This is a genomic window from Streptomyces sp. PR69, assembly GCF_026420845.1.
Taxonomy (GTDB): domain Bacteria; phylum Actinomycetota; class Actinomycetes; order Streptomycetales; family Streptomycetaceae; genus Streptomyces.
The window spans coordinates 1-115,073 of record NZ_JAOWCB010000016.1; the positions used below are offsets into that span (position 1 = coordinate 1).

Below are 115,073 nucleotides of genomic sequence, written 5' to 3' on the forward strand. Positions count from 1 at the left end.
CCCGGCGGGTCGGCTCGGCCTGGCGGGCCGGCTCAGCCAGGCGGATCGGCTCAGCCCGGCGACCCCCCTCGGCGGGGGCCGTCTCGGCCCGGCGGATCGGCTCAGCCCGGCGGGCCGACTCAGCCCGGCGACCCCCCTCGGCGGAGGCCGTCTCAGCCCGGCGGGCCGACTCGGCCCGGCGGGCTGGCGGGGTCAGTCGCGCGGCTTCCCGGCGGCCCCTCACCGGACCGCGCCTTCGCCGCCCGCGTCACGGCGCGTCAGGGCGTAGCCGTCGAGGCAGGAGCGGGCCAGCTCCTCGCATGCGGCGGTGTCCCCCTCCCACGCCTGCTGCATCAGATAGACGTGCGGCGCGCCGTGGTAGAAGCGCTCGTACTGCTCATGGCGGCCGGCGAACTCCGAGCCCAGCGCGTCCCAGGCCAGTTTGAGCAGTTTGACGCGGTCCTCGGCCGGATGGCCGGGCGAGCGGATGTACTTGCGCACCAGCGGGCCGAGTTCCGGGTGGAGCAGGTCCTCGCCGGAGGCGGGGAGCTGGATGAGGCCGCCGCCCGCCAGCGTCCTGATCTCCTGGACGGCCTGCGGGTAGAGCTCTCCGGCCATGATGCGCTGGGCGAAGGAGATCTCCTTGCCCGGCATCACCCCGCCGGACCCCCCGGCGGCGCCGGACCCGGCGGACCCGCCGTCCACCTGCTCGTACGACGCCTCCGCCGCCAGCACGAACGCCTTGGCCTGCGCGACCTTCCCCATCAGGCGTCCGATCGCCTGGGTCACCGGCGGCAGCTGGTAGGTGTTGTTCGCCTTCGTCAGCAGGATCGCGATCCCGGTGAGGAATTCCAGCTTGGTCCAGAAGCGGGTGGCCGCCTGATGGACGAAGTTGACGTACGCGGGCGTCCGCCACCACATCCGGAAGGTGGTGTCGACGTTCCGGTACGTCAGCATCCGCTCCCACGGCACGAAGACGTCGTCGCATATGAGCAGCGCGTCGTTCTCGTCGAAGCGCGACGACAGCGGGTTGTCGTAGACACTGCGCGCCTGCGCTTCGTACGACGTGCGCGACAGCAGCTTCAGACCCGGGGTGTCGAGGGGTATCGAGAAGCACAGCGCGTGGTCGACGTCCTGCGGCGGCAGCGGTTCGATCGTGCCGACGATGACCTCGTTGCCGAAGGCCGAGGCCGTGCCGATCATCTTCGCGCCGCGGACGACGACCCCGCCGTCCTTCTCGGCGACCGCCCGCACCACCAGATCGTCCTCCTCCTGCTCGGAGGCCGGTCTGGTCCGGTCGGTCTGCGGATTGGCCAGGGTGAAGGTCGCGTACAGGTCGCCTTCGGCGAGCCGCCGCCAGTACGCCAGGGCGTTGTCCGCGCCGTCGAAGGCATCGGTCGTGAACACACCGGGCGCGGCCGCGAAACCGGCCGCGCCGCCCGCCATATAGTCGGGCGTGCGCCCCAGGAAGCCGAAGCTCGCCTCCGCCCACACCTTGTACGCCTCGCGCCGGGCGACGAGGTCCTCGTACGAGCGGGGCACGGCGAAGGCCCGGTGCACCCCGTCCGGGGCGAGCCGCGCCCGATGCCCGGAGGAGTGCGCCAGGTCGTACAGGCGGGCGATGGACGCCGCGGTGTTGCGGAACGCGGCATGGCGGGTGACGTCCTCGACACGTTCGCCGTCGAGCCACACCTCGCGCCCGTCACGCAGCGATTCGAGGTACTCCTGACCAGACCTGGTCAACGTCCCTCCCTCTCTCAGTTCTCCATGGCCCCCCGAGGCCGCCGCGGCCCCGGTGACACCGGCTCCCGGCTGATGCCGAGCCTCGCTTCCGGCCATGACACGGGGCAATGAACGACCGTCCAGCGGTGATTAAGAACCGGCCAGTCCGCTGCCCGCTCATGCCGCGGTGAGGCTCTGTGAGCGGTACTCGCCCGGAGTCATCCCGAACCATTTGCGGAACGCCAGATGGAAGCCGACGGCGCTCTGGTAGCCCACCCGCTCCGGCACCGCCGACTGCGGCAGACAGGTCTCGCCGAGCAGCCGGGCCGCCTCCTGCATCCGCCGCCCGGTCAGGTGCCGGGCTGGGGCTTCGCCGACCAGTTCGCGGAACGCGGCGGTGAACGCCGACCGCGACATCCCGACCTCCCGGGCGAGCGAATCGATCGTCCAGGGCTCCGCGAAACGCGTGGCGATGATGACCATCGCCTTGCTGATGCCGGGGTTGGCGAGCATGGGCAGCGAGGAGGGGTTTTCGGCCAGTTCACGCAGCAGCGGGCGGAGCGCCAGCACCAGCGCCATCTCGAAGGTGCGCAGGGTGATCAGCCGGTCGCCCGGTCCGGTGGGCCGGTCGGTGGCGGCCAGCAGCCGCAGCGTGTCGCGCAGCAGCGGCTCCTTGTCGACCTGGGAGCGGTCGAGCACCAGCGCCCAGGGGAGCGCCTTGTACAGGCCGGTGGCGGCGCTCGCGTCGTAGTGCAGCCCGGCGCACAGGATGCGGCTCTCCGGTCCCGTCCCCTCGATCCTGATCTCTCCCGAGGTGCCCGGCGCCCGTTCGGGAAGGACGGCGGCGAGCGCGACGCCGCCGTGCCGTTCGGGCCGGTCGGCGAGCCGGTGCGCGGTGCCGGTGGGGAAGAGGGCGAGGTCACCCGTCGTCAGTTCGATGGGCGCCTGGTCCTCGCCGGTGATCCAGCAGCCGCCCTCGGTGATGTAGTGGAGGACGGCGCAGCTCTGCTCGGCGTCGCCCTCGATGGCCCAGGGTGCGCGCACATGCCAGCGGCTGTCGAACACCCCTGTGAGCCGCAGCGGTTTCAGCAGTTCACTGAGGAGGTCGTCGCCGAGGCCGCTGTCGCCTTTGCTGTCCGTGGAGTCCATTGGACGATCCTTCAACCTCCGCCCCGGTTTGTTAATTGATCGGCCGAAGCCGCCGACGCGAGCCTGGAAGAGCCGTTCACGGCAGCAGCCACACCCTATCGAAGGGCTCTTCAGACAAATGTCCGATCACATTCCGATGCGGGTCGCGGTCGTGGCCGCGACCGGATTCCAGGGCGGCGCGACGGCCCGTCTGCTGGCCGAGCGGGGCCACCGGGTCCGTACCATCAGCCGCAGGCCGGAGGCGGACCGCCCGGAGATCCCGGGCGTGACCATCGCGCCGGGCGATCTGGGGCGCTACGACGACGTCCGCGCCCTCTTCGAGAAGGCCACGCACGCCGCCGTGGTGCTGCCTCTGGTGTACGAGGCCGAGAGGGTCATGACGTACGCCCAGCACATCGCGAAAGCGGCCCGGGAGGCCGGGGTGGGCCGGGTGGTCTACAACGCCAACACCCGCATCCCGGACCGTACGACCAATGTCGCGGCCTTCGAGACCCGCCGGCTCGCCGAGACCGTGTTCCGCGAGAGCCTCGCCCAGAGCGAGGTGGAGCTGGTCGTCGTACGGCCGTCGGTCTACCTGGACAACCTCTTCAGCCCGTGGAACGGCCCGGCCCTCGTCGACGAGGGCGTGCTCGCCTATCCGCTGCCGGCAAACGCGCCGGTCTCCTGGATGTCGCACCGCGATCTGGCGGAGACGGTGTACGCGGCGCTCACGGTGGACGGCGTGGCGGGCCGCGCCTTCGACATCGGCGGCAGCCGGACGCTGACGGGCGAGGAGCTGGCGGCCGCCTTCGGCGAGGGGCTGGCGCGCGAGGTGCGCTATGTGCCGCTGGAGCCCGCGGTCTTCGAGCAGAGCCTGGCCCAGGTGATCGGCGCTCCGTCGGCGTGCGGGGTGGCGGGGCTCTACCACTACATGGCCAGCGGCGTGGAGCCGGACCTGATGGCGGGTGACGACGGGGAGACGGCGGCGGCCCTGTCGGTGAAGCCGCTGCCGGCGGCGGCGTGGGTGGCCGCCCAGCCCTGGCATATGTGGGCCGGCGGACAGCCGTGACCGCCGGAGGAAGGCAAGCGCCAAGAGGATTCAGACGAGGTTCAAACGGCATGGCAGGCATGACAGGTACGACAGGTACGACAGGCATGGCAGGTACGACACGCATGACGCACACCACCGGCATCAGCTCCCGCCGTCGGACCGCCGCGCATCCGGAGCCCAGCTGGGGCGCGGTGCGCGCGGGACGCGGGGAGCCCAGCTGGGGCGCGGCGCCCTGAGCGGGGCGCACGGCAGGAACACCCGACCGGAGCGGGAGCGAAGCAGCAGGGGCGGCCGTCGTGCCGCCCCTTTCCGCGTGGTCCGACCTTTTGCGGGGCCTCTGGCGCGTACGCCGGTGTGGTGCAAATGTCTCTCGGAGCACCGGCAGCACAGGACGACAGCACCGGACAGGCAGTCACCCCGACCACCGGATTGCCCACCCGCCGGGCGTGGGAAGGCTCATCCGGTACGTACGCAGGCGAGCGCATCCCTCTGAGCATTTCTTACCGCCCAGCCGAGTGAACGCGGACAGGAGCGGCCATGCCCGCAGCCCGCCAGTCGACGACCGAGCAGCTACAAAGAACCAGCACCCAAAGATTCAGTAAAACGACGCAAACGGCCCAATCCGTTCTGCCCGCACTGCCCTCAGGTGATGTCGTGAACCCCATGATCGGCCGCATCCCCGTCCTGGACGTCCGCCCCCTCGTCGACTGCGGACGACGACCCGCCAAGGCGGTGACGGGCGAGACCTTCCAGGTGACCGCCACCGTATTCCGCGAGGGCCATGACGCCGTCGCCGCCAATGTCGTGCTGCGCGACCCCAGCGGACGGCCCGGCCCCTTCACCCCGATGCGGGAGCTCGCGCCGGGCACCGACCGCTACGGCGCGGAGGTCGCCGCGGACTCCGAGGGCCTGTGGACCTATGCCGTCGAAGGATGGAGCGACCCGGTCGCCACCTGGCGGCAGCACGCCCAGATCAAGATCCCCGCCGGGATCGACACCGCGCTGGTGCTGGCGGAGGGCGCCGAGCTGTACGAGCGGGCGGCCGCCGGGGTGCCCAAGAAGGACGGCCGGGAAGCCGTGCTCGCCGCCGTGGACGCGCTGCGCGACGAGAGCCGGCCGGCCGCGGCCCGGCTCGCCGCCGCGCTGGCCCCCGGCGCCCGCGCCGCCCTCGACCGCCATCCGCTGCGCGAACTGGTCACCTCCTCCCCCGCGTTGCCGCTGCTCGTGGAGCGCAAGCGGGCGCTGTACGGCTCCTGGTACGAGATGTTCCCCCGCTCCGAGGGCGCGGTCGTCGCCGACGACGGCCGCCCGCCGGTCTCCGGCACGCTGCGCACCGCCGCCGAACGGCTCCCCGCGATCGCCGCGATGGGCTTTGACGTCGTCTATCTGCCCCCGGTCCACCCCATCGGCGCCACACACCGCAAGGGCCCCAACAACTCCCTCTCGGCGGGGCCGCACGATGTGGGCGTGCCCTGGGCGATCGGCTCGCCCGAGGGCGGCCATGACGCGCTCCACCCGGACCTCGGCACCCTGGAGGACTTCGACCACTTCGTGCTGGCGGCCCGCTCGCTGCGTATGGAGGTCGCCCTGGACTTCGCGCTCCAGTGCTCCCCCGACCACCCCTGGGTGCTGAAGCATCCCGAGTGGTTCCACCGCAGGGCCGACGGCTCCATCGCCTATGCCGAGAATCCGCCGAAGAAGTACCAGGACATCTATCCGATCGCCTTTGACGCCGATATGCCGGGGCTCGTCGAGGAGACGCTGCGCGTGCTGCGCTTCTGGATGGGCCACGGGGTGCGGATCTTCCGGGTGGACAATCCGCACACCAAGCCCGTCGTCTTCTGGGAGAAGGTCATCGGGGAGATCAACCGCACCGACCCCGATGTGATCTTCCTGGCGGAGGCGTTCACCCGCCCTGCGATGATGCACACGCTGGCCGCGATCGGATTCCAGCAGTCGTACACGTACTTCACCTGGCGCAACACCAAAGCGGAGCTGACCGAGTACCTGACCGAGCTGTCCGGCGACGCGGCCGCCCATATGCGCCCCAATTTCTTTGTGAACACCCCGGACATCCTGCACGCCTACCTCCAGCAGGGCGGCCGGCCCGCCTTCGAGGTGCGGGCGGTGCTCGCGGCGACGCTGTCGCCGTCCTGGGGCATGTACGCCGGATACGAGCTGTGCGAGAACACCCCGCTCAGACAGGGCAGTGAGGAGTACCTCGACTCGGAGAAGTACCAACTGCGGCCCCGTGACTGGGAGTCGGCCGAGCGGGAGGGACGCACCATCACCCCGCTGATCACCCGGCTCAACCGCGTACGCCGCCGCCATCCGGCCCTCCAGCAGCTGCGCGGCCTCACCTTCCACGACGTCGACAACGACCAGGTGATCGCGTACTCGAAGCACTGCGGACGCCCGTCAGACCCGGGCTCCGACGTGGTCCTGGTGGTCGCCAACCTGGACCCGCACCACACCCAGGAGGCCACGGTCTCGTTGGACATGCCGCGCATCGGCCTCGACTGGCACGAGAGCGCGCCGGTGCGCGACGAGCTCACCGGCGAGACCTATCACTGGGGCAGAACCAACTATGTGCGCCTCGAGCCGGGCATCACGCCAGCGCACATCCTCGTTCTGCGACCGTCCCCGCCGATCGGAGGGTCACCCACATCATGATCGTCAATGAGCCCGTCCACGACACGTTCGAGGACACCCCGGCCAAGGACCGCGATCCCGACTGGTTCAAGCGGGCCGTCTTCTACGAGGTCCTTGTCCGCTCCTTCCAGGACAGCAACGGCGACGGCATCGGCGACCTCAAGGGCATCACCGCCAAACTGGACTATCTCCAGTGGCTGGGCGTGGACTGCCTGTGGCTGCCGCCCTTCTTCAAGTCACCGCTGCGGGACGGCGGTTACGATGTGGCGGACTACACCTCCGTACTGCCGGACTTCGGCGACCTCGCCGACTTCGTGGAGTTCGTGGACGCGGCCCACCAGCGCGGCATGCGCGTGATCATCGACTTCGTGATGAACCACACCAGCGACCAGCACCCGTGGTTCCAGGAGTCCCGCACCAATCCGGACGGGCCCTACGGCGACTACTACCTCTGGGCGGACGACGACAAGCAGTACGAGGGCGCCCGGATCATCTTCGTCGACACCGAGACGTCGAACTGGACCTTCGACCCGGTGCGCAAGCAGTACTACTGGCACCGCTTCTTCTCCCACCAGCCCGATCTCAACTACGAGAACCCGGCGGTGCAGGAGGAGATCATCTCGGCGCTGCGCTTCTGGCTGGACCTGGGCATCGACGGCTTCCGGCTGGACGCGGTGCCGTATCTCTACCAGCAGGAGGGCACCAACTGCGAGAACCTCCCCGCCACCCACGCCTTCCTCAAGCGGGTCCGCAAGGAGATCGACGCCCACTACCCGGACACGGTGCTGCTCGCCGAGGCCAATCAGTGGCCCGAGGACGTCGTCGACTACTTCGGCGACTACGCGGCGGGCGGCGACGAATGCCATATGGCGTTCCACTTCCCGGTGATGCCGCGCATCTTCATGGCCGTACGGCGTGAATCCCGCTACCCCGTCTCCGAAATCCTCGCCAAGACCCCGGCGATCCCCAAGAACTGCCAGTGGGGCATCTTCCTGCGGAACCACGACGAGCTGACCCTCGAAATGGTCACCGACGAAGAGCGCGACTATATGTACGCGGAGTACGCCAAGGACCCGCGGATGCGGGCCAACATCGGCATCCGCCGGCGACTCGCGCCCCTGCTGGACAACGACCGCAACCAGATCGAGCTGTTCACGGCGCTGCTGCTGTCGCTGCCCGGCTCCCCGATCCTCTACTACGGGGACGAGATCGGGATGGGCGACAACATCTGGCTGGGCGACCGGGACGCGGTGCGCACCCCGATGCAGTGGACCCCGGACAGAAACGCCGGCTTCTCCTCCTGCGACCCCGGACGGCTGTATCTGCCGACCATCATGGACCCGGTCTACGGCTACCAGGTCACCAATGTGGAGGCGGCGATGGCCTCGCCGTCCTCACTGCTGCACTGGACCCGCCGGATGATCGAGATCCGCAAGCAGAACCCGGCCTTCGGGCTCGGCTCGTACAGCGAGCTGCCGTCGTCGAACCCGTCCGTCCTGGCCTTCCTGCGGGAATTCAAGGACGACCTGGTGATGTGCGTGAACAACTTCTCGCGGTTCGCGCAGCCGACGGAGCTGGATCTGCGCCGGTTCAACGGCCACCACCCCGTGGAGCTGATCGGGGGCGTGCGCTTCCCGGCCATCGGCCAGTGGCCGTATCTGCTGACCCTGGCGGGTCACGGCTTCTACTGGTTCCGGCTGCGGAAGGACGCGGCGGCGGCTTCGACGCCGTCCTGACGGGGCGGGGCGCCTCACTCGCCATCGCGACATACCCAGACGCATCCGCCGATGGGAGTGATGTCCCCGCCGGGGCGGTTTCCGCCGCCCCGGCGGGGGCACTCTCCCCCTCACCCCCGCGCGCCGCCGGACAGCCACTGCTGCAATCCGGGACACTCTGCGCATGCAGCACTTTTAGGGTGTATCCCGGGGAAAGGACGCGATGCCATGTCGGAGGGTGCATCCTCCCGGACCCCCGTCGCCCATGTCGCCCACGTCGCCCTCATCGCCTCACTCGCCCCGCTGCTGCACCGCTGGCTCCCCCGGCAGCGGTGGTACGCGGGCAAGGGCCGCCCGGTCACCGGCTTCTCGCTGGTCTCGGCGACCGAGCTGCTGCCCGCGGACGGGCCCGGCGCGGGGCTGCTCCATCTGCTGCTGCGGGTCAGACAGCAGGAGCCCCGGGAACAGGAGTTCCGGCAGCACGAGACCCGGCAGCACGAGCGGACATCCTCCGGCGCCGGCCGCCGCCGCCAGTCACCCGACGACTGCTATCAGCTCTTCCTCGGAGTGCGACAGACCCTGCCGCCGCATCTCGCCCCCGCGCTGATCGGCCATCTGGCCAGCGGACCGCTCGCCGGACGGACCGTATACGAAGGTCTGCACGATCCCCGGCTCGCGGAACTGCTGCTGGAACGGCTGCGCGCCCCCGGCGCCCTCGGACCGCTGCGCTTCGACCGCTTCGACGGCACGCCCGCCGTCCCCGGCGGGCTCGCCCCGCGCCCGCTGGACGCCGAGCAGTCCAACACCTCCCTGGTATACGGCGACGCCTACATCCTCAAGCTGTTCCGCCGTGTCCACCCCGGCCCCAACCCGGATCTGGAGCTGCCGCTCGCACTCGCCCGCGCCGGGTGCGGCCGGGCCCCCGCCCCCGTCGCCTGGTACGAGGCCCATACCCCGGAGCCGTACACCCTGGGGGTGCTCCAGCCGTTTCTGCGGGGCTCGCAGGACGCCTGGGTGCTGGCGCTCAAGGCGCTGGCCGAAGGGGAGCCGTTCACGGCGGAGGCACGGGCGCTGGGCCGGGTCACCGCCGAGGTGCACCAGGCGCTGGCGGGCGAGCTGCCGACAGTGACCCTGCACCGGCCGCAGACCGAGCAGCTCGCCGCGGCGATGCGCAGACGGCTGGACGCGGCGGCGGAGGCGGTGCCCGCGCTGACGCCGTATGTGCCGCGGCTGCGCACCGCGTTCGAGGCGGTCGCGGAGCTCGGCCGGCGGGGCCGGGTCTGGTGCGCCCAGCGCGTACACGGCGATCTGCACCTCGGTCAGATACTGCGCGGCGCGCGGGAGGCGGCGCCCGGCCCGGCGCTCACCGGTGCGCCGGACGGCGGCCCCGGGACCCGGCAGCGGCCGGCCGGCGACGGGCACTGGTCGGTCATCGACTTCGAGGGCGAGCCCGCGCGGCCGCTCACCGAACGCCGCCGCCCGCAGCCCGCGGTGCGCGACGTCGCCGGAATGCTCCGCTCCTTCGACTACGCCGCCCGCACCCACCGCCCCTGGAACCCGGACTGGGCCGAGCGCTGCCGCGACGCCTACTGCGAGGGCTACGCCGAGGTCAGCGGCGCGGACCCGCGTCTGGAAATGGAGCTGCTGCGCGCGTACGAGACGGACAAGGCGGTGTACGAGGCGGTGTACGAGGCCAGACACCGCCCCGACTGGCTGCCGGTGCCCATGGCGGCGATCGACCGCCTGGCCGCCGCTCTCACCCCCTGACGCCCCTTCCCTCCCCGCCCCGCATCCCTTCCAGGAGGCTGCCCCCGTGACCCCTCGTCCCCCGTCCCCCGGTTCCGCCGACGCACCCAGGGCACAGCGCGGAAAGCAGCCGCCCGCCCGAGCGTCGAAGCAGCGCGGCAGCCATGGCGTGCGTCCCGCCCGGCCGCTCCCGGAGGAGGACCGGCAGCGGCTGCTGCACGGCGCCCACCACGATCCGCACGCCCTGCTCGGCGCGCACACCGTGCGCGGCGGGGTGGAGCTGCGGGTGCTGCGCCCCTACGCACGCTCGGTGACCGTGCTCGCCAAGGGGCTGCGCGCCGCGCTGCACGAGGACGGCGACGGTCTGTTCTCCGGAGTGCTGCCGCTGCGCGCCGTCCCCGAATACCGGCTGGTCGTGGCGTACGACGGCGAAGGTGGCAGCGGCACACACGAGATCGAGGTCCATGACCCGTACCGCTTTCTGCCCGCCCTGGGCGAACTGGATCTGCATCTGATCGGCGAGGGCCGCCACGAGGAGCTGTGGAAGGCGCTGGGGGCCCAGCCGATGGCGCACCAGGGCGTGACCGGCACCCGCTTCACGGTATGGGCGCCCAACGCCCGCGGGGTGCGGATCGCCGGGGACTTCAACTACTGGGACGGCACCGGCTTCCCCATGCGCTCCCTGGGCTCCAGCGGGGTGTGGGAGCTGTTCCTGCCGGGCGTGGGCGAGGGAGCGCTGTACAAGTTCGACATCACCCGCCCGGACGGCTCGCACACCCTGCGCGCCGACCCGATGGCCCGGCGCACGGAGGCCCCGCCCGCCACCGCCTCGATCGTGACCGAGTCCCACCATGTGTGGCATGACGAGGAGTGGATGGCGCACCGCGGCGACCGTCCGGTGCACGAGTCGCCGTTCTCGGTCTACGAGGTCCATCTGCCGTCCTGGCGGCCCGGTCTGACCTACCGCCAGCTGGCCGCGCAGCTGCCCGCGTACGTCAAGGACCTCGGCTTCACCCATGTGGAGTTCATGCCGCTCGCCGAGCATCCCTTCGGCGGCTCCTGGGGCTACCAGATCACGGGCTTCTACGCGCCCACCGCCCGGCTGGGCACGCCGGACGACTTCAGACACCTCGTCGACGCGCTGCACCGGGCGGGCGTCGGCGTGCTGATGGACTGGGTGCCGGCCCACTTCCCGCGCGACGACTGGGCGCTCGCCCAGTTCGACGGCCGCCCGCTGTACGAGCACCAGGACCCGGTCCGGGCGTCGCACCCCGACTGGGGCACGCTGGAGTTCGACTACGGCCGCAAAGAGGTGCGCAACTTCCTCGTGGCGAACGCCGCGTACTGGTGCGAGGAGTTCCATATCGACGGGCTGCGGGTGGACGCCGTCGCCTCGATGCTGTACCTCGACTACTCACGCGAGAACGGCGAGTGGTCGCCGAACGAACACGGCGGCCGGGAGAACCTGGACGCGGTGGCCTTCCTCCAGGAGATGAACGCCACCGTCTACCGCCGCTGCCCGGGCGTCGTCACCATCGCGGAGGAGTCCACCGCCTGGGACGGCGTGACCCGCGCGACCCACCATGCGGGCCCCGGCGGCTTCGGCGGCCTCGGCTTCGGCCTGAAGTGGAACATGGGCTGGATGCATGACTCGCTGGGCTATGTCGCGCACGAGCCGGTGCACCGCAAGTTCCACCACAACGAGATGACCTTCTCGATGGTGTACGCGTACAGCGAGAACTACATCCTGCCGATCTCCCACGACGAGGTGGTCCACGGCAAGCAGGCGCTGGTCAGCAAAATGCCCGGCGACTGGTGGCAGCAGCGCGCCAACCACCGCGCGTATCTGGGCTTCATGTGGGCGCACCCCGGCAAGCAGCTGCTCTTCATGGGCCAGGAGTTCGCCCAGGGCGCGGAGTGGTCGGAGAGCCACGGGCCCGACTGGTGGCTGCTCGACCCCTCGTACGCGGCGGAGCCGGACCACCGGGGCGTGCGGGACCTGGTCCGCGACCTCAACACGCTCTACGCGGGCACGCCCGCGCTCTGGCAACGCGACACCACGCCCGAGGGCTTCGCCTGGGTCGACGGCGACGCGGCCGAGGACAACGTCTTCGCCTTCCTCCGCTTCGACGCCCACGGCGCGCCGCTGCTCGCGGTGAGCAACTTCTCCCCCGTGGTGCGCCATGAGTACCGCCTCGGCGTGCCGCCCGAGCCGACGGCCTGGGCGGAGGTCCTCAACACGGACGCCGCACGCTACGGCGGCGGCGACGTGACCAACCCGGACCCCCTGAAGCCGGACGACACCCCCTGCCACGGCCGCCGCCACAGCATCCAGCTGACCCTGCCGCCCCTCGCAACCCTCTGGCTCCGCCCGTCATGACGCGCCCCCGCCCGGGGCCCGGGCCCGGCCACCACGTCGCGGTCAGCCCCGGCGGGCGTGACGCCCTGGGATCGCGGGCGTGGCGCGCTGGGATCGCAGCTAGCCCTCCGCTTCCATCCGGACCAGCCCCAGCCGCTGCGTTGCTCTGGTCAGCGCCACATACAGGTCGTTCTCGCCGTGCGGGACGGCCGTGCGGATGCCGTGCGGGTCGACGACCACCACCGTGTCAAATTCCAGGCCCTTCGCCTGGCGGGGGTCGATCAGGACGACCGGGCGGGTGAGGTCGAGGGGGCCCTCGAAGGGGACGTCGGGCAGCGCGGCGGACAGGGCCTCGCGCAGTGCGGGGTGCAGGGCGGGCGGGGCGATCACGGCGAGGCGGCCTTCGCGCGGGGCGCCGGCGACGCGTTCGGCGACGGCGTGGGGCAGCTTGCCCGGGGAGACCGCCGTCTCCCAGGGCCGTACCCCCGTCGACCGCACCGAGCGCGGCGGCTCGAAGCCGGGGTCCGCGGCGCGCCTCAGCTCCGCCGCGAGGTCCATGATCTCGGTGGGGGTGCGGTAGTTGACGCCGAGCCTGGCCAGCTCCCAGCGGTCCTCGACGTACGGACCGAGGATGTGCTGCCAGGAGCTGCTGCCGGCCGCGTCGCCGGTCTGCGCCGGGTCGCCGACGAGCGTCATGGAGCGGGTCGGGGCGCGCCGCATCAGCAGCCGCCAGGCCATCGCGGACAGCTCCTGCGCCTCATCCACGATGATGTGCCCGAACGCCCAGGTGCGGTCGGCCGCGGCGCGCTCCGCGGCGCTGCGGGTGTCGGCCTCCTCGTGCCGGTCGGCCATCCGCTCGGCGTCGATGACGTCATGCGCGCTGAGGACCTCGGAGGCGTCCTTGTCGAGCTCCTCCTTGTCCTCGAACTCATAGGTGCGGGAGGCGTACGAGACGTCGAGCACGCCCTGCGCATAGGCGATCCGCCGCTGGCGCTCGGCCTCCGCGGCGGCGCGGGCGGCGGAGTCGTCCGCGCCGAGGAGCTCGGCGGCCTCGTCGAGCAGCGGCACATCGGCGGGCGTCCAGGGGCCGGAGGGGCTCGCGGCGGCGCGGCGGATCGTTTCCGCGTCCGCGTCGGAGAGATGCGCCGGTTCGGCGAGGTAGTCGGCGAGGAACTCCTGCGGGGTGAGCAGGGGCCACAGCTCGTCGATCGCGGCATGCACCTCGCTGCTCGCGGCGATGCCCTTCGCGAGCTGGGCGATGTCGTCGGGGCCGAGGAAGTTGGGCCCGCCGTACGGGTCCTCGCCGATGCGGTCGGCCAGCTGCTCGGTCAGCGCGTCGATGATCCGGAACGCGAAGTGCGGGCGGGCGAGATTGTGCGGCAGCCCGGTCTCGCGGGCCTTGTGCCGGGCTTCGAGCGCCATGTCCCAGTCGAGGACGAGATCGCCGTCGTCGTGCGGGATGACCAGCGGCGACCCTCGCTCGGGCACCTGCTGCCGGTCGCGTACGGCCGCGGCCAGCGCCTCGGCCATCTCCGCGCGCCCCTTGACCTCCGCGGCCCGCTGGCTGTCGACGCCCTCGGCGCGCACGCCGGGGAACAGCTCGCCCACCGTGGCCAGCAGCACACCCGTCTCGCCGAGCGAGGGCAGCACTTCGCCGATGTAGCTGAGGAAAGCCGGGTTGGGCCCGACGATCAGCACGGCGCGCTTGGCGAGCTGCTCCCGGTGCGCGTAGAGCAGATACGCGGCCCGGTGCAGCGCCACCGCGGTCTTCCCGGTGCCCGGACCGCCCTCGACGACCAGCACGCCGTGGTGCGGGGCGCGGATGATGCGGTCCTGTTCGGCCTGGATGGTCTGCACGATGTCGCCCATGCGGCCGGTGCGGGCGGAGTTCAGCGCGGCGAGCAGCACCTCGTCGGCGTTACGGGACTCGTATCCGGTGCGGGTGTCGTCGTCGAGGTCGAGGATCTCGTCATGCAGTCCGGTGACGGTCCGCCCCTCGGTGGTGATGTGCCGGCGGCGGCGCAGCCCCATCGGCTCATACCCGGTGGCGAGGTAGAACGGCCGCGCGACGGGCGCGCGCCAGTCGATGAGCAGGGGTGTCCGTTCGCTGTCGTCGGCGCGGATGCCGATGCGCCCGATGTGGTGGGTGCGTCCGTCGCGGCGGTCGATGCGTCCGAAGCAGAGACCGGTGTCCGCGACGTTCAGGGAGGCGAATCTCGCGGAGTGCTCCGCGGTGACGACATCCCGCTCGACCCGTGCCTGGCGTCCCGTGCCGACCTGCGCGACGGCCTGCCGGAGGGCGGACTCGGCCTGCTCACGAAGCGTGTCGAGACGCTCGTGGAGCAGGGAGATGAATTGCTGTTCCTGCTGCAATTCGTCGTTTGACAATTCAGCTCCTGACGCGGTATATTATGCGGAGTTGGTTAACCGTATTGTTTATGCGCACATAAAGCGGAACCACTCAATATACCCAGAGAAGAACCCCGGCCGCCAATGCGGAGCCGGGGTTTTTGTGTGCGGCAGTTCGGAACGCCGGGCAGATCAGCAGGTACGGCGGGCGTACGCGGCTTCCCCGGCCGGGGCGACGTCCAGGTCGCGCAGGACCACCGAGAGCCTGTCGCCCCAGGTCTCGCAGGCGGCGGCAAGGCCCGCCGTCTGGTACTCGATGACGAAGACCCGGTCGTCGAAGGCGTCCGCGTAGGCACCGCATTCGTCGTACTGTCCGCACTCCTCGGCGACCGCGAAATCGAATCCGATGCTCCGTCCCCGGCCTGCCAGTTCGGCGGCGTTCTTCTGGCCGATCGCCAGACCGGCGGCGTGGGCCCGCGCGACGAGCAGCTTCCCGAAGGCGAGGTCGTGTTCAGCCGTGAGGAGCCCCCTGGACCGCTCGTGCGAGTCGAGGTTGTCGGCCTCGACGGCCTGGTAGCCGGAGGCGGCACAGCCGTCGATCCACTCCCCCACGATCCGGGCGAGCCGCTCGCGCTTGGCGGGGGTCGAGATGTCAAGGAGGGCCTCGTCCCAGTCTCCGTCGACGACCAGTGCACCGGCGGCGTCACGGAGCAGCAGGTCGGGGTGGCGGGCCTGCCACCAGCCGGTGGCGTCAGGCTGGGCCTGGAAAGCGTTGACGTAGCAGATGTTGTACAGCCCGGGCGCGGGCTTCGCGGCGCGGTCGCGGGAGACCGCGCGTACACCGGGCGGTGGGGCGTAGGGGCCGCCGATCTGGTAGTCGAAGGCGATGCCGGCCTCGGGCAGCACCGGCTTGCCCGCCCCGGCCGGGGTGCGGGCCTCGGTCGGCTTCCCCGAAGCGGTCGGGGCCTGGGCCGGGGCCGCCGTACCGGCTGCGGTCGGCGGCCTGGCGCCGGCCGGGGCTCCGGCCCCGGGCTCGGCCCCGGGCTCGGCAGCGGTCGCGGTCGCGGTCGGCGCGGCGGCGGAGGACCCGTCCGGCACATCGGCGCGCTCGCCGCCGGACGCGGAGCATCCGCCCACGGCCCCTGCGAGCACACCGCACACCACCACCGCGGCGAACACGCGGAGAAGGGCAGGGCGGACGCGGTCGGACATCTCAGGGGCTCCTGTCGGCACATGGGCTGCGGCGGCGCGCAGCCCATCATGCCGCCCCTGCCGCCTCCTCCCGCCGTCGGCCCCCGGGGCGCGCAGAAGACGGGCCTGGCGCGGCCCGGCCTACGGTTCGCCGATCCGGACGAGGCTGGTGATCTCCAACTCCGCGGGAAGGGAACCGGAATTCAGGGTGGCGGCGAGTTCCTCGGCGGACCGGCGCGTGAACGTCCCGGAGATCTCGGCATTGCCGCCGCCGAGTCTCATGTTGACGGCCGGTGCGGAGACGACCTCGCCGTCGAGGACGATGGCGAACTGGTTCTGCGGCGAGGAGCGGGCGGCGAGATCTCCGGTGATGTCGGCGAACTTCCGCGTGCCCGCGGGGCTGAAGGCCAGCTGGACGACCCAGCGCGCCGTGCCCTGGGCATCCAGGGCGGCCTCGGCCGAGCTGATGCCGGAGCCGTCCAGGGCGGCCGGACCCAGCAGATACTTCAGGGCCTCGCCCGGCGGCGTCCCGCCTTCGGCGCCGCAGGCGGCGATGGAGTCCTGTGCGCCGGCGCGCCGGCCGGCGTCGGCGCGCGGGCGGTCGCCGGAGCAGTCCAGCGCCGCGAACTCCGCCTGAAGCGCGGCGCTGGGCTCCGACGAGGTGTTCGCGGAGGGAACGGCGGGGCTGTCGGCGGGACGGTCGGCAGAGGGGGCGGCGGCGGAGTCGGCGGAGGAGTCGGTGGAGCGGTCGGCGGGGAGCGCAGACCCAGGGGCCACCGCCAGCACCGGCCGGAAGTGCAGCTCCCCGGCGGCTCCCAGTTGCTTCAGGCGCTCCTCGTCGGAGCTGGGACCGGTGACGGTGATGGAGCCGCCCTCCGCCCTGACCCGTACACCGGCCATCCCCAGTGCGTCGGCACGCCGCTTGAGCCGTTCCGCGGTCGTCCGCACCGCGTCGGCCGTCGCCGGCTGCCGGGCGGCGAAGGTCACGGCCGACCGGCTGCCGTCGGCCGCGCCGGAGGCTTCCGCGGCGGCGCTCCGGGCGGCGTCGGCTCCCGACGGTGTGCCCCTCAAAGAGCCCGACGGGCCGGAACAGCCGACCAGCACCACCGCCCCGGCGCACAGAGACACAAGGACACAAGCGGTCTGACGAGAGTGCGGCATGGCGAGCAGTCTCCCAAGCGGGACAAGGCATCGGCAGGCGAATGCGGAGACTGCGCAACCCGGCAGACAGCGCGCGTGTTCAAGGGCTTAACACGGCACGGGGATTGACGGGGGATCTGCCTCCATCTAGAAAACAGTGAGAGCGCTCTCAAACCCCCCGCCTCGGCTCCATCCGTCCGGAGGTGTTCCTTGAGTACGAGCCGCATCCAGCGCAACACACACCACACCAGCACCCGCACCCACGCCTGCGCCCCGCGCCGCACGGCCCCGGCCGTCTCCCTGCTGGCCGTCCTGGCCGTCGTTCTCGCCGGGATCGCCGCCGTGGGCGGCGGGGCCGGGGCCGCGCGTGGGGATGTGCCGCCGCCCGCGCCCGGGTGGACCCTGCAGTGGAGCGACGACTTCGACGGAGCGGACGGCACGCTCCCTTCGGCCGCGGACTGGCAGATCGACACCGGCCACTCCTATCCGGGAGGGCCCGCCAACTGGGGCACGGGCGAGGTCCAGAACTACACCGCCAGTCCCGACAACATCAGCCATGACGGGAACGGCCGGCTGCGCATCACCCCGCTCCGGGACGGAGCGGGCAACTGGACCTCGGCGCGGATCGAGACGCGGCGGGCGGACTTCAAGGCCCCCGCGGGCGGCACGCTGCGCATCGAGGGGCGGATACAGATGCCGAACGTGACCGGGGACGCCGCCCTCGGCTACTGGCCCGCGTTCTGGGCGCTGGGCTCCCCGTACCGGGGCGATTACTGGAACTGGCCGTCCATCGGCGAGTTCGACATCATGGAGAACGTCAACGGCCTCAACTCCGTCTGGGGCGTGCTGCACTGCGGCGTCAACCCCGGCGGGCCGTGCAATGAGACCAGCGGGCTCGGCGCCAGCCGCGTCTGCCCCGGCGCAAGCTGCCAGTCGGCGTTCCACACGTACCGCTTCGAGTGGGACCGGTCCGTGTCCCCCAGCGAACTGCGCTGGTATGTGGACGGACAGCTCTACCACAGCCTCGACCAGAGCCGGTTCGACGCCACGACCTGGGCGAACATGACGGACCACGCGGGCTACTTCATTCTGCTCAACGTCGCGATCGGCGGTGCCTTCCCGGATGCGCTGGGCGGCAGGACGCCGACCGCGGCGACGGCGCCCGGGCATGCGATGCTCGTGGACTATGTCGCCGTCTGGACCAGGGGCGGGGGCGGCACCACCCCGCCGCCCGGCGGATCGTCCCAGCTGTATCTGCGGCCCGGGGGCGCGGCAGGCGATGCGGCGGGCTCCGGTTCCGCGGTGAGCCTCGCCTCCGCGGGCGGGGCGAACCACGACGGCAGTCCGCACAGTCCGCGGGTGTTCACGGCTTCCGGGATCACCCGTGCGTACAGCGGCGGCTCCACGGAGTTCGACCTGTTGGTGGACGCGGGGTCGACGGTCGCCAACGGCCAGCAGATCAGGGTGAGTTATGACCGTACCGGCGACGGGACCTGGGACCGGACGGAGACGTACCACTACTTCGCCACCGATCCAGTGCCGGGCTATGAGCACTATACGCAGGCGCGGGGGCTGAAGTCCGCCACCGGCTCGCATGGCGATCTGACGGGCGGCCGGGTGCGGATCGAGGTCTGGAGCGCGATCGGCAGCGGACCGAGCACGCTCGGGACCGGCAACCTGTCGTACGTCCGCATCCCCTTCGGCTGAGCGGCACGCTCCTGGTCGCCGCCGCCGGACCCGCTGCGCGCGGCGACCAGGAGAAGCCCTGTGTCAGGGGCGGCTGAGCCCGTTCAGGGCCTCCTTTGCGACCCTGCCCGCGCGTTCGCGCTGGGGGAAGTCGCCGACCTCGACCCGGGCGACCTCCTCTGCCGTCGCGTAGTCGATCACGGACACCTCGTCCCGGTTGGACAGCGTCACAAAGCAGTGCCGGCCGTCGGGGCCGGTGACGGACCAGTACGGCAGCGAGCCCTCGGGGTAGTGCACAAAGCCGTCCGTCGTCAGGGAGGGGCGGGAGGCGATCGCCGTGTAGTCGTCGATGGTGCCCGCCATGCACAGCTTGTCGCCGGCCGCGTTCATGGCCATGCCGTGGTGGGCCGAGTTCTGCGGATAGTCGTCCGGCTTGAGCCGCGCGCCCGCCTCGCTGAAGGGCATCCGGACCGTGCGGACCGTGCGCCCGCGCTCCAGGTCGTACTCGATGAAGCCGTTGAGGTACGACAGCTGGGCGTACATCGTCTTGCCGTCCGGGGTGATCACGGACGGGCGGACGCCGTGGTCGAAGCTGTATCTCCGTACGACCTTGAGCGTGCGGGCGTCCGCGACCGTCACCTGCTTGGCGCCCTTGAGGAAGTTAAGGGCCTTGGGGAGCGAGGTGACGCCGATGGACATGTTGTAGATGAGGGAGCCGTCCGCGGAGTAGACGTTCTCGTGCGGATAGGTGCCGGTCGGGAACGAGCCGGTGATCCGGCCCGTCGCCGTGTCCAGCGTCTGGGACTTGGCGGCGGTGATGGCCGAGACGACGAAGGTCCGGCCGTCCGGGGAGAGCGCGGCATGGTCGGCCTTGAAGCCGTCGAGGTGGGTGCGCCAGAGCTGCCGGCCGCTGGCGACGTCGTACGCCGCCGCGTCGCCCAGGTTGCCGCGGGAGACATACAGCGTGGCGCCGTCGGGCGCGAGATGGGCGTCGTCGACGAACTTGTCGCCGCCCGCCTGCTGTTTGACGATCTCGTACGCGGCGCGCCGGATCGGGCCCATCCCGTTCAGCACCTCGTCGAGGTCGGGGATGACGTCGAGGGAGCCGAGGTTGTCGTAGGTGTGGGCGTCGATGAAGCTGACGGTGCCGTCGGCGCTGTTGCCTACGATGACGACATCGCGCAGCCCGCCCCCGGCCGCCGGTCCGTCCGCGGCCGTGGAGGCCGGGGCGGTCAGCGAGCCGAGGGCGAGCGTGAGGGTGAGCGTGAGAGTGAGAGTGAGCGCGAGCGGTGCCGGAGGACGCGTTCTGCGCCACATGGGGGCCGTCCCTTCCCGTGCTTGGTGATGGGCATGCCATGACTGGAGCGGCCCATACGATGACACGTTCCGGTTACCGGCGGTACGGTCGCGACGCGAGGAAGCCCGGATCCGGTTCAGACCTTCGCGGGCGCGGGCTGCTGCTCCGGCTCCCCGGCCTCCGGGACCCCCGCGGCATCCGCCGCCGGGCCGCCGCGGCCGCCGTGGCCGTCGTGGCCGTCGTGGCCGTCGTCCACCAGCGTCTTCTCGTCGAACGGCACCCGCCCCGCCAGGACATCCGCCGCCCGCTCCTTGTCGATCTCCTTCGTCCAGGTGCCGACGAGCACCGTGGCCACGGCATTGCCCGCGAAGTTCGTCAGCGCCCGCGCCTCGCTCATAAAGCGGTCGATGCCGACGATCAGCCCCACGCCGTCGACCAGTTCGGGCCGGTGCGACTGCAGCCCGCCGGCGAGCGTCGCCAGGCCCGCGCCGGTCACGCCCGCCGCACCCTTGGAGGCGATGACCATGAAGACCAGCAGCGAGATCTGCTCGGACGCGGACAGCGGGTCGCCCATCGCATTGGCGATGAACAGCGAGGCCATCGTCAGATAGATCGCCGTGCCGTCGAGGTTGAAGGAGTAGCCGGTGGGGACGGTGATGCCGACGACCGGCTTGCTCACGCCCATGTGTTCCATCTTCGCGATCAGCCGCGGCAGCGCCGACTCGGACGACGACGTGGACAGGATCAGCAGGAACTCCCGCCCCAGATAGCGCAGCAGCGAGAACAGATTCACCCCGGCGACCAGCCGCAGCAGCGCCCCGAGCACCACGAAGACGAAGACCGCGCAGGTGAGATAGAAGCCGATCATGATGACCGCGAGCGACTTCAGCGCATCGAGACCGGTCTCGCCGACGACCGCCGCGATCGCGCCGAACGCGCCGACCGGCGCCACCCACATGATCATGGCGAGGATACGGAAGACGAGCCGCTGGACATGGCCGATGCCGCGCAGCACGGGCTCGCCCGCCGCTCCCATCGCCTGGAGCGCAAAGCCGGCGAGCAGCGCCACCAGCAGCGTCTGGAGCACCTCGCCCTCGGTGAAGGCGGAGACCAGCGTGGTGGGGATGATGCCGAGGAGGAAGTCCACGGTGCTCTCGCTCGCCCCCGCCGCCTGCTGCTCGCCCGCGGCGCGCGCCGCCTCGGTCACGTGGAGCCCCGCGCCGGGCTCCAGCACATTGCCGACGAGCAGGCCGATGCCGAGCGCGACGGTCGACATCACGAGGAAGTAGCCGAGGGCCAGTCCGCCGACCGCGCCGACCTTCGCCGCCTTCCGCACCGATCCGATGCCCAGCACGATGGTGCAGAAGATGACCGGGGAGATCATCATCTTGATCAGATTGACGAAGCCCTTGCCGATGGGCTTGAGCTCCACGGCCACGCCGGGCGCGGCGAAACCGACCGCGATGCCGAGCAGCACGGCGGCGATGACGGCGATGTAGAGGTAGTGGGTACGGTCCCGTCTGCCCGTTCGCGACGGCGTTGTCACAGCTCCCACGGGGGGCCTCCTGAAGTGATTGCGTGTCCATGTCCCGATGGATCCCCGCGACTATCCATCAGGCTGTGACGCCGGTCACCGTTGCGTTCTTTTCGTTCATACGAAGGCGGACGGGCACACTTGCCCCCATGCGCATACCCCGTCCGCGGAGCCTCGCCGGGCAGCTCTTCGCCATGCAGGCGGTGCTGGTGGCGGTGATCGTCGCGGGCTGCGCGCTCTTCGCGTACCTCACCGACCGCGGCCAGGCCGAGGAGGCGGCACGCCGTCAGGCCACGGCGACCGCGACCGCCGTCGCCCGCTCGCCGTCGGTCGCCGAGGCGGCCCGGCTGACCGATCCCTCCTCCGTGCTCCAGCCGTACGCGGAGAGCGTGCGCCGCGACTCCGGAGTGGACTTTGTGGTGATCATGGCCCCGGACGGGACACGCTGGACGCATCCGGCGACGGGCGAGATCGGCCGTACGTATCTGGGGCACATCGGCCCGGCGCTGCGCGGCGAGGTCTACAGCGAGAGCTACACCGGCACGCTCGGGCGGTCCGTGCGGACGGTGGCCCCGGTGTACGACGCGGAGGGCGGCGGCCGGGTCGCCGGGGTCGTCAGCGCGGGCATCACGGTCCGGGCGATCAGCGAACAGGTGCGGGAGCAGGTCGCCGCGCTGCTGGCGGTCGCGGGCGGGGCGCTGGCGCTCGGCGCGGTGGGCACGTATGTCATCAACGCCCGGCTGCGGCGGCATACGCACGGCATGAACGCGGCCGAGCTGAGCCGGCTGCACGACTACCACGAGGCGGCCCTCCACGCGGTGCGCGAGGGCCTGGTGATGCTCGACGGACAGCGGCGGATCGCCCTGATCAACGACGGCGCGCGGGAGCTGCTGGGGCTCGGCGGGGACGCGGTGGGGCGGCGGGTGGCGGAACTCGGCCTGCCCGCGCCGCTGACCGGCGCGCTGCTGGCGTCCGAGCCCCGGGCGGACGAAGTGCATCTGACGGCGGACCGGGTGGTGGTGGTCTCCACCCGCCCGGTCGTCGGCGGCGAGCGGCGGGGCACCGTGGTCACGCTGCGGGACCACACCGAACTGCAGGCGCTCTCCGGGGAGCTGGACTCCGAACGCGGCTTCTCCCAGGCGCTGCGTTCCCAGGCCCATGAGGCGGCCAACCGGCTGCACACGGTGGTCTCCCTGATCGAGCTGGGACGGGTCGGCGAGGCGGTCGAGTTCGCGACGGCGGAGCTGGAGCTGGCGCAGGTGCTCACCGACCGTGTGGTCGGCGCGGTGGGCGAACCGGTGCTCGCGGCACTGCTGCTGGGCAAGGCGGCGCAGGCGAACGAGCGCGGCGTGGAGCTGGTGCTGGCGGACGACAGCCGGATCGACGACGGAGTGCTGCCCGCGTCCCTCCCGGCGCGCGACCTGGTGACGATCCTCGGCAACCTCATCGACAACGCGGTCGACGCGGCGGCATCCGAACCGCCGGGCCCACGCCCGGAGGACCCTGCCCCGGCCACCGCGGCCGGGGCGGAGGCAGGCATGGCGGCCCGGACCGGGCCACCCACGCCGGACCCCGACGCGAAGACGGCGGGCACGCGGCCAACCGACCCGACTCCGACCGCCGCGGCCCCGACTGCGGCAAGCACCGCGAACCCCGCCGGCACACCCACGCCGGACCCGGACGCGAAGACGGCGGGCACGCGCCAAACCGACCCGACTCCAACCGCCACAGCCCCGACTGCGGCAAGCACCGCGAACCCCGCCGGGATGCCCGCGACGGCGGCCGACCCGAAGACCGCAGGCACGCACCCGACCACCACGGACGCGGCCCACCCGGCCACCGCGGACGCAACCGCGGCAAGCACGGCGAACCCCACCGGAACGCCCACGACGGCGGCCGACGCGAAGGCGGCGGGCACGCGGCCGACCCGTCCGGCCCCGGCCGACGCGGGTCCGGTCGGGGAAGGCCCAACCGCAGCGAGCACCGCGGACCCCGTCGGGACGCCCGCGGCGCACGCCGGCGCGGTGGGAAGCGCAGGTTCGCGTCTTGCAGCCGCATCGGGAGACGGGGCTCAGCTTGCGGACGGCGGCGGATGGCCCGATGGGGCCGTATCGCCGGGCGCGGCGGACGAGGGCGGCGGGCGCCTGCACAGCCTCCCCGCGGCGCCCGCGGCCCGCCGGCGGGCGGTCGTGATCGTGACCGTGCGGGTGGAGGACGACGGGCGGGTGTTGTTGCTGCGCGTCGCGGACAGCGGCACGGGCGTCGATCCGGCGGACGCGGAGGAGGTGTTCCGGCGCGGCTGGTCCACCCACGGCGCGGGCCGCGGGCTGGGGCTCGCGCTGGTGCGGCAGGCCGTTCGCCGCGCCGACGGCACGATCGGGCTCGCCCGTTCCGCGGACGGCGGCGCGGAGTTCACCGTACGGCTCCCCCTCCACGCCCCGGCGGAGGCGTCCGTATGACCGTCTCCCGCCCCATCCATGTGCTGGTCGTCGAGGACGACCCCGTCGCAGCCGACGCGCACGCGCTCTATGTGCGCCGGGTCGACGGCTTCGAGGTCGCCGGGGTGGCGCATTCGCGTGCGGAGGCCGTGCGGGCGCTGGAGCGCACCCGCGTCGATCTGCTGCTCCTCGACCTCTACCTGCCGGACGGGCACGGGCTGCGGCTCGTACGGTCCCTGCGCGCGGCGGGGCATCACGCGGACGTCATCGCCGTCACGTCCGCCCGCGATCTGGCGGTCGTCCGCGAAGGCGTGTCGCTGGGGGTGGTGCAGTACGTGCTGAAGCCCTTCACCTTCGCCGCACTGCGCGACCGGCTCGCCCGGTATGCCGAGTTCCGCGCCGCGGCGGGCGAGGCCAGCGGGCAGGAGGAGGTGGACCGGGCGCTGGCGGCGCTGCGTGCGACACCGCAGAGCACCGGTCTGCCCAAGGGGCTCAGCGGCCCGACCCTGGAGGCGGTGACGCTGACGCTGCGCGACGCGGAGGGCGGGCTGACGGCGGCGGAGGCGGGCGCGGCGGTGGGCATTTCGCGGATCACGGCGCGCCGCTATCTGGAGCATCTGGTGTCCGCCGGGCGTGCCGTGCGCAGTCCGCGGTACGGCCAGATCGGCCGCCCCGAACTGCAGTACCGCTGGCTGCCGTCGAACCGCTGACGACGACGGCGGCGGTCAGGCAAGGCCGCCGTTGGCGTAGAGGATCTGGCCGTTGATCCACCGGGCGGGGCCTGCCAGGAAGGCGACCGTTTCGGCGATGTCCTCCGGGGCGCCCAGCCGCTCAAGCGGGGCCGCGCTGGAGAGGTTGTCTATCGTCGGCTGGTCCTTGCCTTCGAGGAACAGCGGCGTGGCGGTCGGGCCGGGGGCCACGGCGTTGACGGTGATGTCCTTGCCCCGCAGCTCGCGGGCCAGCACCAGGGTCATCGCCTCGACCGCGCCTTTGCTCGCCGCGTAGGCGCCGTAGGCCGGGAACTGCAGCCGGGTGACGGATGTGGAGAAGTTGATGATCGCGCCGCCCCGGCGCACCCGCCGGGCCGCCTGCTGGGAGACCACGAAGGCGCCGCGGACATTGGTGCGGTGCATCCGGTCGAGGTCGTCGAGGTCCAGCGTCGCGATGGGGGCCAGGAGCAGGATGCCCGCGGTGTTGACGACGACGTCGACTCCTCCGAACTCCAACACCAATCCGATATCAGCGATACCGAGCGCGGTTGCGCGCCCGGCCGCGGACGCCCGCGCCGCCGAACCGGCAGGTAATCCCATTGCCGGGAGGCACCAGACGATCACCTGGGATATTCCTACGACATGTGGCCTTGGGGGAACGGACCGTAGTCGCGCGCGCCCTTCCGCCCCTACGTTGTCCGGGTGCAGCACCACCCTTCGCCCCCGTTCAACGCCTCCGCAGCGCGCCGACTGCGCGAAGCGCTCGGCATGCACCCCGGCCATGTCGCCTACGGCCTCCACGCCCAGTACGGACTCCAGATCAGCCCGGAGACGGTCGCCGCGTGGGAGCGCGGTGCGGCCGCACCCCGGCCGCATGAACTGTCCGCGCTCGCGGGGGTGCTGTGGTGCTCACCGGGCGAACTGCTCGCGCAGGCCACGACCCTGCGCGAGCACCGCATGTCCCACGGGCTGGCCCCCGGCGAACTGGCGCGGCGCGTCGGCGTGGACGCCTCCGCCTATCTGAAGATGGAGGAGTCGGGGCGCTGGCGCGGCAACGCGCGGCAGACCGCCGCCCTGGCGGACGTCCTCCGGCTCGGCCCGCGCGAGCTGCTGACCGTCACGGGCCGGGACGAGGACCTGGCGAACCTGCTGCGCGACGCGGTGGCCGCGCGCTGGCAGCCGTATGTGCGGCCGGTGGGCAAACTGCTGCCGCTCGACAAGGATCTGCTGGAGGGCGTGCTGGAGCGGCTGCACTCCGACTACCAGTCGCGGATGGTGGCGACGCTCAGCTGGGGCGACACGACGCATGACACGGCGGAGCCGGGCCGGGACTTTCTGGACCGGATCGTGGACCACTTCTGGGAACTGGCGGAGGGATAACCCGCGCCTCCCCGAACCTGGGGGCGGAGCCCCCCGTCAGAAAACGGACTCCGCCTCGTCCATCCGGTCCGCCGGCACCGTCTTCAGCTGAGTCACCGCCTCCGCCAGCGGCACCATCACCACCTCCGTACCCCGCAGCGCCGTCATCATCCCGAAGTCTCCGCGGTGCACGGCCTCCACCGCATGCCAGCCGAAGCGGGTGGCGAGCACCCTGTCGTACGCGGTGGGCGTGCCGCCGCGCTGCACATGGCCCAGGATCACCGGGCGCGCCTCCGTGCCGAGCCGCTGCTCCAGCTCGGCGGCCAGCCGGTTGCCGATGCCCTGGAAGCGCTCATGGCCGTACTGGTCGATCTCGCCCTTGCCGTAGTCCATGGAGCCCTCAGCCGGGTGGGCGCCCTCGGCCACGCAGATGACGGCGAACTTCTTGCCGCGGGCGAAGCGCTCCTGGACCATCTTCACCAGGTCGTCGACCTCAAAGTGCCGCTCGGGCAGACAGATGCCGTGCGCGCCGCCCGCCATGCCGGACTCCAGGGCGATCCATCCGGCGTGCCGTCCCATCACCTCCACCACCATGACCCGCTGGTGGGACTCGGCGGTGGTCTTGAGCCGGTCGATGGCCTCCGTCGCGACCGTCACCGCGGTGTCGAAGCCGAAGGTGCGGTCGGTGGAGGAGATGTCGTTGTCGATGGTCTTCGGTACGCCGACGACGGGCATCCCGGCCTCGGACAGCAGCCGGGCCGCGGTGAGCGTGCCTTCGCCGCCGATGGGGATCAGCGCGTCGATGCCGTACTTCCGCGCCAGTTCGCCGGCGTTCTCGGCGGCTTCCGCGAGGCGGCGGCGCTCCAGGCGGGAGGAGCCGAGGATGGTGCCGCCGCGGGCGAGGATGCCGCTGACCTCGTTGAGGTCGAGCTTGCGGTGGTGGCTGTCGAGCAGTCCCTTGAAACCGTCCTCGAAGCCGATGACTTCATCTCCGTGGCCGGTCAGGGCGCGGTGCACGACCGACCGGATCACTGCGTTCAGGCCGGGGCAGTCGCCGCCTGCGGTGAGTACTCCGATGCGCATCGTGCTGTGTCTCCTGCTCGTAGTGGTACATGTGAGCCCAGTGCGATTGTTCCATGTATGACGGGCCGCTCGCGTCCCCAGCTACTCCCCGGCCGCTCGGCCGCCCGAGGCGCGCCCTAGCCAGCCGCAGAGGTATTGTCAAGAGGGCAACGGCGCCCCCAGACGATTTTTTTCGAGAGCATGAACATGACGGGAGAGCACGCGTGACCCGCAGCGTGTACGTGACCGGGATCGACCGAGGGGACGGCCGCCAGGTCGTGGAGCTGGGAGTCATGGAGCTCCTGACCCGCCAGGTGGACCGAGTGGGCGTCTTCCGCCCCCTCGTGCACGACGGCCCCGACCGGCTGTTCGAACTGCTGCGGGCCCGCTACCGGCTCTCCCAGGACGCGTCGACCGTGTACGGGATGGACTACCGCGAGGCCGCCGCGCTCCAGGCCGAGAAGGGCGCCGACGAGCTGGTCTCGCGGCTCGTCGAACGCTTCCACCAGGTGGCGCGCGAGTACGAGGTGGTGCTGGTCCTGGGCACGGACTACGCCGCCACCCAGCTCCCCGACGAGCTGGCGTTCAACGCGCGGCTCGCCAATGAGTTCGGCGCGTCCGTGATCCCGGTCGTCGGCGGCAAGGGGCAGCCCGCCGATCTCGTACGGGCCGAGGCCCGCAACGCCTACCGGGCGTACGAGGCGCTGGGCTGCGACATCCTCGCGCTGGTGGTCAACCGGGCAGCCCCCGAGGACCGCGAGCCGATAGCCGAGCGGCTGACGGCCCGCCTCCCCTCCCCCTGCTATGTGCTGCCCGACGAGCCGGCCCTCGCCGCCCCCACCGTCGCCCAGATCACCCACGCCCTGGGGGGCGTCGTCCTGCTCGGCGACGACTCCGGGCTCGCCCGCGACGCGCTGGACTTTGTCTTCGGCGGCGCGATGCTGCCGACCTTCCTCAACGCCCTGACCCCCGGCTGTATGGTCGTCACCCCCGGGGACCGGGCCGACCTGGTGGTCGGCGCGCTGGCCGCGCACTCCGCGGGCACCCCGCCCATCGCCGGGGTGCTGCTGACCCTCAACGAGCGGCCCAGCAAGGAGATCCTCACCCTCGCCTCCCGGCTCGCGCCCGGCACCCCGGTCATCTCCGTCGCCTCCACCAGCTTCCCCACCGCCGCCGAGCTGTTCGCGCTGGAGGGCAAGCTGAACGCGGCCACCCCGCGCAAGGCGGAGACCGCGCTCGGGTTGTTCGAGCGCCATGTGAACACCGGCGAGCTGCTGGAGCGGCTGGCGGTGGCCCGCAGCGGCCGGGTCACCCCGATGATGTTCGAACACGAGCTGCTGGAGCAGGCCCGCGCCGACCGCCGCCGTGTCGTGCTGCCCGAGGGCACGGAGGAGCGCGTGCTGCGCGCGGCCGACGTCCTGCTGCGCCGCTCCGTGTGCGAGCTGACCCTCCTCGGCGATACGGAGGCGATCCGCAAGAAGGCCGCCGACCTGGGCATCGACCTCTCCGCGGCGCAGCTGATCGATCCGCACACCTCCGAGCTGCGGACGCGGTTCGCCGAGCGGTACGCCGAGCTGCGCGCCCACAAGGGCGTGACCGTGGAGCTGGCCCATGACGTGGTCGCCGATGTGAACTACTTCGGCACGCTGATGGTCCAGGAGGGGCTGGCCGACGGCATGGTGTCGGGCTCGGTGCACTCCACGGCCGCCACCATCCGCCCCTCGTTCGAGATCATCAAGACCAGGGCGGACGCCGCGATCGTGTCGTCCGTCTTCTTTATGTGTCTGGCGGACCGGGTGCTGGTCTACGGCGACTGCGCGGTCAACCCGGACCCGGACGCGGAGCAGCTCGCCGATATCGCGATCCAGTCCGCCGCGACCGCCGCCCGCTTCGGCGTCGAGCCGCGCATCGCCATGCTGTCGTACTCGACGGGCACATCCGGCTCGGGCGCGGATGTCGACAAGGTGCGGGAGGCGACCAAGCTGGTGCGCGCGCGGCGTCCCGATCTGAAGATCGAGGGCCCGATCCAGTACGACGCGGCGGTCGAGCCGTCCGTCGCCGCGACCAAGCTCCCGGACTCGGAGGTGGCCGGGCAGGCCACCGTACTGATCTTCCCGGACCTGAACACCGGGAACAACACCTACAAGGCGGTGCAGCGCTCGGCGGGCGCGGTGGCGGTCGGCCCGGTGCTGCAGGGCCTGCGCAAGCCGGTGAACGACCTGTCGCGCGGTGCGCTGGTCAGCGACATCGTGAACACGGTCGCGATCACGGCGATCCAGTCCCAGCCCGAGCCGCACTCCCAGCCCGAGCCGCACTCCCGGCCCGAGCCGCAGCCCGAACCCCTGCCCCACTCCGCGTAACGCCGCAGCACAGAAGGCATCCGAGATGACCAACCCCACCGCCCCCAGCCGCATCCTCGTCCTCAACTCCGGCTCCTCGTCGGTGAAGTACCAGCTGCTGGACGCCCGCGACGACACCCGGCTGGCCGTCGGCCTCGTCGAACGCATCAGCGAGGAAACGTCCCGTCTGGTGCACACCCCGCTGGCCCGCGAGGGCGCGGAGCGCCGGGAGCGTACCGGCCCGATCGCCGACCACGCCGCCGCCCTGAAGGCGGTGGCGGAGGAGCTGACCCAGGACGGCCTGGGCCTGGACTCCCCCGAGCTGGCGGCGATCGGCCACCGGGTGGTGCACGGCGGACTGCGGTTCACCCAGCCGACCGTGATCACGGACGAGGTGCTGGCGGAGATCGAGCGGCTGGTGCCGGTCGCGCCGCTGCACAATCCGGCGAACATCACCGGCATCCGCACGGCGCGGGCGCTGCGCCCGGATCTGCCGCAGGTGGCGGTGTTCGACACGGCCTTCCATACGACGATGCCGGAGGCGGCGGCCCGGTACGCGATCGATGTGGACACGGCGGACGCGCACCGCATCCGGCGGTACGGCTTCCACGGCACCTCGCACGCCTATGTCTCCCGCCGTACGGCCGAGCTGCTGGGCAAGGACCCGTCCGAGGTGAACGTCATCGTGCTGCACCTGGGCAACGGCGCGTCGGCGTCGGCGGTGCGCGGCGGGGTGTGCGTGGACACCTCGATGGGGCTGACGCCGCTGGAGGGGCTGGTGATGGGGACGCGGTCCGGGGACCTGGACCCGGCCGTGATCTTCCATCTGCACCGGGTCGCCGGCATGTCGGTCGACGGGATCGACGCGCTGCTGAACAAGAAGAGCGGTCTGATCGGGCTGTGCGGCGACAACGACATGCGGGAGATCCGGCGGCGGATCGACGCGGGCGACGAGCGGGCGCGGCTCGCCTTCGACATCTACATCCACCGGCTGAAGAAGTACCTCGGCGCGTACTGCGCGGTGCTCGGCCGGGTGGACGCGGTGGCGTTCACGGCCGGGGTCGGTGAGAACGCGGCGCCGGTGCGGGAAGCTGCGATCGCGGGCCTTGAGGAGCTGGGCATGGCGGTGGACGCCGAGCTCAACGCCGTACGGTCCGATGAGCCGCGGATCATTTCGCCGTCGTACGCGCGCGTGGCGGTCGCCGTGGTCCCGACCGACGAAGAACTGGAAATAGCCCACCAGACTTTCGCCGTCGTCAACACGGCAACCGAAAACTGAACAACTGAGCGACCCTCTGCCCACTTGTATCTTCCACCAGACGGAATATTCCGCCTAGAAACAAACCGATAGGATCCGCCGTATGCGCCGTTCCAAAATCGTCTGCACACTGGGCCCCGCCGTCGACTCCTACGAGCAGCTGAAAGCGCTCATCGAGGCCGGCATGAACGTGGCCCGTTTCAATATGAGCCACGGGACCCACGCTGAGCACGAGGAGCGGTACGTCCGCCTGCGCAAGGCGTGCGAGGACACCGGCCGCGCGGTGGGCGTGCTCGCCGACCTCCAGGGCCCCAAGATCCGTCTGGAGACCTTCGCCGAGGGCCCGGTCGAACTGGTCCGCGGTGATGAGTTCACCATCACCACCGAGGACGTCCCCGGTGACAAGTCCATCTGCGGCACCACATACAAGGGCCTGCCGGGCGATGTCTCCAAGGGCGACCAGGTCCTGATCAACGACGGCAATGTCGAGCTCCGGGTCGTCGAGGTCGAAGGGCCGCGGGTGAAGACCATCGTCGTCGAGGGCGGCGTGATCTCCGACCACAAGGGCATCAACCTGCCCGGTGCGGCGGTCAACGTCCCGGCGCTGTCCGAGAAGGACGTCGAGGACCTGCGCTTCGCCCTGCGCATGGGCTGCGACCTGGTGGCGCTGTCCTTCGTGCGGGACGCCGACGACGTCAAGGACGTCCACAAGGTGATGGACCAGGAGGGCCGCCGGGTCCCGGTCATCGCCAAGGTGGAGAAGCCGCAGGCCGTCGCCAATATGCAGGACGTCGTGATGGCGTTCGACGGTGTGATGGTGGCCCGCGGCGACCTGGCCGTCGAGTATCCGCTCGAGAAGGTCCCGATGGTGCAGAAGCGCCTGATCGAGCTGTGCCGCCGGAACGCCAAGCCGGTGATCGTCGCCACCCAGATGATGGAGTCGATGATCACCAACTCCCGCCCGACCCGCGCGGAGGCCTCCGACGTGGCCAACGCGATCCTGGACGGCGCGGACGCGGTGATGCTCTCCGCGGAGTCCTCGGTCGGCGCGTACCCGATCGAGACGGTCAAGACCATGTCCAAGATCGTCTCCGCCGCCGAGGAGGAGCTGCTCGCCAAGGGCCTCCAGCCCCTGGTCCCCGGCAAGAAGCCCCGCACCCAGGGCGGCTCCGTCGCCCGCGCGGCCTGCGAGATCGCCGACTTCCTCAGCGGCAAGGCCCTGGTCGCCTTCACCAAGTCCGGCGACACGGCCCGCCGCCTGTGCCGCTACCGCGCGGTCCAGCCGATCCTGGCCTTCACCACGGACGCCTCGACCCGCAACCAGCTCACCCTGAGCTGGGGCGTGGAGTCCTTCGTCGTCCCGCACGTCGACAACACGGACGCCATGGTCGACCTGGTCGACGCCGAGCTGCTGAAGCTCCAGCGCTACAACCAGAACGACACCATGATCATCACCGCGGGCTCCCCTCCGGGCATCCCCGGCACCACGAACATGGTCCGCGTCCACCACCTGGGCGGCGGCCGCTAGTTCCGTCCCGCCTTTTGCGGCGTGGGCCGCACCCCGTACGCCACGAGGTGCGGCCCACGCCCGCTTCACGCCTCCTTGAGCCGCCGCGTCAGCCCAAGCCCTTCGGCGAGCGCGCCCTCAAAGCCGGGCTCGCAGCGCGCCAGCACATGCCCCGGATAGGCGGCGATGACCTCCGACATCTCACGCAGATCGTCGTACGGAGCACGCTCCAGCGCCTCCGCCACCTCGGCGTCCATCCGCCCCAGATCCCCGGGGAACCCCAGCCCGGCAGCTAAAGCCGCCCGCACTTCGGCCAGCGTCCGCATGCGCGGGGGCTGATGCCGGTTCGGGTGACAGGTTCGGTAACGCAGCCTGGAGGGTGCTGACGTGCACCCGTGGCCCGCGCTTCCCGGAGCAATCGCGCACCTTCGCTCTGCGACATGCCAAGCCCTCTCGACCCAACTCCGTTGTCACGATTCGCTCCCGGATGAGGTCGGCGATCTGCACCCAGTGGGCCGGGTCGAGTCAAACCCGATCACGTGTAGGGGTCCTGTGCATCCAGCTACTCGGGCCGCTTCGCAACGAAGCTGCCGAGTCCGACCTCGGCCCTGACCAGCCCCTCCGCCTTCAGGTGAGCCAACGCCTTCTGCGCCGTCGAGGCGGCGATGCTGAACTCGGCGGACAGCTCCACCACGGAAGGCACCTTGCCGCCGACAGGGTACGTGCCGTCGGCGATGCGGTCCGCGATAGCCGCGGCCACCTGACGCCAGATCGGACGCGTGCGGTCAAGGCCTTCACTCATGCGGTTGACGCTAGAACTCTGCGATCTACCGCGCGACCGCAGTAGACTGCGGTAGACCACCGTATGGTGGACATGAAGAACCCCGGCGAGGTGGTCAGACCTCCCGGGGCACGGCCGATCTGAACGGAGCAGACCGACATGACCAACGCTACCCGCCGCGTAGCCCGGTGGGCGGTGCAGGCACTTGCCCCGCGTACTGCCAACGCCAGGCGAAGCCTTCCGGAACCGGCGTTCGCCGGGCGCGGGCACCCGGCCTCGACACCGCTCCCCGCGCATCGTTCGCCGTACGGGCTCGACGTACCGCTGAACGGCGAGGCAACGGCCCTGGTCCGCCCCTGCGTACGCGCCCAGGGGCAGCGGCCCCATGCCCTCGTACTCGACGCGCACCTCATCGGTGCACAGGGAGCCGCCCGATGACCGCGAGCAACGCCCCCGCCACCTGTGACGCCTGTGGATCGCAGAGGGCCCCTATGCCCGTGGTGACCACCGACGCCACCGGCCAGGTGGTCCACCAGCGGATCTGCACGGGATGTGCGCGACAGCTGCCCCCGGTGAGCATGTGCGTACGCTGCCAGGCCTTCACCACCGCCCCTGTTCTGGTCTCCGAGGTACACGCGGGCTCCGGCCCCGGCTTCAACGTCTACGCCTGCGCACCATGCGCACCCCTGTGCCCCACACCACCGGATGCCGCAGAGCTGATGGCGGCCGGCTTCCGGGACGGAGCCGAGGAGGAAAGGCCGTCTCGGTAGGCGGGTGAGGCGTACGGCATCCCGGTGGCGCCCCAGAGCATGGGGCGCCACCTTCAGGCCACCTGACGCACTCCCGTCGCTCAGACGCGGTCCGCCGCGATGAGCAGGTAGTGGAAGCTGCCCTCCTTGTACGCGGTGAGGAAGGGGTCCTCGACGCCCGTCGCGAGGGAGGACTTGGCGCGCAGCTCCCAGTAGGGGATCGTCGCGGCCGTGAGGTCGACGACGTTGATGGGGACCATGCCGTTGGCGGCCATCGCCTTGAAGTAGGCGCTGCGCGGGTGGATGTTGCAGGTGTAGTGCTCGTCGATGCGGCTGACCGCCTTGGAGCGGCCGCCGGTGACGTCGTTGTAGCAGCCGGTGATGGTGACATAGCGGCCGCCGTAGGCGAGCTGGCGGGCGTGTTCGGCGAAGAGGTCGAACAGGTCGACGTACATGGTGGACTCGTTGTTCCAGATGGCCTGGAAGGCTCCGGTGGGCAGGCCGGTGTCCAGCATGTTGCGGAAGTGGTAGCGGACCTTGTCGGCGACGCCGCGCTTGGCGGCCTGGTCGTTGGCGAAGTCGACCTGGGTCTGGGAGATGGAGACGCCGTCCACTTCGCAGCCGAAGCGGAGGTTGGCCATGACGCTGGTGCCGCCGCGGCCGCAGCCCGCGTCGAGGAGGCGGTGGCCGGGCTGGACGGGGCCGAGGTGGTCCAGGAGGACGTCCGCCTGGGCGGACTCCAGCCGGTGGAGCTCCTCGATGATGCGGGCGTCGCGGGTGTCCTCGGGGCCTTCGAGGACGGATGGGTCCCAGTCGCCGAGGCCGTAGTGGTGGTGGTAGAGGTCGTCGACCTCGCCGAGGCGGAGGTTGACGGGGTCCTTCTCGTTGTTCCAGTACGTCGCCACCGCACGCTGGTAGTCGGTGCGCAGGACGTGAGCGGAAGTCTCCGGGGTGGTCGTCATCGTGAGGGCTCCTTACAGCTCGTCAGGGCAGGGAAAACACGCGACGCGTACGCATGCGCATCCGATGGATCAGGAGGGAGGGTCAGCCGGCTTCGTCCGCGCCCGCGTAACGTGCGCTGCCGCTGTGCCATTCGCGGTTGCCGCCGAGCCAGGCCCACACTCCGGCGAGGAAACGCCCGAGTGAAGGAGAGCCCGTGAAGCTGAGGGCCGCGGCCTCCGCTTCGAAGGTGCGGACCAGTTCGTTGTGGATGTCGACGCTGCGGTCCACGGCTTCGCGCAGGGAGCAGCGCTCTTCCGCGGCGATCACCTGGGGCAGGTTGTACTCCGGGCCGGAGGCGTCGTGCTCCTTTGCCATGGAGTAGAGGTCGTTGACGAGGGTGCTGGCGGTACCGGCCATCACCACGGCGCGGCGCACCCGGGGATCGTCGTACTCGGCGGCGGTCAGGGGATGGCCGTCCACCACGTCGATCACGGCGAGGCAGGGGACGAAGCTGTTGATCTGGCGGTGCGCCAGATACTCCCAGACCGCGGGCATCCGGTCCTGCGAGCGCCAGGACCCTTCCTGGCCGTAGCCCACGAACAGTACGGCGATCTCCGCGCGCAGGCGGGCGATCTGGGTCCAGTCGGCGTACCGGGCCAAGTGCTCGAAGCCGGAGCGCAGGGCGACGCGTACGGGGTCGGCGCGCAGGCCCTTCTCCAGCGCGGGCATCCGGCCGACAGGGGGGTGGGTCGGGTCCATCGCCGTGTAGGCCAGACCGAGATGGGAGCCGAGCTCCGTGAGCGCGGTTCCGGCAGCGGCCTCGTCATCGCAGTAGTAGTCGTCCGTGGCCCATTCCGCCAGGGCGCACCTGGCCGCCGCCAGCAGCCGGTCCGGGTCGTCGGCGCCGGGGTGGGCGAGCATCACGAGCCGTCCGAAGTCGGCCGCGCGGACGCGGTCGAGCCGCCCGGCGTAGATGCCGACGTCGTCCGCCCACTCGAGCAGCCGTTCGTTGACCTCCGCGGCGAGTTCGGGGTCGTCGCGCAGGGCCGGGGGGCAGTACAGGCCACGTGGGGATGTGCCGGCGGGGGCGGTACGGGGGGCGTCCCCGGTCGGCCGGGCCGGCGGGATGCGGGCGGCGGACGTGCCCAGCCCCGTGGGGCCCGTGGGGACGGTGGCGGCCGCCCTGATGGCCGTCGGCGTGGTCCCGCGTGGCACCCCGCCGCCGGGCAGCCGCGCGGGCGCGGCCCCCGCGTGCCGGGACAGGAGGGTGTGCACCAGATCCGCCACGTCATGGGCGACGGTGGGCGCGGTCATGCGGGACAGCAGTGACACCAGTGTGCTCCGTTCTCGGCGTCAGCGGTGGGTGTCAGCGGCAGCGTCAGCGGTCGGCGTGGTCAGCGGCCTGTGTGGTCAGCGGCCTGTGTGGAAGACCTCGACGTTCTCCAGCACGCCGAGGGCGTCGGGCACCAGCACGGCCGCCGAGTAGTACGTGCTGACCAGGTACGAGATGATGGCCTGCGCGTCTATGCCCATGAAGCGGACGTTGAGGCCGGGCTCGTACTCGTCGGGGATGCCGGTCTGGCGCAGGCCGACCACTCCCCCGTCGTCCTCGCCCATGCGCATCGCGAGGATCGAGGAGGTGCCGTCGCCGGACACCTGGAGCTTGCCGCACGGGAAGATGGGGACCCCGCGCCAGGCGGGCACGCTGCGGCCGTTGACGTCGGCGCTCTCCGGGCTGAGGCCGCGCTTGTTGCACTCGCGGCCTAAGGCGGCGATGGCGCGCGGGTGCGCGAAGAACGCCTTGGTGGAGCGCCGCATGCAGAGCAGCTCGTCCATGTCGTCCGGGGTGGGCGGCCCGGAGCGGGTCGGGATGCGCTGGCCGTAGTCGGCGTTGTGCAGCAGCCCGAACTCGCGGTTGTTGACCATCTCGAACTCCTGGCGCTCGCGCAGCGCCTCGATGGTCAGCCGCAGCTGCTGCTCGATCTGGTCCATCGGCTCGTTGTAGAGGTCCGCGACGCGGCTGTGCACCTTCAGCACGGTCTGGGCGACGCTCAGCTCATACTCACGGGGCTTGAGTTCGTAGTCCACGAAGGTGCCGGGGATCGGCGGCTCCCCGGAGTGCCCGGCGGAGATCGCGATCTCCGCCTCGCCGCGCTTGTTGTGCGGCCGGGCCTCCTCGGCCTGGCGGCGCTCGACATGGGCGCGCAGCCGCTCGCTGCGGGCCGCGACGTCCTCGTACGCCTGACGGGGCAGGACCAGCACGGTGCACGCGGTCGCGGCGCGAGCGGTGAACGTCCACTCGCCGGGCTCGGCCGCGACGGTCTGCCCGCCGAAGAAGCCGCCGTCGGCGAGCGAGCCCAGCCGGGCCTCCTCGCCGTACTTGCCGGTTCCGACGCGCTCCACCTTGCCGTGCGCGATGAGGTAGACGCAGTCGGCGGGCTGCCCTTGCTGCGCGAGCAGCCGGCCGGGCTCGTACTCCCGCTGCTCGCACCGGTCGGCCAGCGCCTGGAGCACCTCGGCGTCGTCGAACCCGCTCAGCAGCGGAAGCTCTCCCAGCTCTGCGGGGATGACCCTGACCTCCGCGCCGTCCTGGACGAACGTCACCCGGCCGTCGCCGACCGTGTACATCAGCCGGCGGTTGACCCGGTAGGCGCCGGCGCTGACCTCCACCCACGGCAGTGTCCGCAGCAGCCAGCGCGAGCTGATGTTCTGCATCTGCGGTACGGACTTGGTGACGGTCGCCAGGTTCCGCGCCGCCGCGACACCGAGACTGAGCTGCGCCCGCCCCGCTGACTGCGCCTGCTGCTCGGGCTGTTCCGGCGTCACTGCGGTGGACATCCAGGGTCCCTTCGATGGAGGCGCTCAAGGCATGGACACGCCCCTGAGCTGCACCGAAACGGCGGCCCTGGGCTGCTCGTCAGTGAAGCAGCGCCTGATGATGTTGGTCGAGAGTGGCGGGATGAGCACGCTGCGATTACGCCAGTTTCGTCAGATCACCCTCTTGTGCCACTCCAGGCTCCACAGCCCCAGTACCCCCTGCGGCCACACCCCTTCTGACCTGCGGATAGTCCATATGACGCAACGGAGCGACGACGCCTCCCCTTTGGCCAGGGCAGCGGCCGTCCGTCGTCAGCGCGGAACCGCACGGCCGCGGAGGACGGCGGGAATCCATCGAACACCATGCCTCTGCGGGTCGACGAGGTTTGGCACGACCGGCAACGGGAGAAAGCCGGGCGGGCAGAGTTGTGGGCCGCACCCTCGCGGAGGGTGCGGCCCACAACTCTGTGCGGCTCCCGATGGCTTGTCGGCTATGCGCCCGTGAAGTAGTTGTGCAGGCCCGGCACGGTCAGCGTGCCGCCGAACTGGCCCGCCTGCGTCACCTTCACGTCGGTGAAGAAGGCGAAGGGGACGTTCAGCGGGGGCGGGGACTCCGGGCTGAAGGTGATCGGGATGATGCCGAACAGCTTGCCCTTGAGCTCCTCCGTGTACATCGTCACCGTGCCGTTGCGGATGGTCGAGGTCGATCCCTTGCGGGCCTCGACGTGGGCGGTGGTGCCCATCGGGCCGACCACCAGTTGGTGGAGGTCCTTGATGTCAACGCCCGTCGCGGTGAACTTCAGGACCTTCTTGACCTTGCCGCTGCCGGTCCTCACCTCAACGATGCCGTGGTAGTCGAGTCCCATGAGGGTGAGCAGGGAGCTCTCCAGGATCCAGGGGTCGTCCGGGAGCAGCGGGATGCCGGGCTCCAGTTGGGCGTTCGCCAGGGCTTCCGGGTCGGAGGTCGGGCAGGGGAAGCGCGGCTTCGCGCCGTCCGGGATGTCCTCGTCCTTCTTGGGGTCCAGTCCCTTGACGTCCTCGTCCAGCTCTTCCACCGTGGCGCCGACCTTGTCTGCGGCGTCCTTGATGGCGGTCTTGGCCGGGTCCGTGGCCTCGCTGACCTCGTCGGCAGCCTCGTCGGCGGTCTTGGCAACCGCCTTCGGCTCGGACTTCTTCTCCTCCGGGGCGGCGGGCTGCTGCTCAGCAGGCTGCTGCTGATCCTCAGCGGGCTGCGTCGTCTCGGTGGCACTCGACGTGGGCGTGGGAGCCGCCGGGGTGGACGCCTGCTTGGGTTCCTCGTCCGGGCCGTCGAACAGGTCCTTGATCGCGTCCCCCAGGCCCAGCGGGTCCAGCGGGTTCTTCGACTCGCTGGGCTCCGGCTCCGGTTCTGGCTCCGGGACGCTCGTGGAGGATGCGGCCGGGGCCTCGGGGGCCTGGGCCTGAGCCGCTTGCTGCTTGCCTGGGTCCGGGGTGGAGGCGGCCGACGGACTCGCGTCCGGCTTCGGCTCGTCCTTGCCCTCCTCGGCCGTGGCCGTGGGCGTAGGCTCCGGCTCCGCTGACGGCCCGGCGGACGGGCTCTGCGAAGGGGTCTCGGACGGTGTCGGCGAGGTCTCCTTCTCGGTCTCCTCCGGCTCGTCCGAGCGGGTCACACACGGGCCCGGCGCGAAGGGGATCTCCTTGTCGTCGGCGAGTGCCAGCTTGGGGGTGAGCCCCATGCCCACGAAAACGGCGGTGGGCATCGCCGCCAGGGCGAGCGCCTTGCTGGCAGGCAGCTGCAGCTTCGTCAGAAGTGACTTCTTCGGGGCCGCGTGACGGGGTCCCTTTCTCACCGGAGCCGTACTGCCGTCAGCTGCGCTCAGCTGTGTTTCATCACCCCGCACTGTTCCTCCCGCCGTTGGCGTGGGCAGTCGTTTCGGTCGCGTTCGGGACGGGCTCCTCGGCCTCGGGGGACGGCGCGCCGGCCGCCTCGCCCTCACCAGGCGGAGCCTGCTCCGGCTCGGCTTCGTCGGCCGGCTTCGCGGACTTTCCGGGAGCCCACGAGATGGAGAGAGCACCGCCGAGCAGGGAGAACAAGAAGCCGAAGAAAAAGCCGCCGAGGTTGGAAACGGGGATGGACACCAGTGCGAGCACAATGGCGGCGACACCCGCGAACACCCGGACGACCGAGTGGAACCACATCGTGAGGCCGAGCGTGAACAGCAGTACGCCGATGATCAGCGATCCCGCGCCACCGGTGGTGGACATCGCGAGAGTGAGATTGCCAAGGTGGAGATTGGCGTACGGAAAATAGGCGATCGGCAAACCGCCGGCCAGAGTGAACAGCCCCGCCCAGAACGGCCGGGTGCCACGCCAGTTACGGAAGCGCCGCCGAATGACTCGGAGGAAGTGCTCGTTCTGTCCGGGTGCCTCGGCGCTCATGGAAAACAGCTCCCTGGAAACGGTGGTGCTCTATGTCGTGCTGAAGTGAGAGATACTGCGTGGGGTGGAGCGGGCGGGGCGCCATGGGGCCGCTCCCCGCCCGTCCGGATGTGCTGGAGGGGCGTACGGGAGGTGAGTCCCGTCAGCCCCTGGGGGCTAGAAGCACTCCTTGACGCCCTTGTGCAGGCGCAGGGAGAGACCGCTGAGCTTGAACGTGCCGGCGGTGGTGGCCCACGCCTTCTGCTCCACGTCCTTCAGCACCGCCTTCTCGGCACGCTGCGCGAAGCCGTGCTCGTTGTACTTGCCCTCGGTGCCGGGCTGCGGGCCAGGGTTCTTCAGTTGGCCGGCGGCGACGCCGATGTCGATGTTCGAGAACTCGGCGTCAGCGTCGAGCTGCGACACATCGAGGTAGATGTCCTTGGCGTACACCCGGTCATGGCCCGGCGTGCCAGCCCTCAGCTCAAGGCTGACATTGCCGATGAAGGGCACCTTGGGAGTGACGACCGACTGACACATGTCGGTGATGTAGGCCTCCTTGAAGCCCGACACACCGACCGGCTCGGCGAACGGCTTGCCCTCCAGGGTCTTGCCGTTGGCAATGCTGCCGTACTGGATGAAGTTGTAGCCCTCGAGTTCCTTCGCCTTGACCTTGAATTCCTGGCCGGAGACGCTGAAGGACGCCGCAAGCGCCCCCTGTGCCAGGCCGATGCCTATCGCGGCCGTCGCGGCCACGCTGGGCACCATGACAAGGGCGAACCGCTTCCATCTGGTTCCGCCACGAGCCACAGATTCCATGACTTTCCTCCTTCTCGGACGTACATCTCCGGTCCGGACCCGCGGGTCCGTCCTGGGATGGGAGAAGTGCTACGTCCTCGGGAAGGAGAGCGCCCGTACTTTCCGGCGCGTACCGCGTCCGAAACACCGGCGATCACCCCCGAGCGACAACCACTGGCCGCGCCTGATGCGCTGTTTGCGCGCAACCTGCGCAACCTGCCGGACAGGCCCTGCCGTTCGGGCAGGAACCCCCCTGTCCGCGGTCGGCGTCGAAGCGGCGCCGGCCGGCCCGGTGGGGACCCAGGACCGCGGCACGGCTGGGGGCCGGGCTGGTGCGGTGATGGACCGAGCGTGGCCGATCGTGGTCCATTCACGGCTGCCGCACAAGGGGTTCGTTACTCACTAGTAACGGCCCGATAACCGTGCCACGACCGACCGACGCCATGCGGGCACGCAGGGTTCCTCGCGACTACGCGCCAGAAGGGGTGAATACCGCCAATAAACGGACAGAAGACGGTGGTTGATTTACTCGCAGTAACAGCGGCTGCGTTTACCAAGTTTTGGTAAAGCGCAGCCGCTGCATGTCACTGTGTCGCCAAATCGGCAGAGGCCGATGGCGTTCCGGATGGGTGAGACCCGTTACGTCAGAACAGCACCCTCGCCAGCGCCGAACGCGCCGCCGTCACCCGCGGGTCCTCCGCGCCGACAACCTCGAAGAGCTCCAGCAGCCGCAGCCGAGCCGTGTCGCGGTCCTCTCCCGACGCGCGGCGCACCGTCTCCACGAGACGGCCGAAGGCGTCCTCGACATGGCCGCCGACCAGATCGAGGTCGGCCGCCCTGACCTGGGCGGACACATCGTCCGGGCGGTCGGCGGCCTCCTTGCGCACCTGCTGCGGGTCCATGCCCTGGACCCTGCGCAGCAGCTCGGCCTGGGCCAGGCCCAGCTTGGCCTCCGTATTGCCCGGGTCGTCGGCCAGCACGTTCTTGTACGCCTGGATGGCGCCGCCGAAGTCGCCGGCGTCCAGCGCCTGGACCGCCGCGGCCAGCACGGCGTCGTACGGACCGGCGGGCGCGGGAGCGGCGGCCGCGGGCTCGCCCTCCGCGTCCGCGGAGACCGTGATGCCGGTCAGGCCGAAGCGCTGCTCGGCGACCTGGATCAGCTGGTCCAGGGTCTGCCGGATCTGCGCCTCCGGCGCGGCGCCCTGGAAGAGCGGCAGCGCCTGCCCCGCCACCACCGCGAAGACGGCCGGGATGCCCTGGATCCCGAACTGCTGCATCAGCATCTGGTTGGCGTCGACGTCGATCTTGGCCAGCACAAAGCGGCCGCTGTACTCCGTGGCCAGGCGCTCCAGCAGCGGGCCGAGCTGCTTGCACGGCTCACACCACTCGGCCCAGAAGTCGATGACGACCGGGACCTCGGCGGAACGCTGGAGGACATCGCGCTCAAAGCCCGCCTCGTCGACGTCGACCACCAGACTGGAGGGGGAGACGGCACCGCCGCCGCCCTGGCGCGCGGCCTCCGCGCGGGCCTGCTCTGCCTTCGCCTTGGCCTCTCCGGCCGCCTTCACCGCGGCGAGGTCGACGACGCCGCTCATGGACATGTTCCTAGGCTGCATGAGTACATCCTCCCCCCTCCGCGCGCGCATATGAAAAACGCTGGTCCCTGCGGTCACTGCAGTCATCGGCGCCGGTCCCCACCGACGCCCGTGGTCGTCGCTCCGGCCTGGCTTCCCAGGCTTTCGCTACGCGTCGTAGCGTAACTGGGTGCGGGCGGCGGTTCATAGAGGGGCGCCCTCACCGCCTGCGGTGAAGTCGGTCACAGCGCATTGCCTACCGGCCGGTATGGTCACGGGCATGCCGCAGCACACCCGCACCGGACGCCCGCGCAGCGTCGCCGCCGACGCAGCGATCCTCCAGGCGACCAGAGCCGCGCTCGTCGAGCTGGGCTGGTCAAAGCTGACGATGGGGGATGTGGCCGCACGGGCCGGGGTGGCCAAGACGACGCTCTACCGGCGCTGGGCGAACAAGAACGAGATGGTCGTCGACGCCGTCGCCGTCCTCTTCGACGAGCTGGAACTCCCCGACCGCGGAAGTCTGCTCGCGGATGTGGAGGGCGTGGTCCTCCAGTTCGCGGCGCTGCTGAACCGGCCCGAGGCCAAGACCGCGCTGATGGCCGTGGTCGCCGAGTCCACCCGCGACGAGGTGCTGCGCGAGCGGGTGCGGTCCGCGCTTGTGGACCGGCAGAAGCGGCTGGTGGTCACCGGGCGGGAGCGCGCCCAGGCCCGTGGCGAGCTGCCGTACGAGGACGATCCCCGTGCGGCCGCCGCGAACACGGACCTGATCTTCGATGTGGTCGCCGGGGCGGTGGTGCACCGGGCGCTGGTGAGCGCGGAGCCGGTGGACGAGGAGTGGGCGCGGAGGTTTACGAGGTTGTTGGTGTCGGGGTTGGGGTCCCTCCAGGACGCGGCGGAGGGGGCGGGGCGGGGGTCTTCCCCTCCCCTCCCCTTCCCGTAACTGGGGCTTCGCCCCAGACCCCGTTTCCCGGGGGCTCCGCCCCCCGGACCCCCGCTCCTCAAACTCCCCCAGCTACCGCTGGGAGGTGCCCCCACGAGGCTGGAATGTGCAGCCCCTTGCGCCTCAAACTCCCCCAGACTCCGTCCGGGGGCACCCCCAGGCGGGGCTGGAATGTGCCGTCAGAAGCCCGCGGGTTCCGTGTATGTGCCCCACTCGTCCCGCAGCGCATCGCAGATCTCGCCGAGCGTCGCCTCCGCGCGCACCGCGTCAAGCATTGGCTCGATCATGTTCCCGCCGTCGCGCGCCGCGGCCAGCATCGTGTCCAGGGAGGCGCGCACCGCCGCGTCGTCGCGGGTCGTCTTGCGGTCGGCGAGCACCCTGACCTGCTCGCGCTCCACCTCGTGGCTGACGCGCAGGATCTCCAGATCGCCGGTGACCGAGCCATGGTGGACATTGACGCCGACGACCTTCTTGTCGCCCTTCTCCAGCGCCTGCTGGTAGCGGAAGGCGGACTCGGCGATCTCGCCGGTGAACCAGCCGTCCTCGATGCCGCGCAGGATGCCTGAGGTCATGGGTCCGATGGGGTGCTTGCCGTCCGGGTGGGCGCGCAGGCCGCGTTCCTTGATCTGGTCGAAGATCTTCTCGGCGTCGGCCTCGATCCGGTCGGTGAGCTGTTCCACATACCAGGAGCCGCCGAGCGGGTCGGCCACATTGGCCACGCCCGTCTCCTCCATCAGCACCTGCTGGGTGCGCAGGGCGATCTCCGCCGCCTGCTCGCTCGGCAGCGCGAGGGTCTCGTCCAGGGCGTTGGTGTGGAGGGAGTTGGTGCCGCCGAGGACCGCGGAGAGGGCCTCGACGGCCGTGCGCACGACGTTGTTGTACGGCTGCTGGGCGGTGAGCGAGACGCCCGCCGTCTGGGTGTGGAAGCGCAGCCACTGCGCCTTGTCGCTCTTCGCGCCGTAGACGTCGCGCATCCAGCGCGCCCAGATGCGGCGCGCGGCCCGGAACTTGGCGATCTCCTCGAAGAAGTCGAGGTGCGCGTCGAAGAAGAAGGACAGGCCGGGGGCGAAAACGTCGACGTCCAGGCCGCGGGAGAGGCCGAGCTCCACATAGCCGAAGCCGTCGGCGAGTGTGTACGCCAGCTCCTGGGCAGCCGTCGCGCCCGCCTCGCGGATGTGGTAGCCGGAGACGGAGAGAGGCTTGTACGCCGGGATCTGGTCGGCGCAGTGCTCCATCAGATCGCCGATCAGCCGCAGATGGGGCTCCGGCTGGAACAGCCACTCCTTCTGGGCGATGTACTCCTTGAAGATGTCCGTCTGCAGCGTGCCGTTGAGCACGCGGGGGTCGATGCCCTGGCGCTCCGCGGCCACCAGGTACATGCAGAAGACCGGGACGGCGGGGCCGGAGATGGTCATGGAGGTGGTGACGTCGCCCAGCGGGATGTCCCGGAACAGGATCTCCATGTCGGCTGCCGAGTCGATGGCGACGCCGCAGTGGCCCACCTCGCCCAGGGAGCGCGGGTCGTCGGAGTCGCGGCCCATGAGCGTGGGCATGTCGAAGGCGACGGAGAGCCCGCCGCCTCCGGCGGCCAGGATCATCTTGTACCGCTCGTTCGTCTGCTCGGCGTTGCCGAAGCCGGCGAACTGCCGGATGGTCCAGGTGCGGCCGCGGTAGCCGGTCGGGTGGAGGCCTCGGGTGAAGGGGTACTCCCCCGGCCAGCCGATCCGCTCGAAGCCGTCGTAGGAGTCTCCGGGGCGTGGGCCGTACACGGGGTCCACGGGATCGCCGGAGAGCGTGGTGAAGTCCGCGTCCCGCTTCTTTGCGGCGTCGTAGCGGGCCTGCCAGCGGCGGCGGCCCTCCTCGATGGCGTCAGCGTCCATGCCTTTGAATTTACTAGGACGTCCTAGTAAATGTCGATGGCGAATCGCGGTTCGCGTCCAGCGGGGACCTCAGGGCTGTGGGGGCTTCGCCCCCACAGCCCGCGGCGCGCCCGGCGGCCTACGCCTTGGCGGGCGCGGCATCCGCGTCCGCCGTCGCGAGCTGGGCGCGCACCTCGCGGGTGATCTTGGGCTCGACGAAGAAGGACGCCACGGGGATGCAACCCGCGGCCAGCACCCACAGCAGCTTGCCGAACGGCCACTTCGCCTTGGAGCCCAGATCGAAGGCGAAGATCACATAGATGATGAAGAGCACGCCGTGGATCTGCGAGATCAGCATGGTGTCGCCGGTGTCGAACCCGTACTTGGCGATGATCGCCACGGTGAAGACCAGCAGCCATACGGCGGTGATGTACGCCATCACCCGGTAGCGCGACAGCACATTCGACTTCATGGCCCGAGCGTAACCGGACGCATAGGGCGATCTTCGCGCGGGGCGGGGACCCGGCCACCAGGCCGCCGCTTCACCGCCGCTTCTCTGCTTCTTCTCCTCGAAGTCGTGCGCCTACTTCTCCTCGAAGTCGTGCGCCGCCACCCGCAGCGGGCGCAGCATCGCGAAGATCTCCGCGCACTCCTCGGCGTCGTACACGCCGAGCCCGAAGTCCATCGCCATCAGATCACGGGTGGCCGCCTCCACCACCTCGCGGCCCTTGTCCGTGATGGACGCCAGCGTGCCCCGGCCGTCGTTCGGGTTGGGGCGCTTGGCGACCAGGCCGGATTTGACCAGCCGGTCCACCGTGTTGGTCACCGATGTCGGATGAACCATCAGCCGTTCGCCGATCTTGGACATCGGCAGCTCGCCCGCCTTGGAGAAGGTCAGCAGCACCAGCGCCTCGTAGCGGGCGAAGGTCAGCCCGTACGGCTTGACGACCGCGTCGACCTCGGCGAGCAGGATCTGGTGGGCGCGCATGACCGAGGTGATCGCGGCCATCGAGGGGACGGGGCCCCAGCGCTGCCGCCAGAGTTCGTCGGCGCGGGCGATGGGGTCGAAGGGAAGGCTGAGCGGCTTGGGCACGGCTCCGACCTTACCCACTGGTCATATGGTGGTCAGCCCTGTCTCGCCCATCGGTCGGGCTCCTGCGACGAGCTCCTGCCCGCAGCACGCACGACGGCCGCACACAACAGAACCCCATCGGTGTTGCACATCGTTGTGCAATGTCCCATATGCAACGATTTTCCAGTCCCGTGCTCACCCGCCGCCCGAGGGGGCTGGATTGTCCGGCCACAGGTTCCCGCCCGCCGTCGTCCGCACCACCGCCCGCACCACCGTCCGCACCGCCCGCACCGTCGTCCCCGCCGTCGCCGCCGCTGCCGCGCTCGCCGTCGCCGTGACCGCCGGCTGCTCCGCCCCCTCCGGCTCCCCCGGGCAGCGGCCCGCCGGCCTTGAGGCGGCCAAGAAGGACGTGGGCGAGCCGGCCGCCCCCAGCGCAGGCTCCCCCTTCTGGGTCGATCCGGACAGCGCCGCCGCCCGCCAGGTCGAACAGTGGCAGGCGCAGGGGCGTGAGGAGGACGCGGCGCTGCTGCGGCGGATCGCCGAGCGGCCGGTGGCCGAGTGGCCGGCGGGCGACGATCCGGTGCCGCAGATCAGCCGGGCGGTGCAGGGCGCACGCCAGGGCGACCGCACGGTGGTCCTCGTCGCGTACAACATCCCGCACCGCGACTGCGGCATGTACTCGGCGGGCGGCGCGGCCGACGCGGCCGCTTACCGTGCGTGGATCGACTCGTTCGCAGCCGCCATCGGGGACGCCTCCGCGATCGTCGTCCTGGAACCGGACGCCCTTCCCCACATCGTCGACGGCTGCACCCCCGGCGAGTACCACGACGAGCGCTACACCCTCCTCTCCGAGGCCGTCGACCGGCTCAAGCGGCAGCCGCGCACCAAGGTGTATCTGGACGCGGGCAACCCCGCCTGGATCAAGGACCCGGGCAAGCTCGTCGAGCCGCTCACCCGGGCCGGAGTCGACGCGGCGGACGGCTTCTCGCTCAATGTCTCCAACTTCCAGACCGACCAGGTGGTGAAGTCCTTCGGGAACGAGCTGTCCGCGCTGCTCGGCGGCGCCCACTACACGGTGGACTCCAGCCGCAACGGCGCGGGCCCGCTGCCGGGCGACCGCGAGGAGGCGTGGTGCAATCCGCCGGGGCGCGCGCTGGGCACCCCGCCGACGGACGACACCGGCAGCGAGGTGCTCGACGCCTATCTGTGGATCAAGCGCCCCGGGGAGTCGGACGGGCCCTGCAGGGGCGGGCCGGACGCCGGGACCTGGTGGCCCGACTATGCCCTGGGGCTGGCCCGCCGCGCGGATCAGTAGCGGCCGGGGCCAGGCGGGAGCACCACGCCGTACGCCCGTCGCAGCCCGCACGCCGCTCACAGCCCGTACGCCCCTCACGGCCCGCACGCCGCTTCACTTGACCTGAATCCACTTCGCCGCCGACGGCGTCCCCTCCCCGTCCAGCACGAACAGCATGTACCAGCCGGGCGGCACCAGCGTCCGGTCCTTCGGCACGGTCACCGTCACCGAGTCGTCGGTCTTCTGCAGCTCCAGCTCGATCGAGCGCTGCTCGACATCCGTCGTATGGGTCACGGCGCTCGGCCGCATCAGCCGCGCCTTGACGATCGACCCCGGGTCCTCCGCCGTGAACGTCGCCCGCCCGTTCTGGTCGATCTCCTGCGGCCCGTCGCCCAGCGCCGGCCGGTTCCCGCCCGCCCTGTGCAGATACGGCGGGGTGAAGACCTCCACCCGCTGCTCGAACGTCCCCAGCCTGGTGTTGTCCGCGTCCCCGAACAGCGGATCGGAGCCGAACGTGGCCACGCGCCCGTCCGGCAGCAGCAGCGCCTCCGAGTGGTAATTGCGGCCCACGGTCGGGTCGGCCGCGGGGCGGAAGACGCCCTCCGCCGGGTCGTAGAACTGGGCCTTGAGGATGTCGCTGGCCCCGCGCCCCCGGTAGTCGCGCGAGCCGCCGCTGGTGAAGACGGTGTCGTCCGGCATCAGCACGCTGCTGAGATAGCGGGTGCCCTGCGGCAGATCCGGCCCCTCCCGGAAGACCGGATTGTCCTCCTTGAGGTCGATGACGGCGGTGCGCGCCGTGGACTTGTCCGACTCGCCGACGCCGCCCCCGCCCAGCACCATCACCTTCTGGTCCTGCGCGGGCGGCAGGATCACCGAGGCCGAGGTCTCCAGCTGGTCCGGATCGGTCAGTCCGCGAACCGGGGTGAAGGCATTGGTCTCCAGATCCCAGATGCCGGGCTCGCGCCCCTTGTCGGCGGGGCCGTATCCGGCGTTGGAGCCGGTGTAGAGGAGCTTTCCGCCCTTTGTCAGAAAGAGCGCCGGGTAGGTGGGGAAGTAGCGGAAGGGGCCCTTCGACCACTTCCTCGTCTCCGGGTCATAGATCTCGTTGTCGCCGGGGACGACGTCTCCGACGTCATTGAGGCCGGAGACGGCGAGTACACGCCCGTCCTGGAGCGCGACCAGCGTCGGGTACCAGCGGGCGTCCTTCATCGGGCTGGCCGGCACATACTTCTCCTGCACCGGGTCGAACTCGTACGCGGCCTTGATGCCCTGGAAGTCCTGCTTCTCGGTGGTGAGCTTCTGCGCCAGGCCGTAGACGTTGTCCGCGTCCTTGCCCGCGAGGCCGACGATCTCGTACTGGGCCGCCTGTGTGGTCAGCGCCTGCGGGCCCTCCTGAACCGCCTCCACGAAGACGCGCGCCTCGGCGGCCGTCACCTTCGTCTCCCACGGCTTCATCTTCCCGCTCGCGTGGTAGCCGACCTCGAACTCCCGCTTGGCCTTGGGGACCGTCACATCGAACTTGGAGACGTACTCCACGCCCGAGGGCGAGCGGAAGACCGTCCCCTTCTTCAGTGTCACGGCCTTGTCGGGGCTCTCGTTCTTCACCCGCATCGCGCCGCCGGCGCGCTTCACCTCGCCGTCCAGCACCTCATAGCGGGCGGTGCCGCCCGCCACCAGCAGCCGGCCGTCGGGGAGCTGGGCATGGCCCGCGCAGAAGAAGTCCTCGGGGGTGGGAACGTCCTTGAAGGTGTTGTTCACCGGGTCCCAGACGATGGTGGAGAAGCTGCCCGCGTCAAAGTTCTTCTGGTCGTTGCCCGAGCCCGCGATCAGCAGCACCTTGCCGGTGTGGAGCAGGGCGGCGTGGATCGCGTTGAGGCGGTACTTCTCGGGGACGTCCACCAGCTTCCAGGAGCCGAATCTGGCCTGGTAGCCGGGCTGGGAGATCTTGTACGCGTGGTACTTCTCCTCCGCGAAGGAGAGCGCGGCGGGAGCGTTCAGCCCGGCCAGGGCGAGGAAGGCGCCGCCACCCAGCAGCGTCTTCTTGAAATTCTTCGACGGGCGGTAGGCCATGGCTCAGTTCCCTCCTGTCGTCGCGTAGGCGGGCTCCGGCTCCTCGCCCCCTTCGTCCGGTCCGGAGCCGGTGGCGGAAGCGGTCACGGTGAAGGGCGTGACACCGGCGGCGGGGGCGTCGGCGGAGCGCGCCGCCCGCCGGGCGGTCCAGCTCCACACGGCGACCGGGGCCAGCGCGATGAGCAGCGCCAGCACGGCCCAGGTCCGCATCGCCGCATGCGTGTGGTCGAGGACGACGGAGGCGGTGAGCGCGCTGATGAGCACCGCCGCCCAGAAGAGATGGATACGGAAGGTCAGCAGCCGGTCCGGGCTTGCGGCGCCGCCCTTGGGGGTGACGACGAACCGCCCGCGGGTGCGCAGCAGGGCCGCGATCAGCGACTTGAGATAGATGGGCGCGGAGAGCGCGGACATCGCCATGCCCGCGAGTCCGCCGGAGCCCTCGGGCTCGTGCGGGGAGACATTGTGCCGGCGGTTCCACAGATACAGCCCGATCTGCAGGGCGGCCGCGTCGCTGTAGAGCATCAGCCACACGGATGAGGAGACCTGGGTGCCGGAGGCGCCGAGCCAGAGGAACAGACAGCAGCTGAGCACGCCGAGGAACCAGTTGACGGCGGTCATCGGGTAGTAGACCAGCATCAGCGTGTAGTTGAGCAGCCGGCCCGGCGGGACGCGCAGCGGAGCCTTCCAGTACTGCTTGAGAAGGGTCTCGTAGGTGCCGCGCGACCAGCGGAGCTGCTGGGTGAAGAAGTCGGTCCAGGACGCGGGGCCCTCGCCGACGGCGAGCACGTCCGGGGTGTAGACGGAGCGCCAGTGCCGGCCGGTGGCGGGGTTCTTCCTGCGGTGCAGCTCAAAGCCGGTGGCCATGTCCTCGGTGATGGAGTCGTACAGGCCGCCGATCTGTTTCAGCGCGGCGATGCGCACGGCGTTGTTGGTGCCGACGAACATGGGCGCGCCATAGCGGTTGCCGGCCCGCTGGATCAGCGCGTGGAAGAGGAACTGCTGCGATTCGGCGGCCTTGGTGACCGGCTCGGTGTAGTTGCCGTACACCTGCGGTCCGACGACGAAGGCCACATCGGGGTCGCGGAAGTAGCCGAGCATCCGCTCAAGGAAGTTCGGCAGCGGGATGTGGTCGGTGTCGACGGAGGCGAAGAAGTCGTAGTCGTCGCCGTGGGCCTGAAGCCAGGCGTTGTAGTTGCCGTGTTTGGTCCTGGCCCTGTGGGGGCCTTTCCGGCGGTTCCACTCGGCGACGCCTTTGCGGGTGAAGTGGCGTACGCCGAGCTCCTCGCACAGGGCCCTGGCGTCGGCGTCGTCGCCCTCGTCCAGCAGCCATACGTCCAGCGGGCCGTCGTGGCGCAGCGCCGCCGCGCCTTCGAGGGTGGCGCGGACCATCGCCAGGGGCTCTTTGCCCGGTACGTAGGTGGTGAGAAAGGCGACCCTGGTCCCCCGTTCGGGGGTGACGGGTATCGGGTCGCGGGCGACGAGCGTGGCATGGGCGACGGACGCCACGTTCACCAGCATGAAGAAGGCGATGCACCCGATGGACAGGAGCATCACCGTGTCGAAGTGGACCAGCCAGCGGCGATCGCCCTCGCGGGTGGTCCAGTGCGTGGGCCATACGAGATAGCCGAGCAGCACCCCGGAGAGCGCCGGCGCCAGGGTCATCAGCAGGACGGCGCGTATTCGGTGGGGCTCCTGGGCGAGAAGGCTGCGATAGCGCACCCGGTACGCCGCTGCCTGGTCCGGTTCCGTGAGGGGACCGGCCAGGCAGCTGTGGGTCTCGTAGTCGTAGCTCGCAGACCGCACGGTGCGCCTCCAGCCGTCGTGAAACACCGTTATGCCCACGAAAATGGAGATTTGTCGGCGTGTCGACTGGAGTCGGCCAAGCGAGCGGTTCTCGCCGCAACAGGTTTACGAGGACAGGCGCTGCTCCGCGGTCTCGGCCGTGCGGGCGCGGGCGGCGGCGACCGCGGCCTCGGCCTCGCGCTTGAGCTTCCGATCGGCGAAGAAGCCGCCGAAGGGAAGCACGGAGAGGACGAAGTAGAGCGCGGCGGTCTTCAGGTCCCACTTGGTGCGGTTCCAGGCGTCCAGCCAGAACAGGACATAGAAGATGAAGAGCACACCGTGAATCGCGCCCATCGCCGGGACCGCATTGAACTCCGTCGTCCGCTTGAGCACCGAGCAGACGATCAGCACAAGGAAGGAGACGGCTTCCGGCGCGGAGACGAGCCGGAGGCGGTGCAGGGAGGAGGCGGTCTTGATGTCCACGGGGGTCACCTTCGGGTGGGAGGTCGGTCTGGGTCGGCACTGATCTTGTGAATGGATGCACAAGCCCGGGCCATTGTGGCACCGGGCTTTCCCGGATCTTTACCCGGGTCCTTCTCCCCTCTCATGTCCTCCCCAAGGACCCTGGTCGCCCATCGGACCACCGGCTAACGTCGCCCCGTGGCAACGTTCCGACTGCAAGGCAGCAAGGTGCTCGCCGTCGACATGGCCGGCGACGCCGTCAAAGCGAAGAACGGCTCGATGGTCGCGTACGACGGCCAGATGGCATTCAAGAAACTGACCGGCGGCGGTGAGGGCGTCCGCGGGATGGTCACCCGCCGGCTCACCGGCGAGCAGATGACCATGATGGAAGTGAAGGGGCAGGGCACCTGCTACCTCGCCGACCGGGCCTCCGAGATCAACCTGGTCAGCCTGCGCGGCGAGAAGCTCTACGTCGAGTCCAGCAATCTGCTCTGCGCGGACGGCGGGCTGCGCACCGGCACCAGCTTCACCGGGCTGCGCGGCGGGGCGACGGGCAATGGCCTGTTCACCACGACCGTGGAGGGCACGGGACAGGCGGCGATCTTGTCGGACGGCGAGGCCGTGGTGCTCCGGGTGACGCCGCAGTACCCGCTCTCCGTGGACCCGGGCGCGTATATCGCGCACCAGGGCGAGCTGCGGCAGCAGTTCCAGTCCGGGGTGAACTTCCGGACCTTCATCGGCGAGGGCTCGGGCGAGGCGTTCCAGATCCGATTCGAGGGCGACGGGCTCGTCTACGTACAGCCGAGCGAGCGCAACACGATCGGCGGTGACATCTGAGATGCCCTTCCGTGAGATCAACTCCAAGATGGTCGAGGCCACGGTGCTCCCCGGGCAGCGCATGTTCAGCCAGCGCGGCGCGATGCTCGCCTACCGGGGGGACGTCACCTTCACCCCGAGCATCACCGGCGGACAGGGCGGCGTGATGTCGATGATCGGCCGCCGGGTGGCGGGCGAGGCGACCCCGCTGATGACCGTCGAGGTTCCCCTCGGGCCCGGCGGCCCTGGGGAGACCCCATGCGGCACGGTGATGTTCGGCCATGGCGGCCATCACATCCAGGTGATCAACCTCTCCGGCGACACCCTGTATGTGGAGGCTGACCGGCTGCTCGCCTTCGACGGGACCCTGGAGCAGGGGACGATGTTCATGGGCTCGCAGGGCGGGGTGATGGGCATGGTCCGCGGCCAGGTCACCGGGCAGGGCCTGTTCACCACGACGCTCAGGGGCCATGGCGCGGTCGCGGTGATGGCGCACGGCGGGGTGATCGAGCTGCCGATCACCCCCGGCCGGCCCGTGCATGTCGACCCGCAGGCGTATGTCGCCCACCACGGGGACGTACGGAACAAGCTCTCCGCCGCGCTGGGCTGGCGGGACATGGTGGGGCGCGGCTCGGGCGAGGCGTTCCAGCTGGAGCTGAGCGGCAGCGGTGCGGTGTTCGTCCAGGCGTCGGAGGAGAAGCTGTGAGCACACCCGTCGTATTCGACCCGATGACGCTGCCGAGCGACGACAATGTCAACTCCTACACCTTCTGCGTGGAGCTGACGGGCTCCCAGTGGTTTCTGCAGAAGGGGAAGATGATCGCCTATTACGGGCGGATCGACTTCAACGGAATCGGCCACGGCCGGCTGGACCGGCTGATGCGGACGTCGTTCCACTCGCCGCTGCACGCGAGCGACTGGGTGGTGGCCGAGGGCAGCGGCAAAATGCTGCTGGCCGACCGGGCCTTCGATGTCAACTCCTACGATCTGGACGACGGGAATCTGACGATCCGGGCCGGGAACCTGCTGGCGTACCAGCCCTCGCTGGCGCTCAAGCAGTCGATCGTGCCGGGCTTTCTGACGCTGATCGGCACGGGCAAGTTCGTGGCCGCGTCCAACGGCCCGGTGGTCTTCATGGAGCCGCCGATCCGGGTGGACCCGCAGGCCCTGGTGGGCTGGGCGGACTGCCCCTCCCCCTGTCACCATTACGACCACGGCTATATGTCGGGGGTGCTGGGCGGCGTCCGCGCGCTGACCGGCATCGGCGGAGCCTCCGGCGAGGAGCACCAGTTCGACTTCGTCGGGGCGGGCACAGTGCTGTTGCAGTCGAGCGAGGCGCTGCTGCCGGATCAGGCCACCGGCGCGGTGCCGCATCAGCCGGGGGTCCCCGGCAGCGGCCATGGGTCTCACGGGGCACACGGCGGGCCCGGCGCGGGCGGTCATCATGGGTCGACACCGCGTCTTCCCGGACAGCTCGGGGACCTCCAGCGCCGCTTCGGCCTGTGAGCGGTAGTCTGCGGAGTGTGACGTCGAACGTGTGCACCTTTACAGGGGTATCGGGGGTCTCGGGGGAAGCCGGGGTGCCGGGGCGTCACACCCTCCTCACTTCGTCCGATTTTCAACTTCTTAGGTAGAATCCATATATGGAGACCGAGACGGCCACCCGCTGGCTGACCGATGCCGAGCAGTGCGCCTGGCGCACTCACCTTGATGTCAGCAGACTGCTGATGCACCAGCTCGAGAAGGACCTCCAGCCGTTCGGCCTGACCAACAACGACTACGAGATCCTGGTCAACCTCTCGGAGTCGGCCGAGCGCCGTATGCGGATGAGCGACCTGGCCGCGGCCACCCTCCAGTCCAAGAGCCGCCTCTCCCACCAGATCACACGCATGGAGAACGCCGGCCTGGTACGGCGGGAGAACTGCGAGTCGGACCGGCGGGGGCTGTACGCGGTGCTCACCGAGCACGGCATGGAGACCATGCGCAAGGTCGCGCCGCACCATGTCGAGTCGGTGCGCAGACACTTCATCGATCTGCTGTCGGCCGACGGGCTGCAGGCGCTGCGCGATTCGCTGTCGCCAGTGGCGGATCACTTGCGGGGGAGGCGCGGGAAGTAACTGGGGGCTCCGCCCCCAGACCCCCTGTACGGCCTTCGGCCGTGTCCTCAAACTCCCCCAGACTCCGTCCGGGAGGTAGCTGGGGGAGCTTGAGGCGCAAGGAGCCGCACGACCCAGCCCCGCCGGCGCTTGAGGCGCGGGGGACCGGGGCGGAGCCCCTGCGGAAGTCAGCCCTCCGTCAGGCCCGCCACCAGTTCGTCCGCCGCCGCGTACGGGTCCAGCTCACCCGCGACGATGCGCTCCGCAAGCGCGCCCAGACGGCGGTCGCCGTGCAGATCGGCGATGCGGGCGCGCAGGGCGGTGACCGCGATCGTCTCCACCTCGTCCGCCGCGCGGCGCGCGCGGCGCTCGGCGAGGACGCCGTGCTCCTCCATCCAGGCGCGGTGCTTCTCCAGGGCCTCGACGACCTCGTCGACGCCCTCCGCCCGCGCCGCGACCGTCTTCACGATCGGCGGCCGCCAGTCGCCGGGCGCGCGGGCCTCGCCCAGGCCCAGCATATGGTTGAGTTCGCGGGCGGTGGCGTCCGCGCCGTCGCGGTCGGCCTTGTTGACGACGTACACATCGCCGATCTCCAGGATGCCGGCCTTCGCCGCCTGGATGCCGTCGCCCATGCCCGGCGCCAGCAGCACCACGGAGGTGTCCGCCTGGGAGGCGATCTCCACCTCGGACTGGCCGACGCCGACCGTCTCCACGAGGATCACCTCGCAGCCCGCCGCGTCCAGGACGCGGATGGCCTGCGGGGCGGCCCAGGCGAGGCCGCCGAGATGCCCGCGGGTGGCCATGGAGCGGATGTAGACGCCCGGGTCGGAGGCGTGCTCCGACATCCGCACCCGGTCGCCGAGCAGCGCGCCGCCGGAGAACGGCGACGACGGGTCGACGGCGAGCACGCCGACCCGCTTCCCGGCCCGCCGGTACGCCGTCACCAGCGCCGATGTCGACGTCGACTTGCCGACGCCCGGCGAACCGGTCAGCCCGACCACATACGCGTTGCCGGCCAGCGGGGCCAGCGCCGCCATCACCTCGCGCAGCTGCGGGGACGCCCCCTCCACCAGTGAGATCAGCCGGGCGACGGCCCTCGGCCGGCCCTTTCTCGCCTGAGCGACCAGCTGGGGGACGTCCACCATGTCGAGCTCCCTTACTTGACCGGTACCCGGACGATCAGCGCATCGCCCTGACCGCCGCCGCCGCACAGCGCCGCCGCGCCCACGCCGCCGCCCCGGCGCTTGAGCTCCAGCGCCAGGTGAAGCACCAGGCGGGCGCCGGACATGCCGATCGGGTGGCCCAGGGCGATCGCGCCGCCGTTGACGTTCACCTTTTCCGGGCTTACCCCGAGCTCCTTCATTGACTGCGCCGACACAGCGGCGAACGCCTCATTGATCTCGATGAGGTCGAGGTCCTCGACGGCGATGCCCTCCTTGCCGACCGCGTGGCGGATCGCGTTGGACGGCTGGGAGTGCAGGGAGCTGTCCGGGCCCGCCACATTGCCGTGCGCGCCGATCTCCGCGATCCACTCCAGGCCGAGCTCCTCGGCCTTGGCCTTGCTCATCACCACGACCGCGGCCGCGCCGTCCGAGATCGGCGAGGACGAACCGGCGGTGATCGTGCCGTCCTTGGCGAAGGACGGGCGCAGCTTGCCGAGGGTCTCCGCCGTGGTCTCCGGCCGCACCCCCTCGTCCTTGGTGACCAGCACCGGATCGCCCTTGCGCTGCGGCACCTCGACCGGGGTGATCTCCGCCTCGAACAGGCCGTTCTTCTGCGCGGCCGCCGCCCGCTGGTGGGACAGCGCGGCGATCTCGTCCTGTTCGGCGCGGCCGATGCCCAGCCGGGCGTTGTGCTTCTCCGTGGACTCGCCCATGGCGATGCCCTCGAAGGAGTCGGTGAGGCCGTCGTGCGCCATCGAGTCGAGCACCTGGATCGAGCCGTACTTGACGCCCTCGCGGGACGGCAGGAGGTGCGGGGCGCTGGTCATGGACTCCTGGCCGCCGGCCACGACCACATCGAACTCGCCGGCGCGGATCAGCTGGTCGGCCAGCGCGATGGAGTCCAGGCCGGAGAGGCACACCTTGTTGACGGTGAGCGCGGGCACGCTCATCGGGATGCCGGCCTTGACGGCTGCCTGCCGGGCCGGGATCTGGCCCGCCCCGGCCGTCAGCACCTGGCCCATGATCACGTACTGCACCTGGTCGCCGGCGATGCCCGCACGGTCCAGCGCGGCCTTGATGGCGAAGCCGCCGAGGTCGGCGCCGGAGAAGGACTTGAGCGAGCCGAGCAGCCGGCCCATGGGCGTACGGGCGCCCGCGACGATCACTGAGGTAGTACCGGTCGTTCCAGACATGAGGCGCGATTCCCCTTCCAGCGCGACGGCTGAGGAGTGAACGAGGGTTTACCTCAAATGTACTGAGCGGTATGCGGTCGGGTCACCGGGCAGCCGGTGTGATCGCGCGCACGTTGCGTAACCGTGTCCGGAGCGCTGCACTGGGGGAATGCTGACGCGAATCGACCACATCGGGATCGCCTGTTTCGACCTCGACAAGACGGTGGAGTTCTACCGGGCCACATACGGGTTCGAGGTCTTCCACACGGAGGTCAACGAAGAGCAGGGCGTGCGCGAGGCCATGCTCAAGATCAATGAGACCTCCGACGGCGGGGCCTCCTACCTCCAGCTGCTGGAGCCCACCCGCGAGGACTCGGCGGTCGGCAAGTGGCTGGCCAAGAACGGCGAGGGGGTGCACCACATCGCGTTCGGGACGGCGGATGTAGACGGCGACGCCCAGTCGATCCGCAACAAGGGCGTACGGGTGCTGTACGACGAGCCCCGTATCGGCTCGATGGGCTCCCGCATCACGTTTCTGCACCCCAAGGACTGCCACGGGGTGCTCACGGAGCTGGTCACCTCGGCCCCGGACGTCTCCGCGGAGCACTGACCGGACATCCCCGGCCCGGTAGAGTGGGCTGTTCCGGGCCGGGGCCGGGTTCGGGGCCGTGCCGCGTCCCCGCCGCTGATCTGTCACCATTCCCCGGGGGGCCGTTCGCCGCCGGACGGTGCTCGTGTGGAGAAGTTGTTGACCAGGGGACGGATGGGACCGCGCAGTGCGGGGCTACGAACGCCAGGAGAGCCACCGAGCTGACGACGACCACCTCTCGCGGTTCGAAGCCGAGATGGACCGGCTGAAGACCGAGCGGGAGAAGGCCGTCCAGCACGCCGAAGACCTCGGCTACCAGGTCGAGGTGTTGCGCGCCAAGCTCCATGAGGCACGGCGCGCTCTTGCGTCCCGTCCTGCCTACGACAGCGCGGACATCGGTTACCAGGCCGAGCAGATGCTGCGGAACGCGCAGCTCCAGGCCGACCAGATGCGCATGGACGCCGAGCGCGAACTGCGCGAGGCCCGCGCCCAGACCCAGCGCATCCTCCAGGAGCACGCCGAGCATCAGGCCCGGCTCCAGGCCGAGCTGCACACCGAGGCCAACCAGCGCCGCCAGCAGCTGGACCAGGAGCTGGCCGAGCGCCGCCAGACCGTCGAAGCGCATGTCAACGAGAACGTCGCGTGGGCCGAGCAGCTCCGCGCCCGCAGCGAGTCCCAGGCCCGCCGGCTGCTGGAGGAGTCCCGCGCCGAGGCCGAGCAGGCGCTGGCCGCCGCCCGCGCCGAGGCCGCGCGGGTGGCGGAGGAGACCCGCAGACGGGTCGGCTCCGAGGCGGAAGCCGCCCGCGCCGAGGCTGAAGCGATCCTGCTGCGCGCCCGCAGGGACGCCGAGCGGCTGCTGAACGCCGCCTCCAGCCAGGCGCAGGAGGCCACCGCCCACGCCGAGCAGCTGCGTTCGTCGACCACGGCCGAGGCGGAGCAGGCCAGAGCGCAGGCCACCGAGCTGAGCCGGGCCGCCGAGCAGCGCCTGCAGAAGGCGGACGAGCGGCTGCGCGAGGCGCGCGCGGAGGCCGAGAGGGTCCTCGCGGAGGCCAAGGAGTCGGCCGCCAAGCAGCTGGCGTCCGCCGAGTCCGTCAACGAACAGCGCACCCGCACCGCGAAGGCGGAGATCGCCCGGCTGGTCGGCGAGGCGACCAAGGACGCCGAAGCCCTCAAGGCCGAGGCCGAGCAGGCCCTTGAGGACGCCCGCGCCGAGGCGGAGAAGCTGGTCGCGGAGGCCGCGGAGAAGGCGCGTACGGCGGCGGCCGAGGACTCGGCGGCACAGCTCGCCAAGGCGGCGCGCACCGCGGAGGAGGTGCTGGACAAGGCGTCGGAAGCCGCCCGGGACACCACGCGCGCGGCGGCCGAAGAGGCCGAACGCATCCGCCGCGAGGCCGAGGCGGAGGCCGACCGGCTGCGCGCCGAGGCCGAGGAGCAGGCGGACCAGCTCAAGGGCGCGGCCAAGGACGACACCAAGGAGTACCGCGCCAAGACCGTCGAGCTGCAGGAGGAGGCGCGGCGGCTGCGCGGCGAGGCCGAGCAGCTGCGCGCCGAGGCGGTCGCGGAAGGCGAGCGGATTCGCGGCGAGGCCCGCCGCGAGGCCGTGCAGCAGATCGAGGAGGCGGCCCGCACCGCCGAGGAGCTGCTGACGAAGGCCCGTACGGACGCGGACGAACTGCGGGCCGCCGCCGGCTCGGACAGCGAGAAGGTCCGTACGGAGGCCATCGAGCGGGCCACCACCCTGCGCCGGCAGGCCGAAGAGACGCTGGAGCGCACCCGCGCCGAGGCCGAGCGGCTGCGCACCGAGGCCGAGGAGCAGGCCGAGACGGTGACAGCGGCGGCCGAGGAGGCCGCGGCGCGCCTGCGCGAGGAGACCGAGCGGGGCGTCGAGGCGCGGCGTGCGGAAGCCGCCGAGGAGCTGAACCGGCTGCACGCGGAGGCCGAGGAGCGGCTGGCCGCGGCCGAGCAGTCACTGGCGGAGGCGCGCGGCGAGGGCGAGCGGATCCGGCGCGAGGCCGCGGAGGAGACCGAGCGGCTGCGCACCGAGGCGGCCGAGCGGCTGCGGGGGCTGCGGGAGCAGGCCGAGCAGGACGCGGAGCGGCTGCGCGACGAAGCCGCGGCCGACGCCTCGGCGGCGCGCGCCGAGGCCGAGGCGGCCGCGTCCCGGCTGCAGAGCGAGGCGGCCGCGGAGGCGGAGCGGCTGCGCACCGAAGCGCAGGAGAGCGCGGACCGCATCCGCTCGGAGGCGGCCGCGGCGGCCGAGCGGGTGGGCGCGGAGGCCGCGGAGGCGCTGGCCGCCGCCCAGGAGGAGGCCGCCCGGCGGCGCCGTGAGGCCGAGGAGACCCTCGGCTCGGCCCGTGCGGAGGCCGATCAGGAGCGTCAGCGGGCGCGTGAGCAGAGCGAGGAGCTGCTGTCCTCGGCCCGCAAGCGGGTCGAGGAGGCGGAGACCGAGGCGCAGCGCCTCGTCCAGGAGGCCGAGAGCCGGGCCGCGGAGATGGTCGCGGCCGCCGAGCAGACCGCGCAGCAGGTGCGGGACTCGGTCGCCGGGCTGCAGGAGCAGGCCGAGGAGGAGATCGCCGGGCTGCGGTCCGCGGCGGAGCACGCGGCGGAGCGGACGCGTACGGAGGCGCAGGAGGAGGCGGACCGGGTCCGCGCCGACGCCTACGACGAGCGGGAGCGCGCCTCGCAGGACGCCAGGCGGCTGCGGGAGCGGGCGCACGAGGAGACCGAGGCGGCCAAGGAGCTGGCGGAGCGTACGGTTTCGGAGGCGATCGCCGAATCCGAGCGGCTGCGCACCGAGGCGTCGCAGTACGCGCAGCGGATGCGCACGGACGCGTCCGACGCGCTGGCCACGGCCGAGCAGGACGCGGCCCGCACCCGTGCCGAGGCGCGCGAGGACGCCAATCGCATCCGTACGGACGCGGCGGCTCAGGCGGATCTGCTCATCGGCGAGGCGACGTCCGAGTCCGAGCGGCTGCGCGCCGAGGCGGCCGAGGTGCTGGCCACGGCAGAGGCGGACGCCGCCCGGCTGCGCACCGAAGCAGAACAGGTCAAAGCCGACGGCGAAACCCAGGCCGAGGAGCTGCGCGCCGCCGCCCGCGCCGACGGCGAACAACTCCTCGACGAAGCCCGCAAAGCCGCCGACAAACGCCGCGCCGACGCGGCCGAGCAGGCCGACCAGCTCATCGCCGAAGCCACCGGCGAAGCCGAACGGCTGCGCGCCGAGGCGGCCGAGACGGTCGGGGCGGCGCAGCAGGCGGCCGAGCGGATCGCGGCCGAGGCGGAGAAGGTCAAGGCGGACGCCGAGGCCGCGGCCGAGAAGATGCGTTCCGAGGCGCGCGAGGAGGCCGACCGTACCGTCGACGAGGCTCGCGAGGCCGCGGCGAAGCGCCGTGCGGACGCGGCCGAGCAGGCCGACCAGCTCATCTCCAAGGCCCAGGAGGAGGCGCTGCGCGCCGCCACGGAGGCCGAGGAGCAGGCCGACACCATGGTCGGCGCGGCCCGCAAGGAGGCCGAGCGGATCGTCGCCGAGGCGACCGTGCAGGGCAACACCCTGGTGGAGAAGGCGCGTACGGACGCCGACGAGCTGCTCGTCGGCGCACGCCGGGACGCGGCCGCCATAAGGGAACGCGGGGAGGAGCTGCGGACCCGGGCCGAGGCGGAGGTCGAGGAGCTGCACGAGCGGGCCCGCAAGGAGACCGCCGAGCAGCTGAAGTCCGCCGGCGAGCGGGCCGACCAGCTGGTGAAGGCCGCGACCGAGCAGCGGGAGGAAGCCGAGGCCAAGGCCAAGGAGCTGGTGTCCGAGGCCACTTCGGAGGCGAGCACGGTGCGTATCGCCGCGGTCAAGCGTGCGGAGGGGCTGCTCAAGGAGGCCGAGCAGAAGAAGGCCGTGCTGATCAGGGAGGCCGAGGCGATCAAGGCGGAGGCCGAGCGGGAGTCGGAGGAGCTGATCGCCGAAGGCAAGCGGGAGCTGGAGGTGCTGGTGCGCAGGCGCGAGGACATTCAGGCGGAGATCTCCCGTGTCCAGGACGTGCTTGAGGCGTTGGAGTCTTTCGAAGCCCCCGGGGGCGGCGGCAAAGAGGGCGCAGGCGTCAAAGCGGGCGCCACAGCTGGGGTTACACGTTCGAGTGGCAAGTCGTCCGACGGCTAGCCACTCAAAAGGCTGGACATTCTCCAGATCAAACGGGCATACGCTCGATGACACGCCGCTTCGACCCCTAGGATTCCCCCTAACACCTCACCGGTCTCATTCGACAGGAACCCCATGAGCGACACTTCCTCCCCCTTCGGCTTCGAGCTCGTGCGGCGTGGTTACGACCGCGGTCAGGTGGATGACCGCATTACCAAACTCGTCGCAGACCGAGACAGTGCTCTGGCCCGCATCACCTCTCTGGAGAAGCGCATCGAGGAGCTCCACCTCGAGACGCAGAACGCCCAGGCCCAGGTCAACGACGCGGAGCCGTCGTACGCGGGCCTCGGCGCACGCGTGGAGAAGATCCTCCGCCTCGCCGAGGAGGAGGCGAAGGACCTGCGCGAGGAGGCCCGCCGCGCCGCCGAGCAGCACCGGGAGCTCGCCGAGTCCGCCGCCCAGCAGGTCCGCAACGACGCCGAGTCGTTCGCCGCGGAGCGCAAGTCGAAGGCGGAGGACGAGGGCGTCCGCATCGTCGAGAAGGCCAAGGGCGAGGCCAACGCGCTGCGCGCAGAGGCGCAGAAGGACGCGCAGTCCAAGCGGGAGGAGGCGGACGCGCTCTTCGAGGAGACCCGCGCCAAGGCCGCCCAGGCCGCGGCCGACTTCGAGACGAACCTCGCCAAGCGGCGCGAGCAGTCCGAGCGTGACCTGGCCTCGCGTCAGGCGAAGGCGGAGAAGCGCCTGGCGGAGATCGAGCACCGCGCCGAGCAGCTCCGGCTGGAGGCCGAGAAGCTGCGTACGGACGCGGAGCGCCGGGCCCGTCAGACGGTGGAGACGGCCCAGCGCCAGGCCGAGGACATCGTGGCCGACGCGAACGCCAAGGCGGACCGTATCCGCAGCGAATCGGAGCGCGAGCTGGCTGCGCTGACGAACCGCCGCGACTCCATCAACGCCCAGCTGACCAACGTCCGCGAGATGCTGGCCACGCTGACGGGCGCGGCGGTGGCCGCCGCGGGCGCGCCCGCGGACGATGAATCGCCGATCACCCGCGGGGTGCCGGCCCAGCAGTCCCGCTGACCGCGGAGCCTGAAGCGGGGGCCCGGGGCAGAAGCCCCCGGGCCCCCGCTCCTCAATCGCCGGACGGGCTGAACACAGCCCGTTGCAGCGCCTCCTGGGGGCGCCTCCGTGGGGGTACCCCTGGGGGCACCTCCCAGCGGTAGCTGGGGGAGGAGTCCGGGGGAGATTGAGGACCCGGCAAAAAGTCACGCCGCCCGGTGGCGGAGGGCAGGCTTCCCCCTTAGCGTGGCCGCATGATCGAGCTCGAGGGTCTCACCAAGCACTTCGGCGCGAAGGTGGCGGTCGACCATCTGTCCTTCACGGTGCGGCCGGGCGTGGTGACCGGCTTCCTCGGGCCGAACGGCGCGGGCAAGTCGACGACGATGCGCATGATGCTCGACCTCGACAATCCGACCAGTGGCACAGTCCGCATCGACGGCAAGCACTACCGGGACCTCGAAGAGCCGCTGAAGTACATCGGCGCGCTGCTGGAGGCGTCGAAGGCGATGCACGGCGGGCGCAGGGCGTATCACAATCTGCTGTGTCTCGCCCAGTCGAACCGCATCCCGGCGTCCCGCGTGGACGAGGTGCTGGACATCGTCGGTCTCACGGCCGTGGCCCGGAAGAAGTCAAAGGGCTTCTCTCTCGGTATGAACCAGCGGCTCGGCATCGCATCCGCGCTGCTCGGCGATCCCGAGATCCTGATGTTCGACGAGCCGGTCAACGGCCTGGATCCCGAGGGAATTCACTGGATCCGCAATCTGATGAAGCAGCTCGCCGCCGAAGGACGGACGATCTTCGTCTCCTCTCATCTGATGAGTGAAATGGCCCTGACCGCCGACCACTTGATTGTGATCGGGCAGGGAAAGCTGCTGGCCGACACCTCGATGGCGGATTTCATCCAGGAGAACTCGCGCAGCTATGTCCGGATGCGTTCACCGCAGCGGGAACGGGTGCTGGATGTGCTGCACACCGAAGGGCTGACCGCGGTCGAGGCGGGCAGCGGGGTGCTGGAGATCGACGGTGCGACCACCGAGCAGATCGGCGAGCTGGCCGCCCGGCACCAGATCACCCTGCATGAGCTGAGCGCCCAGCGCGCCTCTCTGGAGGAAGCGTTTATGCAGATGACCGCCGCCTCGGTGGAGTACCACGCACATGCCGCGGGCGAGCACGGCTTCCCGGGCGAGGCGCCGCCGGCCTCCCAGCCGGGCGGCCCGGATCAGCCAGGGCAGCAGGGACAGCCCGGACAGCCGGCCGTGCCGTGGGGCCAGAGCTACGAAGAGCAGCGGCGCCGTCGCGGCAGCCGCGGGGGAGCGTGACCGATGGCCTCCGTACCCGCCGTCCTGCAGTCCGAGTGGACCAAGATCCGTACGGTCTCCTCCACGGTCTGGACGCTCGTGAGCGCCCTGGTGGTCACCGTCGCGATGAGCGCCGGGATCAGCGCCCTGGTGAAGGCCACGTTCGATGAGCTGTCGGAGCTGGAGCGGGCCACGTTTGACCCCACGTTCGTCAGCTTCTCCGGGATGATCCTCGGCCAGCTCGCCATGGTGGTCTTCGGTGTGCTGGTGGTGGGCACCGAGTACAGCTCGGGCATGATCCGCACCTCGCTGGCCGCGGTGCCGCAGCGTGCGACGTTCATCTTCAGCAAGATGGCGGTGGCCACCGTGCTGGCGCTGGCGGTCGGCATGGCCACCAGCTTTCTGTCGTTCTTCGTCGGCCAGGCGCTGCTGGGCGAGCACCGTACGACGATCGGCGCGGACAATGTGCTGCGCGCGGTCATCGGCGGCGGCCTCTATATGGGGCTGATCGCGCTGTTCTCGATGGGCGTGGCGACGATGCTGCGCTCCTCGATCCTCTCGCTGGGCATCCTGGTGCCGTTCTTCTTCCTGGTCTCCCAGATCCTGATCTCCGTGCCCAAGGCGAAGACGGTCGCCCGGTACTTCCCCGACCAGGCCGGCTCCAAGATCATGCAGGTGGTGCCGGACGCCCTGGGCAGCGATGTCGCGCCATACGGGCCCTGGGGCGGGCTGGGGATCATGTGCGCATGGGTCGCGGCGGCGCTGCTCGGCGGCTATCTGGTGCTGAAGAAGCGCGACGCCTGAGCCGCCCGGGCGAGACGTTCCGGCCGCCCGCCCGACATCTGCGGCCACTTTAGGCTTGGCCGGAACCGTCAAGGCACAGCTATCCTCCTAACTCTTACGGGGGCGTACGGCCGGATGGCGGCGTGTGCCCCGACGACCCGAAAAGTCGATGGGGCTGGAGAATGATCGAGGCAGTCGGCCTGACCAAGCGCTATGGCGCGAAGACGGCCGTATACAACCTTTCCTTCCAGGTGAGGCCGGGGCTGGTGACCGGGTTCCTCGGACCCAACGGCGCCGGGAAGTCGACGACGATGCGCATGATCCTCGGGCTTGACCAGCCCAGCGGGGGGCATGTGACGATCGGCGGCCGTCCGTTCAAGCAGCTGCCGAACGCACCGCGCCAGGTCGGCGCGCTGCTGGACGCCAAGGCCGTGCACGGCGGGCGCAGCGCGCGCAACCATCTGCTGTCGCTGGCGCAGCTCTCCGGCATCCCGGCCCGCCGGGTGGACGAGGTGCTCGGCGTGGTCGGCCTGCAGGAGGTCGCCAAGAAGCGGTCCAAGGGGTTCTCGCTCGGCATGGGCCAGCGCCTGGGCATCGCGGCGGCGCTGCTGGGCGATCCGCAGGTGCTGCTCTTCGACGAGCCGGTCAACGGCCTGGACCCCGAGGGCATCCTCTGGGTCCGCAATCTGATGAAGCAGCTCGCCGCGGAGGGCCGCACCGTCTTCGTCTCCTCCCATCTGATGAGCGAGATGGCGCTCACCGCCGACCATCTGATCGTGATCGGCCGCGGCCAGCTTCTGTCGGACATGAGCGTCAAGGACTTCATCTCGGCCAACTCCGCGGACTTCGCCCGGGTGCGCACCCCGCAGACCGAGCCGGAGCAGCGCGAGAAGCTGTCCACGGCGATCATGGAGGCCGGCGGCCAGGTCATGCCGGAGCCGGACGGCGCGCTGCGGGTGATGGGGCTGCCGCTGCCGCGCATCAGCGACCTCGCGCACGAGGCCGATGTACGGCTGTGGGAGCTCTCCCCGCACCAGGCCTCGCTTGAGGAGGCTTATATGCGGATGACGCAGGGCGCGGTCGACTACCGCTCCACCGAGGACCAGAAGGCGGGTCTGATGCAGCAGCCGCCGATGGGCGCCATGGGGCCGGCGCCCGCGTACCAGCAGATCCCCGAGGTGCCTCAGCAGGGCTTCTACGCCCCGCCGCCGCCCCAGCCGGGTCAGGGCCCCGCTGCGCAGGGTACGCCCGCGCCGCCCGCCGCCACTCCCGGCGGCCCGGCCCCCGCGCCCTCCGCTGCCCCCACTGCTCCGCCCGCCGGCCCGACCACGTCCGAGGACGCCCGATGACCACCCCGTACCAGCAGCAGGGCGCACCTGTCGCCTCCTACACCTCGCCGATCCCGGTGCGCAACACCCACCTCGGCGACGCCCTCGCCTCCGAGTGGACCAAGATCCGCTCGGTGCGCTCCACGATGTGGACGCTCGGCGTGATGATTGTGCTGATGGTCGGCCTCGGGCTGCTCACGGCGGCGCTCGTGGCCGCCGCCGACCCCGACCTCCAAGGCCAGTCGGTACTCTCTCTCGGCTTCTCCGGCGTACTGCTCGGCAGCATCTGTGTGATGACGCTGGGCGTGCTGACGATCTCCTCGGAGTTCGGCACCGGGATGATCCGTACGACGCTGACCGCCTGCCCCAGCCGCGGCCGGGTGCTCGCCGCCAAGGCGATCGTCTTCTTCCTGCTCGTCTTCACCCTCACCACGGTGACGACAGCGATCGTCGGCGCGCTGCAGGTCGGCATCGTCGGCGGCGAGCCGTCGGGCGAGGACTGGTTCCGCGCCACCGTGGGCGTCGGCCTCTATGTCGCCGTCCTGGGGCTGCTGGCGCTGGCCGTCGGCGCGCTGATCCGGCACTCCGCGGGCGCGATCACCATCATGATCGGGGTGCTGCTGCTGCCCCTCGTGGTCGCGATCTTCATGTTCTCCGAGTCGCTCCGCGATGTGCAGCAGGCGCTGTTCGAGTATTCGATCCCCAACCAGATCGGCGTGCTCTACGACTCCGCGGTGACGACGTCCGGGCCGACCGGCTGGCAGCCGCTGTGGATCGTGCTGGGCGTGACGGCGGTGGCGATGGCCGGCGCGTTCGCCTCGCTCAGCACGCGCGACGTCTGACCGACTGCGTCGCCTGGTCAGTACCGGGGCGCGTTACGGGACCGCTGCACCCTCGCGGTGCGGCGGTCCTTCGCGTTCCAGCACGCCTTGTGCCAGTGCCTGCGGTCGTCCACGCCGCCGTACTCGGACCAGGCCACCACATGCGGCAGGCCGGAGGGGATCTCCTGATCGCAGCCGGGGCAGCGGTACGTCTTGCCCGCTGCGCTCGCCCCGGCGACATGGCGGACCGACCACTCCTCGCCCTGCCAGAACTCGCTGCGCCCGAACCCGCCGTACCTGTCGGCCGTTTCGCTGCGGCGTTCGTCGGATTTCTCGCCGCCACGGGGGCGGTTGCGGCGCGGGGACACGTGACACCTCACGGGGCAAGTCCGGACAGTTCCCCTCCAGCCTACGGTCCGCATCCGGGGGTACGCGTACCGCAAGCCCCCCCACGGTGACCACCGTCATCATGAGTTACCGGAAAATCGCAAAAACTTCACGGCTGGCCGTGCCTTTGGCACGTGTCAGACGTTAATGCGGTCAGGGGGAGTGACGCGTCGGCCGCAAGGAGGCAGAAGGCGATGCGCGTGGGAACGTTCGTACTGGGGGCCCAGTTTCCGGGCCAAGGGCAGGGGGAGGCGCTGCATCGAGCGGTGCGGAGCGCCGAAGTCGCCGAGGAAGCCGGGCTGGACTCGGTGTGGCTGGCCGAGCACCACTTCGTGCCGTATGGAGTATGCCCGTCGGCCGTGACGCTCGCGGCGCTGCTGCTGGGCCGCACCCGGCGCATCAGGGTCGGCACCGCGGTCAGCGTGCTGCCGACCGTCCACCCAGTGGCGCTCGGAGAGCAGTCCGCGCTGCTGCACCTCACCTCCGGGGGGCGGTTCACCCTGGGCGTGGGCCGCGGCGGCCCCTGGGTGGACCTGGAGGTGTTCGGCGCGGGCCTGGAGGCATACGAGAAGGACTTCCCCGAGTCGCTCGATCTGCTGCTGCGCTGGCTGCGCGAACCCCGTGTCGGACACGAGGGGGAACGATTCAGCTTCCGCGAAGTGGCCGTCGTGCCCCGGCCCGACGAGCTGATCGCCGACCCCCACTCCCCCGACGCCGCCGCCGGGCCCGGCGGCGCGTCCGGGCCCGAGGTGGTCATCGCCTGCACCTCCCCCAAGAGCGTCGAGCGGGCCGCGGTGCGCGGCCTCCCGATGCTGCTCGGGATGCACTGCGGCGACGAAGAAAAGGCGGACATGGTCGCACTATGGCGCAAGTACGCGCTTGCCGCAGGCCGTTCGCGGGAAGAAGTGGATAGAGCCGCACATGTGTCCGCTGGAGTGGTACAGATCGAGGACGGCCGGGAGGAGGCTGCGCAGACCCTGGTGAAAGCCATGCCGGGCTGGCTTAAACAGGGACTTGACGCCCATGTCACCGTCGACGGCCGGCACCGCGCGATGCGCGATCCGGTGTCTTATACGGAGCTGCTGTGCTCCCTGCATCCGGTGGGCCCGCCCCGGCTCGCCGCGGACCGCATCGCGGCCACCTCGGAGCGCACCGGCATCACCCGCTTCGCCCTGCTCGCCGAGGGCTCCGGCGATCTCGCGGCCACCGAGGAGAACATCCGGCGGCTGGGCGCCGAGGTGCTGCCGCTGCTCAGCTGACGCTGCCATTGCCGTTGCCTTTGCCGTTGCTCGGCCGGCACTCCCGTTGCCGGTGCTCGGCTAGCGCTGCCGCCCCGCTGCCAGTCGCACCTCCCGCGGTGCGGAGCGGCAGCAGAAGTTCAGCAGTCGCGCAGTTCCGGCGACTGATTGAGCAGCTGGGCCCGCGCCGAGGTGAAACGGGCGAGCCGCTCGTTCACCGCGGGGTCCAAGGGGAACACCGCGACGCGGTGACAGTTCTGGAACGCCAGACGTACTCCGAAATGCCTCTGCAGCGCGCCGCGAATGGCGTCACTCGCGAGCGCGCGCAGCAGCTGGCCTCGTGCCTGCTCGTCCGGCGGAGGCGTCTGGTTGTCGGCGAAGTCGCCGCCGTCCACCTTCAGCTGAGCCACCAGAGAACTGATCATCTCCCATGCGTAGGGCAGGGAGGTCCGGACGCAGTCGACGAAGGCGGCTTCGTCGACCTCGCCTCGCTCGGCCTGATCCAACAGCGCCGGTGAGACGTCGAGCGACATGAGTTCTCCTCTCGCGGCCCCGTCCGGTCGGAGAGGGGGCCTTACGGGCAGGGAAGGAGGCGTCGGCGCGCGCGGCGAACCGACGACGAACTGCGACGCAGAGTGCACAGCCGACGACCTCCCGTCTCCACGGTAAGTGCGCCGTCCAGAGGGCACCAGGAGATTGGGCGTACAACCGGCCACCGGCGAACGGGGCTTCCAGGGCGAATCGCGCGCGACCGCGTCCGTCGAGTAGCGTTGCGGACCATGCGTCTCGTCATCGCCCGTTGCTCCGTGGACTACGCGGGCCGGCTCACCGCCCATCTGCCCTCCGCCCCCCGTCTGATCCTGGTCAAGGCGGACGGCAGCGTGTCCATCCACGCGGACGACAGAGCGTACAAACCGCTCAACTGGATGTCCCCGCCGTGCACGCTGAAGGAAGGCGACGACAGCGTGTGGACGGTGGTCAACAAGGCAGGCGAGAAACTGATCATCACCATGGAGGACGTTCTCCATGACTCCTCGCATGAGCTGGGCGTGGACCCCGGCCTCATCAAGGACGGCGTGGAAGCCCACCTTCAGGAGCTGCTCGCCGACCGGATCGAGACGCTGGGCGAGGGCTACAGCCTGATCCGGCGTGAATACCCCACCGCGATCGGTCCGGTGGACATCCTCTGCCGGGACGCGGACGGCGGGACGGTCGCCGTGGAGATCAAGCGGCGCGGTGAGATCGACGGTGTGGAGCAGCTCACCCGCTATCTGGAGCTGCTCAACCGCGATCCGCACCTTGCTCCGGTGAAGGGCGTCTTCGCGGCCCAGGAGATCAAGCCGCAGGCGCGGGTGCTGGCGACGGACCGCGGGATCGGCTGTGTGGTGCTGGACTATGACGCCCTGCGCGGCATCGAGGACGACAAGCTGCGGCTCTTCTGAACACGGACGGGCGTGCGTGTGCGTACGGCCCCGGGCGGCAGCGCCGTCCGGGGCCGTGTGCGTGTGAGTGCGGGGCTGGCGAGCGCCTGCCCCGGGTCAGATGACCGGGTTGTCGGAACCCGAACCGGAGGGCGAGCCGCCACTCGGCTCCGGCTGTGTCCCGGCAGGCGAGGCGGCGGAGTCGGACGTGGCCGACGAGGTCGAGGTGGCGGGGCTGGTGTGAGGGGCGCTGGCGGTGGTCTCCGTATCGCCGCCGCTGTCGCCTGTGCCACCGCCGGCCTCCCCGCCGGTACCGCCGGTACCGCCGGTTTCACCTGAGCCGCCGGTGCTGCCGGTGCCACCCGTGTCGGTCCCGCCCGTGGGCGTGCTCGACGGGGAGCCGGTGGACCCGCTGGTGGACGGTGACGGGCCGGTCGTCGGGGACTCCGAGGTCGGGGACTTCGTCGGCGTCGGCGACGTACCGGTCCCCGGCGTCGACTGGGTAGGCGTACGCGTCGGCTGTCCGGGGGTCGTCGGGTCCTGTCCCGGCTGGGACTGCCCCGTCGTCGGCGTCGAGCCGCCGCGCGGCGCCGGGCCCGAGGACGAGGCGCCGGGGCTCGCCGTCGTCCCGTCCGAGGACGAAGGGGAGGACGGGCCGCTCGGGGCGTCGGGGCGGCTGGGGGCGTCGGCGAACGGCTCGTCCGCGTCGAGGCCGGTGTCCGTGTCGTCCTCGTTGGCCGACTGGCCCTGGCGGACCTTCTCCCCGGGCGGATTCTCCTGGTCCGAGGTCGCGCCGAGCGTCACCACGGTGCCCAGGACGGCGGCCAGCAGAGCGCCCGCGCCCACCGCCACCAGATTGCGCCGGGCCCCGCTGAGGACCGACATCCGGGACGCGCCGGACATCCGGGCCTTGAGGCCGCCCATGGGCGAGACGCGGCTCGTCATGACGGTCGTGGGCTCGTCGTCCAGCGGCTCCCAGGAGGCTGCCGCACCGGGCGGCAGCGCCGGGTGCACCGGACCGGGAGCAGACGCATGAGCAGGCGCGGGCGCAGACGCAGGCGCAGGGTCAGGCGGCGGCGGGGACGCGGGCGCGGGCTTCCGGTCGGACGTGGAGAAGGTCTGCGAGACGATCGCCGGAAGCCCGGCGGTCGGCGCCTCCGACGCGTCGTACGAGGGGTACGGGGTCGCAGGAGTGTCGTCGCCCACGGTGGGCGGCGGGGGGACGGCGCCCAAGTCGCCGCGCGCCTGGTCGGAGACGAGGGCGAGCGCCCTGCGTCCGGCGACCGTGCCGCTCTTGTCAGCGAGGGCGCCGCGCATCCCGATGGAGGCTTCCAGCTCGGCGCGGGCCCGGTCGACATTGCCGTTGCACAGCGCCAACACGCCCAGTTCATGGTGGAAGTAGGCATCTTCGGCCACTTCGCCCGCTATTCGGGCCGCCTGGGAGCCCGCCCGGAGCATCTTCTCCCAGACGCCCCACTGCATGCCCGCGGCGAAGGCGGGGGCGGCGCTGCGGGCCAGCAGGACCGCGGCGCTGGCGTGCCCGGCCTCCTCGCTGGCGAGAAGCGCCGTCAGGGCGGCGAGCATCGCGTCCGCCTCCCCGGCGGCCCGTTCGGGGCTGACCGAGGGGTGGCTCGCCCACCAGGCGTAGTGCTGGGCGGCGGTGTGGGCGTGGGCCGTGGCGTCGTCGGCGTAGCCCTTCTCCGTGAGCTGGGCGGCCACTCCGGGCGCAAGCCGGTAGCGGCCGCCGACGGCGGAGAGCAGCCCGCAGCTCATCAGCTCGCCGAGGGCCGCGTCCGCGTGGGTGTCGCCGACGAGCGCCGGCAGATGCGCCTGGTGCGGGACCTCGCCGCCGAGGGCGACGGCGAAGCGCAGGGCCTCGCGGGCGGAGGCGCTCATCCGGGAGGCCAGCAGCCCCGCCGGGGCCGCGCCTTCGCCGAGGGTGGGCAGCGGCACCTCGATGGCGCCGACGCATTCGAAGGGGCTGGCGTCTTCGATGGCCTCGGGGTCGGCGCGCAGGCTGTCGCACTGCCGCAGCAGCGCACCGGCCTGGACGAAGCGCAGGGGCAGCCCTTCGGACTCGAACCAGAGGTCGCCGGCCCAGTTGGTCTCGTCCTCGGTGAGCGGCCGGTCCACGGCGCGCTCCAGCAGTTCCAGCGAGGAGCTGCGGCCCAGGCCGGTGAGCACCATCTCCTCGATGTGCGAGTCCAGGGAGGGCGCGGGGACGTCGGGGGCGGCGGCGAAGAGGAAGGCGCACTCGGGCGCGGCGTCGAGCAGATCGTCCAGGGTCGCGCCGCCGAACTCCAGATCGTCGAGGACGACGATCGCGCCGATCTCGGCGACATGGGTGAGCAGTTCATCCCGTTCCGGGCGGTGCCGGGGGGCGCGGAAGACCGCGGCGAAGAGGTCGTACAGCAGCTGGGCGGGGGTGCGGCCGAGGCCGTTGAGCCGTACGACTCCGTCGGGGGCGAGGTCTGCGCACTCCTCGGCAACGACATCGAGGAGGGTGGTGCGTCCGGACCCGGCGGGGCCGGTGAGGCGTATGGAACGGCCGCGGCCGAGCAGGCGCAGAAGCTGACCGCGCTTCTCGTCCCGCTCCAGCAGGGGGAGCTGGGGTGCGGCGGGGCCGGGCGGCACGGGCGGCCGGGCGGCGCGGCGCAGTTCGGCGCGTTGGGCGGCGCTGTGGCGCTCGGGGGGCTCGGGCCGGTCGCCGGGCGGGCAGGGCTCGATCTCGCTGCCGTCGACGGGGTTGACGGTGAGGAGGAAGTCACCCGACACCAGCTGGACGGTCCTGGCGGGCGACGCCGCGGCGGACGGTCCCAGGTCGGGGGCGGCGGCGTCGCGCGGGGCACGCGGCAGGCCGCCGCCCGCGTCCTCGCGGAAGCTGTCGTTGTCCATGGTCCTAGCCCCCCAGGTGCGGTTGCTCGGCTTCGTCGCCGTCGAGCTCTGGCACTCTCTCGACGGTGAGGCGTTCCGGAACCCTAGACGTTCGCTCAGTATTGCCGAACAGGCGGGGTGCCGCCTCGCCCGTCACGTCACATTCTCATGATGATTGCGCACGTCGGGAGGTTCCGGCCCGGCTTGGACCGGGTCACACCGGCCCACTCCGGCTTGCACCGGGTCGCACGGGCTCGCACCGGGTCGCACCGGCACGGGCGGGCTCGCGCCGGCTCGCGCCTGTCAGGCCCGAGGGACCGTTTCCGCTGCGAGGCCGCCTTCGACGGCGAGGATGCGGTGCAGCCGGGTGGCCACCAGCAGGCGCTGCATCTGCGGCGGCACTCCGCGCAGGACGAGCCGGCGGCCGCAGCGGCCGGCCCGCCGGTGCGCGCCCATGATGACGCCGAGTCCGGTGGCGTCCCATGAGTCGAGGGCGGTCAGATCGAGCACGAGGTCGCCGTCTCCGCCGTCGACTGCGGAGTGCAGGACCGTACGGGCGTCCGCCGCGCTGCGGACGTCGAGGCGGCCCCCGACGACGAGCTCGGCGTGGTCGCCCCTGATGTGCATATGCGCTCCCCGAGAGTGCTCCGCTGGTCTGCGTGGTTCTGTGCGCGGTTCCTGAGTGGTTCTTTCTTGCAACACTTGCAACAACTGACGGCCCCGCAGGAGGGGAAGTTGCCGTCTGTAAGCGAACCGATACCGAATTCACCCCGGAGGGTGATCCGGAGTCGTCGGCAGCCGGTCAGTGGGTGTAAAAGCCCTGCCCGCTCTTACGGCCGATGTCACCCGCGTCCACCATGCGGCGCATCAGCTCCGGCGGCGCGAACTTCTCGTCCTGGGTCTCGGTGTAGATGTTCGAGGTGGCGTGGAGCAGGATGTCGACGCCGGTCAGGTCGGCGGTGGCCAGCGGGCCCATGGCGTGGCCGAAGCCGAGCTTGCAGGCGATGTCGATGTCCTCGGCCGAGGCGACGCCCGACTCGTACAGCTTGGCCGCCTCGACGACGAGCGCCGAGATAAGCCGGGTGGTGACAAAGCCGGCGACGTCGCGGTTGACGACGATGCAGGTCTTGCCGACGGACTCGGCGAACTCCCGTGCGGCGGCGAGGGTTTCGTCGCTGGTCTTGTAACCGCGCACCAGCTCGCAGAGCTGCATCATCGGGACAGGCGAGAAGAAGTGCGTGCCGACGACCCGCTCCGGGCGCTCCGTGACAGCCGCGATCTTGGTGATCGGGATGGCGGAGGTGTTGGAGGCGAGGACCGTCTCGTCCCGTACGAGCTTGTCGAGCGTACGGAAGATCTCGTGCTTGACCTCAAGCTTCTCGAACACGGCCTCGACGACGACATCCGCGTCCGCGGCGGCGTCCAGGTCGGTGGTGGTCGTGATGCGGGCCAATGCGGCCTCGGCGTCGGCGGCTTCGAGCCGGCCCTTGGCGACGAAGCGGTCGTACGAGGTCTTGATGGCGTCCTTGCCGCGCGCCAGCGCGCCGTCGGTGACATCGCGCAGCACGACCTCCCAGCCCGCCTGGGCGGAGACCTGCGCGATTCCGGACCCCATGAGTCCGGCTCCGATGACGGCGAGCTTCCTGGCCACTGCGGCACCCCTTCGGCTGTGTGTGAACGGCTGTCCTGTGCGGCACGGCCGCACAGTCATGCGACCGTGCGACGGTGCGTATACATACCGACGCTCTGCCGGAGGTTAGCGGTCGCACGCCGCCAAGTGGCGGTGAAGAGATGCGCGTCACGTCTCAGATGACGGACATCACACCGGTACGGCGCAGCAGTCGCCCGCCGGCCCCCTCATCATCCCTCGCGGACGGCGTACTTGAGCACCTGTTCGCCCAGCATGCCTGCCATGTCGTCGAGGAGCGCGAGCGCGCCGCGTGAGACATCGCCGGCCTTGCGGCCTTTGACCATCTCCGCGCCGATCCACCCCATGAGGGCGGACTGGATCCAGGCGAGCTGACCGGCCATAAGGGTGGGCAGGGGGTCGCCGTCCGCCGCGCCGGTCTCCGCGCGCAGGGTCTCCTCCAGCCGCTGGACAACCTCCTGCTGGATGGCGCAGAGCCGGGAGCGGAGGGTGTGCGCCTCCATCACCACGCGCATGAAGTCCGCGTATCCGTCGATCAGGCCGAGGTCAGGGGAGCCGGTCTCGACCTCACGGCGCAGCTCGCGCAGCACGGCGGCGGCAGCGGACTCGCCCTCGGCGCGGGCCCGGACACAGCGCGGCAGCCGATCGACGATGCCCTTGCTGCGGTCGAAGAAGAGGTCCTCCTTGGCCGGGAAGTAGTTGTAGACGGTGTTGACGGAGACATCGGCCGCGTCGGCGATCTCGGCGATGGTGACGGCGTCGAATCCCCGCTGAAGGAACAGCCCGGTGGCCACATCCGACAGATGCTGCCTGGTCTGCCGCTTCTTCCGCTCCCTGAGCCCCTCTGCCATGGCCTCATCGTAGCGTTGCTGCTATCAATTAAATTTTGGTGCCGATGCAAAATTCAATGACGCGATGCGGCCGCCGGGCCGCTCGTCACTAGGCTGGTCGCATGGTCAATCTGACGCGCATCTACACCCGCACCGGCGACACCGGCACCACGGCGCTCGGCGACATGAGCCGCACCGCAAAGACGGATCTGCGGATCGCCGCCTACGCCGACGCCAACGAGGCCAACGCCGCGATCGGCACAGCGATCGCGCTGGGGCAGCTGGACGAGGCCGTCGTCAAGGTCCTGGTCCGCGTCCAGAACGACCTCTTCGACGTGGGCGCGGACCTGTGCACCCCGGTCGTCGAGAAGCCGGAGCACCCGCCGCTGCGGGTCGAGCAGTCGTATATCGACAAGCTCGAAGCCGACTGCGATGTCTTCCTGGAACCCCTGGAGAAGCTCCGCAGCTTCATCCTCCCCGGCGGCGCGCCGGGCGCGGCCCTGCTCCACCAGGCGTGCACGGTGGTCCGCCGCGCGGAACGGTCCACCTGGGCGGCGCTGGAGGTGCACGGGGAGACGATGAACCCGCTGACGGCGACGTATCTGAACCGGCTGTCTGACCTGCTGTTCATTCTGGCGAGGGCGGCGAATCGGGAGGTCGGGGACGTGCTGTGGGTCCCGGGCGGGGAGCGCTAGTTCCCGGAACTGGAGGCTCCGCCCCCAGACCCCGGTACGGCCTGAAGGCCGTGTCCGCGGGGTCTGGGGGCGGAGCCCCAGGTTCAAGGGGCCCGTACCGGCGCGCGTTCCACCCCGCCCGCCTCCCCCTTCGGCGGCTTCTTCTGCCAGATCGTGTAGCTCAGCGCGATCAGGCCATGGATCGCCACCACCCGCCCCGCCGTCCCCTGCCAGTTCGTCAGCGACGTCGTACGGCTCGGGTCGTCCACGTACCAGACGGCGAGCTGGAGCAGCACGACCGCGACCGCCGCGGCGAGCACCGTACGGAGCCACTGCTTCGCCTCGTGCTTGGCGCGGGCGGAGCCGTAGCGCGGGGGCCCGGCCGGAGGGGGGCCGCCGGCGAAGCGGTGGGCGAAGTGGCCGTCGGCCCACTTGATCATGTAGTGGCCGTAGGCGACCGTGAAACCGATGTAGAGCGCGGCGAGCCCGTGCTTCCAGTCCGGCTCCGCGCCGTTCTTCAGGTCGATCGCCGTGACGACCAGCAGTACGACTTCCAGCAGCGGCTCCAGCAGCAGCACACCCGCACCCGCCCGCGGCAGCCGCGCCAGATAGCGCAGCGAGAGCCCCAGGGCCAGCAGCACCCAGAAGCCGACCTCGCAGATCACGATCAGCGTGACGATCACAGCACTCTCCCGTCGTTCCCCCGTGACTCCCCCGGTGTTCCTGTCCCAGGTTCACGTCCCGCGGGCGGGAAAGCGTCGTCGTCAGTGACGAAACGGCACTGCATCCTTCGATGTAGTCGCAGGTCACCCCGTACGCGGAGGCCCCGGCCCGGCGCGCCGTGTTTGATGGAGCGGTGAAACTCCCCCGCCCTCATCGCCATGACGCGCTGATCGCGCTGACCGGTCTCGTCGGCGGCCTGGCCTTCTGGGCTCTCGGGCTGCAGATGAACCCCGTGGACGAGCGTCCGCTGACGGGCGCATGGGTGCTGCTGCCGCTCGGCGTCATGGCGGGCGCGGAGCTGCTCCGCAGGACCTGGCCGCAGACCGCCCTGCTCACCGGCGCCGCGGCCCTGGTGGCGGACCAGTTCACCCAGGGCAATCTGGTCACCATCGTGATGTTCACGGATGTCGTGTACGCGGCGGTGCTCTACGGCACCCCGGCCGCCGCACGGCGCATCCCCGTCGGCTGCGGGCTGGTCACCGTGACGGCGACCATCGGGCTTCTGGCCTGGTTCCGCAGACCGGAGGCGTTGATCCTCGGTGTCGTCACCGGGCTGGTGTCGCTCGCTCCCGCCCTGACCGGGGTCCTGGTGCGCAACCACCGCGACGCCGCCGAGGCGGCCCGGCTGCGGGCCGAGCAGACCAAGCTGCTCGCCGAGGTCGACCGCACCCAGGCGGTGGTCGCCGAGCGGGCCCGGATGGCGCGGGAGCTGCACGACATGGTGGCGGGCCATCTCTCGGCGATCGCCATCCACTCCACGGCCGCGCTGTCCATCGGCGATCCGAAGACCGGCCATGAGGCGCTCTCCGTCATCCGGGAGAACAGCGTCGAAGGACTGGCCGAAATGCGCCGGCTGATCGGGCTGCTGCGTGACAGCGGCGGCGCGGATCCGGCGACCGCTTCCCCGGCCGCGGCCGCGCCGAGCCTCGCCGCCGTGGACGCGCTGATCGAGCAGGCCGAGGCACATGGCGCGCCCAGCGGACTGCGGTTCGCGCTGCACGACGCGCGGGACGGGCGGGACGGGCGGGACGGGCAGGGGCCGCTGCCCGCGCCGGTGGAGCTCGCCGCGTACAGGATCGTGCAGGAGTCGCTGACCAACGCCCTCAAGCACGCCTCGCCCGGCCGGGTCACGGTCACCCTCACCCAGGACGCACGGCGCCTGACGGTCCTGGTGACGAGCCCGTACGAAGGGGAGGGCGGCGCGCACGGTCCGCGCGCGCCGGGCTCCGGCGCCGGGCTGGTCGGCATGCGCGAACGGGCCGCGCTGCTGGCGGGCCGCTTCGAGTCGGGGCCGACGACCGCCGCCGGCGGAGGGAAGATCTGGCAGGTGCGGGCAGAGCTGCCCGTGGACGAGCTGCCCGTAGACGGAGGGAAGAGGAGTTCATGACGATCCGGGTCGTGGTGGCGGAGGACCAGAGCGCCGTACGCGCCGGGCTGGTGCTCATTCTGCGCAGCGCGCCGGAGATCGAGGTCGTGGGTGAGGCGGCGGACGGCGAGGAGGCGGTGCGGCTCGCCCGTGAGCTGCGCCCCGATCTGGTGCTGATGGACATTCAGATGCCGCGCCTCGACGGGGTGTCGGCGACGGGCCGGATCACCGGCGAGGGGCTGGCCGATGTGCTGGTGCTGACGACCTTTGATCTGGACGAGTATGTGTTCGGGGCGCTGCGCGCGGGCGCCGTGGGCTTTCTGCTGAAGAACACCGAGGCGCGGGATCTGGTGGCTGCGGTGCGCACGGTGGCGCGCGGGGAGGGCCTGATCGCCCCGGCCGTGACCCGGCGGCTGATCGCGGAGTTCGCCGCCCCCACACCCCCCGGGGCGAAGCAGGCGGACGCCCCGGATCCCGGTGTGCTCGACGCGCTGACCCGGCGGGAGCGTGAGGTGCTGTCCTGCCTCGGCGAGGGACTGTCCAACGCCGAGATCGCCGTACGCCTGTCGATGGCCGAGGCGACGGTCAAGACGCATGTCAGCCGTCTGCTGGGAAAGCTGGAGCTGCGGAGCCGGGTGCAAGCGGCGGTGCTGGCACAGGAGTTGGGCGTGTAAACCGGGCCGGCGAACACCTCCTCAGCTATGGTCTGGACCTATTGACGATTGGTCCAGACCTTCCTACTCTCACCGGACACACCCCTGCGGTGAGCCCCGCAGGGTGCGCAGTGATGCACGGACAACCCCCTTGAACGTCCGGACCTCGTTGAGGAGCAGCTGTGAAACCGCACTCCCAGCACCCCCCGCACCCCCCGCACGGCGTCAGAGGCAGACGCCGCTCCCGGCTTCTCGCCGGTCTCACCGCGCTGGCGGTGCCGCTCGCCGCCATGGTGGGCCTCGCCTCCCCCGCGGAAGCCGCGCCCTCCGCCACCGCCACATACGTCAAGACCCAGGACTGGGGCACCGGCTTCGAAGGCAAGTGGACGGTGAAGAACACCGGCGCCACCACCATCAACTCCTGGACGGTGGAGTGGGACTTCCCCTCCGGGACCTCCGTCACCACCGCCTGGGACGCCGACGTCACCAGCTCCGGCAACCACTGGACCGCCAAGAACAAGAGCTGGAACGGCACCCTCGCCCCCGGCGCCTCCGTGTCCTTCGGCTTCAACGGCGCGGGCCCCGGCTCGCCCTCGAACTGCACGGTCAACGGCGGCTCCTGCGACGGCGGCCCGAGCGAGCCCGGTGACGACCCGCCCTCCGCGCCCGGCACCCCGAGCGCCTCCGGCATCACCGACAGCTCCGTACAGCTGAGCTGGACCGCGGCTGCCGACGACAACGGCGTCAAGAACTACGACGTCCTGCGCGACGGCGCGGTCGTCGCCACGGTGACCTCCACCTCGTACACAGACACCGGGCTGAGCGCCGGAACCGACTACTCGTACACCGTCCGGGCCCGTGACACCGCCGGTCAGACCGGACCGCTCAGCGGCGCCCGAGCGGTCCGCACCACCGGCGGCGACCCGGGCCCCGGCCCCGGCCCGAGCGACACCGTCAAGCTCGGCTACTTCACCAACTGGGGCGTCTACCAGCGCAACTACCACGTAAAGAATCTGGTGACCTCCGGCTCCGCCGCCAAGATCACCCACATCAACTACGCCTTCGGCAACGTCCAGAACGGCCGCTGCACCATCGGCGACTCCTACGCCGACTACGAGAAGGCCTACACCGCCGCCCAGTCCGTCGACGGCGTCGCCGACACCTGGGACCAGCCGCTGCGCGGCAACTTCAACCAGCTGCGCAAGCTCAAGGCCCAGTACCCGCACATCAAGGTGCTGTGGTCGTTCGGCGGCTGGACCTGGTCCGGCGGCTTCGGGCAGGCCATGCAGAACCCGGCCGCCTTCGCCGACTCCTGCTACCAGCTGGTCGAGGACCCGCGGTGGGCCGACGTCTTCGACGGCATCGACCTCGACTGGGAGTACCCGAACGCGTGCGGGCTGAGCTGCGACTCCAGCGGCCCGGCCGTGATGAAGACGATGATGCAGGCGTTCCGCAACCGCTTCGGCCCGGACAACCTGGTCACCGCGGCGATCACCGCCGACGCCTCCAGCGGCGGCAAGATCGACGCGGCCGACTACGCGGGCGCCGCGCAGTACGCCGACTGGTACAACGTGATGACGTACGACTTCTTCGGCGCCTGGGCGGCCCAGGGCCCGACCGCCCCGCACTCCCCGCTGACCTCCTACCCGGGCATCCCGCAGGAGGGCTTCAACTCGGCGGCGGCCATCGCCAAGCTCAAAGCCAAGGGCATCCCCTCGAAGAAACTGCTGCTCGGCATCGGCTTCTACGGCCGCGGCTGGACCGGGGTGACCCAGTCGGCCCCCGGCGGCAGCGCGACCGGACCGGCCTCGGGGACGTACGAGCAGGGCATCGAGGACTACAAGGTGCTCAAGTCCCGCTGTCCGTCCAACGGCACGGTCGCGGGCACGGCCTATGCCCACTGCGGCAGCGAGTGGTGGAGCTATGACACCCCGGCGACCGTGACCTCCAAGATGGGCTGGGCCAGGAACCAGGACCTGGGAGGCGCGTTCTTCTGGGAGTTCAGCGGTGACACGGCCAATGGCGAGCTGGTGAGCGCGATCGACAGCGGCCTCGGTTAGACCGCCCGCACACCCTGTACGGGGAAGGGGCCCGGGAGACTCACTCTCCCGGGCCCCTTTATGCGGTACGACAATCAGGCCACATTGACTCTCCCCCAGACTCCTCCCCCAGCTACCGCTGGGAGGTGCCCCCAGGGGACCCCCATCCAACGAGAAAGACTATTTAGGCCACATTGACTCTCCCCCAGACTCCGTCCGGGGGTACCCCCATCCAACGAGAAAGACTATTTAGGCCACATTGACTCGTTGGCCCGGCGGGGCCGCCTCCAGCCAGGCCAGGAAGCCGGTCAGCGCGTCCTCGCTCATCGCCAGCTCCAGCCGGGTGTCGTCATGCAGACACTCCAGGACGACGGCATCGGAGAGCAGCGCCAGCTCCTCCTCCCCCTCGGGGGTGCGGCGGGCAACGACCTCCACCGACGCCCGCTCCAGAAAGCGGCGGGGACGCGGAGCGTACGAGAAGACCCGGAACCACTCGACCCGGTCGCCGTTGTAGCGGGCCACCCCGTAGATCCAGCCCTTGCCGGAGGCGTCGGGCTCCTCGGGCACATTCCAGCGCAGGCTGCAGTCGAAGGTGCCGCCCGAGCGCTGGATCAGCCGGCGGCGCAGTCCGAAGACGAACAGCCCGACCACCACCAGCGTGATGACCAGGCCGCCCACAAGCAGAGCGAGGAACATCTCCACCGACCTCCTCGCATCGTCCCGTACCTGCTATCCGTCTATGGAATACACATACACGCTGTATCACGTGCATCCGCATCGCCTCAGCCGCGGCGCGGCCCGGAGAGTCCGGGCCGGCCGCGGCTGAGGGTCGAACCGTCGGCGGGGCGGCTCAGCGCACCGCCACCGCGCGCAGCCGGACCTCGGCACGGCGCTCGGCGCCGGCGTCCGCATCCGACTTGGCACGCTCCAGCGCACGCTCGGCGCGCTGGACGTCGATCTCATCGGCCAGCTCGGCGATCTCGGCGAGCAGCGAGAGCTTGTTGTCCGCGAACGAGATAAAACCGCCGTGCACGGCGGCGACCACCGTGCCGGGCCCGTCCGGGGAAGCTGTACGAATGGTCACCGGGCCCGACTCCAGCACACCGAGCAGCGGCTGGTGACCGGGCATGACGCCGATGTCGCCGGACGTGGTGCGCGCGACGACCAGGGTGGCCTCGCCGGACCAGACACTGCGGTCCGCCGCTACCAGCTCGACGTGCAGCTCAGCAGCCAAGGTGGGCTCCTCGGGTCACCACCCGGCGGGTAATGCCGGGTGTTGGACAAATTCTAGGGGTTCTGGAAGGGGCGTTGCGAAGGGGGGCGGGACGTGCCCGCCCCCCTTCACCAGTCACAAGGACTTCAGGAGACGCCCAGCTCCTTGGCGTTCTTCTTCAGGTCCTCAAGACCACCGCACATGAAGAAGGCCTGCTCGGGGAAGTGGTCGTACTCGCCGTCGCAGATCGCGTTGAACGCGGCGATCGACTCGTCGAGCGGCACGTCCGAGCCGTCCACACCGGTGAACTGCTTCGCCGCGTGGGTGTTCTGCGACAGGAAGCGCTCGACGCGACGGGCGCGGTGGACGACCAGCTTGTCCTCCTCGCTGAGCTCGTCGATGCCGAGGATCGCGATGATGTCCTGGAGGTCCTTGTACTTCTGCAGGATTCCCTTGACACGGCTGGCCGTCTCGTAGTGGTCCTGGGAGATGTAGCGCGGGTCCAGAATCCGGGACGTGGAGTCCAGCGGGTCCACGGCCGGGTAGATGCCCTTCTCGGAGATCGGACGGGAGAGCACCGTCGTCGCGTCGAGGTGGGCGAAGGTGGTGGCCGGGGCCGGGTCGGTCAGGTCGTCCGCGGGGACGTAGATCGCCTGCATGGAGGTGATCGAGTGACCGCGGGTCGAGGTGATGCGCTCCTGCAGCAGACCCATCTCATCGGCCAGGTTCGGCTGGTAACCCACCGCGGACGGCATACGGCCGAGCAGGGTGGACACCTCGGAGCCGGCCTGGGTGAACCGGAAGATGTTGTCGATGAAGAAGAGCACGTCCTGCTTCTGCACATCGCGGAAGTACTCCGCCATGGTCAGACCGGCCAGGGCGACGCGCAGACGGGTGCCCGGGGGCTCGTCCATCTGGCCGAAGACCAGCGCGGTCTTGTCCAGAACGCCGGACTCCTCCATCTCCACGATGAGGTCGTTGCCCTCACGGGTGCGCTCGCCGACGCCCGCGAAGACGGAGACGCCCTCGTGGAGGTTGGCGACACGCATGATCATTTCCTGGATCAGCACGGTCTTGCCGACGCCCGCGCCGCCGAACAGACCGATCTTGCCGCCCTTGACATACGGGGTCAGCAGGTCGACGACCTTCAGGCCGGTCTCGAACATCTCGGTCTTGGACTCAAGCTGGTCGAAGTCGGGGGCCTTGCGGTGGATCGGCCAGCGCTCGCCGACGTTGGCGTTCTCCTCGGGGAGGTTCAGCACCTCGCCGAGGGTGTTGAACACCTTGCCCTTGGTGAAGTCGCCGACCGGGACGGTGATGCCCGTGCCGGTGTTGGTCACCGGGGCCTGGCGGACCAGACCGTCGGTGGGCTGCATGGAGATGGTGCGCACCAGGCCGTCGCCGAGGTGCTGGGCGACCTCAAGCGTCAGCAGCTTCTTGGCGCCCTCCTGAGCCGGGTCGTCGACCTCGACGTGCAGGGCGTTGTAGATCTCCGGCATCGCGTCGACGGGGAACTCCACGTCGACGACCGGGCCGATCACCCGGGCGACGCGGCCCGTGGCGGCGGCCGTCTCAACAGTGGTGGTCATTTACTTTTCACTCCCCGCGGTCGCGTCGGCCAGGGCGCTCGCGCCACCGACGATCTCGCTGATTTCCTGGGTGATTTCGGCCTGGCGGGCCGCGTTGGCAAGACGGGAAAGCGAGTTGATCAGCTCGCCCGCATTGTCGGTCGCCGACTTCATCGCCCGGCGGCGGGCCGCGTGCTCGGAGGCGGCGGCCTGCAGCAGGGCGTTGTAGATCCGGCTCTCGACATAGCGCGGCAGCAGGGCGTCGAGGACGTCCTCCGCCGACGGCTCGAAGTCGAACAGCGGCAGGACCTCGCCGCCCTTCGCACCGCTCTGCAGCGCGGCCTCTTCAAGGCTGAGCGGCAGCATCCGGCGGTCGACGGGCGTCTGCGTCAGCATCGACACGAACTCCGTGAAGACGATGTGCAGCTCGTCGACGCCGCCCTCGGAGGTGTCCTGCTGGACCGCCTCGATGAGGGGACCGGCCACCTGCTTGGCGTCCGCGTAGCTCGGGCTGTCCGTGAACCCGGTCCACGAGTCCGCGATCTTGCGCTCGCGGAAGCCGTAGTAGGACACACCCTTGCGGCCGACGATGTAGGTGTCGACCTCCTTGCCCTCGCCGCGGAGCCGCTCGGTGAGCCGGTCGGCCGCCTTGATGGCGTTGGAGGAGTAGCCGCCGGCCAGACCGCGGTCGCTCGTGATGAGCAGAACCGCGGCACGGGTCGGCTGGTCCGCCTCCGTGGTCAGCGGGTGCTTGGTGTTCGATCCGGTGGCCACCGCCGTGACCGCGCGGGTCAGCTCGGTCGCGTACGGCGTGGAGGCCGCCACCTTGCGCTGCGCCTTGACGATGCGCGAGGCGGCGATCATCTCCATCGCCTTGGTGATCTTCTTCGTCGCGGTGACGGACCGGATGCGACGCTTGTAGACCCGGAGCTGCGCTCCCATGAGTCAGGTCCCTTCCGTCGTCACTTGGAGACGTTGACGGCCGCCGGAGCGTCCTCGCCGAGCAGCTTGCCGTCGGAGGTCTCGAACTGCTTCTTGAACGCCGCGATGGAGTCCGCGACCTTGGTCAGCGTGTCGTCCGACATCTTCCCGCCCTCGCGGATGGAGGTCATCAGCGTGCCCTCCTCGCGGTGCAGGTAGTCCAGCAGCTCGCGCTCGAAGCGGCGGATGTCCGCCACCGGCACGTCGTCCATCTTGCCGGTGGTGCCGGCCCACACGGAGACGACCTGGTTCTCGGTCGGCATCGGGTCGTACTGCGGCTGCTTGAGCAGCTCGACCATGCGCTTGCCGCGCTCCAGGGCGGACTTCGAGGCGGCGTCCAGGTCGGAGCCGAAGGCGGCGAACGCCTCCAGCTCGCGGTACTGGGCCAGGTCCACACGCAGTCGGCCGGAGACCTGCTTCATGGCCTTGTGCTGGGCGGAGCCACCGACTCGGGAGACGGAGATGCCGACGTTCAGGGCCGGACGCTGACCGGCGTTGAACAGGTCGGACTCCAGGAAGCACTGGCCGTCGGTGATGGAGATGACGTTGGTCGGAATGAACGCCGACACGTCGTTGGCCTTGGTCTCGACGATCGGCAGACCCGTCATCGAACCGGCGCCCATCTCGTCGGAGAGCTTGGCGCAGCGCTCCAGCAGACGGGAGTGCAGGTAGAAGACGTCACCCGGGTAGGCCTCACGGCCCGGCGGGCGGCGCAGCAGCAGCGACACGGCGCGGTAGGCGTCGGCCTGCTTCGACAGGTCGTCGAAGACGATCAGGACGTGCTTGCCCTCGTACATCCACTGCTGGCCGATGGCCGAGCCGGTGTAGGGGGCGAGGTACTTGAAGCCGGCCGGGTCGGACGCCGGGGCGGCGACGATCGTCGTGTACTCCAGCGCGCCGGCCTCCTCCAGCGCGCCGCGCACGGACGCGATGGTGGAGCCCTTCTGGCCGATGGCGACGTAGATGCAGCGGACCTGCTTCTTCGGGTCGCCGGAGCGCCAGTTGTCACGCTGGTTGATGATCGTGTCGACGGCCAGGGCGGTCTTGCCGGTCTGCCGGTCGCCGATGATCAGCTGACGCTGGCCACGGCCGATCGGGGTCATCGCGTCGACGGCCTTGTAGCCGGTCTCCATCGGCTCGTGCACCGACTTGCGCTGCATGACCGTGGGGGCCTGCAGCTCAAGGGCGCGGCGGCCCGAGGTCTCGATCTCGCCGAGGCCGTCGATCGGGTTGCCGAGCGGGTCGACGACACGGCCAAGGTAGCCCTCGCCGACCGCGACGGACAGGACCTCGCCGGTGCGGGAGACCGACTGGCCCTCCTCGATGCCGCTGAACTCACCGAGGACGATGGCACCGATCTCGCGGTCCTCGAGGTTGAGGGCGAGGCCGAGGGTGCCGTCCTCGAACTTCAGCAGCTCGTTTGCCATGGCCGAGGGAAGACCCTCGACCTTCGCGATGCCGTCGCCGGCAAGGCTGACCGTACCGACCTCCTCGCGCGAGGCCGCGTCCGGCTTGTACGCCTGGACAAAGTTCTCCAGCGCGTCCCGGATCTCCTCCGGCCGGATCGTGAGCTCCGCCATCTGGGTTCCCTGCTCTCCTTGTTGGGCCCGAAGTTTCTTTGGGGGTCTGGGGGCGGCCCCCAGGAATCTTCTGCAATCTCTGCACGGCCCAACCGGGCCGCTAGCTGATGCTTGTTGAGTTGGTGGCTGATCAGCCGGCCATCCGGCGGGCCGCCTCGTCGAGGCGCTCCGCGACGGTGCCGTTGATCTCCTCGTCGCCGACTCGCACCGAGATCCCGCCGAGGACCTCGGGGTCCACGTCGAGGTTGAGGTGCATCTGGCGGCCGTACAGCTTCGCCAGCACGGCGCCGAGGCGCTGCTTCTGCGTCTCGCTCAGCGGAACCGCCGTGGTGACGACCGCGACCATGCGGTCACGGCGATCCGCGGCCAGCTTGGACAGGGACTGAAGTCCCGACTCCAGGCTACGTCCTCGCGGAGCGGTCACCAGGCGGACGACCAGCCGCTCGGTGGCCGGATTGGCCCTGCCGCCTAGCAGGCTGCGCAGCAGCTCGCTCTTGGCGGACGCCGTGGCGGTACGGTCCGTGAGCGCGGCACGCAGCTCGGTGCTGGACTCGACGACGCGGCCGAACCGGAACAGCTCGTCCTCGACGTCGTCCAGGGCGCCGGCCTGCTGCGCCGCGGTGAGATCGGCGGTGTCCGCCAGCTCCTCGACCGCGTCGACCAGGTCACGTGAGGCGGACCAGCGGGAGCGGACCATGCCGGAGACCAGGTCGACGCTCTCGCCGCTCACCTGACCGCTCAGCAGCCGCCCGGCCAGCTCGGCCTTGGCCTCGCCGGACTGCGCCGGGTCGGTCAGGACCCGACGCAGCGACACCTCGCGGTCGAGCAGCGCGGTGACGGCGGCCAGCTCCTCGGCGAGCTTCTTGGCGTCGACCGACGTGTTGTCGGTCAGCGCGTCGAGGCGCTCACGTGCGGCAGCCAGTGCCTCGCGGCTCGCTCCGTTCATCGGGCGGCCTCGGCCTTCGTCGCACCGTCTTCGAGCTCATCGAGGAAACGGTCGATCGTGCGGCTCTGCCGCGCGTGGTCCTCCAGGGACTCGCCGACGAGCTTGCCGGCCAGGTCGGTGGCGAGCTTGCCCACGTCCTGGCGCAGCGCCGCGGCCGCGGCCTTGCGGTCGGCCTCGATCTGGGCGTGACCAGCCGCGATGATCTCCTCACGCTGCCGCTGGCCTTCCGCCTTCATCTCCTGGATGATCGCGGTGCCCTGCTCGGTCGCCTCCTGACGGAGACGCGCGGCCTCGTGGCGGGCCTCGGCGAGCTGAGCCTTGTACTGCTCAAGCACGCTCTCGGCTTCGACCTTGGCCGCCTCGGCCTTCTCCATGCCGCCTTCGATGGCCTCGCGGCGCTCTTCCAGAACCCGGTTGATGTTCGGGAGGAGCTTCTTGGCGAGGAAGAAGAAGACGATGGCGAAGGCGATCGTGCCGACGAGCAGCTCGGGGCCCGGAGGAACGAGCGGATTCTGCTCCTCCTCGGCCGCCAGCTGAACGAGGTTGGCGATCACATCAATGCCTTTCGTCGAATGAGCTATTCGTCTTCAGCACTCAGGAGCCGTAGACGAACGGCATGACGATGCCGATGAGGGCGAGCGCCTCACAGAAGGCGAAGCCGAGGATCTGGTTGGCGCGGATCAGGCCGGCGGCCTCGGGCTGACGAGCCAGGGCCTCGGTGCCCTTACCGAAGACGATGCCGACGCCGACGCCGGGGCCGATGGCCGCGAGACCGTAGCCGATGGAGCCGAGGGCCTTGAGGTCACCGGTGACGGCGGCGAGTTCCAGAGTCGCGGACATGCCGTTACTTCCTTCTCTTTCGTGGACCGGTGGGGGTTGGCCACCGGGCGCATAGGGGATTTGCGGGGAGAGTGCTCAGTGGTGCTCGGCGAGAGCACCCTGAATGTAGGAGCAGGCCAGCAGGACGAAGACGTACGCCTGCACGGCCTGGACGAAGAGCTCGAATCCGATCATGCCGATCGTCATGGCGAACGAGACGCCGGCGGCCGGGATCATGTAGCTGTTCAGCAGGTACCAGGAGGCGACGGTGAACATCACCAGCATCAGGTGACCGGCGAACATATTGGCGAAGAGTCGCACCGCGTGGGTGAAGGGGCGGACCAGCAGGTTCGAGAAGAACTCGATGACCACGACAAGCGGAAGAACCGGGCCAAGACTCTTGTCGTAACCGGTGATGTTCTTGAGTCCGCCGACGAAGCCGTGGCGCTTGAAGGTAAGCGACACCCAGATCACATAGACGATGAGCGCCAGGATCATCGGGTACGCGATGATCGAGGAGACGGGGAACTGGGCCAGCGGGATCACGGACCAGATGTTCATGATCCAGACGAAGAAGAAGATGGAGACCATGAGCGGGACGTACTTCTCGCCCTCACGCTTTCCGATGGTCTCGTAGACAATCCCGCGGCGCACAAAGTCGTAACCGGCCTCGCCGATCATCTGCAGCTTGCCGGGAACAACCTTCGCCTTGCCGAATGCCGCCCAGAAGAAGGCGACCACAAGGACGGAGGTGATCAGCGCAAGCAGCATCACCTTGTTGAACTCGTACCCGCCGACGGTGAAGAGGGGCTGGAAGAGGAAGGAATGCAAGCCCGGCGCCGGAAAGCCACAGCCGTTGTCGGCCATGATGCGGCAGCTCCAGTCAAAGGCGAGCGTGGTCTGTTCAGCACTCACCGCGGGCTCCTTCGGCGTGACGCATGGGTTCGGCAACCTCGGTTTGTCGGCGCGGCGCACAGCCGCGAGTCGGCACCGGACTGGTGTTTCGGATGTGGGAGCGGCGATCAGGCATCGAGGCCTCGCGATCGAACAGGCGTCAGCTCAGATGCCCGCGCCCGCAGTGCCGCAGTTGGCACCGGACGATAGCAGGATCTCGAACGAGCACTTATCCCGGCCCTACCTGTCACGACGACAGGCCCGTCTTCTCACCGGCAGGAGGCGCGGAGGGTTCGGGTTCGACGTAGAGAATCTTGGCCTTCATATAGGCACGGGCCTGGGCCGCCACCCAGGCGAGCGTCGCAGCGACGATCGTTGCGGCAAAGACCTTGGGATCGAAGAGGGTCGTGTCCTTGAAGACGGCGACGAAGACGAACAGCAGCAGAAGCTGTGTCGTGTAGAGCATCAGCCCCATCGCCTGGAACAACTGGGGGAAGCTCTTGGCGGTCCGCTGGAGGACGACGAGCCCGATCCCCATGAAGACGATGACCACCAGCGCCCCGACGACCGCTCCGAGCGCTCCCTTGCCCCCCGCGACCACCCCGCCGACGACGGCTGCGACCGCGCCGACGGCAGCGGTGGGTAGAACGGTGTGCAGGAGAGTCCGGGCGTCTTGGGACGTCGGCATGGCGGCAGCTCCGCTTACTGGTGGGGGCAGTGGTGTCGTCATGGACGAGCGTAGATCCGGTCCGAGGCAGATCTCGGGGCCAGTGGACCGTCGCACTACGGTCCTTCGGCGCTGTCTCCGGTTCTCGTGAACGGTATCACAAACTATTTGATGAGGTCTTTACCCACTGGGTGTGCCGACTGTCACACATGAGAGTGAGCATGCACAAACTTGCAGCGCCGCGAGCAAAATCTCTGCTATTGGCCCGGTTCACCCCCCTCCTCGAACCCGAACGAGCGACACCTAGCCATGCAGTTGTTTCGATCAAGCCAATCCATGCACCCGAGACCGACCGCACGATGTCCAGGGAATCGCCAGCTCACACAGGACGTCCGCCTACCTGGAATGCGTCGCTCCGAGTGTCCGCTCGGCCACTGTTCGGTTGACGCACCTCTCCCAGGCATCGCAGGATCACCATGAGCATCAGCAAGGGAACTGGCGTTCGACACCGTCAACCACCGTTGCTTGGTGCAAATTCGGTCTGACCAACCACAAGGAGCACAGATGGCTAGGAAGCGTTCAGCGTTCTTAAGCGTCACGACTGCAGCCACTTTGCTGGCCGGAGGGATGCTCGCCGCCACCGCAACACCTGCGGCAGCAGCTCCCTCGTCCGCGACGGCTGTCTCCTGCGGGACCACGATCAAGCGTCTGCCCAACGGGGGCGGGGTCTTCCCCAACAAGAAGTGGGACATCTACTACCGCAACTGCAGCAGCAAGGCGGTGAAGAAGCGGGTGGACATCGCACGGGGGCGTGACACCCCCTGCTCCACCATCAACGCGGGGGCCACGAAGAAGTGGCACTTCGAGACCGGTCACTTCGGCATCGATTACCCGCGCAGCGTCGTCAGCTGCTGACATCTGACGAACTGAGTCGTTCGGCCGCCATCGGCAAGGCGGCCGAACGACTCTTGCGTTGACGGCGCGAGCCGACGTGCCTACTTCCTCACGTTGCTGGTCGTAAAGCGCGAACGGGGGCCGATGGCCGTCGCTCCGTTGACGCCCGAGACGCCGACGGCCACCGGGACGCGTTCCCCGTCGTCCTCCTGGGCGTCCTGGACATCCTGAGCGCCCTGGGCCGCGCCGGCCGAGGGCTCGTGCGGGAGCGAGGCCGCAGGCTGCGGGGCAAGGGCCCGGCGGCGGTAGCGGGGCGGGACGAAGGACTCCGCCCAGCGCGGGGCGCGCGGGGTGAAGCGCGGCAGGAGCAGCAGGACCAGGCCCACCGCGCTCAGGGCGACGACGAGCAGGACGATCCACATCGACGCCGAGTGGACCGAGTACGCCACGACGCCGAAGGCGATCAGCGCCGACCAGAAGTACATGATCAGAACGGCCCGGCTGTGCGAGTGGCCGATCTCCAGCAGCCGGTGGTGCAGATGGCCGCGGTCCGCGGCGAACGGCGACTGACCCTTCCAGGTGCGGCGCACGATCGCCAGCACCAGGTCGGCCACCGGGATCGCGATGATGGTCAGCGGCAGCAGCAGCGGAATGAAGACCGGCAGCGCCGCGTGCGTGGCCTCGCGGGTGCCGCCCTCGAAGATCTTCAGGGCGTCCGGGTCCACCTGTCCCGTCACCGAGATCGCGGCCGCCGCCAGCACCAGGCCGATCAGCATCGAGCCTGAGTCGCCCATGAAGATCCGCGCGGGGTGCATATTGTGCGGCAGGAAGCCCAGGCACATGCCCATCAGGACCGCCGTGAACAGCGTCGCGGGCGCGGCCGCCTCGATCATGTACCCGAACCAGATCCGGTACGAGTAGAGGAAGAACGCCGCCGCGGCGATGCAGACCATGCCGGCCGCCAGCCCGTCCAGACCGTCCACGAAGTTCACCGCGTTGATGGTGATGACCACCAGCGCCACGGTCAGCAGCGTGCCCTGCCACTGCGTCAGCGAGACCGTGCCGACGCCCGGGATCGGCAGCCACAGGATCGTGAGGCCCTGCATCACCATCACACCCGCGGCGATCATCTGCCCGCCGAGCTTGATCAGCGCGTCGATCTCGAACTTGTCGTCGAGGACGCCGATGATCCAGATCAGGGCCGCGCCGGAGAGCAGCGCACGCGGCTCGTTGGACAGCTCGAAGACGCCGTTGAGGTTCTGCAGATGGTCTGCGACGAGCAGCCCCGCGCACAGGCCGAAGAACATGGCGATCCCGCCGAGCCGGGGCGTGGGCTCCCGGTGCACGTCCCGCGCGCGGATCTCCGGCATCGCGCCGGTGGCGATGGCGAACTTGCGCACCGGCCCGGTGAGCAGATACGTCACCGCGGCCGTGACACACAGTGTCAGCAGGTAATCACGCACGGGCTGCCCCACAGGAATCGCTGGCCATCTCAGCCCCACACCCTAGCTCTGGTCGCCCCATGGATGAGGACAACCGGAGCCGGGCAGCCGGTTGCACCGCCTCCGGCTACCCCGGATAGGGGGGAAATCTACCGGCCAGCTCGCGGACCTCCGTACGCACCCTTCTGATCGACTCCCCGCCCTCTCCGTTCCCCTCCCTGACGGCCGCGGCGAACAGCGCGGCGACACGCGCCATTTCGGTCTCCCGCATGCCCTGGGTCGTCACGGCGGCCGTGCCCAGGCGAATGCCGCGCCCTCCGTCCCCGTACGGCAGGGCACAGGTGTCGAGCACCAGGCCCGCCGCGGCGAGCCGGCCGCGGGCCGTTCTGCCGTCCACCCCGAGCGGGGCCGGGTCGACGACGACGAGATGGGTGTCCGTACCGCCGGTCAGGACCTCCAGGCCCTCCGCGGCGAGCGCGTCGGCCAGCACGCGCGCGTTGGCGACCACCTGATGGGCGTACTCCGTGAACGCGGGTGTTGCCGCCTCCCCGAAGGCGACGGCCTTCGCCGCGATCGTGTGCATCTGCGCGCCGCCCTGGGTGAAGGGGAAAACCGCCCGGTCGATCCTCTCCGCGAGATCCGCCCCGCACAGGATCATCCCGCCGCGCGGCCCGCGCAGCACCTTGTGCGTGGTCGCGCAGACGACGTCCGCGTACGGGACGGGGCTCGGGGCCGCGCCGCCCGCGACCAGCCCCATGGGATGGGCCGCGTCCGCGATCAGGCAGGCGCCCACCTCGTCCGCGATCTCCCGGAAGGCGGCGTAGTCGGGGTGCCGGGGGTAGGAGATCGAGCCGCAGACGATCGCCTTGGGCCGGTCGCGGTGGGCCAGGGCGTTGACTTCCTCGTAGTCGATGAGACCGGTCTCGGCGTCGACGCCGTACCCGACGAAGTCGAACCAGCGGCCGGAGAAGTTGGACGGCGAGCCATGAGTGAGATGCCCGCCGTACGCCAGCCCCATGGCGAGCACGGTGTCGCCGGGCCGCAGCAGGGCAGCGTAGGCCGCGAGCACGGCGGAGGAGCCGGAGTGCGGTTGCACATTCGCATGCTCGGCCCCGAAGAGGCCCGCGGCCCGCTCCACGGCGATCCGCTCGGCCGCGTCGACCAGCTCACAGCCGCCGTGGTGACGGGCGCCCGGATACCCCTCCGCGTACTTGTTCGCCAGCGGCGAGCCGAGCGCCGCCAGCACGGCCGGCGAGGTGAAGTTCTCCGCGGCGATGAGCTGCAGCCCTTCCGCCTGCCGGGCCGTCTCCCCCACGATCACCTCACCGATCTGCGGGTCCTGCCTGCGCAGCGCCTCGAAGTCCGCGGGAGCGGGGGCGTGGGCGGCGGATGCGGCGGTCGCCGCGGCGGTCACCGGCATGGGGGGCTCCCGGCGTGGACGGTGCGGTTCCGGCCTCTCCAATGTAGGCCGAGGGGGGCGGGGGCCGCCTGGTGTCGGCGGGGTGTGTCTTCCCCTCCCCGCCCCTTCCCGCAACTGGGGCTCCACCCCCAGACCACCCTCCGGGGGGAGGAGCCTGCGGGGCTGCCGCCCCGCGCCCCCCGTACGGCCTTCGGCCGTGTCCTCAAACCCCCAGACTCCGTCCGGGGGACCCCCAACGGAGGTGCCCCCAGGAGAAGCCCCGTACGGGCTCGATTTGGCTGCGCCAGACTCCATCCCCGCCGGCGCTCAAGGCGCGGGGACCAGACTCCATCCCTGCCGGCGATTGAGGCGCGGGGACCAGAAACCAGCCCCGCCGGCGATTGAGGCGCGGGGACCAGAAACCAGCCCCGCCGGCGATTGAGGCGCGGGGGTGCGGGGGCGGAGCCCCCGGAAAGGGTCAGCCGCGCTCCGCGACCCCCGTCAGCGCCGTCACCACCGGGTCCAGCGCCTGCTGGATCTCGTCGCCGATCGAGCGGAAGAACGTGATCGGCGCACCGTACGGATCGTGCACCTCGTCCGCGTCAGGGTTCGGCGCCAGCAGCCACCCCCGCAGCGCCGCCGCGGCCTGCACCAGGGCGCGGGCGCGCTGCACGACGCCGTCGCCGGGGTCGGGCAGGGTGGCGGGGTCTATGGCCCGGACCAGCCGGGTGAACTCCTTCAGCGTGAAGGTGCGCAGTCCCGCGGAGTGCCCCATGGAGATGACCTGCGCCCGGTGGTCCCGCGTCGCGGTGAGGACGAGATCCGCGCGGATCACATGCTCGTCCAGCAGCTCCCGCCCCGTGAAGCCGCTCGCGTCCGCACCGAAGTCCGCGAGCACGATCTCCGCGTTGGCCTCCATCGGGGCCCCCTCGTGCCCCCAGGTGCCCGCGCTCTCCACGATCAGGCCGCCGGCCAGGGGGTCGCCCAGGCGGTTGCTCAGGGCATGCCGGGTCAGCCGCTCGGTGATCGGCGAGCGGCATACATTGCCGGTGCTGACGTGGAGGATTCTGAACGTGTCGCCCGTGGCGACCGCCGCACCTATGCCACGCCCCTCAGGGGCGGTCAATTCGCCACCTCGAGGTCGGGTACGACCTTGCGCAGCTCCTCCGGGGTCAGCGCGCCCTCGCGCAGCAGCACCGGGACGTCCCCGGTCACATCGACGATCGAGGACGGCACGATGCCGGGCGTCGGCCCTCCGTCGAGGTACACGGACACGGAGTCGCCGAGCATCTCCTGGGCCGCGTCGCAGTCCTCAGGGGCCGGGTGCCCGGTCAGATTCGCGGAGGAGACGGCCATCGGGCCGACCTCGGTGAGCAGTTCGATGGCGACCGGGTGCAGCGGCATGCGGATGGCCACGGTGCCGCGGGTGTCGCCGAGGTCCCACTGGAGGGACGGCTGGTGCCGGGCGACCAGTGTCAGCGCACCGGGCCAGAAGGCGTCGACCAGCTCCCACGCCTGCTCGGAGAAGTCGGTGACCAGCCCGTGCAGGGTGTTCGGCGAGCCGATCAGCACGGGGGTGGGCATATTGCGGCCCCGGCCCTTGGCGTCCAGCAGATCGGCCACGGCCTCGGAGCTGAAGGCGTCCGCGCCGATCCCGTACACGGTGTCGGTGGGCAGCACGACCAGTTCGCCGCGCCGTACGGCCGACGCCGCCTCGCGCAGGCCGGTGGCGCGGTCGGTCGCGTCGTTGCAGTCGTATCGCCGAGCCATCAGCCGGCCCTCCTCATGTCGTTCGCATCGGTCATTGCAGTCAGCAGAAGAACGGGGGACGTCACGGCATCGCCTTGCGGGCCGTGGCGAACCGCGGGCGGTTGTTCAGGTCCGGGTGGTCCGCCGCATCCGCCCAGCCGCTCTCCTCGTTGAAGATCCACGGCACCTGGCCGCCCTGGGTGTCCGCGTGCTCGACGACCACCAGGCCGCCCGGGCGCAGCAGCCGGTGGGCGGTGCGCTCCAGGCCCCGGATGACGTCGAGACCGTCCTCTCCGGAGAACAGCGCCATCTGGGGGTCGTGGTCCCGTGCCTCGGGGGCGACATACTCCCACTCGGTGAGCGGAATGTACGGCGGATTGGAGATGACGAGGTCGACCTGGCCGTCCAGCTCGGGCAGCGCGGCCAGGGCGTCGCCCTGGTGGACGGTGACGCGGGAGCCCTCGGCGTTCTTGCGGGCCCACTTCAGCGCGTCCTCGGACAGCTCCACGGCGTGTACGCGCGAGCGGGGCACTTCCTGCGCCATGGCGAGCGCGATCGCGCCGGAGCCGGTGCAGAGGTCGACGATCAGCGGTTCGACGACGTCCATGGCGCGGACGGCCTGTATGGCCCAGTCGACGACGGACTCGGTCTCGGGGCGCGGTACGAAGACCCCGGGGCCGACCTGGAGTTCCAGATAGCGGAAGAAGGCGCGGCCGGTGATGTGCTGGAGGGGCTCACGGGCCTCACGGCGGGCGACGGCCTCCCAGTAGCGGGCGTCGAAGTCCGCGTCCTTGACGGCGTGCAGCTCTCCCCGCTTCACACCGTGCACAAACGCGGCGAGCTCCTCCGCGTCGAAACGCGGCGAGGGCACGCCGGCGTCGGCCAGCCGCTGGGTGGCCTGGGCCACCTCGGCGAGCAGCAGGTTCACGCTGTTCCCTCCAGCACGTGCCAGTCGTTGCGCTGCTTGTTGCGCTGTGTGCTGCGCTGTTCGTCGCGCGTTGCGCGGCGCGTTGTGCAGCGCTTTGTGTTGCCGCGCGTTACCGCGCGTCGTTGCCCGTCACTGCGCGGCGGCGAGCTTCGCCGCGGCGTCCGCGTCGACGCAAGCCTGGATGACCGCATCCAGATCGCCGTCGAGCACCTGGTCAAGGTTGTACGCCTTGAAGCCGACCCGGTGGTCCGAGATCCGGTTCTCCGGGAAGTTGTACGTACGGATCTTCTCGGAGCGGTCCACGGTGCGCACCTGGCTGCGGCGGGCGTCGGCGGCCTCCTTCTCGGCCTCCTCCTGCGCCATGGCGAGCAGCCTGGAGCGCAGGATACGCAGCGCCTGCTCCTTGTTCTGGAGCTGGCTCTTCTCGTTCTGGCACGAGGCTACGACGCCGGTCGGCAGATGGGTGATGCGCACCGCCGAGTCGGTGGTGTTGACCGACTGGCCGCCGGGCCCGGAGGAGCGGTAGACGTCGATCCGCAGATCGTTGGCGTTGATCTCGACGTCGACCTCCTCGGCTTCCGGGGTGACCAGCACACCGGCCGCGGAGGTGTGGATACGGCCCTGGGACTCGGTGGCGGGCACCCGCTGGACGCGGTGCACCCCGCCCTCGTACTTCAGCCGTGCCCAGACGCCCTGGCCCGGCTCGGCGGCCGCGCCGCGGCTCTTCACCGCGACCTGGACGTCCTTGTAGCCGCCCAGCTCGGACTCGGTGGCGTCGATGATCTCGGTCTTCCAGCCGGCGCGCTCCGCGTAGCGCAGATACATCCGCAGCAGATCGCCGGCGAACAGCGCGGACTCGTCGCCGCCCGCGCCCGCCTTGACCTCAAGGATGACGTCCTTGTCGTCGCTGGGGTCGCGGGGCACCAGCAGCAGCCGCAGCTTCTCGGTCAGCTCCTCGCGGCGCGCTTCTAGCTCCTTGACCTCGTCGGCGAAGTCCGGGTCTTCGGCGGCCAGTTCACGCGCCGTGCCGATGTCGTCCCCGGTCTGCTTCCAGGAGCGGTACGCGGCCACGATCGGGGTCAGCTCGGCGTAGCGCTTGTTCAGCTTGCGCGCATTGGCCTGGTCGGCGTGGACCGAAGGGTCGGCGAGCTTCTTCTCGAGGTCGGCGTGTTCGCCGACCAGTTCCTCGACCGCCTCGAACATCGGGGGCTCCTGATGGGGATGACGCGACTAGATGACGCGAAAGGGGCTGTAGGACGCCAAACGCCGGTCCCGGCCGCCCCGCGTAGGGGCAGCCGAAGACCGGCGCAGTGGCTCGCTACTTCTTGGCGGAGCCGGCGGCCTTGCCGAAGCGGGCCTCGAAGCGGGCCACACGGCCACCGGTGTCGAGGATCTTCTGCTTGCCCGTGTAGAACGGGTGGCACTCGGAGCAGACCTCGGCGCGGATGGAACCGCCTTCGATCGTGCTGCGGGTGGTGAACGCCGCGCCGCAGGTGCAGCTGACCTGGGTCTCGACGTACTCGGGGTGGATGTCGCGCTTCAAGGTGTCTCCTAGATTCGGGAGGGCGCCGGGTCGCACGCGCGGGATGCGGGTGCGTGAACCGGAGCCGACGTACCAGTCTGCCAGTACTGGCCGCATCTGACCAAAACCGGGGGCGGCCCCCGTCTATTCCGGCCCGCGCGGGCCGGGGTTTCCGGCTCCGCCGTGCGATCGCCCGGTTACCCGGAGGTCACCGGTTAACCGGAGGTCATTGGACGACGTCCGCGGCCTGCCCGGTCGCGGCGTCCTTCGTGACGGAGGCGGGGATCGGCTTGTCCTGCTTGAGGGCCGTCCAGACCTGCTGGGAGGCGGTGAGCAGCGGCACCACGCGGTTGGGGTCGACGGTGTCGTACTGCACCGGCAGCGTGATCATCTGGATGTCGTCCGCGCCGAGGCCGGCCAGGGACCTGGCGAAGCCGGTCAGCGCGTCGACCGAGTCGAGTTCCGAGTCGGGCGTGATGGCCTTGGTGGCGGTGTCGGCGAGGTCGAAGAGCTTCTTCGGGCTGGTGAAGACGCCGACGGACTTCACCTGGTCGACGAGGGCTTTGATGAACGCCTGCTGGAGCTGTATTCGTCCCAGGTCGCTGCCGTCGCCGACGCTCTTGCGGGTGCGTACGAGACCGAGGGACTGCTCCCCGTCGAGGGTGTGGGCGCCCGGCTGGAGGTCGAGATGGCTCTTGCCGTCCTTGATCGGCCGGGTGGTGGTGACCTCCACCCCGCCGAGTTCGTCGATGAGCTTCTTGAAGCCGGTGAAGTCGACCTCGATGAAGTGGTCCATGCGGATGCCGGACATGGTCTCCACGGTCTTCACGGCGCAGGCCGGGCCGCCGACCTCGTACGCCGTGTTGAACATGGCGCGCGGCTGGGCGGGGACGCTTGTGCCCTTGGCGTCGGTGCACATGGGCCTGGTGACCAGGGTGTCGCGGGGAATGGAGACGACGGATGCCTTCTTATGGCCCTCGTAGACATGGACGATCATCGCGGTGTCGGAGCGTGCGCCGCCCTCGTCCGCGCCATATGCGGAGTTGGCGCCGGAGCGTGAGTCGGAGCCCAGGACGAGGATGTCCATGGAGCCGTTGTCGACGTCGTCGGGGCGGTCGCCGCCGAGGGCGGCGTTGATGTCGACGCCGTGGATGTTGTCATTGAGGGTGAAGTAGACATAGCCGAGGCCGGAGCCGCCGATCAGGGCGATTCCGGCCGCGGACCAGGCGAGGAGCGTCAGCGCCCGGCGGCCTTTGCCGGGCGGCTTGCGGCGTTTGCCGCGGCTGCGTATTCGACTTCCGCTGCTGGTCTGGTCGGCCATGGTCTCCTCGGTTCGTCTCGCTGACTCGTCTGCTGGCGCGGCTTGCGTCCCTTTCGTCCCCCCGCCGTAGTCAGACGGGGCAGCGGGGCGAAGGGTTGCACGGCGCAGGTGAGAACTCACTGAGAAACAAGCCGGGGAAGACAGGGAGGCCGGGAAACGCCTCGCGCCCACCGCGTACGCGGTGGGCGCGAGGCGTTTGCGCTTCGACGAACGGCTGCCGTCAGTCGTTGCCGTTTCCGGCGGACGGCGTCGTCTTCTGGATCTGCAGCAGGAACTCCGCGTTGGACTTCGTCTGCTTCATCTTGTCGAGCAGCAGCTCGATCGCCTGCTGCTGGTCGAGCGCGTGCAGCACCCGGCGCAGCTTCCAGACGATGCCGAGCTCCTCGCCGCCGAGCAGGATCTCCTCCTTGCGGGTGCCGGACGCGTCCACGTCCACCGCCGGGAAGATGCGCTTGTCGGCGAGCTTCCGGTCGAGCTTGAGCTCCATGTTGCCGGTGCCCTTGAACTCCTCGAAGATCACCTCGTCCATGCGCGAGCCGGTGTCGACCAGCGCGGTGGCGAGGATCGTCAGCGAGCCGCCGTCCTCGATGTTGCGCGCGGCGCCGAAGAAGCGCTTGGGCGGGTAGAGCGCGGTCGAGTCGACACCGCCGGACAGGATGCGCCCGGAGGCGGGGGCCGCCAGGTTGTACGCACGGCCCAGGCGGGTGATCGAGTCCAGCAGGACGACCACGTCGTGACCCAGCTCCACCAGGCGCTTGGCGCGCTCGATGGCCAGCTCGGCGACGGTGGTGTGGTCTTCGGCCGGGCGGTCGAAGGTCGAGGAGATGACCTCGCCCTTGACCGACCGCTGCATGTCGGTGACCTCTTCCGGACGCTCGTCGACGAGGACGACCATCAGATGGCACTCGGGGTTGTTGTGGGTGATCGCATTGGCGACCGACTGCATGATCATGGTCTTGCCGGTCTTCGGCGGGGCCACGATCAGACCGCGCTGGCCCTTGCCGATCGGCGACACCAGGTCGATGATCCGCGTGGTCAGCACGCCGGGGTCGGTCTCCAGGCGGAGCCGGTCCTGCGGGTAGAGCGGGGTCAGCTTGTTGAACTCCGGGCGGCCGCGGCCCGATTCGGGCGCCATGCCGTTGACGGAGTCCAGGCGGACGAGCGCGTTGAACTTCTCGCGGCGCTCGCCTTCCTTGGGCTGGCGGACCGCTCCGGTGACATGGTCGCCCTTGCGCAGGCCGTTCTTGCGGACCTGGGCGAGGGAGACGTAGACGTCGTTCGGCCCGGGCAGATAGCCGGAGGTCCGGATGAAGGCGTAGTTGTCGAGGATGTCCAGGATGCCCGCGACGGGGATCAGGACGTCGTCCTCGGACAGCTGCGGCTCACCGGCGAAGTCGTCGCGGCCGCGACGGCCACGGCGGTCGCGGTAGCGCCCGCGGCGGCCGCGGCGGCCGCCCTGGCCGTCCTCGTCGAAGTCGTCCTGCTGACGGCCCTGGCGGCCTTCGCCCTGCTGCTGGCGGCCCTGGCCGCCGCCCTGCTGGCCGCCGCCCTGCTGGTCGTCGCCCTTGCCGCGGCGGCCCCGGCGGTCGCGCTGGCCGCGCTCGCCACGGCCCTGGCGGCCGTCGCCGCCTTCCTGGCCGCCGCCGGCGGTGTCGGCCTGCGTGTCCGGCCTGGTCTCCGTCTGGGTGGCGGCCTTCGCCTCGGTCCTGGTCTCGGTGCGGACGTCCGTCCTGACGTCGACGGCGGTGTCCACGCCGCCTTCGGCGCGCGGCTCGCCCTTGGCCTCCGGGCTGCCCGCCTGTGCGGTGGCCCGGCGACGGCGGCGCTCGCCGGCCGGCTGGTCGTCGCTGGCCGGCTGACCGGGGATCTCGATCTGCTGCTGTGCGACGGCCTTCTCGGCCCGCTCGGAGGCCGCGGCGGCGGGCTCGGGCGTCTCGGCCTTCCCGGCCTTGCCGGCCTTCTCGGGCTTCTCTGCCTTCTCCGGCTTCTCGGCCTTCTCCGGGGCGGCGGCCTTCTCGGCGGCCTCGCCGGTGCGCGCCTTGGACGTGGCGCGCCGCTTCGGCTTGGCCGGGGCCTCGCCCGTGCCTGCCTCGGCGGTCTTCGGCGCGGCGGCTCCTCCGGCTGCCTGCGCCTCCTTGATGACCTCGATCAGCTGGCTCTTGCGCATCCGCGCCGTGCCCCTGATGCCGAGGCCGGACGCGACCTGCTGCAGCTCGGCCAGGACCATGCCCTCGAGGCCGGTGCCGGAGCGGCGGCGCCGTGAGGTGGTGCCGGAGGCAGCACCTGCGGCGGGCGCGGAGTTGTCGACATTGTTGTCGGCGCTCACGCCCATCAGATCGGTGGTGTCGCTCACGAAGGGTCCTTCCCTGGAGCGGACGTCGGCCTTCTGGCTCGGCGACCGGTTGTGCTGTCCGACCGCGGTCCTTGGTGGTGCAGACCGTGTCGGGGCGGTGGTCCCGCCGGGGATTTCGGCGGAAGAGATATACGTGCAAGGTCCGGCCCGAGGTCCCGCTGCGCTGCCCTGCGGCGGGAAGCGAGGGGTGTCGTGCCGGTTCCGGAGCGTGCTCGAAACTGCTCAGGCAGGCTGCTCAGGCAGTTGGGGAGGCTCCCGGAAGAAGGGTGGTCCCGAGAGGGGACGCACAGCACCGTGTCGCGATGACGACGGTTGCAGACTTGAGGTTAACACTACCGGCTCCAACAAACATTCCCCCTCTCCATCACCGGCAATCACGTGTCACTGCGTGGCCCTATGGGGCAAGCGGCAGAACACTCGCTCCCGCGGCGTCGAAGGTGAGCCGGTTGGCCGCCCATCCCTCGCCCGCCAGCCGTGCGACCTTGTCGGCCACACCGTCCTCGGCCAGCGCGAGCACCGTGGGGCCCGCGCCGGAGATGACCGCGGGCACCCCGTCGGCGCGCAGTCTGCCCACCAGGGCGGCGCTCTCGGGCATGGCCGGGGCGCGGTACTCCTGGTGGAGCCGGTCCTCTGTGGCGGGCAGCAGCAGCTCGGGGCGTCTGGTCAGCGCCTCGACGAGCAGGGCCGCCCGGCCCGCGTTGGCCGCGGCGTCCACATGCGGGACGGTGCGCGGCAGCAGTCCGCGGGCGGTCTCGGTGAGGAGGGGCTTGCTGGGCACGAAAACCACCGGAACGACGGAATCCGCGGGATCCATCCTGATGGCCCGCGCGGCGCCGGCGTCCGTCCAGGCGAGCGTGAAGCCGCCGAGCAGACAGGCGGCCACATTGTCGGGGTGTCCCTCGATCTCGGTGGCCAGCTCCAGCAGCGCGGCGTCGTCGAGCCGTGCCTCGCCCCCTATCGTCACCGCGCGGGCGGCGACGATTCCGGCGCAGATGGCCGCGGACGACGAGCCGAGACCGCGTCCGTGCGGGATGCGGTTGGCGCAGACGACCTCCAGGCCGCGCGGCTGCCCGCCGAGCAGGTCGAACGCGGTGCGCAGGGAGCGTACGAGCAGATGGTTCTCATCGCGGGGCAGCGTCCCGGCGCCCTCGCCCGCGATGTCGATGTGGAGGCCGGAGTCGGCGACCCGGACGACCACGTCGTCGTACAGCCCCAGCGACAGGCCCAGGGCGTCGAAGCCCGGGCCGAGGTTGGCGCTGGTGGCGGGGACGCGCACCCGTACGGCGGCGGCGCGGAACGCTGGACCGGCCATCGCTCGACGTCTCTCCTTGGTTCGGCTCTGAGTGGTTCTGGGAGTGATTCTGAGTAATTCTGGGTAATTCTGCGTGCTGCTGCGTACTTCTACGGTCTTCTGATGACTTCTGCGTGACGGCGACTGCGAGAGGGAGGGAGTGCCAACACCCGCGGCCCGTCGTGACGGCAGGGCCTGCGACGGACGAGGCCCGGACGACGACAACGGCGGCAACGACGGCATCGCCGCGGCATATGCGGCGGGGTGGCCTCGCTACAGCCTATCGAAGGAAGGTTCTGCGGCGACATAGGGCGCACAGGAGGCGCACGATGCGTGTCGCGAGCCTGCTGTGCCCCTACGTACGCCGTTGTCCGGGTTGCCAGTCTTCGAGGGACCGGTTCCAGGTCATTTCCAGTCCCTTTCGAGCCAAAAACAGCTCCCGGAAACTCTCCGACCGATCAGATCAGGCCGAGGTGTTGCGCGGCCGTGGCGGCGTCCACCGGAACCGTGACAGGCTGCGGCGCACCCGCGACCGCCCAGTCCGGGTCCTTGAGGCCGTTCCCGGTCACGGTGCAGACGATGCGCTGCCCCGGGTCCACCTTGCCCTGCTCGGCGGCCTTGAGCAGACCGGCGACCGAGGCGGCGGAGGCGGGCTCCACGAAGACGCCCTCCTGTGCGGCCAACAGCCGGTAGGCCCGCAGGATCTCGCGGTCCGTCACCTCGTCGATGAAGCCGCCCGACTCGTCCCGGGCCGCGAGCGCGTACTCCCAGGAGGCCGGATTGCCGATGCGGATGGCGGTGGCGATGGTCGACGGGTCCTTGACCACCTCGCCGCGCACGAGGGGCGCGGAGCCGGCGGCCTGGAAGCCCCACATCCGGGGGGCGTGGGTCGCGGACTTGTCGGCCGCGTACTCCGTGTAGCCCTTCCAGTACGCGGTGATGTTGCCGGCGTTGCCGACGGGCAGCACATGGATGTCGGGAGCGTCGCCGAGCGCGTCGACGATTTCAAACGCCGCGGTCTTCTGCCCCTCGATACGGACCGGATTGACCGAATTGACCAGCGCGACCGGGTAGTTGTCGGACAATCCACGGGCGAGATCGAGACAGTCGTCGAAGTTTCCGTCGACCTGGAGGATGCGGGCGCCGTGCACGAGCGCCTGCCCCATCTTGCCGAGCGCGATCTTGCCCTGCGGGACGAGGACGGCGCAGACCATGCCCGCCCGCACGGCGTACGCGGCGGCGGAGGCGGACGTATTGCCGGTGGAGGCGCAGATGACCGCCTTCGCACCCTCCTCCTTCGCGCGGGTGATCGCCATCGTCATGCCGCGGTCCTTGAAAGACCCGGTGGGGTTGGCGCCCTCGACCTTGAGGTGCACCTCGCAGCCCGTGCGCTCGGAGATGACCTGCGCCGGCACGAGCGGTGTGCCACCCTCACGGAGCGTGACGACCGGCGTGGTGTCCGTGACCGGGAGCCGGTCCCGGTACTCCTCGATGATGCCGCGCCACTGGTGGGTGCTCATGGGTGTTTACTCTCCTTCAACCCGCATGATGCTGGCGACACCGCGTACGGTGTCGAGCTTGCGCAGCGCCTCGACGGTCCCGGAGAGGGCGGCGTCGGGCGCGCGGTGGGTGACGACGACGAGAGACGCCTCGCCGTCCTTGCCCTGCTGCCGAACAGTGTCGATGGACACTCCGTGCTCGGCGAAGACCGTGGCGACCTGCGCGAGCACGCCGGGCTTGTCGGCCACGTCCAGGCTGATGTGGTAGCGCGTGACGACCTCGCCCATGGGGCTCACGGGCAGCTGGGTGTACGCGGACTCGCCGGGCCCGGTCGACTCGGCCAGCCGGTTGCGGCAGACGGCGACCAGGTCGCCCAGGACGGCCGAGGCGGTCGGCGCGCCGCCGGCCCCGGGGCCGTAGAACATCAGCTGTCCGGCCGCCTCCGCCTCGACGAAGACCGCGTTGTACGCCTCGCGCACGGAGGCGAGCGGGTGGCTGAGCGGGATCATCGCGGGGTGGACACGGGCGGTCACCGACCGTCCGTCGGCGGCCCGCTCGCAGATGGCGAGCAGCTTGACGGTACAGCCCATGCGGCGGGCGGAGGCCATGTCGGCCGCGGTGACCTCGGTCAGCCCCTCGCGGTAGACGTCGTCGAGGCGTACGCGGGTGTGGAAGGCGATCCCGGCGAGGATGGCGGCCTTGGCGGCGGCGTCAAAGCCCTCGACGTCGGCGGTCGGGTCGGCCTCGGCGTACCCCAGGGCGGTGGCCTCGTCGAGCGCCTCCGAGTATCCGGCGCCGGAGGAGTCCATCCGGTCCAGGATGAAGTTGGTGGTGCCGTTGACGATGCCGAGGACCCGGTTGACCTTGTCTCCGGCCAGGGACTCGCGCAGCGGCCTGATCAGCGGGATGGCGCCGGCGACCGCGGCCTCGAAGTACAGGTCGCGGCCGTGCTGCTCGGCCGCGGCGTACAGCGTCGCGCCGTCCTCGGCGAGCAGGGCCTTGTTGGCGGAGACGACGGACGCGCCGTGCTCGAAGGCGGTGGTGACGAGCGTACGGGCCGGCTCGATGCCGCCGATGACCTCCACGACGACGTCGAGGTCGCCGCGTTTGACCAGGGCGGTCGCATCGGTGGTGATCAGCGCCGGGTCGATGCCCTCCCGCACCTTGGAGGGGCGGCGCACGGCCACCCCGGCGAGCTCCACCGGGGCGCCGATGCGCGCGGCGAGGTCGTCGGCGTGCGTCGTCATGATGCGCGCCACCTCTGAGCCGACCACTCCACAGCCCAGCAGCGCCACCTTCAGCGGACGCGTACGCATCATCCGACCTCGTTTCTCACTTCAAGCATGAATGCGATCCAGTCTCACGCACTGGATGAGAGTTTCTATCCTCGGTCCAGATCGCGAGACATCTATTTCATCATCCGACGTCGAGACGGAGCAGATCGTCCTCGGTCTCGCGCCGCACGATGACACGCGCCCGGCCGTCCTTGACGGCGACGACGGGCGGGCGCAGAGCGTGGTTGTAGTTGCTGGCCATGGAGCGGCAGTACGCGCCGGTCGCGGGCACGGCGAGCAGATCGCCCGGCGCCACGTCGGCCGGCAGGAACGCGTCCTTGACCACGATGTCGCCACTCTCACAGTGCTTGCCGACGACCCGGCTGAGCATGGGCGCGGCGTCGGACGCACGGGAGACCAGGGAGACGCTGTACTCCGCGTCGTACAGGGCGGTGCGGATGTTGTCCGACATGCCGCCGTCGACGCTCACATACGTCCTAAGGCCCGGCAGCGGCTTGACCGTGCCGACGCGGTAGAGCGTGAACGCGGAGGGCCCGACGATGGCCCGCCCCGGCTCGACGGAGATGCGCGGGGTGCGCAGCTTCGCGGCCTCGCACTCCCGGGCGACGATCTCGCGCAGCGCCTTGGCGATGTCGTGCGGCTCCTTGGGGTCGTCGTCGGAGGTGTACGCGATGCCGAGGCCGCCGCCCAGGTCGATCTCGGGCAGCTCGACGCCGTGCTCGTCCCGTACCCGCGCGAGCAGCTGCACCACCCGGCGGGCGGACACCTCGAATCCCGCCATGTCGAAGATCTGCGACCCGATGTGCGAGTGGATGCCGATGAGCTCCAGGCCGTCCAGCTTCAGCGCCCGCCGCACGGCCTCGGCGGCCTGCCCGTCCGCGAGGGCGATCCCGAACTTCTGGTCCTCGTGGGCGGTGGCGATGAACTCGTGGGTGTGCGCTTCGACGCCGACGGTGACGCGGATCTGCACACGCTGCCGCTTGCCCTGCTCCTGGGCGATATGCGCGACGCGGACGATCTCCTGGAAGGAGTCGAGGACGATGCGCCCGACGCCGGCGCTCACGGCCCGCTCGATCTCCTCCTGCGACTTGTTGTTGCCGTGGAAGGCGATCCGCTCGGCGGGCATCCCGGCGTCCAGGGCGGTGGCGAGCTCCCCGCCGGAGCAGACGTCGAGGTTGAGCCCCTCCTCGGTGAGCCAGCGCACGACGGCGCGCGACAGAAACGCCTTGCCCGCGTAGAACACATCGGCGTCCGGCCCGAAGGCGTCCGCCCAGGCCCGGCAGCGGGCCCGGAAGTCGGCCTCGTCGAGGAAGTACGCGGGCGTGCCGAACTCCTCGGCGAGCCGGGTCACTTCCATCCCGCCGACGGTGACGACGCCGTCCTCACCGCGCCGCGCGGTCCGGGACCAGACCTTCGCGTCGAGGGCGTTGAGGTCGGCGGGCGGGGCGGTGTAGTGCCCTTCGGGAAGGACGTCGGCGTGACGGGGCCCGGCGGGGTGCGCGGATCGGCTCATCTGTCTCTCTCTTACCGCCGTTGCATACGGCTGTTACACGTATTCGGGTGCGCTGAGGCCGAGGAGTCCGAGGCCGCCGGCCAGCACCGTCCCGGCGGCTTCGGCGAGGGCGAGCCGGGAGCGGTGGGCGGCCGAGGGTTTCTCGTCGCCGCGGGGCAGCACGGTGTGCTGGAACGCGAGCAGGGCGTCGGCGAGCGCTTCGAGATGGCGGGCGAGCCGGTCGGGGGAACGGAGGCGGGCGGCGGAGGCGAGGACGGCGGGGTAGTCGCGGATGCCGCGGCCGGCGTCCGCGCAGCGGGCGTCCTCTTCGTACGCCTCGTACCGGCTGGCAAACCCCAGCTGAGCGGCGCCGCGGGTGAGGGCGCGGGCGCGGGAGGCCGCGTACCGCACCCGGAACAGCCCACTGGCTTCCGTCTGAACGAGCACGTTCCCCGGCCGGGGCGGATCACCGGGGGCGGCCCGGAGGAGCGCCCAGCGCCCCGCGTCCTCGCCGAGCCGCTCCAGCAGATCCTGATCCTCCACGCCCCGGATGCGGACGGCCTCCCCGCCATCGCGGATCTCGGCGCGGGCGCCCTGGCTGCGGAGCAGGTTCACCAGGGTCTCCGCCATCACGCGGGCACGCAGCTCCGGCTCGTCTCGGAGGACGACGGGCTGCCCGGAGAGGGCGTCGCCGTACCCGTACCGCGCTCCTTGCGCGCGGACGCGCCGCAGCAGCTCGGGAAGGGTGCCGCCGCCCAGGGTGAAATTGAGGAACCCGCCGCCGGTGATGTGCACGGCCTCGATACCGGGACTGCCCCCCAGCCGTGACCGCAGCACCTCCGCCACCTCACGCGGCTCCTTCCCCGCAGGGCCGGCCAGCCGGAGGGCGACCCCCGAGGCATAGTCGCCGCGGCCGCCGGGACGGGAGGCCTCGATCTTGACGCTGTCGGGAACGGCCACCTGCAGGGCACCCTCGTCGACCGCCCGGCGCACGGCGTGCAGGACGGTACGGGAGAGCTCAGCGGGGGTCACGGGACAAGCGTATGGGAGGCAGGGGGGTCAAACGCGAACTGGTTTCGCAATGCGGTCAGCCCCGGGCGCTCCCCGCCCGCCCGGCCCCATGCCTGTCGTCGACGGACGGCGGACCCTCCCGGTGCGCCAACTGCCGCACTATCCGCACCAACTCGGCCGGCTCAAACGGTTTCGCAAGAAACGCGTCCACCCCGGCGACAAGCCCGGTCTCCACCTCGTACTGCGTACAGGCACTGATGATCGCCAAGGGCAGCCGCCTGGTCCGCGGATCATCCCTGAGCCGCGCCGCGGTCCGCAGCCCGTCGAGCCGGGGCATCACCACATCCAGCGTGACCACATCCGGCCGCACCTGATGCACCACCTCCAGGCACTCGGCACCATCGGCCGCGGTCACGACCTCGAAGCCCTCCAGCTCGAGGTTGACCCTGATCAGCTGCCGAATGACCCGGTTGTCGTCGACAACGAGCACCCGCCCGGACGCGCCTGACACAACTCGAGAGTAGGTCTCCGGGGCGCCCTGCGTCCGGGTTTTCCCCACTTCCACCCCCGCGGGCCTACCCCGCACCCCCTCCGTCCCACCGGAAATACCTGTTCACAGCCACCCTCCCGGAGCTGGTAGTGTTCTACCCGTCGCCGCGCAGAAGCGCAGCGCACGCCCCCGTAGCTCAGGGGATAGAGCAACGGCCTCCGGAGCCGTGTGCGCAGGTTCGAATCCTGCCGGGGGCACTCGAAAGATGGGAACGGACGCGTCGGCTTTGCCGGGATCGTCCGCCCCGAGTGCCATGATCGGGTTCCAGCACCTCGGTGCGGGAACCCGATTTTTTGTTCCACGGCTCCAGCTCACGGGTGACGGACACCAGTCCGTCCACCATGTGCCCCGGGATCGTCACCCGGAGGGTGATCTCTTCGCGGGGGCGGCTGTAGCGGACCTCCAGACCGAAGGCGGCGTAGAGGCGGCGCTGGATCTTCTCCGGGACGAGAGAGAGGTCGACGTCGAGGTGCGGGAGGGCGTCCAGCAGGGCTGAGGGGTCGACGGCGTCGTCGGTGGCCGGCAGGGCCTTGAGTTGAGCCAACTGCTCGGCAAGGGCTTTGCGTTGTGCGCCCAGTGTCGCGTGTTCCTGGCGGACGGCGTCGCGGAACTCCTTTCTCCTGCTCCGGATCGAAGACGGCGTCCTGCTCGTCGTGCCCCGTGCCGTCGGCGAGCGTGCGGATGAGGCGGGCTTGGCGCTGGCTGATGGCGCTGATGGCCTGTTCCAGGGCGGCGCGCTCCTGGGCGACGCGGGCTCCGGTGTCGTCCCCGGGCTGTGCGGCTTCGAGCGCGGCGCTGAGATAGCTGTGTCGGTCGGGGCCGAGGATCCGGGTAGCGAAGAAGCGGGAGATGGCGTTGATCAAGGTCTCTTCGCGGATCCACAGACTCTTGGGATGGTCGGGGAACCACGGCCGATCGCGATGTTCGTTCGGATCGGGCTGGCAGGCGTAGTACGAGATCTGGTGACGGGCCTTGCCGAACATGCGGCGATCGCAGATGTCGCAGGTGACGTACGACCGGAGTACGTAGGAGCGCTTGGTGGCCGGGTGCGTGTTGGGCGCGTCCGTGCTCCGCGAGCCTTGGCGGCTCTTGCCCATGGCGGACACAGTGTCGAAGAGCTCTTTTGTCACGAGCGGCTCGTGGGTGGGCTGCGGGGACCACACCCAGTCCTTCGGATCGTTGTTCCGGCCGCCCTTCTTCGTCGAGCGCCGGTTCCAGACCTGGTAGCCGGTGTACTTGGGGTTGCGCAGGATCTCGCGTACGGCGGACCCGCTCCAGCGACCGAGAGCCATCTCCGGACGGGTCGGTTCCGGCGGCGGGTAGGCGACGAGATCCAGGTTGAGGCGGTCGGCGATCGCGTCGTATCCGAGCTTGTCCAGTCCTCGGAGCTGGAAGATGCGGGTCACCGCCGGTGCTCGCTGCGGGTCGGGGACAAGGCGGTGCTTGGTACGGCCCTCGGCTCGGCGTGCAGGGACGGGATGGGGGACTTTCTCTGCGAGGTAGCCGTACGGGGGCTTGCCGACATTCCAGCCCTGGGAGACGTGCTCGATGAAACCGTCCCAGGACAGCTCCAGCATCTGCAGCACATACCACTCGGACACAGCCTGCTTGACGCGGCGGGTGAGCGTGGGTGTGGCGCGCTTCGCCCTCGGGCCGGTGATGATCGGCTCATCGGCGGCACACAGGGCCACTCCGGCCTGTTCCAGCTCGTACTCGATCTTCGTGCCGAAGTAGGTGCGGCGGGCGACGCGCTCGATGGACTCGCAGATGACGGCCGCGAAGCGACGATCCGGACGCTGGGCCTCCGTCAGAAGATCGGCAACGCTACCGTCGCGAGGGATCGGAATGTTGAACTGCTGGTGTGCCTGGGACTTGCCGCGCTCGCGCAGCTCCTTGCGGCCGGACTCGACGTCGTAGAAGTGCGCCACGATCACCCAGCCCGGCGGCAACGCGGCTCGGGCATTGCGGAGCTGCCGGGGCAGGGAGAGCGTGGGGTCCTGGGCGTCTTCGGTGGAGGTTCGGCCGAGCCATGCCACCGGGACGGTTACCGGGAGCGCTGTGGCGTCCGGAATGCCGTCTGGGGACCATGGGCGGCCAGGTACTGGGGGCGCCCAAGGCGGGGCGTTGGATGAGGTGCCGGGCATGGTTGTGCCTCTCCCATGGACTGGGCTCGGAGACTCAAGCCTGGCCACGTCCCGGCGGGGCATTGTGACGGGCGCACAGCCACTCCAGCACCTCGCGGATCGCGGCGCCCTGGCGTCGGGCCAGCGCGTGAGCGTCCTCGCCACGGACGACGACGTATTCCACGACCAACCGCGGCCCCTCGGCTGAACAGGGCGGCTGGGGGGTGGCGCGGACGGTCGTCGACCATGGACGCTCCGACTCGGCGACGTCGTCAAGGCCGCGATCTTGAGCGTGATCGTCGGGCGGTGAAGGGTGCATCATCACTCGCCTCCCTGGCATGAACCAGGAGGTTGCGGTGCGGAGAGATGAGTGGTGGCTCGATGCGAGAGCAAGAGACGGATAGCCTCTTCGGTCTGTGCGGGTACGACGCTGTTGCCGAGGAGGCGGAGCTGGGTCGCGCGGGAGAGGCCCTCGGTGCCGGTGACCCAGCCTGCGGGGAGCCCCATCATCCACTCGACGAAGCCGGGGGACAGTCGGCGGGTGCCGGATGCGGTGGCCATGGGTGCGGGACGTCCGGTCACGCACTCCCATCGGTAGATGGCGGGCAGGTAGGGGCCCCACCATTGGGCAGGTGAGTGACCGCGGTCCTCAAATTCATTCCGCCTTTGCGCTTCGGGGTGATGCCAGCGCCGCCGCTCCCCCGTCCGACGAAGTCGGAGTGGGCAGCAAGCAGTCGACATCTGTTAGGGGGGCGATACCTCTGCTGCCGACAGCCGGACCATCGGGGGCCCGCAGCCGGGCGGTCTCCCGTTCCGGGTTCGCCCCGGTCGGTGGCTCCGAAGCAGCCAGGGCCGCCGCTGTCGATGCGAGGGTACGGCTGCCGTTGCCGTGCTTCTGGTTCGGTAAACCCTTGGCGCCATCGCTGGCGGTGGGCGTAGGCAGGAGGTGTTCGATCTCGGCGGCGAGGGTGGGGCCGTGTCCCCGGGCCCTGCGGCGGTTCGGGGGCTGGGAGCCACCGTTGGTGCCGAGGTTCGCCGTCGGGGTCTTCAGCAGTGGCGGCTGAACCGTGCGCGGCTGCCGGCCAGGCGGTGAGGAAGACGCGTTCACGGCGGTGCGGGGCGCCAATGTCAGAGGCGCGTAGGTATGTCCAGCTCGCGTCGTACCCGAGGTCGGCCAGGTCCGCGAGTAGCACGCCCAGTGCCCGCATACGGGGTGGATCGGATGGGTCTCCCATGCACCGTGCGCAGGGTTCCAGGTGGCGAAGTGTGTGGGTTCCGGCTGGGGTGGAGAGCAGGCCGCGGACATTCTCGATCACCACCAGGCAGGGGCTGAGGGTGCGGATGGCGTCGGTGACGTGGCGCCAGAGGGCTGAGCGTGTGCCGGAGGCCAGGCCGGTGCGGGGTCCGGCGACGGAGAGGTCCTGGCAGGGGAAGCCGGCGGTGAGGACGCACACGGGGTCGACCGTGGACCAGTCGACTGTGGTGATGTCGCACAGGTTCGGAGTGCGCGGCCAGTGGCGGGTGAGGATCTTGGCAGCGTGGGGATCGTTCTCGACGTGCCAGGCGACATCGGCGCGGAGCGCTCGCCGCACGCCGAGGTCGAGGCCGCCGATCCCCGAGAGGAGGCTGCCGACGAGGGGCTCAGCGGCAGTCATGCGACCTGTCCCCTGCGCAGGTGCGGGACCGGAACGTCGTGCCCTGCGCCGGCCCCCGTGTCGCTCGACGTGCGCACGTGGGCCGGGCAGGCGGGGTGAGCCTGTCTGGGCGGGTGAAGACGAGGACGTCTTCGTGTTGGACGACGGATAGGGGGATGCCTTGGCGGCGGGCGTCGCGCACGTTCTTCATCTGGAAGAACGAGGGCCGCGCGATGAGGCGGCTGTCGCGGATGCCGGCGAGGAGGGCGACGCAGCGTTCCGCGGGGACCAGGCCGGCGGCTTGTCCGGCGGCGAGGACGGCGGAGGGCAGGTCGATGAGTTCGCCGCGTTCTCGCCAGGGCCGGGTGGTGACGACGGCGGTGCCACCGGGACGGAGCATGATGCGGCACTGCTGGAGGATCTTGGTGAAGGCTTCCAGGAGCCGGTCGGTGGAGACGTGGGCGAGGTTGGAGGGGTCGTGGCTGTAGCGGTAGTCCTTCTTGACCACGCCCCGCTCGCCGGTCTCGCGGGTGGAGCGGACCTGTCCGTGTACGGAGCTGCCGTACGGCGGTGAGGTGACCACGAGGTCCACCTCGCCGTGGAGCGCGGTGGGGATCAGGTCGGTGAGTCGGCGGGCGTCGCCGCACCGCACGGTTCCGGTTGCTCCGCCACCTTCGCGGGTGGCGGCTGCGGCGGCGTTGCGGCGGGCGATGTCGGCCCACTGCTGTTCGTACTCGACACCGAGGGCGCTGCGGCCGAGGTGGATGGCTTCGACGAGGGTGGTGCCGATGCCGCACATGGGGTCGAGGACGAGGCCGCCTGGGCGGGTGTAGGTGGCGACGGCGTGGGCGGCGATCTGCGGGAGCATCTTGGCGGGGTGGGCGGCCGAGCCGGGCACGTAGCGGCCCTTGCGCTGCGCGGGGGCGGAGGTTGGGGCGGTGTTCCACACCGACAGAGGAGAGGGCATGGCGGCTGTCTCCTGGGTTGTGGTCTATGCGTCGCGGATCGCGGAGAGGGCGATCAAGTCGCAGTGCGCGACGCCGATGGAGGCGTCCTCGGGGAGGACGGGAACCAGGCGGTCGCCGACGGGGTGGCCGTAGACGACGACGGTGTGCTGGAGGTAGCGGAAGCCAGCAGTGCGGGCTGCGGCGATCAGGGTGCCGAGCGGTTCGGTGAGGCGTCCTCCGTCGCGGCGCTGGCGGGTGGCCAGGAGGAGGAAGCCGCCTTCGGGGAGGAGGCGGTGGGCGCGGTGGAAGAATCCGGGCCAGCCGTCTTCGATCGCGCCGGGCGTCGTGCTTCCGTCGACCGGCAGGTCGTCGGTGGGGGCGGGGAGGGTGTCGGGGTGGAGTTCGGCGAGGAGCATGGACGGCCTCTTCGACGCGCCCTCCTCGTCGTCGCCCGCGGTGGTGAAGGGGGTGGTCGGGATGCGGGCGTCCATGCCGGGGGCCGTGTCCGGGATCGCGATCTTGAGCAGTGGGGCGGGCCGGTGGGCGGGGCGTCCGACGAACTCGGTGCGGATCTTGTCGATCGCCCAGGCGGGCAGCACCGCGCCAGGGATGGGCGCGACGTTGGGCTCGTCCGGGTCGGGGAAGCAGACGGTCGCCGGCAGCGGGCGGGACGTACGGGCGCGGGGGGTGCTGGAGTTCGGCATGGGGTGAGCGGCGCTCGGGAGCGAGGGGCGGATCGTGCTCGTGCTGACGTGAAGTAATAGGGATTCGTCAACTCGTCTTTGCCATCGCCCAGAGCGTGTTCGATCCGCCAAGAGTTCGTTCCCCGCCACCAGGTGCGTGCGCGGGTCTTAGGCAGCGTCCATGGCATTTGCGCAGGTCATATCGTCTGCGAGCCAGTCACGAGCCACCGGCGGGCCAGCACCGAGCCACCGCTCCCGGCCGAACAGCGGGGGTCCGGATCGAAGCGAAGATTTTCTGTGTTCGATTCGCCAGCTTCCATCGAGGGCGTCGCTCCAGGACATCGGGCGAGGGCCAAGGTCGGGCCATCGCACATGCCGGACCACTGGGCCGCGGGTGACGCGGGGATGGTGTGTGGGTGGGCTGGTGGTGACGCGGCGGCCTGGGAGGGGTGTCGGCGGAAGCTGTCCACGTCGTCACGGGAGATGCGTCATGCACCACCGTCACCAAGCCCACCGAACCGACTCGGCCCGGCCTCACAGCGACCTTCGCTCCCCGCTCGGGGAGCTGGAGCAGGTGTTCCTCGCCCTGGCCCGCCGGGCAGAACCACTCACGTTCCCCGCGCACCTGGTGTGCAACGAGCCCGACCGGGCCGCGTGGCCGGTCGACCGAGTCCGCACTCACCTCGCCCACCCCTCCACCCGCGCCGAGCTGCGCGAGCAGACCTGGCGTGAGCTCGTCCACCGCGCACAGACCCTGGGTGAGCCGTGGGACATGGTGGCCGTCGCCATGACCGTTCCGGTTCTGCGGCGGATGCTGGCTCGGCTGGCCCGGCCGGCCCACTTGGAGCGCGCCGAGGTCGAGCAGGAGGCCCTGGCCGCCGTCGCCGTGACCCTGCGCAGTGTGGACGCGGGCACGGGTCGGCTGGACCGGGAGCTGTTCGCAGCGGCCGACCGGGCTGTGCACCGCCTGGTGTACGCCGCCCGCCGCCGTACCGCCCGCGAGACCGGTCACACAGCAGCCCACTTGAACCGCTTGTGCTCCATGCCGCACCTGGAGTGCGGCGGGTCGGTGGACGAGCTGGGCTTGCTGGACCGTGCAGTCGTGGCTCGTGTGGTCGACGTGGCTGAGGCGCGGCTGATCGCCCGTACGCGTCTGGACGGGGAACCGATGAGTCGTCTCGCCATCGAGCGCGGGGTGAGTGCGCGTCAGCTCTACCGCTACCGTCACGCCGCCGAGCAGCGCCTGGCCGACCATCTGCGGCGCCATCTTCGGGACCTGTAGGTGGTCCGACCGGGGGATCCTCAGTGGCGGTGTGTCAATTTCTGCCACAGACATCTCTATTCACAGTGACGGCGGCCAGTCGGGCTGAGGCCCACGCTGCCTGTTCTGATCCGGGGCCGCGGCCGATGCCCC

The 115,073-nt window shown here is 70.6% G+C and carries 97 protein-coding genes and 1 tRNA gene; 36 read left to right on the forward strand and 62 right to left on the reverse strand.

Annotated elements, in window-relative coordinates; all coding sequences use genetic code 11:
- Window positions 1-219: 219 nt before the first annotated feature.
- Complete coding sequence (locus OF819_RS17235; RefSeq protein ID WP_267244445.1) at window positions 220-1,722, reverse strand: 4-hydroxyphenylacetate 3-hydroxylase family protein; 1,503 nt, start codon at window positions 1,720-1,722, stop codon at window positions 220-222.
- 156 nt (window positions 1,723-1,878) lie between these two features.
- Entirely contained in the window at window positions 1,879-2,850 is a 972-nt protein-coding gene (locus OF819_RS17240; RefSeq protein WP_267244446.1) for an AraC family transcriptional regulator, read from the reverse strand.
- Window positions 2,851-2,968: 118 nt separating this feature from the next.
- Here OF819_RS17240 and OF819_RS17245 point away from each other — a divergent pair, with 118 nt between their 5' ends.
- The 6 genes from OF819_RS17245 (at window position 2,969) to glgB (ending at window position 12,373) form a co-directional block, all read left to right on the forward strand.
- A complete protein-coding gene (locus OF819_RS17245; RefSeq protein ID WP_267244447.1) occupies window positions 2,969-3,898 on the forward strand; it encodes an SDR family oxidoreductase in 930 nt (309 codons plus the stop codon).
- 86 nt (window positions 3,899-3,984) lie between these two features.
- Window positions 3,985-4,116: a hypothetical protein gene (locus tag OF819_RS17250; RefSeq protein ID WP_267244448.1), complete on the forward strand. Its 132-nt coding sequence runs from the start codon at window positions 3,985-3,987 to the stop codon at window positions 4,114-4,116.
- A 427-nt stretch (window positions 4,117-4,543) separates the two neighbouring features.
- Window positions 4,544-6,553, forward strand: a complete 2,010-nt coding sequence (locus OF819_RS17255) for an alpha-1,4-glucan--maltose-1-phosphate maltosyltransferase (RefSeq protein WP_267244541.1) — start codon at window positions 4,544-4,546, stop codon at window positions 6,551-6,553.
- Entirely contained in the window at window positions 6,550-8,268 is a 1,719-nt protein-coding gene (gene treS, locus OF819_RS17260) for a maltose alpha-D-glucosyltransferase (protein WP_267244449.1), read from the forward strand. Before OF819_RS17255 ends, treS begins: the two co-directional genes overlap by 4 nt.
- Before the next feature lie 207 nt (window positions 8,269-8,475).
- A complete protein-coding gene (locus OF819_RS17265; RefSeq protein WP_267244450.1) occupies window positions 8,476-10,014 on the forward strand; it encodes a maltokinase N-terminal cap-like domain-containing protein in 1,539 nt (512 codons plus the stop codon).
- A 46-nt stretch (window positions 10,015-10,060) separates the two neighbouring features.
- Complete coding sequence (gene glgB / locus OF819_RS17270; protein WP_267244451.1) at window positions 10,061-12,373, forward strand: 1,4-alpha-glucan branching enzyme; 2,313 nt, start codon at window positions 10,061-10,063, stop codon at window positions 12,371-12,373.
- 99 nt (window positions 12,374-12,472) lie between these two features.
- On the opposite strand, the gene OF819_RS17275 is transcribed toward glgB, so the two are convergent.
- The 3 genes from OF819_RS17275 to OF819_RS17285 form a co-directional block, all read right to left on the reverse strand.
- Window positions 12,473-14,740: a HelD family protein gene (locus tag OF819_RS17275; RefSeq protein WP_267244452.1), complete on the reverse strand. Its 2,268-nt coding sequence runs from the start codon at window positions 14,738-14,740 to the stop codon at window positions 12,473-12,475.
- A 153-nt stretch (window positions 14,741-14,893) separates the two neighbouring features.
- Window positions 14,894-15,913, reverse strand: coding sequence for an endo alpha-1,4 polygalactosaminidase (locus OF819_RS17280; protein ID WP_267244453.1), 1,020 nt, complete (start codon window positions 15,911-15,913; stop codon window positions 14,894-14,896).
- 120 nt (window positions 15,914-16,033) lie between these two features.
- A complete protein-coding gene (locus OF819_RS17285; RefSeq protein ID WP_267244454.1) occupies window positions 16,034-17,053 on the reverse strand; it encodes a SecDF P1 head subdomain-containing protein in 1,020 nt (339 codons plus the stop codon).
- Between the two features lie 279 nt (window positions 17,054-17,332).
- Here OF819_RS17285 and OF819_RS17290 point away from each other — a divergent pair, with 279 nt between their 5' ends.
- Entirely contained in the window at window positions 17,333-18,739 is a 1,407-nt protein-coding gene (locus OF819_RS17290) for a glycoside hydrolase family 16 protein (protein WP_267244542.1), read from the forward strand.
- Window positions 18,740-18,802: 63 nt separating this feature from the next.
- Here OF819_RS17290 and OF819_RS17295 read toward each other — a convergent pair whose 3' ends face one another.
- The gene (locus OF819_RS17295) at window positions 18,803-20,035 is read right to left on the reverse strand and encodes a YncE family protein (protein ID WP_267244455.1); all 1,233 of its coding nucleotides are present in this window, start codon (window positions 20,033-20,035) and stop codon (window positions 18,803-18,805) included.
- A gap of 116 nt (window positions 20,036-20,151) precedes the next feature.
- Window positions 20,152-21,561: a cation:dicarboxylate symporter family transporter gene (locus OF819_RS17300; RefSeq protein WP_267244543.1), complete on the reverse strand. Its 1,410-nt coding sequence runs from the start codon at window positions 21,559-21,561 to the stop codon at window positions 20,152-20,154.
- Between the two features lie 137 nt (window positions 21,562-21,698).
- On the opposite strand from OF819_RS17300, the gene OF819_RS17305 reads away from it, so the two are divergent.
- Window positions 21,699-24,008: an ATP-binding protein gene (locus OF819_RS17305; RefSeq protein ID WP_267244456.1), complete on the forward strand. Its 2,310-nt coding sequence runs from the start codon at window positions 21,699-21,701 to the stop codon at window positions 24,006-24,008.
- On the forward strand, window positions 24,005-24,697 hold the full coding sequence (locus OF819_RS17310; protein ID WP_267244457.1) for a response regulator: 693 nt from the start codon (window positions 24,005-24,007) through the stop codon (window positions 24,695-24,697). The genes OF819_RS17305 and OF819_RS17310 overlap by 4 nt, the downstream gene beginning before the upstream one ends.
- 15 nt (window positions 24,698-24,712) lie before the next feature.
- Here the strand turns inward: OF819_RS17310 and OF819_RS17315 are convergent, their stop codons facing one another.
- A complete protein-coding gene (locus OF819_RS17315) occupies window positions 24,713-25,330 on the reverse strand; it encodes an SDR family oxidoreductase (RefSeq protein ID WP_416370562.1) in 618 nt (205 codons plus the stop codon).
- A 135-nt stretch (window positions 25,331-25,465) separates the two neighbouring features.
- Here OF819_RS17315 and OF819_RS17320 point away from each other — a divergent pair, with 135 nt between their 5' ends.
- Window positions 25,466-26,077, forward strand: coding sequence for a helix-turn-helix domain-containing protein (locus OF819_RS17320; protein WP_267244544.1), 612 nt, complete (start codon window positions 25,466-25,468; stop codon window positions 26,075-26,077).
- Between the two features lie 36 nt (window positions 26,078-26,113).
- Here OF819_RS17320 and OF819_RS17325 read toward each other — a convergent pair whose 3' ends face one another.
- Window positions 26,114-27,139, reverse strand: coding sequence for an ATP-dependent 6-phosphofructokinase (locus tag OF819_RS17325; RefSeq protein WP_267244458.1), 1,026 nt, complete (start codon window positions 27,137-27,139; stop codon window positions 26,114-26,116).
- Window positions 27,140-27,342: 203 nt separating this feature from the next.
- Between OF819_RS17325 and pta the strand changes: the two genes are divergently transcribed.
- The 3 genes from pta to pyk all read left to right on the forward strand — a co-directional run bounded on the left by pta (window position 27,343) and on the right by pyk (window position 32,243).
- The gene (pta, locus tag OF819_RS17330) at window positions 27,343-29,478 is read left to right on the forward strand and encodes a phosphate acetyltransferase (protein WP_267244459.1); all 2,136 of its coding nucleotides are present in this window, start codon (window positions 27,343-27,345) and stop codon (window positions 29,476-29,478) included.
- 25 nt (window positions 29,479-29,503) lie between these two features.
- A complete protein-coding gene (locus OF819_RS17335) occupies window positions 29,504-30,736 on the forward strand; it encodes an acetate kinase (protein WP_267244460.1) in 1,233 nt (410 codons plus the stop codon).
- 82 nt (window positions 30,737-30,818) lie between these two features.
- On the forward strand, window positions 30,819-32,243 hold the full coding sequence (gene pyk / locus OF819_RS17340) for a pyruvate kinase (RefSeq protein WP_267244461.1): 1,425 nt from the start codon (window positions 30,819-30,821) through the stop codon (window positions 32,241-32,243).
- A gap of 65 nt (window positions 32,244-32,308) precedes the next feature.
- On the opposite strand, the gene OF819_RS17345 is transcribed toward pyk, so the two are convergent.
- Together OF819_RS17345 and OF819_RS17350 are read right to left on the reverse strand one after the other, a co-directional pair.
- Complete coding sequence (locus tag OF819_RS17345) at window positions 32,309-32,548, reverse strand: hypothetical protein (RefSeq protein ID WP_267244462.1); 240 nt, start codon at window positions 32,546-32,548, stop codon at window positions 32,309-32,311.
- Window positions 32,549-32,784: 236 nt separating this feature from the next.
- The gene (locus OF819_RS17350; RefSeq protein WP_267244463.1) at window positions 32,785-33,024 is read right to left on the reverse strand and encodes a GntR family transcriptional regulator; all 240 of its coding nucleotides are present in this window, start codon (window positions 33,022-33,024) and stop codon (window positions 32,785-32,787) included.
- Window positions 33,025-33,437: 413 nt separating this feature from the next.
- Here OF819_RS17350 and OF819_RS17355 point away from each other — a divergent pair, with 413 nt between their 5' ends.
- The gene (locus tag OF819_RS17355; protein WP_267244464.1) at window positions 33,438-33,773 is read left to right on the forward strand and encodes a hypothetical protein; all 336 of its coding nucleotides are present in this window, start codon (window positions 33,438-33,440) and stop codon (window positions 33,771-33,773) included.
- Between the two features lie 80 nt (window positions 33,774-33,853).
- Here OF819_RS17355 and OF819_RS17360 read toward each other — a convergent pair whose 3' ends face one another.
- The 7 genes from OF819_RS17360 to OF819_RS17390 form a co-directional block, all read right to left on the reverse strand.
- A complete protein-coding gene (locus tag OF819_RS17360) occupies window positions 33,854-34,714 on the reverse strand; it encodes a geranyl diphosphate 2-C-methyltransferase (protein ID WP_267244465.1) in 861 nt (286 codons plus the stop codon).
- Between the two features lie 82 nt (window positions 34,715-34,796).
- Window positions 34,797-36,026, reverse strand: coding sequence for a family 2 encapsulin nanocompartment cargo protein terpene cyclase (locus OF819_RS17365; RefSeq protein WP_267244466.1), 1,230 nt, complete (start codon window positions 36,024-36,026; stop codon window positions 34,797-34,799).
- A gap of 78 nt (window positions 36,027-36,104) precedes the next feature.
- Window positions 36,105-37,532 (reverse strand): family 2B encapsulin nanocompartment shell protein, encoded by a 1,428-nt coding sequence (locus tag OF819_RS17370; protein ID WP_267244467.1) that lies wholly within the window; start codon window positions 37,530-37,532, stop codon window positions 36,105-36,107.
- Window positions 37,533-38,002: 470 nt separating this feature from the next.
- Window positions 38,003-39,391 (reverse strand): hypothetical protein, encoded by a 1,389-nt coding sequence (locus OF819_RS17375; protein WP_267244468.1) that lies wholly within the window; start codon window positions 39,389-39,391, stop codon window positions 38,003-38,005.
- Window positions 39,381-39,929, reverse strand: a complete 549-nt coding sequence (locus OF819_RS17380) for a DUF6114 domain-containing protein (protein WP_267244469.1) — start codon at window positions 39,927-39,929, stop codon at window positions 39,381-39,383. Before OF819_RS17380 ends, OF819_RS17375 begins: the two co-directional genes overlap by 11 nt.
- A gap of 156 nt (window positions 39,930-40,085) precedes the next feature.
- Window positions 40,086-40,724, reverse strand: coding sequence for a DUF6230 family protein (locus tag OF819_RS17385; protein WP_267244470.1), 639 nt, complete (start codon window positions 40,722-40,724; stop codon window positions 40,086-40,088).
- Between the two features lie 623 nt (window positions 40,725-41,347).
- Window positions 41,348-42,319 (reverse strand): tetratricopeptide repeat protein, encoded by a 972-nt coding sequence (locus OF819_RS17390; protein WP_267244471.1) that lies wholly within the window; start codon window positions 42,317-42,319, stop codon window positions 41,348-41,350.
- 238 nt (window positions 42,320-42,557) lie between these two features.
- On the opposite strand from OF819_RS17390, the gene OF819_RS17395 reads away from it, so the two are divergent.
- Window positions 42,558-43,217 carry a TetR/AcrR family transcriptional regulator gene (locus OF819_RS17395; RefSeq protein ID WP_267244472.1) on the forward strand — a complete coding sequence of 220 codons (660 nt, stop codon included), beginning with the start codon at window positions 42,558-42,560 and terminating at the stop codon, window positions 43,215-43,217.
- A gap of 179 nt (window positions 43,218-43,396) precedes the next feature.
- On the opposite strand, the gene OF819_RS17400 is transcribed toward OF819_RS17395, so the two are convergent.
- The 3 genes from OF819_RS17400 to OF819_RS17410 all read right to left on the reverse strand — a co-directional run bounded on the left by OF819_RS17400 (window position 43,397) and on the right by OF819_RS17410 (window position 46,169).
- On the reverse strand, window positions 43,397-45,097 hold the full coding sequence (locus OF819_RS17400; protein ID WP_267244473.1) for an acyl-CoA mutase large subunit family protein: 1,701 nt from the start codon (window positions 45,095-45,097) through the stop codon (window positions 43,397-43,399).
- A 118-nt stretch (window positions 45,098-45,215) separates the two neighbouring features.
- Window positions 45,216-45,548, reverse strand: coding sequence for a DUF3817 domain-containing protein (locus OF819_RS17405; RefSeq protein ID WP_267244474.1), 333 nt, complete (start codon window positions 45,546-45,548; stop codon window positions 45,216-45,218).
- A gap of 111 nt (window positions 45,549-45,659) precedes the next feature.
- Complete coding sequence (locus OF819_RS17410) at window positions 45,660-46,169, reverse strand: MarR family winged helix-turn-helix transcriptional regulator (RefSeq protein ID WP_267244545.1); 510 nt, start codon at window positions 46,167-46,169, stop codon at window positions 45,660-45,662.
- A 199-nt stretch (window positions 46,170-46,368) separates the two neighbouring features.
- Between OF819_RS17410 and OF819_RS17415 the strand changes: the two genes are divergently transcribed.
- Window positions 46,369-47,463, forward strand: coding sequence for a glycoside hydrolase family 6 protein (locus tag OF819_RS17415; RefSeq protein ID WP_416370560.1), 1,095 nt, complete (start codon window positions 46,369-46,371; stop codon window positions 47,461-47,463).
- A 93-nt stretch (window positions 47,464-47,556) separates the two neighbouring features.
- Here the strand turns inward: OF819_RS17415 and OF819_RS17420 are convergent, their stop codons facing one another.
- The 3 genes from OF819_RS17420 to OF819_RS17430 all read right to left on the reverse strand — a co-directional run bounded on the left by OF819_RS17420 (window position 47,557) and on the right by OF819_RS17430 (window position 51,777).
- Window positions 47,557-49,512, reverse strand: a complete 1,956-nt coding sequence (locus OF819_RS17420) for a kelch motif-containing protein (protein WP_267244475.1) — start codon at window positions 49,510-49,512, stop codon at window positions 47,557-47,559.
- Between the two features lie 3 nt (window positions 49,513-49,515).
- Window positions 49,516-51,315: a cellulose synthase catalytic subunit gene (locus tag OF819_RS17425; protein WP_267244476.1), complete on the reverse strand. Its 1,800-nt coding sequence runs from the start codon at window positions 51,313-51,315 to the stop codon at window positions 49,516-49,518.
- Between the two features lie 105 nt (window positions 51,316-51,420).
- Entirely contained in the window at window positions 51,421-51,777 is a 357-nt protein-coding gene (locus OF819_RS17430; protein WP_267244477.1) for a DUF3817 domain-containing protein, read from the reverse strand.
- A gap of 177 nt (window positions 51,778-51,954) precedes the next feature.
- Here OF819_RS17430 and OF819_RS17435 point away from each other — a divergent pair, with 177 nt between their 5' ends.
- The 4 genes from OF819_RS17435 to OF819_RS17450 all read left to right on the forward strand — a co-directional run bounded on the left by OF819_RS17435 (window position 51,955) and on the right by OF819_RS17450 (window position 54,689).
- Window positions 51,955-52,593 carry an AIM24 family protein gene (locus tag OF819_RS17435; RefSeq protein ID WP_267244478.1) on the forward strand — a complete coding sequence of 213 codons (639 nt, stop codon included), beginning with the start codon at window positions 51,955-51,957 and terminating at the stop codon, window positions 52,591-52,593.
- Between the two features lies 1 nt (window position 52,594).
- Complete coding sequence (locus OF819_RS17440) at window positions 52,595-53,278, forward strand: AIM24 family protein (protein ID WP_267244547.1); 684 nt, start codon at window positions 52,595-52,597, stop codon at window positions 53,276-53,278.
- A complete protein-coding gene (locus OF819_RS17445; protein ID WP_267244479.1) occupies window positions 53,275-54,078 on the forward strand; it encodes an AIM24 family protein in 804 nt (267 codons plus the stop codon). Before OF819_RS17440 ends, OF819_RS17445 begins: the two co-directional genes overlap by 4 nt.
- 137 nt (window positions 54,079-54,215) lie before the next feature.
- Window positions 54,216-54,689, forward strand: coding sequence for a MarR family winged helix-turn-helix transcriptional regulator (locus tag OF819_RS17450; RefSeq protein ID WP_267244480.1), 474 nt, complete (start codon window positions 54,216-54,218; stop codon window positions 54,687-54,689).
- 167 nt (window positions 54,690-54,856) lie between these two features.
- Here the strand turns inward: OF819_RS17450 and meaB are convergent, their stop codons facing one another.
- Complete coding sequence (gene meaB / locus OF819_RS17455; RefSeq protein WP_267244481.1) at window positions 54,857-55,813, reverse strand: methylmalonyl Co-A mutase-associated GTPase MeaB; 957 nt, start codon at window positions 55,811-55,813, stop codon at window positions 54,857-54,859.
- Window positions 55,814-55,824: 11 nt separating this feature from the next.
- Entirely contained in the window at window positions 55,825-57,024 is a 1,200-nt protein-coding gene (locus OF819_RS17460) for an acetyl-CoA C-acetyltransferase (protein ID WP_267244482.1), read from the reverse strand.
- 148 nt (window positions 57,025-57,172) lie between these two features.
- On the opposite strand from OF819_RS17460, the gene mce reads away from it, so the two are divergent.
- The 7 genes from mce (at window position 57,173) to OF819_RS17495 (ending at window position 67,025) form a co-directional block, all read left to right on the forward strand.
- The gene (gene mce, locus OF819_RS17465; RefSeq protein WP_267244483.1) at window positions 57,173-57,613 is read left to right on the forward strand and encodes a methylmalonyl-CoA epimerase; all 441 of its coding nucleotides are present in this window, start codon (window positions 57,173-57,175) and stop codon (window positions 57,611-57,613) included.
- A gap of 166 nt (window positions 57,614-57,779) precedes the next feature.
- Window positions 57,780-61,739 carry a polarized growth protein Scy gene (gene scy, locus OF819_RS17470; RefSeq protein WP_267244484.1) on the forward strand — a complete coding sequence of 1,320 codons (3,960 nt, stop codon included), beginning with the start codon at window positions 57,780-57,782 and terminating at the stop codon, window positions 61,737-61,739.
- A 114-nt stretch (window positions 61,740-61,853) separates the two neighbouring features.
- Window positions 61,854-62,795 (forward strand): cellulose-binding protein, encoded by a 942-nt coding sequence (locus OF819_RS17475; protein ID WP_267244485.1) that lies wholly within the window; start codon window positions 61,854-61,856, stop codon window positions 62,793-62,795.
- A gap of 233 nt (window positions 62,796-63,028) precedes the next feature.
- Window positions 63,029-64,093 carry an ATP-binding cassette domain-containing protein gene (locus OF819_RS17480; protein WP_267244486.1) on the forward strand — a complete coding sequence of 355 codons (1,065 nt, stop codon included), beginning with the start codon at window positions 63,029-63,031 and terminating at the stop codon, window positions 64,091-64,093.
- Between the two features lie 3 nt (window positions 64,094-64,096).
- The gene (locus tag OF819_RS17485) at window positions 64,097-64,876 is read left to right on the forward strand and encodes an ABC transporter permease (protein ID WP_267244487.1); all 780 of its coding nucleotides are present in this window, start codon (window positions 64,097-64,099) and stop codon (window positions 64,874-64,876) included.
- A gap of 161 nt (window positions 64,877-65,037) precedes the next feature.
- Entirely contained in the window at window positions 65,038-66,204 is a 1,167-nt protein-coding gene (locus OF819_RS17490) for an ATP-binding cassette domain-containing protein (protein ID WP_267244488.1), read from the forward strand.
- Window positions 66,201-67,025, forward strand: a complete 825-nt coding sequence (locus OF819_RS17495) for an ABC transporter permease (protein ID WP_267244489.1) — start codon at window positions 66,201-66,203, stop codon at window positions 67,023-67,025. Before OF819_RS17490 ends, OF819_RS17495 begins: the two co-directional genes overlap by 4 nt.
- Window positions 67,026-67,042: 17 nt before the next feature.
- Here the strand turns inward: OF819_RS17495 and OF819_RS17500 are convergent, their stop codons facing one another.
- Window positions 67,043-67,372 carry an ATP/GTP-binding protein gene (locus OF819_RS17500; RefSeq protein ID WP_267244490.1) on the reverse strand — a complete coding sequence of 110 codons (330 nt, stop codon included), beginning with the start codon at window positions 67,370-67,372 and terminating at the stop codon, window positions 67,043-67,045.
- Between the two features lie 213 nt (window positions 67,373-67,585).
- On the opposite strand from OF819_RS17500, the gene OF819_RS17505 reads away from it, so the two are divergent.
- Window positions 67,586-68,650: an LLM class flavin-dependent oxidoreductase gene (locus OF819_RS17505; RefSeq protein WP_267244491.1), complete on the forward strand. Its 1,065-nt coding sequence runs from the start codon at window positions 67,586-67,588 to the stop codon at window positions 68,648-68,650.
- Window positions 68,651-68,769: 119 nt separating this feature from the next.
- On the opposite strand, the gene OF819_RS17510 is transcribed toward OF819_RS17505, so the two are convergent.
- Window positions 68,770-69,162: an SCO5389 family protein gene (locus tag OF819_RS17510; RefSeq protein WP_267244492.1), complete on the reverse strand. Its 393-nt coding sequence runs from the start codon at window positions 69,160-69,162 to the stop codon at window positions 68,770-68,772.
- Between the two features lie 246 nt (window positions 69,163-69,408).
- Here OF819_RS17510 and nucS point away from each other — a divergent pair, with 246 nt between their 5' ends.
- Window positions 69,409-70,071 carry an endonuclease NucS gene (gene nucS, locus OF819_RS17515; protein WP_267244493.1) on the forward strand — a complete coding sequence of 221 codons (663 nt, stop codon included), beginning with the start codon at window positions 69,409-69,411 and terminating at the stop codon, window positions 70,069-70,071.
- 96 nt (window positions 70,072-70,167) lie between these two features.
- Here the strand turns inward: nucS and OF819_RS17520 are convergent, their stop codons facing one another.
- From OF819_RS17520 to OF819_RS17535, 4 genes are all read right to left on the reverse strand, one after another.
- Window positions 70,168-72,945, reverse strand: a complete 2,778-nt coding sequence (locus tag OF819_RS17520; RefSeq protein ID WP_267244494.1) for an ATP-binding protein — start codon at window positions 72,943-72,945, stop codon at window positions 70,168-70,170.
- Between the two features lie 282 nt (window positions 72,946-73,227).
- Window positions 73,228-73,551 (reverse strand): STAS domain-containing protein, encoded by a 324-nt coding sequence (locus OF819_RS17525; protein WP_267244495.1) that lies wholly within the window; start codon window positions 73,549-73,551, stop codon window positions 73,228-73,230.
- A 175-nt stretch (window positions 73,552-73,726) separates the two neighbouring features.
- Window positions 73,727-74,575: a 3-hydroxyacyl-CoA dehydrogenase family protein gene (locus OF819_RS17530; RefSeq protein WP_267244496.1), complete on the reverse strand. Its 849-nt coding sequence runs from the start codon at window positions 74,573-74,575 to the stop codon at window positions 73,727-73,729.
- 209 nt (window positions 74,576-74,784) lie between these two features.
- Complete coding sequence (locus OF819_RS17535; RefSeq protein ID WP_267244497.1) at window positions 74,785-75,423, reverse strand: TetR/AcrR family transcriptional regulator; 639 nt, start codon at window positions 75,421-75,423, stop codon at window positions 74,785-74,787.
- A gap of 101 nt (window positions 75,424-75,524) precedes the next feature.
- Between OF819_RS17535 and OF819_RS17540 the strand changes: the two genes are divergently transcribed.
- Entirely contained in the window at window positions 75,525-76,097 is a 573-nt protein-coding gene (locus OF819_RS17540; RefSeq protein WP_267244498.1) for a cob(I)yrinic acid a,c-diamide adenosyltransferase, read from the forward strand.
- Window positions 76,098-76,180: 83 nt separating this feature from the next.
- On the opposite strand, the gene OF819_RS17545 is transcribed toward OF819_RS17540, so the two are convergent.
- Window positions 76,181-76,759, reverse strand: a complete 579-nt coding sequence (locus OF819_RS17545) for a hypothetical protein (protein WP_267244499.1) — start codon at window positions 76,757-76,759, stop codon at window positions 76,181-76,183.
- A gap of 173 nt (window positions 76,760-76,932) precedes the next feature.
- Here OF819_RS17545 and OF819_RS17550 point away from each other — a divergent pair, with 173 nt between their 5' ends.
- From OF819_RS17550 to OF819_RS17560, 3 genes are all read left to right on the forward strand, one after another.
- Window positions 76,933-78,186 (forward strand): sensor histidine kinase, encoded by a 1,254-nt coding sequence (locus OF819_RS17550; RefSeq protein WP_267244500.1) that lies wholly within the window; start codon window positions 76,933-76,935, stop codon window positions 78,184-78,186.
- Window positions 78,183-78,839, forward strand: a complete 657-nt coding sequence (locus tag OF819_RS17555; RefSeq protein ID WP_267244501.1) for a response regulator — start codon at window positions 78,183-78,185, stop codon at window positions 78,837-78,839. The genes OF819_RS17550 and OF819_RS17555 overlap by 4 nt, the downstream gene beginning before the upstream one ends.
- Before the next feature lie 269 nt (window positions 78,840-79,108).
- Window positions 79,109-80,878: a glycoside hydrolase family 18 chitinase gene (locus OF819_RS17560; protein WP_267244548.1), complete on the forward strand. Its 1,770-nt coding sequence runs from the start codon at window positions 79,109-79,111 to the stop codon at window positions 80,876-80,878.
- A 228-nt stretch (window positions 80,879-81,106) separates the two neighbouring features.
- Here the strand turns inward: OF819_RS17560 and OF819_RS17565 are convergent, their stop codons facing one another.
- The 10 genes from OF819_RS17565 to OF819_RS17610 form a co-directional block, all read right to left on the reverse strand.
- Window positions 81,107-81,553: a DUF2550 domain-containing protein gene (locus OF819_RS17565; protein WP_267244502.1), complete on the reverse strand. Its 447-nt coding sequence runs from the start codon at window positions 81,551-81,553 to the stop codon at window positions 81,107-81,109.
- Window positions 81,554-81,707: 154 nt separating this feature from the next.
- The gene (locus OF819_RS17570) at window positions 81,708-82,091 is read right to left on the reverse strand and encodes a F0F1 ATP synthase subunit epsilon (RefSeq protein WP_267244503.1); all 384 of its coding nucleotides are present in this window, start codon (window positions 82,089-82,091) and stop codon (window positions 81,708-81,710) included.
- A gap of 125 nt (window positions 82,092-82,216) precedes the next feature.
- A complete protein-coding gene (atpD, locus tag OF819_RS17575; RefSeq protein ID WP_267244504.1) occupies window positions 82,217-83,659 on the reverse strand; it encodes a F0F1 ATP synthase subunit beta in 1,443 nt (480 codons plus the stop codon).
- Window positions 83,660-84,580: a F0F1 ATP synthase subunit gamma gene (locus OF819_RS17580; protein ID WP_267244505.1), complete on the reverse strand. Its 921-nt coding sequence runs from the start codon at window positions 84,578-84,580 to the stop codon at window positions 83,660-83,662.
- 20 nt (window positions 84,581-84,600) lie between these two features.
- A complete protein-coding gene (atpA, locus tag OF819_RS17585; protein WP_267244506.1) occupies window positions 84,601-86,199 on the reverse strand; it encodes a F0F1 ATP synthase subunit alpha in 1,599 nt (532 codons plus the stop codon).
- A 130-nt stretch (window positions 86,200-86,329) separates the two neighbouring features.
- Entirely contained in the window at window positions 86,330-87,145 is an 816-nt protein-coding gene (locus OF819_RS17590) for a F0F1 ATP synthase subunit delta (RefSeq protein ID WP_267244507.1), read from the reverse strand.
- The gene (locus OF819_RS17595) at window positions 87,142-87,699 is read right to left on the reverse strand and encodes a F0F1 ATP synthase subunit B (RefSeq protein WP_267244508.1); all 558 of its coding nucleotides are present in this window, start codon (window positions 87,697-87,699) and stop codon (window positions 87,142-87,144) included. The genes OF819_RS17590 and OF819_RS17595 overlap by 4 nt, the downstream gene beginning before the upstream one ends.
- A gap of 40 nt (window positions 87,700-87,739) precedes the next feature.
- The gene (atpE, locus tag OF819_RS17600; protein WP_267244509.1) at window positions 87,740-87,985 is read right to left on the reverse strand and encodes an ATP synthase F0 subunit C; all 246 of its coding nucleotides are present in this window, start codon (window positions 87,983-87,985) and stop codon (window positions 87,740-87,742) included.
- 75 nt (window positions 87,986-88,060) lie between these two features.
- Window positions 88,061-88,831, reverse strand: a complete 771-nt coding sequence (atpB, locus tag OF819_RS17605; protein ID WP_267244549.1) for a F0F1 ATP synthase subunit A — start codon at window positions 88,829-88,831, stop codon at window positions 88,061-88,063.
- 274 nt (window positions 88,832-89,105) lie between these two features.
- Entirely contained in the window at window positions 89,106-89,546 is a 441-nt protein-coding gene (locus OF819_RS17610; protein WP_267244510.1) for a hypothetical protein, read from the reverse strand.
- 606 nt (window positions 89,547-90,152) lie between these two features.
- On the opposite strand from OF819_RS17610, the gene OF819_RS17615 reads away from it, so the two are divergent.
- On the forward strand, window positions 90,153-90,440 hold the full coding sequence (locus OF819_RS17615) for a hypothetical protein (RefSeq protein WP_267244511.1): 288 nt from the start codon (window positions 90,153-90,155) through the stop codon (window positions 90,438-90,440).
- Between the two features lie 80 nt (window positions 90,441-90,520).
- On the opposite strand, the gene OF819_RS17620 is transcribed toward OF819_RS17615, so the two are convergent.
- The 15 genes from OF819_RS17620 to OF819_RS17690 form a co-directional block, all read right to left on the reverse strand.
- Window positions 90,521-91,894, reverse strand: a complete 1,374-nt coding sequence (locus OF819_RS17620; RefSeq protein ID WP_267244512.1) for an MraY family glycosyltransferase — start codon at window positions 91,892-91,894, stop codon at window positions 90,521-90,523.
- A gap of 94 nt (window positions 91,895-91,988) precedes the next feature.
- On the reverse strand, window positions 91,989-93,281 hold the full coding sequence (gene glyA / locus OF819_RS17625; RefSeq protein ID WP_267244513.1) for a serine hydroxymethyltransferase: 1,293 nt from the start codon (window positions 93,279-93,281) through the stop codon (window positions 91,989-91,991).
- Between the two features lie 457 nt (window positions 93,282-93,738).
- Window positions 93,739-94,386, reverse strand: a complete 648-nt coding sequence (locus tag OF819_RS17630) for a protein-tyrosine-phosphatase (RefSeq protein WP_267244514.1) — start codon at window positions 94,384-94,386, stop codon at window positions 93,739-93,741.
- Entirely contained in the window at window positions 94,383-95,030 is a 648-nt protein-coding gene (locus OF819_RS17635) for an L-threonylcarbamoyladenylate synthase (protein ID WP_267244515.1), read from the reverse strand. Before OF819_RS17635 ends, OF819_RS17630 begins: the two co-directional genes overlap by 4 nt.
- Before the next feature lie 61 nt (window positions 95,031-95,091).
- Window positions 95,092-95,937 (reverse strand): peptide chain release factor N(5)-glutamine methyltransferase, encoded by an 846-nt coding sequence (gene prmC, locus OF819_RS17640; protein ID WP_267244516.1) that lies wholly within the window; start codon window positions 95,935-95,937, stop codon window positions 95,092-95,094.
- A 129-nt stretch (window positions 95,938-96,066) separates the two neighbouring features.
- On the reverse strand, window positions 96,067-97,140 hold the full coding sequence (gene prfA / locus OF819_RS17645; RefSeq protein WP_267244517.1) for a peptide chain release factor 1: 1,074 nt from the start codon (window positions 97,138-97,140) through the stop codon (window positions 96,067-96,069).
- Window positions 97,141-97,255: 115 nt separating this feature from the next.
- The gene (rpmE, locus tag OF819_RS17650) at window positions 97,256-97,480 is read right to left on the reverse strand and encodes a 50S ribosomal protein L31 (RefSeq protein ID WP_267244518.1); all 225 of its coding nucleotides are present in this window, start codon (window positions 97,478-97,480) and stop codon (window positions 97,256-97,258) included.
- A 205-nt stretch (window positions 97,481-97,685) separates the two neighbouring features.
- Entirely contained in the window at window positions 97,686-98,780 is a 1,095-nt protein-coding gene (locus OF819_RS17655) for an LCP family protein (RefSeq protein ID WP_267244519.1), read from the reverse strand.
- 220 nt (window positions 98,781-99,000) lie between these two features.
- Entirely contained in the window at window positions 99,001-101,133 is a 2,133-nt protein-coding gene (gene rho, locus OF819_RS17660) for a transcription termination factor Rho (RefSeq protein WP_267244520.1), read from the reverse strand.
- Window positions 101,134-101,527: 394 nt separating this feature from the next.
- Window positions 101,528-102,445 (reverse strand): homoserine kinase, encoded by a 918-nt coding sequence (gene thrB / locus OF819_RS17665; protein ID WP_267244521.1) that lies wholly within the window; start codon window positions 102,443-102,445, stop codon window positions 101,528-101,530.
- 437 nt (window positions 102,446-102,882) lie between these two features.
- Entirely contained in the window at window positions 102,883-103,944 is a 1,062-nt protein-coding gene (thrC, locus tag OF819_RS17670; protein WP_267244522.1) for a threonine synthase, read from the reverse strand.
- A 6-nt stretch (window positions 103,945-103,950) separates the two neighbouring features.
- Window positions 103,951-105,240 carry a homoserine dehydrogenase gene (locus OF819_RS17675; RefSeq protein WP_267244550.1) on the reverse strand — a complete coding sequence of 430 codons (1,290 nt, stop codon included), beginning with the start codon at window positions 105,238-105,240 and terminating at the stop codon, window positions 103,951-103,953.
- 100 nt (window positions 105,241-105,340) lie between these two features.
- Window positions 105,341-106,732, reverse strand: a complete 1,392-nt coding sequence (gene lysA / locus OF819_RS17680; protein WP_267244523.1) for a diaminopimelate decarboxylase — start codon at window positions 106,730-106,732, stop codon at window positions 105,341-105,343.
- A 33-nt stretch (window positions 106,733-106,765) separates the two neighbouring features.
- Window positions 106,766-107,743, reverse strand: a complete 978-nt coding sequence (nrtL, locus tag OF819_RS17685) for an ArgS-related anticodon-binding protein NrtL (protein ID WP_267244524.1) — start codon at window positions 107,741-107,743, stop codon at window positions 106,766-106,768.
- Between the two features lie 55 nt (window positions 107,744-107,798).
- Window positions 107,799-108,281: a response regulator gene (locus tag OF819_RS17690; RefSeq protein ID WP_267244551.1), complete on the reverse strand. Its 483-nt coding sequence runs from the start codon at window positions 108,279-108,281 to the stop codon at window positions 107,799-107,801.
- 116 nt (window positions 108,282-108,397) lie between these two features.
- Here OF819_RS17690 and OF819_RS17695 point away from each other — a divergent pair.
- Window positions 108,398-108,469, forward strand: a tRNA-Arg gene (locus OF819_RS17695).
- Between the two features lie 114 nt (window positions 108,470-108,583).
- On the opposite strand, the gene OF819_RS17700 is transcribed toward OF819_RS17695, so the two are convergent.
- From OF819_RS17700 to OF819_RS17710, 4 genes are all read right to left on the reverse strand, one after another.
- On the reverse strand, window positions 108,584-110,308 hold the full coding sequence (locus tag OF819_RS17700) for a recombinase family protein (protein ID WP_267244525.1): 1,725 nt from the start codon (window positions 110,306-110,308) through the stop codon (window positions 108,584-108,586).
- A gap of 665 nt (window positions 110,309-110,973) precedes the next feature.
- Window positions 110,974-112,050 (reverse strand): DNA cytosine methyltransferase, encoded by a 1,077-nt coding sequence (locus OF819_RS29260; protein WP_416370561.1) that lies wholly within the window; start codon window positions 112,048-112,050, stop codon window positions 110,974-110,976.
- Window positions 112,037-112,996 carry a TRM11 family SAM-dependent methyltransferase gene (locus tag OF819_RS17705; RefSeq protein WP_267244526.1) on the reverse strand — a complete coding sequence of 320 codons (960 nt, stop codon included), beginning with the start codon at window positions 112,994-112,996 and terminating at the stop codon, window positions 112,037-112,039. The genes OF819_RS29260 and OF819_RS17705 overlap by 14 nt, the downstream gene beginning before the upstream one ends.
- 24 nt (window positions 112,997-113,020) lie before the next feature.
- Window positions 113,021-113,680, reverse strand: a complete 660-nt coding sequence (locus tag OF819_RS17710) for a hypothetical protein (RefSeq protein WP_267244527.1) — start codon at window positions 113,678-113,680, stop codon at window positions 113,021-113,023.
- Window positions 113,681-114,149: 469 nt separating this feature from the next.
- Here OF819_RS17710 and OF819_RS17715 point away from each other — a divergent pair, with 469 nt between their 5' ends.
- Window positions 114,150-114,941 carry a hypothetical protein gene (locus OF819_RS17715; protein ID WP_267244528.1) on the forward strand — a complete coding sequence of 264 codons (792 nt, stop codon included), beginning with the start codon at window positions 114,150-114,152 and terminating at the stop codon, window positions 114,939-114,941.
- Window positions 114,942-115,073: the final 132 nt, after the last annotated feature.

What these genes read in the sequence shown, in the direction of transcription:
- OF819_RS17240 (WP_267244446.1), bottom strand. Translation starts at nt 2,850, where the DNA reads ATGGACTCCACGGACAGCAAAGGCGACAGCGGCCTCGGCGACGACCTC.
- OF819_RS17245 (WP_267244447.1), top strand. Translation starts at nt 2,969, where the DNA reads ATGTCCGATCACATTCCGATGCGGGTCGCGGTCGTGGCCGCGACCGGA.
- OF819_RS17250 (WP_267244448.1), top strand. Translation starts at nt 3,985, where the DNA reads ATGGCAGGTACGACACGCATGACGCACACCACCGGCATCAGCTCCCGC.
- OF819_RS17255 (WP_267244541.1), top strand. Translation starts at nt 4,544, where the DNA reads ATGATCGGCCGCATCCCCGTCCTGGACGTCCGCCCCCTCGTCGACTGC.
- treS (WP_267244449.1), top strand. Translation starts at nt 6,550, where the DNA reads ATGATCGTCAATGAGCCCGTCCACGACACGTTCGAGGACACCCCGGCC.
- OF819_RS17265 (WP_267244450.1), top strand. Translation starts at nt 8,476, where the DNA reads ATGTCGGAGGGTGCATCCTCCCGGACCCCCGTCGCCCATGTCGCCCAC.
- OF819_RS17280 (WP_267244453.1), bottom strand. Translation starts at nt 15,913, where the DNA reads ATGTCCGACCGCGTCCGCCCTGCCCTTCTCCGCGTGTTCGCCGCGGTG.
- OF819_RS17285 (WP_267244454.1), bottom strand. Translation starts at nt 17,053, where the DNA reads ATGCCGCACTCTCGTCAGACCGCTTGTGTCCTTGTGTCTCTGTGCGCC.
- OF819_RS17295 (WP_267244455.1), bottom strand. Translation starts at nt 20,035, where the DNA reads ATGTGGCGCAGAACGCGTCCTCCGGCACCGCTCGCGCTCACTCTCACT.
- OF819_RS17305 (WP_267244456.1), top strand. Translation starts at nt 21,699, where the DNA reads ATGCGCATACCCCGTCCGCGGAGCCTCGCCGGGCAGCTCTTCGCCATG.
- OF819_RS17310 (WP_267244457.1), top strand. Translation starts at nt 24,005, where the DNA reads ATGACCGTCTCCCGCCCCATCCATGTGCTGGTCGTCGAGGACGACCCC.
- OF819_RS17320 (WP_267244544.1), top strand. Translation starts at nt 25,466, where the DNA reads ATGCACCCCGGCCATGTCGCCTACGGCCTCCACGCCCAGTACGGACTC.
- OF819_RS17325 (WP_267244458.1), bottom strand. Translation starts at nt 27,139, where the DNA reads ATGCGCATCGGAGTACTCACCGCAGGCGGCGACTGCCCCGGCCTGAAC.
- OF819_RS17335 (WP_267244460.1), top strand. Translation starts at nt 29,504, where the DNA reads ATGACCAACCCCACCGCCCCCAGCCGCATCCTCGTCCTCAACTCCGGC.
- pyk (WP_267244461.1), top strand. Translation starts at nt 30,819, where the DNA reads ATGCGCCGTTCCAAAATCGTCTGCACACTGGGCCCCGCCGTCGACTCC.
- OF819_RS17345 (WP_267244462.1), bottom strand. Translation starts at nt 32,548, where the DNA reads ATGCGGACGCTGGCCGAAGTGCGGGCGGCTTTAGCTGCCGGGCTGGGG.
- OF819_RS17350 (WP_267244463.1), bottom strand. Translation starts at nt 33,024, where the DNA reads ATGAGTGAAGGCCTTGACCGCACGCGTCCGATCTGGCGTCAGGTGGCC.
- OF819_RS17355 (WP_267244464.1), top strand. Translation starts at nt 33,438, where the DNA reads ATGACCGCGAGCAACGCCCCCGCCACCTGTGACGCCTGTGGATCGCAG.
- OF819_RS17360 (WP_267244465.1), bottom strand. Translation starts at nt 34,714, where the DNA reads ATGACGACCACCCCGGAGACTTCCGCTCACGTCCTGCGCACCGACTAC.
- OF819_RS17370 (WP_267244467.1), bottom strand. Translation starts at nt 37,532, where the DNA reads ATGTCCACCGCAGTGACGCCGGAACAGCCCGAGCAGCAGGCGCAGTCA.
- OF819_RS17380 (WP_267244469.1), bottom strand. Translation starts at nt 39,929, where the DNA reads ATGAGCGCCGAGGCACCCGGACAGAACGAGCACTTCCTCCGAGTCATT.
- OF819_RS17385 (WP_267244470.1), bottom strand. Translation starts at nt 40,724, where the DNA reads ATGGAATCTGTGGCTCGTGGCGGAACCAGATGGAAGCGGTTCGCCCTT.
- OF819_RS17390 (WP_267244471.1), bottom strand. Translation starts at nt 42,319, where the DNA reads ATGCAGCCTAGGAACATGTCCATGAGCGGCGTCGTCGACCTCGCCGCG.
- OF819_RS17395 (WP_267244472.1), top strand. Translation starts at nt 42,558, where the DNA reads ATGCCGCAGCACACCCGCACCGGACGCCCGCGCAGCGTCGCCGCCGAC.
- OF819_RS17400 (WP_267244473.1), bottom strand. Translation starts at nt 45,097, where the DNA reads ATGGACGCTGACGCCATCGAGGAGGGCCGCCGCCGCTGGCAGGCCCGC.
- OF819_RS17405 (WP_267244474.1), bottom strand. Translation starts at nt 45,548, where the DNA reads ATGAAGTCGAATGTGCTGTCGCGCTACCGGGTGATGGCGTACATCACC.
- OF819_RS17420 (WP_267244475.1), bottom strand. Translation starts at nt 49,512, where the DNA reads ATGGCCTACCGCCCGTCGAAGAATTTCAAGAAGACGCTGCTGGGTGGC.
- OF819_RS17440 (WP_267244547.1), top strand. Translation starts at nt 52,595, where the DNA reads ATGCCCTTCCGTGAGATCAACTCCAAGATGGTCGAGGCCACGGTGCTC.
- OF819_RS17450 (WP_267244480.1), top strand. Translation starts at nt 54,216, where the DNA reads ATGGAGACCGAGACGGCCACCCGCTGGCTGACCGATGCCGAGCAGTGC.
- meaB (WP_267244481.1), bottom strand. Translation starts at nt 55,813, where the DNA reads ATGGTGGACGTCCCCCAGCTGGTCGCTCAGGCGAGAAAGGGCCGGCCG.
- OF819_RS17460 (WP_267244482.1), bottom strand. Translation starts at nt 57,024, where the DNA reads ATGTCTGGAACGACCGGTACTACCTCAGTGATCGTCGCGGGCGCCCGT.
- mce (WP_267244483.1), top strand. Translation starts at nt 57,173, where the DNA reads ATGCTGACGCGAATCGACCACATCGGGATCGCCTGTTTCGACCTCGAC.
- OF819_RS17475 (WP_267244485.1), top strand. Translation starts at nt 61,854, where the DNA reads ATGAGCGACACTTCCTCCCCCTTCGGCTTCGAGCTCGTGCGGCGTGGT.
- OF819_RS17480 (WP_267244486.1), top strand. Translation starts at nt 63,029, where the DNA reads ATGATCGAGCTCGAGGGTCTCACCAAGCACTTCGGCGCGAAGGTGGCG.
- OF819_RS17485 (WP_267244487.1), top strand. Translation starts at nt 64,097, where the DNA reads ATGGCCTCCGTACCCGCCGTCCTGCAGTCCGAGTGGACCAAGATCCGT.
- OF819_RS17490 (WP_267244488.1), top strand. Translation starts at nt 65,038, where the DNA reads ATGATCGAGGCAGTCGGCCTGACCAAGCGCTATGGCGCGAAGACGGCC.
- OF819_RS17495 (WP_267244489.1), top strand. Translation starts at nt 66,201, where the DNA reads ATGACCACCCCGTACCAGCAGCAGGGCGCACCTGTCGCCTCCTACACC.
- OF819_RS17505 (WP_267244491.1), top strand. Translation starts at nt 67,586, where the DNA reads ATGCGCGTGGGAACGTTCGTACTGGGGGCCCAGTTTCCGGGCCAAGGG.
- OF819_RS17510 (WP_267244492.1), bottom strand. Translation starts at nt 69,162, where the DNA reads ATGTCGCTCGACGTCTCACCGGCGCTGTTGGATCAGGCCGAGCGAGGC.
- nucS (WP_267244493.1), top strand. Translation starts at nt 69,409, where the DNA reads ATGCGTCTCGTCATCGCCCGTTGCTCCGTGGACTACGCGGGCCGGCTC.
- OF819_RS17520 (WP_267244494.1), bottom strand. Translation starts at nt 72,945, where the DNA reads ATGGACAACGACAGCTTCCGCGAGGACGCGGGCGGCGGCCTGCCGCGT.
- OF819_RS17525 (WP_267244495.1), bottom strand. Translation starts at nt 73,551, where the DNA reads ATGCACATCAGGGGCGACCACGCCGAGCTCGTCGTCGGGGGCCGCCTC.
- OF819_RS17535 (WP_267244497.1), bottom strand. Translation starts at nt 75,423, where the DNA reads ATGGCAGAGGGGCTCAGGGAGCGGAAGAAGCGGCAGACCAGGCAGCAT.
- OF819_RS17540 (WP_267244498.1), top strand. Translation starts at nt 75,525, where the DNA reads ATGGTCAATCTGACGCGCATCTACACCCGCACCGGCGACACCGGCACC.
- OF819_RS17555 (WP_267244501.1), top strand. Translation starts at nt 78,183, where the DNA reads ATGACGATCCGGGTCGTGGTGGCGGAGGACCAGAGCGCCGTACGCGCC.
- OF819_RS17560 (WP_267244548.1), top strand. Translation starts at nt 79,109, where the DNA reads ATGGTGGGCCTCGCCTCCCCCGCGGAAGCCGCGCCCTCCGCCACCGCC.
- OF819_RS17565 (WP_267244502.1), bottom strand. Translation starts at nt 81,553, where the DNA reads ATGTTCCTCGCTCTGCTTGTGGGCGGCCTGGTCATCACGCTGGTGGTG.
- atpD (WP_267244504.1), bottom strand. Translation starts at nt 83,659, where the DNA reads ATGACCACCACTGTTGAGACGGCCGCCGCCACGGGCCGCGTCGCCCGG.
- OF819_RS17580 (WP_267244505.1), bottom strand. Translation starts at nt 84,580, where the DNA reads ATGGGAGCGCAGCTCCGGGTCTACAAGCGTCGCATCCGGTCCGTCACC.
- atpA (WP_267244506.1), bottom strand. Translation starts at nt 86,199, where the DNA reads ATGGCGGAGCTCACGATCCGGCCGGAGGAGATCCGGGACGCGCTGGAG.
- OF819_RS17590 (WP_267244507.1), bottom strand. Translation starts at nt 87,145, where the DNA reads ATGAACGGAGCGAGCCGCGAGGCACTGGCTGCCGCACGTGAGCGCCTC.
- atpE (WP_267244509.1), bottom strand. Translation starts at nt 87,985, where the DNA reads ATGTCCGCGACTCTGGAACTCGCCGCCGTCACCGGTGACCTCAAGGCC.
- atpB (WP_267244549.1), bottom strand. Translation starts at nt 88,831, where the DNA reads ATGGCCGACAACGGCTGTGGCTTTCCGGCGCCGGGCTTGCATTCCTTC.
- OF819_RS17610 (WP_267244510.1), bottom strand. Translation starts at nt 89,546, where the DNA reads ATGCCGACGTCCCAAGACGCCCGGACTCTCCTGCACACCGTTCTACCC.
- OF819_RS17615 (WP_267244511.1), top strand. Translation starts at nt 90,153, where the DNA reads ATGCTCGCCGCCACCGCAACACCTGCGGCAGCAGCTCCCTCGTCCGCG.
- glyA (WP_267244513.1), bottom strand. Translation starts at nt 93,281, where the DNA reads ATGCCGGTGACCGCCGCGGCGACCGCCGCATCCGCCGCCCACGCCCCC.
- OF819_RS17635 (WP_267244515.1), bottom strand. Translation starts at nt 95,030, where the DNA reads ATGGCTCGGCGATACGACTGCAACGACGCGACCGACCGCGCCACCGGC.
- prfA (WP_267244517.1), bottom strand. Translation starts at nt 97,140, where the DNA reads ATGTTCGAGGCGGTCGAGGAACTGGTCGGCGAACACGCCGACCTCGAG.
- OF819_RS17655 (WP_267244519.1), bottom strand. Translation starts at nt 98,780, where the DNA reads ATGGCCGACCAGACCAGCAGCGGAAGTCGAATACGCAGCCGCGGCAAA.
- thrB (WP_267244521.1), bottom strand. Translation starts at nt 102,445, where the DNA reads ATGGCCGGTCCAGCGTTCCGCGCCGCCGCCGTACGGGTGCGCGTCCCC.
- thrC (WP_267244522.1), bottom strand. Translation starts at nt 103,944, where the DNA reads ATGAGCACCCACCAGTGGCGCGGCATCATCGAGGAGTACCGGGACCGG.
- OF819_RS17675 (WP_267244550.1), bottom strand. Translation starts at nt 105,240, where the DNA reads ATGCGTACGCGTCCGCTGAAGGTGGCGCTGCTGGGCTGTGGAGTGGTC.
- lysA (WP_267244523.1), bottom strand. Translation starts at nt 106,732, where the DNA reads ATGAGCCGATCCGCGCACCCCGCCGGGCCCCGTCACGCCGACGTCCTT.
- OF819_RS29260 (WP_416370561.1), bottom strand. Translation starts at nt 112,050, where the DNA reads ATGACTGCCGCTGAGCCCCTCGTCGGCAGCCTCCTCTCGGGGATCGGC.
- OF819_RS17705 (WP_267244526.1), bottom strand. Translation starts at nt 112,996, where the DNA reads ATGCCCTCTCCTCTGTCGGTGTGGAACACCGCCCCAACCTCCGCCCCC.
- OF819_RS17710 (WP_267244527.1), bottom strand. Translation starts at nt 113,680, where the DNA reads ATGCCGAACTCCAGCACCCCCCGCGCCCGTACGTCCCGCCCGCTGCCG.
- OF819_RS17715 (WP_267244528.1), top strand. Translation starts at nt 114,150, where the DNA reads ATGCACCACCGTCACCAAGCCCACCGAACCGACTCGGCCCGGCCTCAC.